We start from the raw sequence: 115,343 nt of genomic DNA on the forward strand, positions 1-115,343 counted from the left end.
GCCAGCGTTAAACAAATCGGAAGAAAGGAAGATTTGACCGTCAGTAATAGAAATTACGTTGGTAGGAATATAAGCAGAAACGTCACCAGCTTGAGTTTCAATAATTGGCAGTGCAGTCATACTACCACCACCCAATTCATCACTAAGTTTAGCAGCACGTTCTAAAAGACGAGAGTGGAGATAGAAAACGTCTCCAGGATAAGCTTCACGTCCTGGTGGACGACGCAGCAATAATGCCATCTGACGATAAGCTTGAGCTTGCTTAGACAAGTCATCGTAGATTACTAAAGTGTGCTTGCCTTTGTACATGAAGTATTCAGCGATCGTAGCACCAGTATAAGGAGCGAGGTACTGAAGAGTAGCAGGATCGTTAGCATTTGCAGCCACCACGATCGTGTAAGCCATCGCGCCTTTTTCTTCTAAAGTATTAATTACCTGAGCTACAGTAGATGCTTTTTGACCGATCGCAATATAAACACAAATTACATCTTCTGATTTCTGGTTGATGATTGTATCTACTGCTACAGCAGTTTTTCCAGTTTGGCGATCGCCGATAATTAGCTCTCGTTGACCACGACCAACTGGAATCATCGCGTCGATAGCGGTAATCCCTGTTTGTAGAGGTTCACAGACTGATTTACGAGCAATAATTCCTGGTGCCATTGATTCGATCAAACGAGTTTCACCAGTGTTGATATCTCCTTTGCCATCGATAGGACGAGCTAAAGCATCAACTACTCTGCCAATCATAGCTTCCCCTACTGGGATAGAAGCAATTTTAGCAGTTGCTTTAACTGTACTACCTTCTTGGATATCGCGACCGTCTCCCATCAATACGGCACCCACGTTATCTTCTTCTAGGTTAAGAGCGATACCTACTGTACCATCTTCAAATTCTAGAAGTTCCCCTGCCATTGCTTGCTCCAGACCGTAAATCCTGGCGATACCGTCCCCTACCTGGAGGACAGTACCAACGTTAGAAATTTGAACTTCTTGATCGTAGGATTCAATCTGTTGGCGAATAATGCTGCTAATTTCGTCTGGTCTGATGCTTACCATATTCTCTCGTTACTTGTTGATAGTTCTTTGCTGTTTGTTTTTTATTATCAGTTGTTGGCTATCGACTGCTAAGTGTTTAAACTCATGCTGATTCGACGTAGTTGTCCACGCAAACTAGCATCAATAACTTGAGAGCCTATTTTAATGACAACTCCACCAATTAAACTAGGATCGACACTAGTTTTTAACTCAACATTCTGAGCTTGAGAAATTGCCTTGACGCGATCGATAACTGCTTGTTGTTGTGAATCTGTAAGTTCTTTGGCAGCTATAACTTCTGCTAAAACAGTTTGGTTTAATTTCCGCAGTAAATTGAGGTATTGCTCTGCTACTTGCTTCAAAAAGATAATGCGACGTTTATCAATCAACAACATTAAAAAGTTGATTAAGTATGGATTCGCGCTATCTCCTAGCACTCTGCGTAGCACGTTTTTTTTATCTTCTGCTTTGATAATTGGATTGGCAACAAAAGCACTAAATTCATCAGATTCTTCCATCAAACTAAGCAATTGACGGAAACTCTCACCAAACTCCTCTGTAAGATTATGTTGTTGAGCTACAGACATCAAAGCTTGCGCATAAGGTTCAGCAATTTCGCTACTAATTAAAGCTTCACTCATAATTATCCTCCCAGTCGAGCAATACTACGGTCTATGAGTTGATGTTGAGTTTCATCATTGAGAAACTCTCCCAATTGATTTTCTACTCGTCCGAGAGCTAAAGCTGTAATTCTTTGCTTTAATTCAGCGATCGCTCTTTCTTGTTCAGAATTGAGGTCGGCTACTGCCATAGCTTTGATTCGCTCAACTTCTTTTTCTCCTTGAGCCAAAATCGCTTGTTTGGCTTTTTGAGCATTAGCTTCGGCATCAGAGATAATTTTGCTAGCTGTAGATTTAGCTTGAGCGAGTTTTTCTTGTTCTTGGGCTAGAGCTTGAGCAGCTTTCCGTTGCTTTTCTTCTACTTCCCCGATTTTTTGGGCTATTTTATTTTTTCGTTCATTTAAAATGTTGCCCACTATTTTACTACCGTAGTAAAACAGTACGCCAGCCAAAATCAAGAGGTTGATTAGGTTAGATTCCAAAATATCGAAGTTTAACCCAAAACCACCCTCAGCCTCTGAATGTGCTTCTGTTAAAAAAAATAAAGTTTCTATCATACCTAGTTCTTGCTTTACTTCAGATTTTTTCTAGTCCCCTAGGCTATGATTTAACTAGCTCTGGTCCGAGAAGTTTTTCTAGAATTTGGCGAGAGAGAACGTCTACTTCTTGTTCTAAGCTCGTTAAGGCTGCTGCTTTTTGTTGTTGAATCTCTTGAGCAGCTTTTTCCCGTTCTGCCTGAACTTGTTTCTGAGCTTCAGCAGTTTTTTGAGCAATAATTTCTTTTGCTTCTGCTTGAGCTTTTTCTAAAATAACTTGAGACTCTCGACGAGCTTGAGCTATTTGCTTCTCGTATTCTTTGACTATTTGCTCTGCTTTAGACAACTTTTCACGAGAGTCGATCTCGTTCTTGCGAACATAATTATCTCGCTCGTCTAGTACCTTAGTCAGGGGTTTATAGAAAACGGCGTTTAACACAAAGGTTAAAACCAAGAATTGCACTGCCATCAGAGGCAGAGTCGCATCAAAATCAAACATTTTTTATCAAGCCAATCAGAATTGGAACTGCATGCGATTAATACCGATACGGATGGAGGCAGGCGCGACGCAAGAGATGCTCGCACCTTAACCAGTTAAGCAATTTTATACGAAGGGGTTAGCAAATAGTAGTACTAAAGCAACTACTAAGCCGTAAATGGTAAGAGATTCCATGAACGCTAAAGTTAAAAGTAGAGTACCACGAATTTTTCCTTCAGCTTCGGGCTGACGAGCAATCCCAGCTACTGCTTGACCAGAAGCGTTTCCTTGACCGATACCAGGACCGATAGCAGCTAAACCAATTGCTAAAGCAGCAGCGATAACAGAAGCAGCGTTAATATCCATGATGATTCTATTGACCTTTATTTACAAACTACAAAAAATTAATTAGAGAAAGTTTTGTTGTTGAGCAAATTGAATTAGATTAACTCAACTAAAAATCGGTTAATCAATGAGGTAAAAACTATTCCTCATGTCCTTCTTCACCGTGTCCCTCTAGAGCTTCATGTATATAAGCTCCGGCTAAGGTAGCAAAGATTAGAGCCTGAATTGCACTGGTAAATAGTCCCAATGCCATTACTGGTAACGGCACAAATAAGGGTACTAACAGTACGAATACAGCTACTACTAATTCGTCAGCAACGATATTACCAAAAAGACGGAAACTGAGGGATAGAGGTTTAGTAAAATCTTCTAAAATCGCGATCGGTAACAAGACCGGAGTCGGCTCGATATACCTCTTAAAGTATCCTAAACCTTTTTTGCTCAAACCTGCGTAAAAATAGGCCAGAGAAGTGAGCAATGCTAGGGCAACTGTAGTATTAATGTCGTTGGTTGGAGCAGCAATTTCTCCTGAAGGTAATTTAAGTAACTTCCAAGGAATTAGTGCGCCTCCCCAATTAGAGACAAAAATAAACAGAAATAAAGTGCCAATAAAGGGCACCCAAGGACGATATTCTTTTTCGCCTAGCTGGTTTTTTGCTAAATCTCGAATAAATTCTAGGGCATATTCCATAAAATTTTGAATGCCACTAGGAATTCTTTGAATGTTTTGAGTTGCTGCTAGAGAAGCAATGATTAAAACACCCATTACAAGCCAGGAGGCTAGAAAAACCTGCCCGTGAACTGTATAGTTACCGATTTTCCAAAGGAAATGTTCGCCAACTTCCAATTCTGCTAGGGTAAATAAATTTGGGTAAGTCAAACTATTGAGAATTTCCATTGCCTAGATTGCTTGAAAAAATCAACACAACCAATCTGATCGCATTTCTCGAGCTTACTTTAATCCTCTTGTTTTACTTCTACTGTATTAGCCGTGATTAAGACTGTTTGTAGAGTGTAAATTAGGATAGCAGCTTTATAGGTGAGAAATCCTAAAAAGACTGGGAGAATGTGTAATTGTTGCCGTTGACTTGCAACAATAATTAGGCCAGCAAAGATTGCTAATCCTTTCCCTCCGAGACGCTGTTGTTGTTGACCTAGGCGTTCAACATCTTTGGCTAATAACGTTAAATAAACTACTCCTACTAATGCACCCAAAAGATAATTAAGGGCAGTATTGAGGGAATAGAAATACCAGACAGGCAGAAAGATGATTGTCGTTAGCGTTAAGGTTACCAACAACAAAGTTTTTTGTAGCTGGTAATACTCTTGCATCGAATTCTCTTGGGGAGAATCCGTTTGAGTCAGTTCGTTTGCTTGTCCTGGCATTGGTTCTAGTGGTTGATTAGACAAAGGTTACGTACTCGGTTACTGACCCATGGTTTACTGAGTGAAACTAAACTTAAATTTAATTGAGAGATGAGCTTCGTTTGAAATAAGAATTTCACCTCAAGATTAGACAGCAGTTTGAATTGCTGCAAGTTTAGCTCAGACCATTTGCAATCATATCATGGGATAGTGGTAATTATTAAAATTTTCTGAATGAAAAATAAGTAGAGATTAAGAAAGAATTTTGTTGGTAAGTTAGGATTTTTCTGGGATTTTTTCTGAAGGAGAGAGAATAATTAATTGCCTTGCCCAAAGCGATCGCACTAGGTTTAAATCTACTGAACAATCAGTGATTAATTGTCGTACATTAGTATGTTGTTGTTCGCAAGCGGTCATGAATTGGTATTCTGCTTCGGATAAATTTACCAATTGATAATCATAATCAAAGAAACTGCGACTTGGCCAACCTTGCATACAGGGATGAAGTTCGGCAATAGCTGATAGTAACATTTGATCGTCAGTCCAATCGATTTTCGGTAAAGGCTGACGGGCTAGGAAAAATTCGTAATGAGTTAAACTGGGGTCGAGTAGTTCAATGAGTCGATAAATTTGGCGATCGTTTAAGGTTTGACTTCTGGCTAAAAGTTCTGGAGAATTGCCGATTAATCTGGATAATTCCCAATAATTTCGATTAGAAAAACCAACAAATTCTAAACCAGAAGCATCAATTAACTCAAATAAAGTTTCAATATTGTAATCGATTTCTTGGGGATGAACGTACATATCAGCAAAAGCTTCATCGCGATGGTTTTCTAATGCCCAACGTTCTTTTTCTTGTTTAAGGATACGATTATTTTCTGGTAAAGCAGCAAAAATTTGTCTACCAACTTGAACTCCATCTCGATAATCACCACGTTGATCACCTTGTAAAAGAGCGATCGCTTTTTGCATCAAAGCAATTTCCCAACGTCCTAATTCAGCATAGACAAAAATATGAAGTAGTCCACCTGGTGCTAATTTAGAAGCTAGGGCTTGAATTCCTTTGATCGGATCGGGTAGATGGTGCAGTACTCCCACACAATTAATAAAATCAAATTCTCCTGGTAACTGAGTTGCTTGTTCCAACTTCAGATGATGAAATTCAACTGATTTAGCATGATTAGCGATCGCCCCAGAACGATGACACCTTTCTTGTGCTACTTCTAAAGCTTTCTCACTCAAATCAATTGCTACTATGTCTGCTTCAGGATTGAGATGAATTAGATAGTCTGTACCAGAACCTGTACCACAACCAGCATCAAGAATACGAATATCTTGACGAGATGGTTTTTTACCTGTGCAAAAATTATAAGCTGCCGTCCAACTCCATCGCCAATTATATCCAGGCGGTAATTGATCTGATAAAGGATCGGGGGGAAAAGGATAGGTATTGTATAAATTAGCTACTGCGGTATTAATTGCTTGTAGATCGGACATAAAATTTGGTTAACCAACTAAAAATTACTTGGAACTCTAAATTTTATCGGGCAGAAGGTCAATCAATTACATATTTTTAACAAAATTCAAGCTCATCAAAATTAACTGATTTTTAAATCAAGATTTTGGTTGATGAAATGATTGAGTAAATTAAAAAAAGTCAAATCAAAAAATAAAAGTCCCTTCTTTAATTAACTCAGAAGAGACATTTAAATCATGGACAATTATGAACCCTTTCAATATTTAAATCTTAGCTTGGTTAAGCTAAAAGCAAGTAATTGATCATTGAAAAACTTTCAAGCGATCGCTTAAATGTTACTAAATTTGATCTTAGTAGTTTTATCAAACTAAATAATTAGAAATTATATCCAAGTCCTAATAGTAATCCTATTTCTGTATCATCAATAAATTTAAAGTTCACACCTGCATTAGCAGTAAACACAGAAGATATAGGAATATCTAAACCACCGGTGGCTACTACCCCTACTGTATCACCTCCTGTAGAAAGCGAAATACCACCACCTACATAAGGAGCTACACTAAATTCAGCATCTTCGACTTCCCTAGTGAAGAAATCGACTGTTAAAGGCAAAATAAAAGTTGCATCTCCACTAATCAAAGCAGAAGGACGGAAAGAGACGTTTTCAGTTAGTCCTATTTTGCTAATTACGGCAAATGAACTGTCTCCGATCGCAGTATTACCATCAAGACCTATATTACCACCGATACCAAAATAACTAGAGCCTGAACGAGTCGTTCTTCCTGGTTGAACCTCAAAATCTGTTTGTGCTACTTCTGTAGCTGTAGATGTATTGTTTAAGTTAGAAGCAGAAGTCAATTGTTGAAAATTATTAGAATTAATGGCTGGTATTCCTTGAAGAGAATCTGATTTTTTCTCAAAGTTTTGGTTAGCTTTGGGTTGAATTTCCTCAACATTAGTTTCAGCTTGAGATGGTTGTCCTGCTAAGAAAACATAAAAAACTGCTAGACCAATAACTGCAAAATTGTTTAATCCAAAAAATAAATTCATAGTCACCTATATCTTTAAAATTTATTTGAACGAAGATTAAGATTAATTCTTTACGTTCCTAATCTAAAGGTTATTTGTGACAAAAAAATGACCAAAAAGTAAGATTTTTAACTAAAATAATTTTTTTTTATCTTAAATTTTCTAGCTTTGGGGGGATGCAATTTTGAGTAAATTGTAGCAAAAGTAAAACTTATAGTAGTTCTCACGCTCTATGAGGTACATCCTAAGCTATAGGTCTCTGTTGATTGTTCATGGTTAATAGTTGATTGCTACTTTTGACTTTTTACTTCCTGATCAAGGAGTGTATCTTACCAATTATGAGAAACGCTATAAGTTAGAGTATATTTATTTGAATAACTTCTGCTGAATCGATTATTCTCAGCAGTTATTTATTGATTTTTTCCTTTAATCTTTATATCGCTTAATCAAAACGTTTGATCTAAGATTTAAGATTATGATTAGATAATTGTCTCGTTTAAACTCGTTTAAATTAAAGTTACTATAAAAATAAAATATTTTGATTTACGTATTTTAATTAATTATCTGCTCAAGCCTACAAAAAAAAAGAAAATCTCCTCCACCCATAGAGTAGAAGAGAAAAAGAGACAATGAACAACTATAAAATCGACAATGTTAATTAAGCCGCATCATCGTGGGCAAAACGATTGTAGAGAAAGTCTAGGGCATAGTTACGCAAATCATAATATTCTGGTTGTTCCATGATTTGATCTCGGTTGCGTGGACGGGGAAAATCAATATTCATAATTTCCCCAATACCAGCAGCAGGCCCATTAGTCATCATAACTAACTTATCTGCTAAAAATAATGCTTCATCGATATCGTGAGTGATCATCAAAACAGTGCAACGATGATCGTTCCAAATTTTCAGCAATTCTTCTTGTAGTTCTTCTTTGGTAATAGCATCTAATGCCCCAAACGGTTCATCTAAGATTAAAACTTCTGGACGAATTGCTAACGCCCTGGCAATAGAAACTCTTTGTTTCATACCACCAGAGATTTGAGTCGGTTTTTTCTCTGCTGCTTCAGTTAAACCTACTAAAGCTAGATGTTCTCTGACAATAGCGCGTTTTTCCTGTTCGGGTTTATTAGGATGAACTGAATCAACTGCTAAATAAACATTATCAAATACTGTTAACCAAGGTAGAAGGGCATAGTTTTGAAATACTACCATGCGATCGGGTCCTGGTTCGGTGATGATTTTTCCGCCTACTGTTACTGAACCAGTTGTAGGATGAGCAAAACCAGAAACCATATTTAAAAGGGTAGATTTACCGCAACCAGAGTGACCAATAACGCAGATAAATTCTCCTTCGTTAACAGTTAAATTGACGTTTTCTAAAACAGTATAAGGTCCTGTCGGAGTAGGGTAAACTTTCGAGACTCCTTCAATATTAAGGAATGAAGCATTTTGAATCGGACGGGGTTGAAATTGTAATACTTGTTTATTGGAAGCTTGCATAAATCAAAAAAGATAAAGTGTGAAGGATGAGAGTTCAATAAACTTATGAGCGAAGGTTATTGTTTTTTATATTATCCTTGGATAAACACAGATAAAATTGATGAAAAATTCACTTTGACCCATAAATTTATTGATGATTTTTTTATTCTCCATTCATAATCCCTAATTCATCATCAATTAGAACTAGGCTGCAAAGGGAGTTTGAGAATCGAAATGCACTTCAGCGATAGTAAAGTTGCGTTCAATATCCAAGTGATTCAGATAACCAATGGGGTCTTCAGCATCAAAGACAATGCCATCAAATAACTGAATTGGACTGCGACGATATTTAATATCTACTAATCCCAATTCTCTGGCAGCCGTGCTAAAAGTACTAACTCGACAAACTCTTTCTAAAATTTCGACCCAGTTACGAGGAAAGGGAATATGTCCCCAACGTGCCATCTGAGTCATCATCCAGAGGTGTTCGGTACGACTGGGACGATTTAAACCATCACCAAAAAACATATGGTGGGCATATTCGACGTGTTGGTCGAGATTACAACTGTAATTATTGGGATTGCCTAGTTGAATATATTCTTCTTTAGTTGCTAAATATTGACGACTAGCTAAAATTTCTCTGATTTCTTGATGATTTTTTTCCTCGGCACAATAACGACCGGCTTCTAACAAAGCTTTAACTAAGGCAACATGGGTATTAGGATAGCGATTTGCCCAATCTTCCCTTACTCCCAACACTTTGCCTGGATGTCCCTGCCAAATTTCCATGTCTGTCGCCACGGTAAAACCATGTCCTTCCATGGCTGCACGAAGATTCCAAGGTTCACCAACACAATAGCCATCAATTGTTCCTGCTTTTAAATCAGCTACCATTTGGGCTGGAGGAATAGTTTTAAGTTCTACATCCTTGTCAGGATCAATGCCTGCTGCTGCTAACCAGTAGCGTAATAGAATATTGTGCATTGAGGAAGGATGTACCATACCCAAAGTATGTTTTTCGCCATCTAGGGCAAGTAATTTCTGTTTGTATTGGGCAGCAGTAATGACACCTTGGTCATAAAATTTCTTAGCTAAAGTTACACCGTTACCATTGCGAGTCATGGTTAAAGCTGTGACTACGGGTAAAGGTTGGTCTTGATTTCCTCCTGCTGTTAACCAGGTGGGCATTCCTGCGGGCATTTGGGCTGCATCTAAATAACCACCTGCAATACCATCGACAATACCACGCCAACTAGTCTCTCTAACTAAACTAACTTCGTCTAAACCGTGTTTGCTAAAAAAGCCTTTTTCTTGTGCCACTGCTAAAGGTGCGCAAGCAGTTAGGGGAACGAAACCAATTTCTAAATTGACTTTTTCTAAACCATGACGAGCAACTACGGCTGTTTTCTTCGCACGTATTTTTTTGATGCGTTTTTGTTGATTGAGGAAGTAAATAATTTCGCTGCGGAGGCTATAGTAACTAGGATGATTAACTACTTCCATGCGTTTGCGAGGACGGGGAATATCTACTTCTAAGATGCCACCAATTTTTGAACCAGGACCATTGGTAAGCATGACAATTTTGTCGGATAATAGAACTGCTTCATCGACATCGTGAGTTACCATGACAGAAGTAACGTGGTATTGTTCACAAATTCGCATCAACTGTTCTTGAAGATTACCTCTGGTTAGAGCATCTAAAGCTCCAAAAGGTTCGTCTAATAATAATAGTTTAGGACGAATTGCCAAAGCACGAGCGATCGCGACTCTTTGTTTCATTCCTCCTGATAGTTGTCCAGGTAGTTTATCAACGGCATGACGCAAACCTACTAAGTCAATATGTTCTTCTACAACAGATTTGCGTTCTGATTTGGGTGCATTCCCCATCACTTCATCTACTGCTAAAGCAATATTTTGACGCACAGTTAACCAAGGTAGCAGAGAGTAGTTTTGAAAGACTACCATGCGATCAGGACCTGGTTCTTTAATTTTTTGTCCTTCTAAGGTGACAATACCATCAGTGGGTAAATCTAAACCTGCAATCATATTTAACAGAGTTGATTTACCACAACCAGAGTGACCAATTAAGGAAATAAATTCACCTTTTTTAATTTCTAGATCGATACCTTTGAGGGCGACATATTCACCACCGCCACTGAGGGGAAAAACTTTTTCGATTTGATCTACTGCAACGAATACGCTCATTGTCTTTTAAGTAATAAATAATAGGTAATAGATAATAAGGATTGGGGAATAGGAAGTAACAAATTTTTCTCCCTATGTCCCTTATCTCCTCTGCTTCCATGCTTTCTTTACGATTGAGGTGCAATTAATTTTTGGATATAAGCGATCGCACGGTCTAAAATTAAACCTACTGCACCGATATAAATGACTGCCAAGATAATTTCACTGATATAGTTTTGTTGATAAGCATCCCAGATGAAGAAGCCGATACCAACAATACCTGACATAACAATTTCTGCTGCAATAATTGCTAACCAAGCTAAACCAATGCCAATTCTTAAACCAGTGAAAATGTAGGGTAAGGCGGAAGGTAAAAGAATTTTGAAGAAGAATTTATAATTAGATAATTTTAAGACTCGACGAACATTAAGATAGTCTTGAGGAATTTGTTTAACTCCTTCAGTTGTATTAATTAAAATCGGCCAAACTGAAGTAATAAAAATCACGAAAATAGCAGCAGGTTGGTTTTGTTGCAGGGCGACTAAAGCGATGGGAACCCATGCCAAAGGTGCAACCATTCTTAAGAATTGAAAAATCGGGTCTAAAGCTTTATCTAAGATAGGATTCATTCCGACTAAAATCCCACCGCCAATACCAACTAAGGCTGCTAAAGAATAGCCTTGGGCAACTCTGCCTAAACTCGCCATTGTTTGCCAAAATAAACCTTTATCTAAACCACCAGCGTCATAAAAAGGATATAAAAGTAATTCTCTGGTACGTTCATCTGTCCAAATACTTAAAGGTCCTGGTAATTTAGTCAAACCTAAAGTAGAAAATAATTGCCAAATAGTTAGAAATCCCAAAATTCCTAAAATGGGTGGAACTATATCTTTACTATTCTTTTTCCAAAATGAACTAATAAAATTTCCTTGATTGTTTTTGTTGATTCTTCTTGTACTAACAGTCATGTTTGCTCCTTCATTGATTGTTAATTTTTAAGCTTCAATTTGATGAATTAAACTTTTTTAATTGTTAAACTGTTGAGATAAGCAGCCGGATTTTCTGGATCGAATTCAATTCCATCAAAAAATTTCTCTACACCACGAGATGGACTAGTAGGAAGATTAGAAAACTTGGCTTCTTTTGCTGCTTCTAACCAAAGATCTTCTCGATTAACTTTGCCAATCATTTCCTTCGCATTAGCTAATGTATCTTCAGGTAAAAAGCCCCAACGAACACTTTCGGTTAAAAACCATAAATCATGACTTTGGTAAGGATAGGAAACATTACCGCGATCGTCTTGCCAATACAAAGGACCCATATTAAAGTCTTTAATATCTGGTTTGCCATCGCCCATTTTGTAGTAACCTTTGTAAGGAGATTCAATTAACTCGGTGCGAATATTAAAGTAACTTCTACGTCCTAATATTTTGATTAATTCTGGTCGATTTTCTGGTTGATCACACCATTGTTGTGCTTCCATCAATGCTTTTAATAAAGCTTTAGTAGCTTTGGGATTTTTTTCTACCCAATCTCCTCTAATCGCTAAATATTCTTCTGGATGGAATTTCCACATTTGGGAAGTTAATGCTGCCATGTAACCAATATCTTCGGCTACAATTCGATAGGGCCAAGGATCGCCTGTACTAAATGCATCCATACTACCAGTCCGCATTCCCTGTACAGTTTCGGCTGGAGGTACAGCAATTAAATCAACATCCCGATCTGGATCTACACCACCAGCAGCTAACCAATAACGCACCCAGAAATCCTGGTTAACTTTAGGAAAGGTAAAAGCAGCTTTAAATTTTCTACCCTGATCTTTAGGAAAGCTTTTAATATAGTCAGCAGCCTGAGAAATATCTAAACCAAGACCTTTGCCTTTATGTATATTCGATACAGCAATGCCATTTCCCTGAGTATTTAATGTTGCCAGGACATACATGGGTATCTTTCTACCATTAGTCAGAAGTCCTTCACTAATTAAATAGGGCATCGGCATTTGCCACTGTCCTCCATCAATCCCACCAGCTTGGGATCCGATCACAACGTTATCTCTCGCAGATGCCCAGTTTGCCTGTTTGGAAACTTCTACTTCTGTCATGCCATATCTGTCAAAAAAACCTTTTTGTTTGGCAATAACCAAAGGTGCAGCTTCTAAAATTGGTAAGTATCCCAATTTAATTTTGGGAGTCTCTGGAATTTGTTCTGGACTTAGATCTAAAGCTTGAACTTTAGGAGTTAATTCCCTCACAGAAGGCGGGTTGCCAAAACAACCATTCAGGAAAACCGCACTAACTCCAGAGGCAGCAGCCGTTGCTAAAAATTTCCTACGAGAAAGTCTTGAAAAATTAGACATAAAACCTCCTGACTGCCCCAATGATTTGATTGAGCAGATAAGTTAAGTAAGAATAAATGGTAATAAAAACCTGTAATATCTAACTTTTTGACTTAAATACCGCCAATTAAGCTAAATACTGGGGATAGTTAATTATTTGATTGTTTTGTGTAAATTGTGTTTGCTTGTTTTGATAACCAATAGTCTATCACAGATCAAAAATCATTTATTTGTTTCTATGAATAAAAAACTGATTTAAATTATAAATTTTAATTAATTGTCTCGAAATCCTTATTTAATCAACAACAGACAAATAGATTGGCGATTTACAGGTTAAATTAACTAGCGACTTTAACAGGATTATTTCTCGGAATGAACTAAGTCCCTAGATAAAATTTAAATAAAACACTTAAAAGTTGAGTTTATGACGTTGGGAGATGCTGAATTCTTCAGCAGAGCTAACCAATGTGTTGAATCTTATCGTCGGAGTTCTCATCAAGTCCGCTTAATGTAGAAATCACAAACAAAAGAACAGATACAGTAAAATAAAAAATAAATTTTATCTCAAATTATATAATTATTAAATGTAAAAAAAAAAGCAAAAAAAATAGTCAAGTACAAATTTTATGTCGAAATTAGTTGATATTTCCTTAAATACAATTATTCATCAATTAAAAATATCTTGCAAAATTCCTGAAATTATCAAAGAAATTATTATTAATAAAATTATTTTTTTAAAAGCAGCCGAAGAAAATATCAAAATTGAAACTAAAGAGCTTCAAGAAGCAGCCGATAATTTTCGGATTCAAAATCAGCTTTTAAATGCTCAAGATACTTGGTCATGGTTGAATACCCATGGTCTATCTCTTGATGATTTTGAAGGGATGATCCATCGTAATTTTTTATCTACTAAGTTAGCTCAACATCTTTTTGCGGAGGAAGTTGAACTATTTTTCTACGAACATCAACTTGATTATACTCAAGTAATTATCTATGAAGTTTTGGTAGATAATCTAGACTTAGCGATGGAACTATATTATGCGATCGCAGAAAAAGAAACCAGTTTTTGGGAAGTTGCTCATCAATATATTCAAGAACCAGAATTACGTCGCCAAGGTGGTTATCGAGGTAGTTTAAAACGTCAAGACCTTAAACCAGAAATTTCGGCAGCAGTATTTGCAACCAATCCTCCTCAACTGCTCAAGCCAATTTTAATCGAAAAAAAAGCCCATTTAATTTTAGTTGAAGAAATTATTCAACCCGAATTAACCAACCAGCTACGTTGTGAAATTATTAGCAATTTATTCACTGCCTGGTTAGAGCAGCAAATCAAGCAATATCAAACTAATTTAACTTTTATTCAATCATTAACAGATAATTGATCGCTTACCAGTTACCAAAGATTAAGTAAAAAGTAAAAAGTAGCAATTAACAATCAACAATCAACTATCAACCATTAACAAAAATCAGGATCATGACTTTCTCTGATCAAAAGCAAGCAAAGTTACATTTGTAAACCAGTTTGTCTTAAACGTTTAAACGGATCGAGAATTAGATCGATTACACGGCGTTGACGAATAATTATTTCTGCTGTTGCTGTTTGACCTGGTGTTAACTGAATAAGCCTGTCTCCAGTTGAAATTAAGGTGCGTTCAAGCTCGATTTCTAGTTCAAAAAATTCGGTTTGAGTTGATGCCTGTTCGGGTTGGTTTTGTCCCAATCTAGAATCTGGAGAAATCCAAATCAGACGACCTGGTATGACCCCATAATCTTGAAACGGATAGGCATCAAACTTGAGATTAACAGGTAATCCGACTTTAAGAAAACCACTTTCAGAACTATCTATTTTCGCTCTGATGATTAAAGGTACGCCTTTAGGAGCAAGCTGTGCAAGCATTTGACCAGGTTGTACTACTGCTCCAGCTTTTTGAATTGGCAATTGAAAAATAGTACCTTCTATAGGCGCGTAAATAACTCTCTGATTTAATTGATATTCTAACGAATCAATTAAGCTGTGGGTTTGAGCTATCTCTGTTTTTACATTACTAATTTGTGCGTCAAAATTGTCAATTTCTTTTTGAGTATTGAGTAAAGCTATGTTATTAGCATGAACCAAAGTTTGATAGCTTTTTTCTTGTTCTTCGGCACGCAGTTTGGTTTGTTTAATTTCGGCTAAGGTTTGTTGAATTAGTTTCTCATAGCCACTTTCTTGTTCGTTGAGACGAGATTGAGCTTGAGCTATTTCTGATAATGCTTGCCTCATGTTTTCTTGGCTTTCTTGGAGTTGTTGTTCGGCTTCCAAAAAACGATCTTGAGAGATTGCGCCATCTTCGTAAGCTTGACGATAACGAGGCATTTTTTCTCTAGCACTGTCGCGACGAATTTGAGCTAGTTTATAAGCAGCTTGACTAGCTGTGATCGCTTCTTGTGCCTGTTCCACTTGGGCTTTTTTTTCTGCTAGCTGAGAATTATAGCTCGCTTGCAAAGAGTTTAAATTTTGTTGTGCTTGTTCGATTTGGGACTGTTTTTCTGATTGTTGTGCCTGATTTTGTTGTTGTTGGGTTTGCAGTACCAATTTCTGTTGATTTTTTAACAAGATTAATTGATTAAGTTGATGTTGTTGTCCTTCTAATTTACGTTGTTGCTGAAATAAGTCTGCATTGACCAAATCAGATTCTAATTTAATTAAACTTTGTCCTTTACTTATCTGTTGACCTTCTTTGATATTGATATTAACGACTGTTCCACTAACAGGTGCATCTAATCTGACCGTTTTGCCTTTTGGTTCTAATTTTCCTCTGGCACTGGCAATGACATCAACTTGAGATAACATTGCCCAAGGTAAGATTACAGCAGCAAAAATTGTCATTAAATAGATTATTGCTCTACTCCAAACTGCTGGTAAACTATCAAGTTTTTGTTGCGTAGTTGCTGTCCAATAGGGATCAATTTTAGATGGTTGTTCTGATGCATCTTGAGCTAAAACCGAGTTGGAAGCTAGTTTAGACTCAGAAACAATCCGCTCAGATTCTAATTTTTCATAAAGTCCAGGACCAAGTTGTAGATATCCTTTGTGAATAAATCTTACTGCATAAACAAGTTCATCACGAGGAGTATTTTTGAGGAGATAGCCTTTTGCTCCTGCTTTGAGAGCTTGTTGAATGTATTCTGTTTGATCGTAACTACTCAACACCAATACTTTAGTTTGGGTAAAATGCTCATGAATCATCCCAGTCATTGCTAATCCATTTAAACCAGGCATTTCGATATCAATAATGGCAATGTCGGGAGATAATGCTTCTATTTGTTTTAAGGCTGACTGACTATTTTTACTACTGCCAATAACTTGTAAATCTGGTTCAGATGATAAAAAATGATCAAGCATTTGCAGGATAGAATTCTGGTCGTCTACCAAAAAGATGCGAATTTTATTCTGATTATTTTCTTGTTTAATTAACCATTGGGAGCTATCTGAGTCAGATAAAGAAGTTTTAGCATTATTCATATTTAAAAAATTTTGTTTAATTTAATTAAACTGCGATCGCGAGTTGTTGTTGATTGAGGTAGTAGTATTGACCTTTTTGCTTCATTAATTCTTCGTGAGTACCGCTTTCAATCAGAATGCCTCGGTCGAGTACCAAGATCAGATCAGCATTGCGGACTGTAGAAAGACGATGAGCAATAATTAAAGTGGTTTGGTGTTTTAAAATCGTATTAAAGTTAATTTGAATAATTCGTTCTGATTCAGCATCCAAGTTACTAGTGGCTTCATCTAAAATTAACAAGTGAGGTTTTCCCAGTAAAGCACGAGCGATCGCTAAACGCTGTCGTTGTCCTCCAGAAAGTAAACCACCTGATTCACCAATGGGTGTTTCGTATTGCAGTGGTAATTGGCGAATAAACTCTTCTGCACCTGCTAATTTTGCTGCTAGTTGAATTTCTGCGGTGGTAGCTTCAGGATGAGCAACGGTTAGATTGTCGCGAATTGTTCCGCCAAATAAAAAGGTATTTTGATCAACTACTCCTACCTGTTGACGTAAAGTTCTTAAAGAGATAGTTGCTAAGTCGCAACCATCAATCAAAATTTTGCCTTCGGTTGGCTGATACAAACTTAATAATAATTTGGCTAAGGTAGTTTTGCCCGAACCGCTACGACCAACAAGAGCAACTGTTTGACCAGGCTGAATCTCAAAACTAATATTTTCTAGAGTATTCTTGTCGCTTTCTGAATTGTAGCGAAAAGTCACGTTCTCAAACTTAATTTGACCGCGAATTGGTGGTAAAGGAGAACGAGCTAAGGCGGTTAAATCTTCTTCTGGTGGTGTGTTGATCACATCATTGAGACGTTCTACTGCGATAATGACTTCTTGAAAATCATTCCACAAATCAATCAATCTCTCAAAAGGACTAATCACGTTACCGACTAGCATATTAAAGGCAATTAGTTGCCCAATAGTTAATCGATTTTGAATTACCAACCACACACCAAAAATGAGTAAGGTACGATTGACTAGCATTTCTATTGTTGAGGTTGACAATCTCAATCTTTCTCGAATTAACTGTCCAGAAAAATTTAAATTAATTGATTGATTAAATAACTCTTCCCAACGCCAGCCGACAGTCCGCTCTAACCCCATTGATTTGATCGTATTGATTCCATTGAGGGCTTCAATTAAATAACTACTTTCTTTGGTTTTGGCAGTAAAAATTTCACGGGAAATTTTGCGGAGGAATGGTGTAGCAATGACTGCTACTAACACATACACAGGAATAATAATTAAGGTCAGTAAAGACATTTGCCAGCTATACCAAAACATCAACCCAAGATAAACAAACACAGTAATCAGATCGAGTACGGTGGTAATGGCATCACTGGTTAAAAAGCGTCTGACTTTACGATTTTCTTCAATTCGAGAAGTAATATCGCCCACGTAGCGGGTTTCAAAATAATTTAAAGGTAGGCGAAAAGTATAACTAATAAACCCAACAATCAATGCCAGATCGATTTTATTGGCTGTGTGGTAGAGTAGATACCTCCGCAAACTAGACATAACTACCCGAAAGCAACTAAACAAAAGCAGTCCTATACCTATGGCTATTAGAGTACTAGTACTGCGCTGTACAACCACACGGTCTAACAATAACTGAGTAAAAATCGGGGTAAATAGTCCAAATATTTGGATCATCATTGAAGCTATAAATACTTCTAATAAAATGACCCAATGGGGTTTAATCAGTTCAACAAATTTCCATAGATCTTGTTTGGCTTCGGGAGCAGTTTCTAATAAAGAGGTGGGTTCAAGTAACAGAGTATAACCAGTCCAACCAGCTAAAAATTCTTGATAAGTAAGACTGCGTTGACCAAGGGCAGGATCGGCAACGATCGCATATTTTTTGCTAATCTGATAGACAACAATGTAATGATTACCTTCCCAATGAGCGATCGCTGGTAATTGTAGTTGCGACAAACCTAGTAAATCTGCTTTAATCGGTCTAGTTTTAAAGCCTAAACTTTCTGCTGCTGAGATTAAACCTTTAATAGACGCTCCACTACGATCAACATTAGCCAAAACCCGCAAGTGATTAATACTAAAGTTTTTACCCCAATAGCGACCAATCATGGTTAGACAAGCTACACCACAATCACTAGCACTTTGTTGTTTTATAAAAGGATAACGCTGAGTAGTTTTTTGCCACCAATGCAGCAGTTTGATTTTCGGGCTAGGAAAATAAAGATGGGAAAATTGATCAACCTGCTTGGGACTTGAGGGATTGGCTGTAACTGCTGGAGAGTTAATCGATAATCTTTTAATTGTGGTTGATAAAGGTTCGTCTTTAGGGAGCTTCTCCAGAACATTCAAACCCTGTAAGGAGTTTAGTTGCAAGTTAAGCTCAGCAGCATTAAAACTTGATATATTGGTAGAGCCAGTGAACAAATCGGTTGTTTGACTTATTTGCCAAGTACCGTCACTAGGTAAATCCTGAACAAAATAGATTTTTCCTGGAACTAATTTTTGACCAGATGAATGTTTGATTGCTCCGCTACGCAATAACCAAAGTTGACTATTGTTTACAAGAGCAGGATTGAATTGACCAGCTTGGAGACGATGCCATTGTAATTGAGGTAAAATTTGATGCAAATACTGATCAATAGCAAAATCCTGATTTTCAGTTGATTGATAAACCAAAAGTAAATCTTGTCTTAAAGCTTTTTGATACCAACGCTCCTTCAAAGCTGGATATTTTGTCAGAATAGTTTTGATTAATTGTTCGTTTAGGTAAGCAAGTCGAACGTTAAGGGAAGCTCTTGCAGAACAAGGTTGCCAATTTTCCTGAGCAAATATACTACTTTCCCCAAGAGTCGAATTGGAGAATAAGGAAAAAACTTGATTGGCTGCTGAATCTAAAACTCGGATTTTTCCTGCCAGAATGACAAAAATTCCTACTGATGTATCAGTAGAGTGCCAAAAAAGCTGACCAGGCTGAGGTTCAACAATTTCAATTTGCTGGAGATATTCAATTAAATCTGTTTTAGCGATCTCTTTGCCTAAACTTTGTTGAAGTTGTTGGATTAAATCTTGTTCTGAAACCACCATAATGATTCGTCTGACTGGGGGGAAGTAGGGGGATGGAGGTCGTCAATGGTAATTTTTGGGTTATTTTGGTTTAGTTTGACCTCAGATTGACAACCACGGGTAGAAAGTCCCATTTGTTGTAGTAAACGATTAATATGGCGATCGCTAATATCAATCTCAAATTCTTGTGCTAACTGTTTTCTTAGCCATCGAGCAGTCCAACGATCAAAAGAATAACCATAATCTTTAGGACTATGACTAACAAGCTCTTTTAATCGATTTATATACTGGTCATTAACTCGTTTTGGTCTACCAAGAGGATGAGTAGACCAGCTTTTTGCTCCATCTGTTTGAGCTATACTCATCCAATAACGTGCTGTTTCCTGAGAACAACCCAAGGCAGCACAAATTTCTGCTTGGGACTGACCAAGATTAGTTCGTAAAATAATTTCCAAACGACGACGATATTCTGGACGCAATTGTGTAGGTAAATCATTTGGTAGAAATTTCGTTAATAAAGCTACCAAATATTTAGTTTGCTCTTCCATTGATATTTATCTTTGTTTAGTTTTGTTAGTTTTTTATGTTGTTTTTTATGAAGACATAAATCAAGAACTTATGTCTGGATCAGATAAAAATTGTGAGTTTAAGATAGTTTAATTATGTTTACTTACGTAGAGTTTACGCAAAAAAAGGTTATTAATTTCTTAAGATTTGATTAATAAAGGTTTATTTTAAGTGTTTTGGCTGATTAATTAAGTATTTAATCTGATTAAGGTTAAGAAAATTAAACTAATAGCTTTTGTTAAGTGAGACATAAACCGCACAAATCAGACAATTTTTGTCCAAAAAAGCTTTGATGAAGCGTTGACTTTAAAAAATATTACTTTTAATACTTAAGTATATCTAAAGAGCGAAAGCTATCAAAAACTACATAAGTAGCATGATTAGATAGCGATCGCTTTCTGACCAAATAACATTCTCACTAAGGAGAACTAAACTAATTATGGCAAATATCCAGATATCTGAATTAAGTCCTCTCGGTACTGCTTTGTTTGCAGATAATGAAAGTTTAATGGGTTCTATCCGCGATCTTACTGAAGATGAACTCAAAATTACTGGTGGTAGTGGAAAAGGCAGCGGTAGTAAGAAGAGCGGTAGCAAGAAGAGCAAGAGTAAAAAGAGCAAGAGTAAAAAGAGCAAAAAGAGTGGTAGCTGTGGTTGTGGTTACGGCTGCTAATTTACTTTATAGCTCATTAACTCAATACTCATCGAAGCAATTAGTTGCGTTTGTTTGAGTAATTTCAATAACAAGAAGGGTTCTAACTTAAATTGTTAACCCTTCTGCAATCAAAACCATTTCTCCTCAACGAAAAATAAATCTAGCATTGAGGTAAATTTATTAATAATTAATCAGTAGTATTAACTATTAACAATTAACAAAAAAAACAAATATTTACTGTATCTCATTAAAATGAAAGACGCTATATGGCTTTTTTATTAAGTACAGAAAATGTAGTTAATTATTTGCAGGATCAACAACTTTGTCATCCTAATGAACAATTGTTAAAACCAATTGCAGCCAAAGAATATAAAAACTTTAATTTAGTAGTTAGTTTTAATAACAATCGCCATTTTTTAATCAAACAAGAACGTTTTGATAGTCAAGAAAAAACGAACGGCGATCTTCATAATGAATGGCTAATTAATCAATTTTTCAATCAATTCGATCAATTAAGCTCTTTGCGATCGCTTGCTTCTGAAGTAATTTCTTTTGATTCTAGTAGTTCTATTTTAGTCCTTAGTTATCTTCCCGATCATCTAACCCTTTCAGAAATTTATACAGCAAGACAAGATTTTCCGTCCCAGTTAGCTGCTAGTGTAGGTTATGCCTTAGCACAAGTTCATCGTTTGACTTGGCAACAAGAAGAATATCAAAACTATCTCAAACACAATTCTCAAGACAACTCAGTGGACAAAAAGCCTAATTTTTTACGTGGATTAGAAAGAATTGGTCCAGGAGTTTTTGCTCAAATCTGTACTGATGCGATCGAGTTTTTTAAATTATATCAACGTTATCCTAGTCTGCATCAAGCGGTAGTCAAATTATACGAAAATTTTCAGCTTAGTTGTTTAACTCATAATGACCTAAGACTGAGTAATATACTGGTTGATTCTCAATGGGAAAAACAGCTAAAACAGAACAAATCAAATACCTCTTCTTTGATCAAACTAATTGATTGGGAATTTTTTCACTGGGGAGATCCTGCCTTTGATCTTGGTATTTTAATAGCCCAATATTTACAACGATGGTTGAATAGTTTATATATCAATAATGCCCTTGACCTGGAAACTTCTCTACGTTTGGCTACTACTCCCCTAGAAAAATTGCAACCGAGCATAGCTGCAATTATGATTACTTATATACAAAACTTTCCCAAAATTTTAAAATACTATCCTCAATTTATTCTCAAAACAATTCAATTTGCTGGACTAGCTTTAATCAAAGAAACTCAAAACAGTATTGAATATCACGAGCCTTTTGATAATCGAGCTATTGCGACTCTCCAGGTTGCCAAAAGCTTGTTGTGTTATCCTAATCAGGCTTTATCAGTAATTACGGGAAAAACTGAATCAGATTTATTAGCTACTCAATCTGTTGCTGCTTAAAAGACTGTTTGTTATTTGTCACTTGTTTGTATTGCCAGCTAAATAGGTTAAGGACTTACATCAAGTATGGATAAGAGCGTTGAAATTAAATAATTATTATTTATTAACTAGTATTCAACCAAACTTGAGCTTAAGTCTTATGAATTGAAAAAAAATTCTCTATCTATTGACCAATGACCAACTCTACTACGAATTTATTAAATCAACCATCCGAACAATTTCTGCAAACAGATTTAGTGAAGATTTTAGACAAAATTGCTGGTGAAATTGAAATTAAGTCCGATTTTAGTATTAGTCAACCTCAATTAGGTGATTTTTTCCTCAAAGACAAAATTGATGTGCAATTTCAACAATTATCTCCAGCAGTTCAGCAACAGTATCTTTGTGTTAGGCTACAAACTCTACTACATGAGCTTTATTATCGTCAATCTCAAGTAGAAACTCTACAACCAGAAAAACTTGAAAATCAACCAATTAAATGGACAAAAAGCAAGTTTTATCAACAGTTACACGCTCATAATTTTGGTCAAGGTTATTTCGATCCTGGTTGGTTAGTTATTGATGAAGAACAAAACGAACTTTTACCCGTACGAAAAAACGATTTAACCTTACATATTAGTCCTGTTCGTCATCTCCAACCTCAAGACAGACAGGCAAAAGTTGGTGACTTAGTTGCAGTGAAAATGCCTGCTAATTTGGTAGAACCAGAATTTTATATTGCAGTCGGAGATGGAGGAGCGATTAATGAGCAGAATAGCGATCGCTTTATAGTTAATATCTATTTTCATCTTACTGCTCAAGGGGCAGTACCAATGATGAGTAGTATTACTAAAAAATTGAATCAACTTAAAATTCCGTTTAATTTTAAAGTTTTGTATGATTCTGACGATTATCCACGAGAAGATGCAGCTATTCTCAGCATCGAACGTCAACAGTACGAAATTGTCCGCTCAATTCTAAAGGATATTTATTCAGCTAATTGCGCTTATTTTCAGCCAGAAATACCTTTATTTACTAAATTACTTGCTCCTGGTTTGAGTTTAGCTGAAGAACCAACCGCTAAAACTTCTGCGATGGAAAATTTTGGCTTACATCGTTTTAAACCTATTGCTAAAGGTTTAATTACTGCCTGGCAACAAGGAGATAATTTGCCTCAACAAAAAATTGAGTTAATTCTGGAATATTTTTCTGAGCAACAGATTGATTTAAAATATCCTTATCTCAATGCTAATTCAGAAGATGTTTATATGTTTTAATAATTAAAATAAGAATAAACTATTCGTTTTCTTGCAATTGGTAAAAATAGCATCTCTTAATTCAAATAATTTTAATTCTGCGTTAAAATATCTAGCTCAAAGCGATCTCGATTTAGCTCAAATTTTAGAAACTCTTGGCAATCCACCAAGGTGGCAACGAGAACCTGGTTTTCCTACCTTGTTGCAAATCATTTTAGAACAACAAGTATCTTTAGCTGCTGCTAAGGCTGTTTATCAAAGATTATGTAATCTTGTTCAACCTTTAACTCCAGAAAACTTTCTGAGCTTAGATGAAATTCAACTAAAAACTATTGGTTTTAGTCGTCAAAAAATTAGTTATGGTCGTGCTTTATCTGAAGCAATTATTAATCAACAAATAAATCTTGATTGGTTAGCAGACCAAGAAGAAACTATTATTAGAACTCAATTAAAACAAATTAAAGGAATTGGCGATTGGACAATCGATAATTATTTATTAATGGCTTTACAACACTGGGATGTTTTTCCTAAAGGAGATTTAGCTGTTGCGATCGCTGTACAAAAAATTAAAAATCTTCCTACTCGTCCGACACCGATACAATTAGAATTAATCGCTGAAGCTTGGCGACCTTGGCGTGCTATAGCTACTCAAATTTTGTGGCATTATTATCTAAATTCCAAATCAACTAAATTATTGCATCTTTCACCTCGCCCAAGTCTTCAATAACCAACCAATGACAATCCCTAAACCAACAAACCGAACTACTTGCCAAAAAGGACTGAAATTAATTAACAGACGACTTTCTAAATTGAACTGAACTTCAGCTAATTTTTGTTGAAGATGTTTTAATTCTGTTTTGATCGGTTCTTTGGCAAGATTATTTTTTTGTAGTTGCTTCAACTGCTGTTGTTGTTGCAACAATTGAGAATAGGTTTGCCAGTCTTGTTTAACCTGAGTGTAACGTTCTTGTAGTTCATCTAGCGATCGCTCTACTTCAACTAAAACTTGTGCGATCTGCTCATCATCTTTAATCTGACTAGAATTGTTGGGAGACATCTTAAAATATAGTGAGGGGCTGTCTCTGGCGTTGCACGGCAGAGTGTCTACACCCCGTCAAACCAAAAGACCTCTACGATATTAACTCATGTCTGAAATAACTCCACTATCCAAAACTGAACTTCTCAAAGAAATAGATACAGTAGAATTAGCCCAGGTTTTAGCTGAACGTCTTGCGATCGCACCCCAGGATTGGCATCGTCTCAAAGCTAATCGTCAAGCGCAAGCTGGACAACAATTAGGTGCTGCTTTAGTTTTTCTCCTAAAAAATCAGCCTCAAGAAGCATTACTCCGTCTTCATCAAGCTACAGGCTGGCTAGATCGTTCTATTTCTGCACCTCCTTGTCCTACTCACGGTGAGAAGAAGTAAGATCAAATTGCTAAATTTATGCTAAGAATAAATAAATTTATGTAGCAAACAAAAAACAAATTGATCTAAAAAGCATAAATTGAAATTTTTGAGTTAATGCTACATAACTCTACCTGTTTGGCTTTAAACAAACTTAATATAAATATTAGGTAGTTCAGTGTAATTACTCAATTGCTTCTCTTCAGTTAGATTCTACACTTACAAGCAATTTAATTTTATTAACGGCAAAAAAATCTTAACCGATGCCGTTTTTTATTAGTAATTAACGCAAAAAAAAACTGCCCATTTTCTCCTTAAATATCGTAAGAATACTGAAGTTGTATAAAAGTATTTTGATTAAACTGATAATTAATAACCCCAAAGATTTATTACTTTTTTATATTTAGCCAGCCACATTAGTTAGCATTACCCTCCTGAATTGATGGAGATTAAATACAAGCGTTAACTATTTTAAAGCGATTAGCAAACCGCTTGCTAGATATTTATTGTCTTAAAATCAGGAGAAATTACTTATGTATATTAAATCTTTTTTTAAACTTTGTTTAGTTATGTCTTTAACTTATGTAACTTTAGGAGATGAATTTCTGCCTCAACCTTATAGTAGTAGTAGTCAAAAAGTCCGTAGTGAAATTAATGAATTTTTAATTGGTCTTTTGCCTAACAAAGAGTTTAATACTCTCAAAAATACAACTCAAACTATCCAACAATTTGAACAAGGAGAATTTTCTTCTTTTGAAAGAAGACAAACACTTCAATAAACTCATGCTAAATCATCCAAATAAAACTGTAAGGGCGTAGCAATGCTATGCCCTTACTTTTTAGACTCATTGTTAATTACCAACTAAATAAAAACTCGATATATTTAGGTAATTAATTATTTATTTTTTAACCAACTAAACATTGCTCGTAAATCTTTACCAACTTCCTCAATCGAATGTTCTGCTTCTTGACGACGCATAGCAGTAAAACCAGGTTTACCAGATTGATTTTCCAAAACAAATTCCCGAGCAAATTGACCAGATTGAATTTCTGACAAAATTTTGCGCATCTCTGCTTTAGTCGCGTCAGTTACTACACGAGGGCCACGAGTATAATCTCCATATTCAGCAGTATTAGAAATACTATCGCGCATTTTAGCTAAACCGCCTTCTACCACAAGGTCGACGATTAATTTAACTTCATGAAGACATTCAAAATAAGCAAGTTCGGGTTGATAACCAGCTTCAACTAAGGTTTCAAATCCAGCTTTAATTAAAGCACTCAAACCGCCACAAAGAACCGCTTGTTCCCCAAACAAATCGGTTTCTGTTTCCTCTCTAAAAGTAGTTTCCAAAATACCTGCACGAGTACCACCAATACCTTTAGCATAGGCCATAGCGCGATCGCGTGCTTGTCCAGAAGCGTCTTGATAAACAGCAAATAAACAGGGAACGCCTTGTCCTTGTTCGTAGGTGCGTCTAACTAGATGTCCAGGACCCTTTGGTGCAACCATGACAACATCAACAAATTCTGGAGGAACAACTTGACCAAAATGAATATTGAAACCGTGAGCAAAAGCTAGAATCTTACCTTCGCTGAGATTTGGTTCAATTTCTTTCTTATAGATACTTTTTTGTGCTTCATCTGGGAGCAAAATCATAATTAGGTCTGCTGCTGCTGCTGCATCAGCAACATTTTTCACAGTTAAACCTGCTGCTTCTGCTTTGGCGATGGATTTACTACCAGGGTATAAACCGACAATAACGTTAATTCCGCTATCTTTTAAATTGAGAGCATGAGCGTGTCCTTGAGAACCATAACCAATAATCGCTACAGTTTTACTAGCCAACAAGTCTAAATTGGCATCCTCATCATAGTACATCCGCGCCATAATAATCGATCTCCTATATACAAACCGCGTTTAGGCAAAGCAAAAAGTGCTGCAAACTTATAATTATACTTTTTTGGTTGTAGCTAAAAGATCATTATTTTTGAAATTATTTGCTTGTCAAATAGGTTGCCCCAAACCGTAGAGTTGGCAAAGGGTATTTTCCTCAAACTAAAACTTCTATATTTTACCGCTAAAATTAAGAGAGGTAAGCCAGTTACAGACTGCAATCTCTGCTTGAGTCTTGAATTCTACAGATTAAATCAATGCGAGAAGTTCAAAAGCACTTGAATTAAGACAATCACCATAATAAAAGAAAACATAGTGAAAAACCTGTTTGAAACTCACAATTCCACTATGTTTTTAATAATCTAAATTATTTAACTATTCATTAACAGGCTTGTTTAGTTTTTTAACTTCAGTTCCTGTCAGACTAGGATATCTATCTACAAAATAATTATTTAAAAAGGTATTAACTCCTGACAAAAGAACTGGAGCCAAGATAAAAGCAATTAATCCGTGAACTTGAAAACCTGGTACAAGAATTGAAGCTAACCAAAAACATAAACCATTAACTACGAGAGAAAATCCTCCCAAACTAACGATATTTAGAGGTAAGGATAATAGAGAAAGAACAGGTCTGACTCCAGAATTAACTATTCCAATCGCTACAGCAGCAATTATAGCAGCAGGAAAATTCGCTAAATTTACTCCAGGAAAGATAATATCTACCACTAGCAGACTCAGGGCTGTGGCTAGTAAAGTTAAAAGTGATGATAACATATTGGTTTCTCCTTGATAGTTTACAAATAGCAATATATTTTTTTTATCTGATTATGTTTAGTTTGTATTAATCAATCAAAAATCTCCTCTCTTAAAAGATATATTTTTTCAAAATATTTTTGCTCGATAAATCTAAAATAACAATTAATTATCTAACGCAAGATAGATGAGAAATTTTGTCATTCGTTAAAATATGATTAGTACGTAGGTATAACTAAAAAATTAAGACATAATTACCATGAAAATTCTTCAAATTCTTACTGCTATTTTGCTTCCGCCTTTAGGAGTATATTTAACTATAGGTATTAGTCCAGCTTTAATCATCAACATCTTGCTAACTGTTCTTGGTTGGATTCCAGGAATTATTCATGCACTTTGGATCATTTCCAAACAGTCAGAACAATATAATGTCTAGTTAGATGATTAAATTTTCCTTCCTTTCTCGACAATAATTTTAGATGGTATTGCTCCCAGATTAAGCTAATTCTTACCTGGGAGACTTTATCTATTTAATTTTTAAACAAATTAGGAAATTTTGGTGAGAGATACTGTTAAAAACCAGAAAATTTAATCTAATTCTTTTCACCGTTAACTAATTTATTTTTGTCGAGTATGAAAGATATCAGAAATTGAATGCCACAACTCTTTTAGTAGTGTTTTAATTTGTTGTTCTTTTTGAGAAGCTGCACTACCTGCTTGCCCTAGTTTTTGTTCAAATTCAATTTTTTTCTGGTCTACTTTACCAGTAAAAAGTTCGGGGTCTTCTTTAGCTTTTTCGTACCAAGTTTTAGCTTCATCTAAATAGTGTTTAACTTCTTCATATTGCTCACCATAACGACTAGCCAAATTAGCTTGAACAATAGCTAACTGTGCTTTTAATTGAGCATATCTTTTTTGTAAGATAGCAACTTCTTCACTATTTCTGACATTTTCTACTGCCGATTCAATCGCAAGTTTTAATTTATCAGATTCAGTTTGTCCTTGGTTTTTTACTTCGACTAAAGCACCATCAATTTCTTGTTGAAGTTGTTCTTGCTCTACTTCAACTTGAGTTTGTAAATTTTGAATTTCAGTTTGAGTTTTAGCAATATTTTCTCGTTTAGAACTGCTAACTGCCTCGATCGCTCCTTCTAAAGATGCAGCAATTTCTTCTTTCAATTCGCCACCTTTTTCTTGAAAAATTTCTTTAACCGCAGCGATCGCATCTTGAAATAAAGTCAGAATTTCACTTCTTCCAGTTTTGAGTTCAGTAGTTGTTTCTGTAATAGCTGTTCTAATAATTTCTTTAATTTTTTCTGTTTTTAATTCTCCTGTTTGTTTAGCTTGTCGTAAGTTAGTAATAATTTTCTCTTTAGTAGATTCACTCATAGTTATTTTTTTCACCAAACTAATATTTTTAACGGCTGATTAAAAACTGATTTAATTTACCGCCATCTTATAGTTAAATTGTAATTTTTTTTTTATTTAAGGAATAAAGTTTGTCAGACGGAAAACCGAACATTAAAATCCTAATAAAAGACAAAATTATTGGTTTTTGCTTAAATTCAACTTTAATAATTGAAGCTATTGCGATTAATGACTGGTAGCAAATGAGGTGAGGTTTTCTGTACTCAATAAATGACCAACGAGTTCAAAGCATAACTTAAAGATTTTTTAATTTTTAAACCAAAAAAGCCTGTAAAACCAATAAAGTACTAAAGAAAATCACTCACACACTACAACCTGATCTTGATGTCAAAAAATAAAGTTTTATTAAAAAAAACTATTTTGATTACTGGTGCTTCAACGGGTATTGGTGCTGCTTTAGCCAAAATGCTAGCCCAAGAATTTGATGATCTTAGTTTAGTATTAGCTGCACGCAATCAAACTCAACTAGAATTAGTAGCTGATCAATGTCGTCAAGCTGGTGCGGAAGTATTAGTAGTCCCAACAGATCTAGCTCAACTAGAACAAGTACAAAATTTAGCTCAACTAGCACTTCAACATTTTGGTAGAGTCGATATTTTAGTCAACAATGCAGGTTATGGGCAAATGGGACCAATAGAATTGATACCCCCAAAAGCAGCCCAAGAACAATTTGCTGTCAATTTCCATGCTCCTTTAGTTCTGGCTCAAACCCTAATTCCAATTATGCGAAAGCAAGGTCAAGGAAGAATTGTTAATATTAGTTCTCTTGGCGGTAGAATACCTTTTCCCACTGCAGGAATGTATAGCTGTTCCAAATTTGCTTTAGAAGCTCTTAGCGATGTCTTAAGAATGGAATTGAAAGCTTTTAATATTAAAGTTACTGTGGTTGAACCTGGTCCTGTGGTGACCGATTTTTTCCGTGTAGCTGGAGAAAAAATCCAAACAAGTATCGTTAATTACAAACAAACTCCCTATGCTCCTGCTTTTGAAAATATCGAAGCTATAGACCAACAATTAGACTTGCTCGGTTGGAGTGCTGCTAAAACCGCCAGAATAATCATCAAAGCAATGACTGCTCGTAACCCTCGTCCTCGTTATGTGGCTGCCACAGGGGGAAATATTCTAGTTTTTATGATGACTAAAATATTCCCCACTTGGGCTAGAGATGATTTTTGGAAACGTTTTTATGGCATTGATAAAGTTGAACGGGAATGGAAAAAACAGTTATCAATTAACAGTAAACAGTAAGCCAGAAAGCAAAAAGGCAAAAGGCAAAAAATAGAGGATTTAATCTTGTTGCCTGTTCCCTATTTCCTCTTAGTGCGCTTTTCAGGTGAATAGACTACAAGGTTAACTAAACTGTTCTGGTGTTCTCTGTTTGCTCAAAGAATCAACGTGGTCTACCCAATTGAAAACTCCTAACTGTATGGGCGGTTCGCGCTTGCGTAGCACTGTCGAAGGCAGCACCGCCCCTACTGGTAACTGGTCACTGGTAACTGGTCACTGGTAACTGGTCACTGTAATTATTCCCATTCAATTGTACCAGGGGGTTTAGAAGTAATATCGTAAACTACTCGATTGACACCTTTGACCTCGTTAACAATCCGATTAGAAATTGTCTCCAGGAGGTCGTAGGGAACTTTTGCCCAATCTGCCGTCATACCATCTTCGCTCTTGATTAAACGGAGAACCACAGGATGAGCATAAGTACGCTTATCTCCCATTACTCCAACACTGCGAATTGGTAACAACACTGCAAAAGCTTGCCAAAAATCATGATACATTCCCTGATTAGCAATTTCATCGCGGACAATATAATCAGCGTCACGAAGAATATTAAGTCTTTCAGAAGTAACTTCCCCAATAATCCGAATTGCTAAACCTGGACCAGGAAAGGGATGACGACGTACAATTTCTTCTGGTAAACCGATTGAACGGGCAACATTGCGAACTTCGTCTTTAAAAAGCTTTCGTAGCGGTTCGATTAATTTAAAACGTAATTTTTCTGGTAGTCCACCGACATTGTGATGGCTTTTAATTTTGACTGCGACTCTTTCTCCTGTTTTAGGATCGACATTAGTATCGGCAGATTCAATCACATCAGGGTAAAGAGTTCCTTGGGCTAAATAGTCAAAAGGTCCTAATCGTCCAGATTCTTCTTCAAATACGTTGATGAATTCATGTCCGATCAAGCGACGTTTTTCTTCAGGATCTGTTACACCGACCATTTTAGCCAAAAAGCGATCGCGAGCATTAACGTATTCTACAGGAATATGAAATTGCCGGTCAAAAATTTCCATCAATCTTTCAGGTTCACCTTTACGCATGAATCCTTGATCGATAAACATACAAGTAAGTTGGTCACCAATCGCGCGATGAAGTAAAAAAGCGAGCGTGGAAGAATCTACTCCACCAGAAAGAGCCAGTAAAACTCTTTTATCGCCTACTTTAGCTCTAATTTCTCTGATCGCATCTTCAACAAAGGCTTCGGTTGTCCAACTAGGTTCACATTGACAAATATGATAGACAAAATTCCGAATTAAAGCGATGCCACCAACAGAATGAACTACTTCAGGATGAAACTGAACGCCAAATAATTTTTTCTCGGGATTTGCGATCGCAGCACAGAGAGTATTGCTAGTATGGGCTAAAGTCGAGAAACCCGTAGGTAACTGGGTACAAGAATCACCGTGACTCATCCACATAGTTGAACCATCTTCAACATTTGTTAGTAAGTCAGTGGGATCATCGATATGAAGAGCAGCTTTACCGTATTCTCCTCGTTTTGCTCTGGTTACTTTTCCTCCCAATTGTTTAACCATTAATTGCATTCCATAACAAACGCCTAAAATCGGAATCCCTAAATTCCAAATTTCTGGATCGCAAGCTGGTGCATAATCATCGTAAACAGAACTAGGTCCTCCAGAAAGAATAATTCCTTTTGGGTTTAGTTGGCGTAATTGTTCGGCACTCGTTCGATAAGAAATTACTTCTGAGTATACCTGTGTTTCACGAATTCTTCGGGCAATTAATTCAGAGTACTGAGAGCCAAAATCAACAATCGCAATCATTTGACGGAGCGTACAAGCCCCGCCCTCAAAGGACGGGGACAGCTCCTTACGATTTAGGCTATTCTCAAGAGACTGAGAAGGTATGATCTCAGTTTTAGGGGTTATTGCTTCTGTCTGGATACTCACTCTTCCCTAGCTGATTTGGTTTAGATGGATAGATGAGCCACTAACCTCACCACCGATTTGCCAAGTATCCAAGCTGGGTTTGGATAACGAGTTTTCTTCAAAAGGCAAGGCTGGCAAGCTCGGTAAAAAATAATTACAAAAAATTGGCTTTTTTTCCATTGTTGGTTTTTATAAGTTACAATTACTTGGGCTTATTGTACCTATAAATAAAGCCAATAAAGATTCCTGATATTGTAGCACAAATAAGATAACCAAAGAGTAACGCAATTACATTTTTGATGATTAATCATCCATATTAGAGAATTAATCAGGGGAATAGCAAGAGCTATCATCATCAATTGCTGCCTGCAAAATTAAAGAGGCGTAAATTTGTTGAGTAATTGCTTAAGTGCCATCGAAGGCGCAGCCGAGGCGCATTTGCGTACACATTTAGCTTTGTCAATTTGTTGGTAATTGTACACATTTTAACCAAAAGCTTTCAATAGTTTTGATAATTGCTTGAAATTGCTTCAAATTACGAGGCTTGGTTAAATAACAATTAGCATCCATTTTATAGCAATCAATAATGTCTTCTTGAGTATCTGAAGTAGTTAAAATGATTACAGGAATATCCCGAAGATTTACATCTGTTTTAATTGCCGTTAAAACACCGATGCCATCTTTTTTGGGTAGATGAAGGTCTAGTAAAATTAAATTGGGACGAGGCATTTGACTATATCGACCTTCTCGGTTCAGAAAGGCTAGTGCTTCTACTCCATCTTTAACAATTTCTAAATGAGTAGTCAAATTAGCTTTTTCAAAAACTTTGGCAACCAATTGAGCATCACTGTGAGAATCTTCTACCAACAGAATTTCTATTATTTTAGATAAACTACTATTCATAGTTACTTGTTTGCTTTGAAGAGCGTATTAACCTTTTGGTTTAATACAATTGTCTTCATTTCCTCCTTAAGATGATGAATATCTGCATAATGATTTTTTCTTTGTCGATAGTTTATAGCTTAATTTTTGGGTAATTAGGGAAAGTAAGAATAAAATTTAAGATAAATGAATAAAATAGATTATTTGCGCCTAAGTTTAATTGATAAATGTAACTTTAATTGTCAATATTGTATGCCTGAAGGTAAAGACATAAATTATCTTCTAACACAAGACTTGTTAACTGATGAAGAAATTTTAATTTTAATTCGAGAAATTTTTATTCCTTTAGGATTTAGTAAATTTCGTTTAACTGGAGGTGAACCTTTATTACGTCCTGGAGTAGTTAATTTAGTTAAAGAAATTGCTTCTTTATCTGAAACGCAAGACTTAGCCATGACTACTAATGGTTTTTTATTAGCAAAGATGGCTCAAGATTTGTATGATGCTGGGTTACGGCGAATTAATATTAGTTTGGATTCTCTCAATCCCAAAACTTTTAATCGCATTATTGGTAATCGAGGTTTTGATCGTTGGAATCAAACTTGGAAAGGGATTCAAACTGCTTATCAAGTAGGTTTTGATCCTTTAAAACTAAATGTAGTTATTATTCCTGGAATCAACGACAATGAAGTATTAGATTTAGCTGCTTTAACAATTGAGCGTAATTGGCATATTCGTTTTATTGAATTTATGCCGATTGGCAACACTCAGTTATTTAATCAAGAGGCTTGGATTGCTTCAGAAGAGTTAAGAAAACAAATACGTTCTTATTGGGGTTTGGTAGAATCACAAGTACGCGGAAATGGTCCTGCTGATGTGTTTCAGATTCCTGGAGCTAAAGGAACTATAGGATTTATTTCTCAGATGTCTGAATGTTTTTGTTCGCGTTGTAATCGAATGCGCTTGTCTGCGGATGGCTGGCTTCGTCCTTGCTTGCTGAATGAAACTGGTCAAATAAATCTTAAAACTTCTCTGCGACAAGGAATGGATTTGAGTAAAATAAGGCTTAAAGTTAAAGAAATACTGGCAATTAAACCAGAGATTAATTTTGAGCAAAGGGACTCTGGTACTGAAACAGGAGTTTATACTCGCACCATGTCCCAAATTGGCGGATAAAATCAGTCAACAGCTAACATAACAGGCACAAATTCAGCAATGAAATTTGTTAATAGTTAAAATTTGAAAACAAAAAAAGCTTCCCTAGTAACTGGTGTACGGACAATTCATCAATTGGAGGGGGTGTGCCTCGAATTCACGAGTCCTGGGGCGAGAACCTGGATCGCGCCATGGAAGGACTTTTCGAGGCGTAATAAAGCCTCGTTCCTTACTGGTAACTGTAATCCTATGCCATACGAGAATAATACTCAATTACTAACAGTTCATTGATTTGTAAAGCAATCCATTCCCGTTCAATGATTCCGTTGACTTTTCCTGTAAAAGTATTTTTATCAAATTCAAGATGACTAGGTAAATTAGCCAAGCCAGGATATTCCATATTAGTTTCTACTAGACGACGAGAGCGATCGCGATCACGCACAGCAATTACATCTCCAGGACGGCATTGATAACTAGCAATGTTAACTACTCTACCATTAACCGTAATGTGACCGTGGTTAACTAACTGACGCGCTCCTGGAATCGTTCCTGCCATCCCCAACCGAAAGATCGTATTGTCTAGGCGCATTTCTAACATTTCCAACAATGCTGTTCCAGTTGAACCTGTAGCTCGACGTGCTTTGCGCACATAACGGATTAATTGTTTTTCAGTAACTCCGTAGTTGTAGCGAAGTTTCTGTTTTTCTTCTAGACGAACAGCGTATTCTGAACGTTTTTTACGAGCTTGACCATGTTGACCAGGTGGATAAGTTTTCCGAGGACTTTTACGACTTAATCCTGGCAAGCCCCCTAGACGGCGTACTACCCGTAAACGGGGACCCCGATATCGAGACATAACTTGTTTTCTCCTATCTTAATCTCTACACAATATACCCAATTTTATCATTATACAATAATCCACTGAGAATGGTTTAATTAAATCCTGGTAGATTTTTTTTAAATAAATATTGAGCAAAAAATTAATTTTTCATTTTAAATAAGTTGGGCATAATTAAAAATTAACAAACTCAAAAAGTTTTAATTTTAGTCAGGAAGTACAACGCAGTTGATTCAGTAGAAATTCCTCTGAACTTACGTTCACTTTGTCATAACTAATGTGGAAAGAATTGATTAATTTACCTTCAAATTTAGTTTAATAAACATAAAAAAAATAAATACAATGGAGGTAATTGTGTCCACTTCTAAGCTTAAATATTTATCACTGTCGTGTTCTGTGAGTTTGTTTTTTAATTAATCCAATGATTGACTAGGAAAGTCTGCTCTATTTTGTAGCCAATGAATCTTTCAACAAAATTATTTAACTATTTTTGGAACGACGACGACTAGCAGCTATTCCTAACACAGTAAGAGAAAAGAAAGAAATTGATGTAGGTTCAGGAATTTCAACATCATCGGTAATAGCTTGTGCAATAGGATCACTAAAAGTACCTACTCTAATATCGTAAGCTAAATCGAAATTAACAGGACGTTGTCCTTGCCAAGAAAAAATTTGTGTACCTGTCAAGGTAAAAGTTTGATCAATCCCAGTAATTTTCAGTAAATTTGTGTCACCATTTTTACCAAACAAATCACTATATTCCACATCACCTTCAATTTGAATATTAGTTAAAGCTAAATCAACTGCACTAGTAGAAGTAGAGGTTGCACTCAAAACCATACCATTAATATCAAGGTCACTTTCGAGAACATTAAATTTTTGTAAGGTAACTCCGCCTACTGTATAGGTTAGGTTTTTTCCATCAAATGATAAAGAAAAATCGATTTTTTCGCCATTTTTCCAGTTAAATTGTTCTGTTTTACTCGAAATGGGTTGGTTTCTTGGTTGAATAATATTTTTAATCTCTAATTCGTAACTAACATCACCATCGTCACCGATAAAACTAGAGGCACGAAACTCTTCAATAAAAGTTTTATTAGCAATATCTTTGTTTAAATCTGCCTTTGTATAACTTGAATTCAAATAAGCAGCACTGGCAATAGTATGATTAACACATAAACTAGAAATCGCTATTGACAGCGATAACAAGTATTTTTTGGTATTCATGATGTGGATTTTGTTATTCAGTTAATTTATATTTGCTTTATCAAATAATTAAAAAAATTTTATGAACTTTAAGTATTATTAGCAATACTAAAACCATTGACTTCATTAAAAATTAATATAAATATTCCTTTTTAGTAAATACAATTACTAATTTCAAGTTCAATTTAAAGATTATATGAAGATTTGGCAAGCTGATTTTTATAAATTTAGTCTTAATCAAAACAATTCTTGGCTCTGGAAATTATTGATTTGTGATCTTGAACAAAACACCGTATTTGAACAAAACTGTCAGCAAGAAGATGCTAGTGCAAATTGGCTAATTCATCAAATTAATCAAGCTGCTGGTGACAAGTTACCTGATGTAATTCAAATTTTTCGTCCTCAAGCTTTAGGATTATTTACTGTAGCAGCGCAACAACTAGGAATAAAAGTAGAAGCAACCAGACGAACGAAAATTTTAAAACAACAATTAAATAAGTATATTACTGATGCAAATTATCCTTTAGCAATTGATAGACCACCACCTCAACCTTTACCAGAAAGTCTCTGGGGAGAACAATGGAATTTTGCTACTATTACTGCTGATTCTTTATCTAATTTAATCAGCGATCGCCCTATACCTATTCTGGATACACCTACATTTCTTTTACCAATTAACTTGGGAATTGCATCTACAATTAATCTCCCTGGAGTAGTAATTTATGCAGGTAAACAATCCCTTAAATTAGCTCGTTGGTTAGCAGCAGAAAAACCTTTTTCTCTCAATTATATAGATACAGAAGCAGGCAAATCAGGAGGATTGATTTTAGAATCTGGATTAGTAGACCGTTGGATTATGACAACTTTTGAAGATGAAAAAGTGGCTCAAGCAGGAAAAATTTATGAACAAAGAAAACAATTAAGTAAAGGTTTGCATTTCTTACTAATTCAACCAGATGATTCAGGAATGACTTATACAGGTTTGTGGTTATTAAAAGAGGAATAAATTATTTATTTAAAACAAGATTAATGACAATAGAAGAATGAGTAGAAATCCCTTAGAATTAAAAAATATTGCTGATAAAATTATTGAAGGTGCCTTAAAAGTTAGTGGGATTTTAGGAGCAGGATTTGTAGACAAAGTTTACGAAAGAGCTTTGTTATATGAATTAGAAAAAAAACGACTGCAAATAGAAGTTCAGTATCCAATGAATGTTTATTATGAAGGAATTATTGTGGGAGACTTTGTAGCAGATATTTTAGTACAAAATTGTATTTTAGTAGAAATTGAAGCAGTTGCTTCTTTAACAGAGCATCATAAACAAAAATGTCTGAATTATCTTAAAGCCAGCGAATTAGAACTTTGTTTACTTATAAATTTTGGTAGTTACGAATTACAAGTAGAAACAATTATGTTAAGTTTTTAACGAAGGGCAAAAGAAGAAAAACGAAGCTTAAAGATATGATAAATAATTGAATTTAATTAATCGGATTCAAAAAAATCATTTAACTGCTCTGTGAATAATTCTTGTTTTTCTCAATTTCAACCCCTAGCTGCGATCGCTACTACACCTCAAAGTGCTTCAATTCTTCAACATCTTCACTCAAATCTAGAACTAGAGCTTTGGTTACCTCAATCCTTAGAGGGGACTGAAAATACCCGATTTTATCAAACCAATTTAAGCGAACATCTCACTAACATTTGGCACGAATACCGTGCCTTTGTCTTTTGTTTAGCTACAGGTGCGGTAGTACGTTTAATTGCACCTTTAATCGAAAGTAAAGCAACTGATCCTGCGGTAGTAGTCATTGATGCCCAAGGGCGTTTTGTGATTAGTCTTTGTAGCGGACATCAAGGAGGAGCAGATCTTCTGGCTCAATTAATTGCCCAACAAATCGGCGCACAATCGATCATTACAGGGGCATCAGATAGTTTAAGACTACCTAAAATAGATCTATTAGGTTTACCCTACGGCTGGCGCAAAGGAGATGGAGATTGGACAGGGGTAATGGCTGCCATTGCCAAAAACCAAACTGTACAGATAATTCAAGAAGTAGGCTCAACTTTATGGCAACAAAATCTACCCGATGGACATCCTTTTTATTTCGGATTTCCTGAAGCGAATCAACAGTTTCAACCTCAAGGGCGGATTTGGATTAGTGCCACTCAAAGACGTTTTGCTTCCAACTCCGATTTTCCCAAAGTACAATGGCATCCGAGAGTATTATGGATAGGAATTGGTTGTGAACGAGGAACATCAGCCCAACTAATCGAAACCGCAATTACCGATACTCTACAAAAATACCATCTTTCATCCAAAGCGATCGCGGGTATCGCAACTATCGATCTCAAAGCTGATGAAGTAGGTATTTTAGAATTATGTCAAAGTTGGAACTTACCATTAAGAACTTTTTCTGCCCAACAATTATCCCCAATAGACATTCCTAACCCTTCCGAAATTGTTCAACAAGAAGTTGGTACTCCCAGTGTCGCTGAAGCAGCAGCTATCTTAGCCAGCAACACAGACAATTCCTTAATAGTTGCTAAACAAATCATTAAACTTCCCCATCAATCTGGTGCAGTTACAGTAGCAATTGCTCAACCAGAACAAGAATACATTGGTCGTCAAGGTAAACTGTATTTAGTTGGAATTGGACCTGGTAGTCTAGAACAAATTACACCAGCAGCAAAAACTGCGATTATCCAAGCCGATGTAGTAATTGGTTATTCTCTTTATCTTGACCTGATCAAACCATTATTGCGTCCAGAACAAATTATTGAATCTTTTCCTATTACTCAAGAAAAACAAAGAGCGCAAAGAAGCAGAGAATTAGCTCAATGGGGTTTGACTGTCGCCGTAATTTCTTCAGGAGACTGTGGTATTTATGGTATGGCTGGTTTAGTCTTAGAAGAACTTCAAGCCGAAGATTGGGATGGTAAAAACCCTGTAGTAGAAGTTTTTCCTGGAATTTCTGCTCTTCAAGCAGCAGCAGCTAGAGTAGGCGCACCCTTGATGCACGATTTTTGTGCGATTAGTCTTAGTGATTTACTTACACCTTGGCAAGTGATTCAAAAACGTTTAGAAGCAGCAGCACAAGGGGATTTTGTGACAGCGATTTACAATCCTCGTTCTCAAAAACGTACCCAACAGATTGTTACTGCCCAAGAAATATTTTTGAAATATCGTCGCAACGACACTCCTGTAGCTCTTGTTAGTTCTGCTTATCGTTTGAATGAAACAATCAACATTACTACCCTGAAAGAAATGTTAAAACATCCTATCGATATGCTAACAATTATTATTATTGGGAATAGTAGTACTCGCCGTCATACTGATTGGGTTATTACCCCTAGAGGCTACTTGGGATTTGATGGTTAAATTAAAATTGTTATTGACGACTAAAAACTAAATTCCGTCTTAATGGAGATAAACGCTATTATAAAGCCAAGTACAATAGAAAACTGTAGATAAATAAACTATTTGTCTTCAAGAACTACCTTACAATTATTGGTTATTCAAGGTGTCACTTAAGATATTCAAGGTCGACAGTGACAGAAGAAAATAGTAAATTTTAATAAATCAATAAATAGAGTGTAACAAGAGGAATAATGAGCAATATACAAGAGCAAATTGAACAAGAAAAAGCACAAGCCAAAGCAGTTTGTGATCTTGAAGGAGCAACCTCTGGGGAATGTGCAGCAGCTTGGGATGCGGTTGAAGAACTACAAGCAGAAGCATCTCATCAACGTCAAAAACATCCAGAAAAAACCTCTCTAGAACAATACTGCGATAACAACCCTGATGCCTTAGAATGTCGAGTTTACGACGATTAATTACGCAAAAAAAACTTAATCAAGGGTGTTTTTAAAAGTAACGCCCTGTTAATAACTTAAATCAACCTTAAGTTTTTTCAGAAATAATTGGATTAAAGTGGGAGTCTTACAATTAGATTCCCACTTTTGTTTTTTTTGGTTAGCTTGCTTTGATGCTCGTAGAATAATCTAAAGTTGCAATTAAATTAGAAAAATATATGAATCAAATCTGGTTTCGACCTTTGGTGTGGATGGATTATCGTTTAGCCGTAGTATTTACAGTAGTTTTACCATTAATGCTTTTATTTTGGGCTATTTTTCAAAAGAAAGAAGCGATCGTAAAATTACTGATCATCTACTGGCGAGTCGCAAGTCTCTTAATGATCACCATTTATTTATTGATTCCTGGTTGGAGAATTGGCTTTTTTACAGGAATTTTTGCTCGACTGCTAATTATTATTGCCCTTTGGTTTTGGGTAGATTTAAATGAAGAGATTAGAGATTTGCCTAAAAGAACCCTTAAGATCGCTTTTACCTCCTGGCGTTGGGCAACCACTATTTACTGTTTTTTAGGAATATTGGCAAGTCTTCTTTTTATTCCTTGTGGGTTGTCTGCAAGCAAATTAAATACGCCTTTTTGTCAAGTTTGGTTGGAAGCACCGCAATTTTATCGAACTATGTTTCATAACAAACCTGATAACGAAGGGTTTTTAGGATTTATGGGGATGGTAGGTTTAACTATCTACTTACTTTATTTGCTGTACTTTGTCTTGGTTAGGCTAGGAAAACAAGGACGTTCTGCTCTTGAACAATAAATTTACTCTTTGAGATTAATTAAATTGATTATTCTACGGAATATTTATTTCTATGTCAGCACCAATCGGTTTTCGTTTAGAAAAGTATGGACGTAAACATCCAGAAGAAGTTTTAATTGTCAATCTTCAAAAAGCTTCTGGTGAACCAGACACAGTGCTAATTTATAACGGTTATTCTAGTTCTTTAATGCACTCTACTATTTACGATCCAGATATACCACTTATAACAAAAGAAGACCAAATTATATCGATTGATCGTTTGGCTAGTCCTTACGATCCTGTTCAACCTAATTACCTACAAACTGGTTTAACCAGGCAAGAGATGGAACAATTACTTCTCCAAGAAAATATTTAAGTTGTTGCTAGGCGGATAAAATATTAATCATAGTTTGGGTAGGTAGATTTACTAAATCTTTAGTGATTATTACTTAGATTTTCAACAAACTTTACCCAAAATTAAAAATTATCGCTTAACTTGGGATTGATGATGTAGTTACAGAAGTTGAATTGTCAGAATTTAAACTCTGTAATTTTTTTGTCTTGATAAAATTATGAGCTATGATGTCATATTTAAATATTTAAAGAGGAGTTTAGTGGTGTGAGTTATCCTCAAGTTGATTTATTAAAACCAATTCAAAAAACTAATATATTACCTACAACCCCCTTGTTTGGGACAGATGGAATTAGAAGTAAAGCAGGAGAACTTTTAAATGCTTCTTTTGCTTTGCAATTAGGTTATTGGGCTGGTCAAGTTTTACAGGAAAATGCTTCTAATTTTGGACCAATTATTATTGGACAAGATTCGAGAAATTCTAGCGATATGCTAGCAATGGCGATCGCAGCAGGTTTGACTTCTGCAGGTTTGGAAGTTTGGCATTTGGGTTTATGTCCTACTCCTTGTGTGGCTTCTGTTACTCGTATGAGTGAAGCGATCGGGGGTATTATGATTTCTGCTAGTCATAACCCACCAGAAGACAATGGAATCAAATTTTTTGGTGGTGAAGGAACTAAGCTAGATGAGGTTCTTACTGCGAAAATTGAAGCGAAATTGAGGACTGCCTATAATCAACTTTCCTTCAATTCTGTAGGATTAGGTTGGGGCAAATTCTATTATCGTCCCGATTTGGTAAATAATTATCATCAATATCTAGCTAATTCGTTGCCAAAAAATTCCGATTTTCAAAAGCTGCGGATTGTTTTAGATTTGGCTTGGGGTGCATCGGTTCAAGTAGCACCAGCTATTTTTAAACAATTAGGCGCAGAAGTAATTAGTCTACATGAGCAACCTAACGGCGATCGCATTAATGTCAATTGTGGTTCAACTCATCTCAATGTTTTACAAGATGCTGTCCAAAATTATCAAGCAGATTTAGGTTTTGCTTTTGATGGTGACGCCGACCGTGTCATGGCGGTGGATGCTCAGGGTAGAGTAGTAGACGGAGATTATATTCTTTATTTTTGGGGCAATCAACTTAAAGATAAACAACAATTACCAGATAATTTAATTATTGCTACTGTGATGGCTAATCTCGGTTTTGAGCGAGCTTGGCAAAAAATCGGTGGTAAACTCACTAGAACCTCTGTTGGCGATCGCTACGTACAAGCTGAGATGTGGCGTACAGGGGCAATGCTGGGAGGCGAACAATCTGGTCATATTCTTTGTCATCATCACAGCATTTCTGGAGATGGAGTTCAGACTGCTTTACATTTAACTAGTTTAATCAGTCAGTCTGGTTTATCTTTATCTCAATTAGTAGATAGTAGTTTTCAAACCTATCCCCAATTATTACGCAATGTCCGAGTCGAAGACCGCGATCGCCGTTGTCACTGGCAAGAATGTCAGCCTTTACAACAAGCTATTACTCTAGCAGAAACAGCAATGGGCGATCAAGGAAGGATTTTAGTTCGTGCTTCTGGGACTGAACCTGTCATTCGCGTAATGGTTGAAGCAGTCAACCAAGAGCTTACTACCTATTGGACTAATCAATTAGTTAGTGTCGTTGAAAAACATTTAGCTGCCTAATTTCAGTGATCAGTCACTGGTAACTGGTGTAGAGACGTAACATGTTACGTCTCTACTGTTAACGTAACGGCCACCAAGCAACCTTATCTCTAGTGGCTGAATATACTTCTTTTAATCCTTCTGGAGAAATTACACGAATGATATCCCCAGACAAATCAGTACTTTTAGCTGATTGAATTAAATCTACTTTTTGCATTCCTTTGAGTACTTGTTCGACAGTGCGCTGATTAAGCTGACAAGCACGAGCAATAATATCTACTGGTAAATCAAACACATAAACTCCATCTTGATCGGGTTGATTACCTAATTCTCTTTCTTGATAAATTAAAGCTCTTAGTAAAGAGGCTACTGCTTGAGGAGGATAAGTACTGCAATTGAGTAGATGGTATTGAAATTTTTCTCTCAACTCAAATAATAAACGATAGCGATCGCGAAAAGTCTCGTTTTCTTGATACAGTTTTTCCACTGTTGCTAAAGGAATTTTTAGCACATGAGTAGTTTTATAAGCTTCGATCAGAGTAGGAAAAGCTCTCGTTGCTAATCCATAACTAAAAGATAAATTTCTTTCGCCAAAACAACTTCCTGGATAAGTAATTGCCACAATTCTATCTAACGGTGCGCTTCGAGCAATTACGATTCCTTCGTCAAGAATTACATAAAGTACGTCAATAGATTCTTCTGGCAAAAAAGCGGTATAAATCGGGCGATTAGAAAATAGTTTTTCAACCTTGAGGCTTTGAGAAGGAAGTAATTGTTTGAGCCAGTCTTGATCTAAGCCTTTAAACAAATAGTTTCTACTTACTAACTGCTCGATGGGATTAATTTTGGGCTGTTTTGTTGCTTTTGCCATAGCTCATATCTATACGGTCTTGCTTATTTCTATCATCCCATAAGCCTATATTTTTGCTCTACAAGTAAAATTGAATTTTAAATGTATTGCAATTCAAATTAATCTAGATTATGATGTCATCAGCAAACAAACAAAAATAAAACATAAATGAAAAAGACAAAACGCCGAAGTTTTTTAGGTTGGATGTTTGTAGGATTATTGACGAGTAGTGCGATCGCTGGTTGTTCTTCTGCGCAGAGTGAATCTGAAACGAACCAATCAGAAGTCAAACTAACTTTGGTTTCCTATGCTGTTACTCAAAGTGCTTACGAGCAGATTATTCCTCAATTTGCTCAAGAGTGGAAAGCCAAAACTGGACAAGACGTAGTGATTGAACAAAGTTATGGTGGTTCTGGTTCTCAGACTCGTGCAGTAATAGATGGTTTAGAAGCAGATGTAGTTGCTTTAGCTTTGGCTTTAGATACCAAAAAAATTGAGGAAGCAGGATTAATTGAACCTGGTTGGGAACAGGAATTACCTAATGATTCGATCGTTCATAAGTCTGTGGTGGCTTTAGTTAAACGTGATGACAATGTTAAAGTTTCTCAGTGGTCAGATTTAGCTAAGGATGGGATTCAACCTATTACTGCTAATCCTAAAACTTCTGGAGGTGCCAGATGGAATTTTCTCGCTCTTTGGGGTGCAGTATCTCAAGCCGGCGGTAGCGAACAAGAGGCAGAATTATTTACAGAAAAAGTTTTAAAAAACGTACCTATTTTACCTAAAGATGCTAGAGAATCAAGTGAAGTTTTTTATCAACAAGGACAAGGAAATATTTTAATTAACTACGAAAATGAAGTTGTTTTAGCGCAGCAAAAAGGCGAATCTTTACCTTATGTAATTCCTACTGATTACAATATTTCAATTGATAGTCCTGTAGCAGTTGTTGATGCCAATGTTGATAAACATGGTACTAGAGAAGTAGCGCAAGCTTTTGCAGAATTTTTGTTTACTCCAGAAGCACAAAGAGAATTTGCCAAAGTTGGTTTTCGTCCTGTTGATCAAACCGTAGCTAAAGAATTTACTAATCAATATCCTGAAATTAAAAATTTATTTACCGTTCAAAATTTAGGTGGTTGGGACAAAATTCAAACCAAGTTCTTCGATGATGGAGCAGTATTTGATAAGTTGATGAACAAGGTTAATTAAAAGTAAATGGATTGATTTTATTTGAATTATTAAGGATAGTAGTCATGAATAATCGATCGCAATCTTCATTGTTTAAGTTAAATAAAAACCAAATAGCTACTATTGGTTTAATCATTAAAATTCCCAAAGATTATCTTCCAGGAAAAGTCATTATTAATCTGGTTGCTTTAATGCAAATTAAATTAAATTTGGTAGGAATGATAGCTGGAACTGAAACAGATCAGTTTAACTGGCTTTCTTTAAAAGCTACAGGCACAATGGATAATTTAATTAACTCTTTAATTTATTTAAACAGTTTAAAAATAGAAACTAGTTTTTTGAATTTTAATCAAAATCATGATAATTAAAAATTATGACAAATTATAAAATAGATTTTATTAATAATTTTAGCACATCAAAATCAACCAGCAATTTTTGGAAACGAATTTCATATCCTTGGTTGTTAACTATAGTTTATCTAAGCTTAATTTTACTTTTACCTATCACAGCTTTAATTACCAAATCTTCAACTTTAGGTATCACAAAATTTTGGCAAACTGCTACAGAACCTGTTGCTCTCTCTGCTTATGAAGTTACTTTTGTAACTGCTTTAGCTGCTGGTTTAATTAATGGTATTATGGGAACTTTAATAGCCTGGATTTTAGTTCGTTATCAATTTCCTGGCAAAAAAATTGTTGACGCAGCGATCGATATTCCTTTTGCTTTACCAACCTCAGTAGCAGGTTTAGTGTTAGCAACTATTTATAGTCATAATGGTTGGATTGGACAATTATTTGCACCTTTTGGCATCAAAATTGCCTTTACTCGTTTAGGGGTTTTTGTTGCTATGTTATTTATTTCTTTACCTTTTGTAGTTCGTACTCTGCAACCAGTTTTACTCGAAATTGAACCGGAAGTTGAACAAGCTGCTTGGTCATTAGGTGCATCAGATTCTCAAACTTTTTGGCGAGTGATTTTACCACCATTAATTCCTCCAATTTTGACAGGAATTGCTCTTGGTTTTTCACGTGCTGTAGGTGAATATGGCTCGGTAGTAATGGTAGCTTCGAGTCTTCCTTTTAAAGATTTAATTGCACCAGTTTTAGTATTTCAAAAATTAGAACAATACGACTATACAGGAGCGACCGTGATTGGCACAGTTTTATTATTAGCTTCTTTAGGATTATTACTATTAATTAATCTCCTTCAACAGTGGAGTCGTCGTTATGCCCAATAAAAATAAAATAGCTTATGTCTTAATCGCTATTGCCCTATTTTATCTATTATTACTATTATTTATTCCTGCCATTGCCATTTTTTACGAAGCATTTCATCAAGGATTTAATGCTTTTTTAAGTTCAATTAGTAAAAGGGAATTTTGGCAAGCTTTACAACTAACTCTAATTGTAGTCGCGATCACAGTTCCTTTAAATACTATTTTTGGTCTTTGTGCTGCCTGGGTAATTGCTCGCAATAAATTTCGAGGTCGTACTTTACTTTTAAGTGTGATTGATTTACCTTTTTCCATTTCTCCTGTAGTAGCTGGTTTAATGATCGTTTTACTGTATGGGCGTAATGGTTGGTTTGGTGGTTTACTAGCAAATCTCGATCTTAAAATTGTTTTTGCTCTTCCAGGAATAGTAATCGCTACAGCCTTTGTTACTTTACCTTTTGTTACCCGTGAAGTTATCCCTATTTTAGAAGAAATTGGTGAAGAACAAGAAACCGCAGCCCGAACTTTAGGCGCAAATGATTGGCAAGTTTTTGCTCGTGTTACTTTACCTAGTATTCGTTGGGGTTTACTTTATGGTGTTCTTTTAACTAATGCTAGAGCAATGGGTGAATTTGGAGCAGTTGCAGTTGTCTCAGGCAGTATTTTAGGAAAAACAGCTACTCTACCCATTTTTGTTGAACAAGCTTATAAAAATTATCAAACTGAAGCAGCATTTAGTGCAGCAGCCATTCTTGCTTTATTAGGCGTATTCACCCTCATTTTCAAAGAAATTCTCGAAGCTAGAACTAAGTTCAGTTAGCAGTGACAGTGACCAGTTAGTAATTACTAATTATTAGGGACAAACAATCAACCTCACCGAAGGTGCGCGGAGCGACCAACAATCAACCATCAACAATTAACCAAAGACAAACTTTATGAGTATCACCGTCAGCCAAGTATCCAAAAAATTCGGTAATTTCCAAGCTTTAGACCAAATTGATTTAACAGTCGAACCAGGAACTTTAGTTGCATTACTCGGGCCTTCGGGTTCAGGAAAATCTACCCTTTTAAGAACCATTGCTGGTTTAGAAACTCCAGATACAGGTAAAATAACCATCAATCATCGTGATGCTACTCACCTCGATATTAGAAAGCGAAATATTGGTTTTGTTTTTCAACATTATGCTCTTTTTAAACATCTCACCGTCAGACAAAATATTGCGTTTGGTTTAGATATTCGCAAAAAACCTCGCAAACTAATCAAACAAAAAGTAGAAGAACTTCTCGAACTAATTCAACTCCAAGGCTTTGGCGATCGCTATCCGAGTCAATTATCTGGCGGACAAAGACAACGAGTTGCTTTAGCCCGCGCTTTGGCCGTACAACCAGAAGTATTACTCCTCGATGAACCTTTTGGGGCATTAGATGCCAAAGTTAGACAAGAATTACGCAATTGGTTACGTCGTCTTCATGATGAAGTTCATCTTACCAGTCTTTTTGTTACCCATGACCGTGAAGAAGCAATGGCAGTAGCAGATAAAATTGTCGTGATGAACCAAGGTAGAATCGAACAAATTGGCACTCCCGCAGAAGTATATGATCGTCCTGCTAATCCTTTTGTGATGAGTTTTGTTGGCGAAGTCAACATCATTCCTGACACCCTTGCCGTTTTCAACAAAGGCTATTTACCTTCTTCTTCTCTACCAGCATTTATTCGTCCCCACGATTTTGAAGTTAATAACCTACCTACAAAAAATAGTATTCCTGCCACTCTTAAACGAATCACTCATTTAGGTTGGGAAATTCAATTAGAATTAGTTTTACCAGGTGATTTAACAGTCACAGCCCATTTAAGTCGAGAAAAATTTACTCAACTCGATCTTGAACTAGGACAAGAAGTTTATCTCCAACCCCGCCAAGTTCAACGTTTTGAAGAAGAGCAGCATCATGCCTACTTAACTGCTAACAATCAAATACTGTAAGTTCATTCTCACTTTAAATATTAGGGTTTTTGTGTTGATGGTTGATTATTTATTGCTATTTATCAATCATCAACTTTTTTTCTCGGATCGAACTTGCGTTTAAGTTGATATCTATGGGGTGTCAACTGGTAACTGATAACTGATAACTGATAACTGATAACTGATAACTGCTAACGATACGCTGGCAAAGTAAAATGAAAACAACTGCCACCACCAGGGACACTATCTACCCAAATTTGACCGTAGTGAGAGTTAATAATTTTACGACAAAGAGACAAACCTAAACCATAACCCTCTTTAGAACGATCGCGTTTTAAGCGAAAATGACCTTCAAAAATTCGTTCTTGTTTTGCTGCTGGAATGCCCGGCCCATTATCACAAAGACTTAACTGAACTTTTTGACTGGTGCGATGCAAGATCGATAAATTAATTTTTCCTTCTTCTGGAGTGTATTTAATCGCATTCTCTAGTAAATTAATAATTACTTGACGCACTAACTCTTCATCAGCATAGACAGCAGGTACATCTTGAGGAATATCTGCCGTCAATTGTTGAGATTTTTCGGTCATGCGATCGCTAAATTGACTAATAATATCTTTGCATAAAGGTTGTAAGTATAATTTTGATGGTTCTATTTGTAGTTGAGAACCAACATTTTTAGAGGCTTGTAATAAATCAGCGATCATTTTATTCATGATCTGGAATTGCTTTCTTGCCTGTTTAAATAATTGACCTCTAAGTTTTTGCGCTTTTTCTTGGTCTGGTTGAGAAAAGGATATTTCTAAAGTTTCTACTGCGATCGAAGCTGCTGTTAAAGGACTACGAAGATCATGAGCTAGCATCGCTAAAATTTGTTCTTTGAAACGCAGTTGCTCTTGAAGTTCTTCTTTTTCTCTTTGTAGAGTAAAAATTTTATCAGATAATCGAATTAATTCTGCTGAATATTTTACAGAATTATCTTCACCAACATACGAATATTTTTCTTCTTCTGAAATTTGTTCTTGTAAATTTACTTGTACTGAAGTTTGCCATCGAGGCCACCATTGTTGTAATTGATCGATTAAATTACTCCCAGTTAGAGTTTGTCTTGGCAAGGGATTGATCTTGACTAAAGCGGGAGTCGCAATCAACTTAAAATGTTCTACCAAATGAGGTTGTTTGCCGATTTCAATGACTTGTAACTCAAAAGGATATTCAGCTTGTAAATTTTCTAAATAAGTTTTGACACGTCTAATATACTCTTGAGAAGTAGGATGTTCATTAACAAACAAAAGTAACTGGAGCGTTTCTGGTTTAGAAACATCTTGGTTAAATCCTATCTGCTGACTGTCAGATTGCAACACTATATGAGACAACTAAAAAACTTCAAGAGAGATTGAGTTTTGATACTTGACTAACAATACTTTAACGATAGATTGTATTTTAATATTTATTTAATAAATTTGGAAATATTTACTCCCATATTGATCAATGTATTCAAGACTTCCTGTTTTTAACCGAACTTTATGTTAGATAATCTTAAGATATTATAAACCTTATCTAATTTACCCTAGCCTCTTACTCATCAAAAAAAATATCGCGGAAATATTATCATGGCTCTTGGTTATCTTGCTCTTGTTCTTCACGCCCATTTACCCTTTGTCAGGCATCCAGAAAGCGATTATGTTTTAGAAGAAGAATGGCTATTTGAAGCTATTACTGAAACTTACATTCCTTTACTCCACGTTTTTGAAAATTTAAAGCGAGACGGAATCGATTTCAAAATGACCATGAGTATGACACCTCCTTTGGTGTCAATGCTGCGAGATCCTCTTCTGCAAGAACGCTATGATGATCATTTGGCTCTTTTACAAGAATTAGCAGAAAAAGAAATTGATCACAACGAACATAATGGTCACATTTGTTATCTTGCTGAACATTATGCTAACTCTTTTAGTCAAATTCGTCACACTTGGGAGCGTTATAACCGCGATTTAGTTACAGCTTTTAAACAATTTCTTGATAGTAATAACCTCGACATCATTACTTGTGGAGCTACTCATGGTTATCTTCCTCTAATGAAGATGTATCCAGAAGCAGTTTGGTCACAAATAAAAGTCGCTTACGAACATTACGAAGAAAATTTTGGTCGTCCACCAAAAGGAATTTGGTTGCCAGAATGTGCCTACTATGAAGGATTAGAGCGAATGCTAGCAGATGCAGGTTTGCGCTATTTCCTGATGGATGGACATGGTTTACTTTATGCTCGTCCTCGTCCTCGTTTTGGTACTTATGCACCTATCTTTACTGAATCTGGAGTAGCTGCTTTTGGTCGAGACCACGAGTCTTCTCAACAAGTATGGTCTTCTCAAGTGGGTTATCCAGGGGATCCTGAATATCGAGAGTTTTATAAGGATTTGGGTTGGGAAGCGGAATATGAATATATTAAGCCCTATATTATGCCTAATGGTCAAAGGAAAAATACAGGGATTAAATATCATAAAATCACGGCTCGGGACGGAGGGTTATCGGAAAAAGCTCTTTACGATCCTTATTGGGCAAGAGAAAAAGCAGCCGAACACGCAGGGAATTTTATGTACAATCGGGGGCAACAAATTCAGCATTTAGCTGGAGTTATGCAACGTCCTCCTATTGTAATTTCTCCTTACGATGCAGAATTATTCGGTCACTGGTGGTATGAAGGTCCTTGGTTTATTGATTTTCTCTTCCGCAAAGTTTGGTATGACCAAAATACTTTTGAGATGACTCATCTTTCTGATTATTTGTGTCAAAATCCGACTCAGCAGGTTGCTCGTCCTTCTCAATCTAGTTGGGGTTACAAGGGATTCCACGAATATTGGCTTAATGAAACCAATGCTTGGATTTATCCTCATTTGCACAAGGCAGCCGAACGAATGATTAAACTTGCTTGTCGTGAACCAATAGATGAGTTGGAATGGCGAGCTTTGAATCAAGCAGCCAGAGAGTTGCTCTTAGCACAATCTTCGGACTGGGCGTTTATTATGCGCACTGGAACTATGGTACCATATGCAGTACGACGGACGCGATCGCATTTGTTACGTTTTAACAAACTCTATGAAGATATCCTGATTGGAAAAATTGACTCTGGTTGGTTAGAGAAAGTAGCAGAAATCGATAATATCTTCCCAAGTATCAATTATCGGGTTTATCGTCCTCTTTAATAATTAATTGATTCTCTCCAAACTAAATAGTGTTGATTTAGCGAGTTTAATGATTGTTTCAATCTATTTCAATGGCTCGCTTTTTCTTGTCTGATATTTTTTCTATTTAAAAATAATTAACTTGCATAACTTCCACTTGTTCCCCAGCAGCAATCTCAGTTTGACCAATGGGAATTACTGCCAAACTATTGGTTTGTGCCAAGTTAATTAAATTACCTGAACTGTGACTACCACCAGCTAAAGCAAATTCGTAAATACCATCAACTAAATGTAATTTTCCCCAAAGATAGGTTTCTCTTTTTCCTCCAGCCACCAAGCGATCGCGATTACGTGCTTTAATAAATGTAGGTTGCCAATTATCTTTTAATCCTGATAATTTTTTTAAGGCTGGTTGAACAAAACGCCAACAACTGACTAAGGCTGAAACGGGATTACCAGGAATACCAAAATAAACGCAACCATTGGCAAATTTAGCTACAGTTAAAGGTTTTCCAGGTTTAACCGCCACCGAACTAATCTGAATTTCTCCCCCTAATTGAGCTAGAATCTGTTCGACATAATCATAGTCACCTACCGAAACACCACCAGTAGATAGAACTAAATCGGCTGATTCAATTGCCGAAGAGATCGCCTTAATTAACTGTTGACAATCATCGGGAATAATTCCCAACTTAATCGGAATACCACCATTAGTGGTTACAAAACTAGCTAAGGCATACTGATTAGAATCAACAATTTGCCCTGGTTGAATCGGTTGCTTCGGTGTAATTAGTTCATCTCCTGTAGATAAAATGGCTACTTTGGGACGACGATAAACTGGTAACTTTGTACATTGGGCTGTAGCTAAAACCGCTATCTCAGGAGCGTTGATTATAATTCCAGGTGGTAACATCTCTTCTCCTGCCCGATAAAAAGAGCCTCGATGACGCACAAACTCTTTGGGTTGTGGGGCAGCAAAAATTTTGACTTGATTTCCTTCTCTCGTTGTATTTTCTTGAATCACAATCGTATCAGCCCCTGCTGGCATCATTGCCCCTGTAAAGATTCGGGCTGCTTGTCCCGATTTAATGGTAGTTTTTGGTTGGTAACCAGCAGGAATTTCTTCGACAATTTCTAAAAGTTTGGGATGTTCGTTATTACAGTTTTTAACATCTTCATAGCACACTGCATAACCATCCATAGCAGAGTTATCCCAATCAGGAAAATCCAATTTACTACTGACTGATGCTGCCAAAATCCGTAAAGGAGCAACTTCTAAATCAACAATTTCTACATCTTGTGAGGAACTTAAAGGTTGAACTAAATTGAGAATAATAGCTTCTGCTTGTTTGGCTGATAGCATGGATGGATAACTTAAGAATTACTTGCTTTAATCAATTTAACAAATATCTCAAAAGCGATCGCTATGTCTCCAGATGAATTAAGCTATAGAAGGTTTCCTAGAGTCCCCATCAAACGAAGAGTAGGAGCTTTTTTAATTGATTTTGTCACAGTTTGGTTTGTTAGTTCTTTTTTTGGTAATTCCATCCAATGGCTCATTTTTATCCTTGGTTGGTTAGTAATGAGAGTTGTAGTAGTCGACAAAAATCAAGGACAAAGTTTAGGTAGTTGGGCGTTGGATCTGAAAGTTATTGATGCGCGTTTTAATAAAATTCCTGATTTAGTTGTTTTGGGTAAAAGAGAAGGCATTCTCGGTTTCGCTGCGGTACTCGCTATGTATGGGTTAGAAATTAACCTTAGAAATGGTTTATCAATGTTATTGTTACTAACCCCTCTGCTCGTAGACTGTGGTATAGCGTTTGCTGACGAAGAACTCAATCAAGCTTTTCATGACCGTTTAGCTTCAACTATTGTGATTCAAACTCCCAGAGGTTACTCTTTAGATTTGAGACTCAAAAAATTACTTGCTCAAATTAAGAATAATATGCGAAAATATTGATTTGCGTGTGAACAGTACTCCGCCCTATCAGGGTGTTTTGCGTTGCGTTCACTTTGTCAATACAGTGATTAGGTCTGCCGACTAGAGATCGGCGTATCTCACTGTAAATATAGATAACTCTATAAGTTGTAATTAATTTTTCTTGAAACAATGGCAAGTAAAAAAGGTGTCCGCATTATTATTAATTTAGAATGCACTGAGTGTCGCACTAACTCTAACAAACGTTCTGCTGGAGTATCTCGTTACACAACCAGCAAAAACCGTCGCAACACTACAGCGAGATTAGAACTGAAAAAGTTTTGTACCCATTGCAACAAACATACGGTTCACAAAGAAATTAAATAATTAAAATCAATTAATTTATTAATCAAATACAGCAAAAATCATGGCATATTATCGTAAACGTCTTTCTCCAATCAAACCTAGCGATCCAATTGATTATAAAGATATTGAATTATTACGTAAATTCATCACTGAAAGAGGAAAAATTTTACCTCGTCGTATAACTGGTTTAACCGCTCAACAGCAACGAGACTTGACCGATGCGGTTAAAAAAGCTCGTTTAATAGCTTTATTGCCCTTTATTAATGCAGAAGGCTAACCAAGAAAAAACTTATTTTCTTCTGGTTAAGACAGATTTAAGTTCAAAAAGGTAGACTGAATATTAAGTCGTAAAATCAATGTTAAAGCACAAAGCTGGTGGAAAAGGGAACACTGATTGAATTCAGAATACAAGGAGAGCGTCGTCTTGCAGTTGCCGAACGACCAGAAGGAAAAAAAGATTGGATTGTAATTGATGAGAGTGGGCAGTCGCATAAAATACGTCCTCAGCGCGTAGAATATACCGTTAATGGTGGTTTGTATAAGCCTTCTGACATTGCCAATTTTATCAACGAAGCTCAATCTTACCTCGATCCAAGTAGTTTAGAAGTAGCTTGGGAAATATTGGTAGAAGATGGTGATTTAGTGACACCCCAACAAATGGCTGAATTACTATTTTCTGACCAATCTCCAGCTTTGTGTTATGCTGCTCATCTTCTTTTAAGTCAAGATAAAATTTACTTTAAAAATAAAGGTGATGCTTACGAACCACGTTCAGCAGCACAAGTAGAAGAAATTAAGCATCAACTAGAAGTAGAAGAACAAAGAAATCGCGAAAAAGAAGAATTTATCAGCCATCTTCAACAAGCGTTGGCAGGAAAACCAGTAGAATGGACAGAAAGCGATCGCAATAAGCTGGAAACATTAGAAAAATTTGTTATTCAACCAGAATATAACTCTCGTGTAGCTCAAGAAATCCTAAGTTTAGCTAGGAAAGGAACTGACTCTCAAGCAGCATTTGAGTTATTAGTAGAATTAGGATGGTGGAGCAAACATGAAAACTTATTTTTACGACGTAGTTCTTATCCTACGTATTTTCCCAAAAAGGTACTTGATGTGGCGCAATTTTATCTGCAATCTCCACCGTTTGACCCTGACTCGAATCGTCTTGATTTGACTCATTTAAAAGTCTACACAATTGATGATGAAAGTACAGAAGAAATAGATGATGGTTTAAGCGTTGAATACAGTGAAGATGGAAAGTCAGCTAAACTGTGGATACATATTGCCGATCCTAGTCGAATAGTTACTCCTGGAGATGAACTAGATTTAGAAGCCCGTCGTCGTAGCACTAGCTTATATTTACCGACAGGAATGATCTCGATGTTTCCTTCGGAACTTGCCACTGGACCAATGAGTTTAATCCAAGGTCAAACTTGTGCAGCTTTAAGTTTTGGCGTGGTGCTTGACGAAACAGGATTAGTCAAAGAATACAGTATTCACCCAACTTTGATCAAACCTACTTATCGTCTAACTTACGATGATGTCGATGAAATGCTTGATTTGGGGGTTACTAAAGAACCTGAAATTGCCGAATTAGCTAAATGGGCGAGTTTAAGAAGAAAATGGAGACAACAACAAGGCTCAATTCAAATCTTGATGCCCGAATCTTTGATTAAAGTCAAAGAAAACGAAGAAATTATCATTGAATTGTTAGATGAGTCTAAATCTCGGCAATTAGTTGCAGAAATGATGATTTTAGCTGGAGAAGTAGCAGGCAAATACGGACAAGAACACAATTTACCTCTACCTTTTCGCGGACAACCACAACCAGAGTTACCTCCAGAAGAAGAACTGCTGCAATTACCACCAGGACCGGTACGTTTTTGTGCCTTGCGTCGCTGTATGCCTCGTAGTGAAATAAGTACTACTCCTGCTCGACACGCAAGTCTGGGTTTGGATAGTTATATCCAAGTTACTTCTCCGATTAGAAGATATACTGATTTGCTAGCTCACTTTCAGATTAAAGCTCATTTGCGCAATGAAAGCTTACCATTTTCTGGAGAAGAGTTACAGGAAATTATTTACAGCGTTGCTAATTCAGCGTATGAAGCTACTTTAGTAGAACGTCAAACTAATCGTTATTGGGGATTAGAATATTTACGACGTAATTCTAACCGCGTTTGGGGAGTGTTAGTATTGCGTTGGTTAAGAGAAGAAGACCGTTTAGGAATTATTTTATTAGAAGATTTGGGATTAGAATTACCTCACCGTTTTGAAAGAGCGGTAACTTTAGGCGATCGCTTAGAAGTTCAGGTTACTCGTGCAGATCCTCATCGAGATGAAATTCGTTTTCGAGAAATTACTCCTTCAGAAATTCAAGCAACTGTTTAATTGAATGATGACTAGGCTGTGAATCAACTTCAAGTTAATCAAATTGTTTGTTTAGAGCAAGATAATTTTTGTCTTTACTGTGAAGTTATTCAACTTATTCCTCAGCGAAAATATTGCTGGGTTAGACCTTTGTTACTAGTTTTCTTTAATTCTTCATTCTCAACTGCTGATAGAGCGATCGCACTTAATAATAGTTCCGATCTACTCTTGCCTGAAAGTTTATTTAGAGCAGCTTTTGATACAGAAATGCTCAATGTATTATCTTTACTGCCAGAGTTAGAAACAAATTCAGAAACAAACTATCAAGTTCAGCAAGAGCTAAGTGGTTGTATTCAAAAAGTTTGGCAAGCTAATCGCAATTTATTTGATACTGTGTAAGCTGATTAGCTTAGAAATCGATCTAAAGTAGTAAAGATTTATCTTTTTACTATTTAGAACTATTTAGGTCTTTTATCAATAAATTATAAATTTAAGAAAACTATTTGCTAATATAATCTACTTTTAGAAAAAAAGTTAATAGAAAACTCGGTTAATTACTTTATTTTTTACATTTATATTATAAATTTAGGTAAAAACTGTTTATCTAACAAAATAAATTGTAACTGAAATTACAATTTGTTAAAAAAAATGTAGATAAAATATTTTCTTATTCAAAGAAAAACATTATTTGATGAATTGAAATAATAATTTCAGTATTTTATCTGAGATAAAAATGAGTCAAATAAAATATAAATATATTAGGACTTTAAATTTATTGATTAACTACACAGTTTCTTATCTCAAGGATAACGAAACTGTGGTTTATTTGGACACATCTTATCCTACTTTAACCTTAGCTTTAAATAAAATTCAAATCTTTTTTACTTATGTATCAAGATTCGATAAAGTTAACGGTTTAAGGTAGCTATCTGTAAATTTACAGATTATCCTCTATGGAATAAAAGTAATTAATTTTTTAAGCAATATATAATTTTAACGAAGACAAAGAAAATGAGTAGTACTGCAATATATAACAACATAACTGCTTTTCAACCTCAAGGCTATGTAAGTGCTGCTAATGCAACAGAATTTTTAGAGCAGTTAAGCAAGGCAGTTAGAACTAAAACTGATTCGATTTTTTTAGTAGATATGACAGAAGTGGAATTTATGGATAGTGCCGGATTAATGGCTTTAATTAAAGGCTTCCGTTTAGCACAAAACTTAAATCGTCGTTTTAGCCTTTGTTCAGTTCCACCATCAGTACGAATGATTTTTGAACTCACTCAATTAGATAACGTGTTTGAAATATTTGATAATCGCGATAGTTTTGAAGCTTCAGTTTCACTGAATTAAGTTCAAAAAGCAACTAAGTAAAATCTGTTAAGTATTGGCAAGGTTCGGTATATTAAAAAGGCTAAGATAATTGCCTAGCTTCGTTAAGGAGAAATATGCCGTGACTCTTGCCTTTAATCAATTAATTAATTCCGAAATCAATAAACCAGCGCGTTATCTTGGTAATGAGCTAGGAGCAAAGCATAAACCCTGGAATACGGCTGAAGTACGCTGGATTTTAACTTATCCAGAGATTTATGAAGTTGGTGCATCTAATCTGGGTCATATTCTTCTCTACAATATTATCAATGCTCAACCTAAACAATTATGCGATCGCACTTATTTACCTGCACCAGATTTAGCAGCTAAGTTAAGAGCAACTAATACACCTTTATTTGCTTTAGAATCAAGAAGATCGGTTAAAGAGTTTGATATTATTGGTTTTAGTCTTAGTTACGAGTTAGGGGCAACTAATATCTTAGAAATGCTCGATTTGGCTCAGATTCCCTTAACTTGGCAAGACAGAATTGAGTTAGATTATCCTTTAATTTTTGCAGGGGGACAAACAGCTACATCCAACCCTGAACCTTATGCAGACTTTTTTGATTTCATTGTTTTAGGCGATGGAGAAGAACTTTTACCAGAAATTGGTTTAGTTATTGAAGAAGGAAAAGCAACAGGATTAAGCAAAGAAGAATTATTATTAGATTTAGCCCAAGTACCTGGAGTTTATGTACCTCGGTTTTATGATCTAGCAGAAGATGGTTCAGTTCATCCTAATCGTCCTGATGTTCCCCAAAGAATCTTGAGAAGAGTTGCTACTCCTATTCCTGCCTATTCAATTGGCTTAGTTCCTTATATTCAAACAGTTCACGACCGCTTAACTGTAGAAATTAGAAGAGGTTGCACTCGCGGTTGTCGTTTCTGTCAACCAGGAATGTTAACTCGTCCTGCGACTGATGTTGAACCAGAACAAGTGGTAACGGCAATTGAACAGGGAATGCGGAAGACTGGATACAATGAATTTTCGCTTTTATCTTTAAGTTGTTCCGATTATTTAGCTTTACCTGCGGTAGGGATGGAAATCAAAAACCGCCTCAAAAACGAAAATATTTCTCTTTCTTTACCAAGTCAAAGAGTAGACCGTTTTGATGAAAATATTGCCAAAATCATTGGTGGTACTCGTCAAGCTGGTTTAACTTTTGCACCTGAAGCAGGAACGCAACGGATGCGGGATGTAATTAATAAGGGATTAACTAATGAAGAATTACTTAGAGGTATTAAAACCGCCGTCGAACAAGGTTGGGATAAGGTAAAACTCTACTTCATGATTGGTTTACCAGGAGAAACCGATGTCGATGTAATTGGTATTGCTGAAACTGTTCGTTGGTTGAGACAAGAATGTCGTTTACCCAAAAGAAAACGATTAGATTTTAACATTACCATTTCCAACTTCACTCCTAAACCTCATACCCCTTTTCAATGGCATTCTGTTTCAACGGCTGAGTTTATCCGCAAGCAAGAATTACTGCGTCAAGAATTTCGTGGTATGAGAGGAGTTAAGGTTAACTATACCGATGTTCGGATTTCAGCAATGGAAGATTTCGTCGGTAGAGGCGATCGCAGTTTAGCTGTAGTCGTTCGTCGTGCTTGGGAATTAGGCGCAGGAATGGATTCTTGGTGGGAAAATTTAAATCAAGCCTATCAAGCCTGGGAGAATGCGATCGCAGAAGCTGGTTTAACTTGGAAATATCGTCAAGTAGAACAGGGTGAATGGAATGTCTTTCAGGATCAAAACTCTTTAGATGCGCCTTTACCTTGGGATCACCTCAATACTGGAATTGACAAAGAATGGCTCAAAGCTGATTTACAAAGAGCTTTAGAGGCTGCTACAGTGCCTGATTGTGCTTTTGATGGTTGTTCTCATTGTGGTGTTTGTAGTACCGATTTTGGTCATAATATTGTTGTTCCTCCACCCCCGATTCCTGAATTTGTGGGACATTACCAACCCAATCACACTAGAACTCAAAAAATTAGAGTTTGGTTTGGTAAACATGGTTCAATGGCATTAGTGAGTCACCTAGATTTAGTGAGGCTATTTGACCGCGCTGTCCGTCGTGCTGCTTTACCAATTTCTTATACAGGTGGTTTTCATCCGGGTCCTAGAATTTCTATTGCTAACGCTTTATCTTTAGGTACTACTAGTAGTGGTGAAATTGTTGATTTTGAATTAACAGAAGATTTATTACTGGAAGATTTTCGTCAACGGTTAGTTGCTCAATTACCGAGTGATTTACCTATTTATCAGGTAGAAGAAGTTGAAATAAAATCTCCTGCTGCAACTGGTTTGTTAGAAAAAGCCGAGTATTTAATTACTGTGGCAAGTGAACAAGATTGTAGTTGGGATGATTGGCAAAAATGGATTGAAACCATTAATGAAACCAAAGAATTTTGGTGGGAAAAAACGACAAAATCAGGTAAAAAACAGCAAATAAATTTACGTGATTATTTGTTTGAGCTTAAAATTGAATCAGAAAATCAATCACAAAGTGATTCAGTTGTGCTTCGTTATGTTGGCAGTTGTCGCAATGATGGAACAAAACTTTTACCAGAACAATTAGTTTATATGTTGGAGCAGGTAACTAAACAAGAATTTAGTCTATTAAAAGTTCATCGTCAACGATTAATTCTAGGTACTTAAACTCAAAAAATAAACAATCAATCAGAGGAATTAATTTTCCTCTTTTTTTATTTCATGTAATCAGAAATCACTTATCTATTAATTAGGTTTAAGATAGACAAACTCTTATTGTTGCCTAAAAGCTTTGGTTTATTTTGATTATTGCTCACCCTACAAATAAGTAGCTTCATTTAATTAGACATAAAATATAGCAGTCCTAAATCATTCATGAACAAACATTAACCTAATTTCTGCCTTCTGCTTTTTACTTTTTGACAATAACTTATGTTCACAAATCTTAGAGGATTGCTATAGTTTTGATTTGGGGACTGAAAGATATAGCAGATTGGGGAGATTAGTTTAACTTTTAATTAGATTTTTTCAAAAAATTAAATAAATGAGATTCCCAATCCTCTCTAAAATTAAATAACTAAGTAAAGTAAATCTTAATAAAATATTAAGCTAGTGACTAAACAAAAATATATAGTAACCGTTCTAGGAGCAGGAGTTTGGGGGAATGCTTTAGCTGTTTTAGCCCGTCGCAATCAACATCAAGTACGTTTGTGGTCGCGTCGTAGTTTTGAACCTTTAGCTTCAGCAATTAGTGAAGCCAAAATTATTATTTCAGCAGTTTCTATGAAAGGAGTTAGACCATTAGTCGAACAATTACAAACTGTTCACTTACCAAAACACAGTATTTTAGTTACTGCGACCAAGGGATTAGACCCTCTCACTACTCTGACTCCTTCTCAAATTTGGCAAACCGCTTTTCTGAACCATTCTGTAGTAGTTCTCTCTGGCCCTAATTTATCTAAAGAAATTGAGCGCGGATTACCTGCTGCTACCGTAGTTGCTAGCAATGAGCTTAAATCAGCCGAAACTGTACAGCAAGTTTTTGCTTCTGATACTTTTCGTGTTTATGCTAGTAGCGATCCGCTAGGGGCAGAATTAGGAGGAACTCTCAAAAATGTTATGGCGATCGCAGCAGGAGTTTGTGATGGCTTACAACTAGGCACAAATGCTAAAGCTGCTTTACTAACCAGGGCTTTACCAGAAATGATTCGTGTTGGTACTTATTTAGGAGCAAATCCAGAAACTTTTTTTGGCTTATCTGGTTTAGGAGATTTAATCGCAACTTGTGATAGTCCTTTGTCTCGTAATTATCAAGTAGGTTATCAGTTAGCTCAAGGTTTATCCTTAGAAGAAATTTTATCAAAGTTAGAAGGAACGGCTGAAGGAGTTAATACTACAGATGTTTTAGTCAAAACTGCCGTTCGGCAACAACTTGCCGTCCCCATTGCTTATCAAGTCTATCGTTTACTACACGGTAAAATTACGCCTCAGCAAGCAGTTCAGGCTTTAATGGCTAGAGAACTTAAAGAAGAATTTTCTGATTTAGATTTGTAATTATTTTATTTCAATCTATCTAATTGCTAGCTACTTTTTTAGATACCCTTTCATTTACTATGAGTACTTTTCTGAACATTCAATTGTTTTAAGTACCTAAGCAAAATCGTTATGAGTATGATATATTTGTAAAGGTTCGTAAATATTATTGATCTCAAATCAAGTTAAAGGAAAATACTTGCTTTCAAAGCAAGTAAACCTGTGACATCAAGTCGTAACTTACGAATTAAAACAAGTAGGTATTTGAGGAGACCAAAACAATATGGAAGGATGTTTAAGAGTAGGACAACAAGCTCCTGACTTTACTGCTACTGCCGTTTTCGATCAAGAATTCAAGACAATCAAATTGTCTGACTACCGTGGTAAATATGTAGTCTTGTTCTTTTATCCTTTGGACTTTACGTTTGTTTGTCCTACAGAAATTATTGCTTTTAGCGATCGCTATGAAGAATTCAAAGCATCAAACACCGAAGTTTTAGGTGTCTCCGTAGATAGCGAATTTTCTCACTTAGCTTGGATTCAAACCGACCGCAAAGAAGGCGGAATTGGCGATATTGCCTATCCTCTTGTGTCTGATATCAAGAAAGAAATCAGTACTGCTTATAACGTTCTCGATCCTGAAGCAGGAGTTGCTCTTAGAGGACTATTTATCATTGACAAAGAAGGAGTAATTCAACACTCGACAATCAATAATTTATCTTTTGGTCGTAGTGTGGATGAAACTCTAAGAACGCTTAAAGCAATTCAATACGTACAATCTCATCCTGACGAAGTTTGTCCTGCTGGCTGGCAAGAAGGAGACAAAACTATGGTTCCCGATCCAGTCAAGTCTAAAGTCTATTTTTCTGCCGTTGGTTAGTAATTGATACTAACAGAAAAATTTTAACGGGGAGACGCTCCGCGTAGAGGGGTAACGGCAGGAACGACCCCTCACTAATCTGACCGATTCAAATCATTAATAATTTATATTAACTGTCTCATTACTTTTTTTTGGAGAATGGGACAGTTTTTTTATTAATAAATATCTGCAATTTTTTGAGGTTAAATTTATCAATTTAAAAATAAATTGATAGTAAATTTTATAATTTTATTTTGCTTTTTAAATAAAAATAAACTATTAAAATATTTGCGTATTTGTGCGGAGATCAATTGCAACTTAGTTAGAGATTTCCGTAAAACAACTATGGTGCAGGATTGATAGTGAACAGAAAATTAAATTTAGATTCGCTTAATGATTTTATTGGTTAGTCACTATCTAATTCCTATGTCTACTCAATCTTTTAGTTTTCGTTGTATAGAATTACTGCAAGCCTATGCTTCTAACCCTTCTTTAAAACTACGTAATCAACTAGTAGAACTTAATGCAGGTTTAGTCAGAAAAGTAGCTCATCAAGTTAGTAGAAAATGTGCTGAACCTTATGAAGATCTAGAGCAAATTGGTTACCTCGGTTTAATTAGAGCAATTGAGCGTTTTGATACTCATCAAGGTTCTGCTTTTAGCTCTTTTGCTATTCCTTATATTCGTGGTGAAATGTTACATTACCTAAGAGATAAAGGTAGTATGATGAGGATTCCTCGTAGGTGGCAAGAGCTTTATAATCAAGGCAAAAAACTACGTAAACAATTGATTGAAGCCCTAGAAAGATTACCTTATGATACAGAAATTGCTAAAGCTTTAGGAGTATCTGTACAAGAATGGAGTGAATGTCAATTAGCTCTACAAAATCGTTTACCGATAAGTTTGGATGCATTAGTTAATCAATCTCAAGATTCTTCAATTACTTTTGGTGAAACAATTGCAGATCCTAATTATCAAGAAATTCGACAATTAGAAGAAGACAAAATGCAATTACAAAGGGCAATGAGCCAGCTAGAAGAAAAAACTAAAGCAGCTATTGAATGTGTATATTTATGGGATTTACCTCGTAAAGAAGCTGCTCAATATATTGGCATTAGTCCTATGACAGTTACTAGACATTTACACAAAGGAATAGAACAGTTAGGAGCAATCATGCAACCTCAAGCTGCCTAATCAAGATAGGAGTTTGTATATATGTTTTCAATTGAAAATAATAATTACGCCAATAAAACAAACTTTGGAGTAACAATCATAATTATGACTGAGTTAACCTTAACTAATACTGGATAATAAATAAATGCTATTAACTAGCAATTTAATTAGCCAAACTGATAGTTAGGATCAAATTTGCGCCCTTAACCAGGCTAAAGGTAAAGAAGAAAATTTCGCTACTTTAGGAACAAACGCTCTTTTGCTGAAAACGTCGTATTGATTCTGTTCAATTGCATTCAGAATACCTTGATAAAGTATTAAAGAAGTCCACACGGGTAAACGAGAATCTCTAATTAAATAACGAATGCCTGCTTCTGCTTGATGATAATAGTTTCTAGCTCTTTTAATCTGAAAACGCATTAAAGCTAACCAACGTTCATCAATTACTCCTTGCATTAAATCTTGCTCTGTATAATTAAAAGCTTTTAAATCTTCTAACGGTAAATAAATACGACCTCTTTGAGCATCCTCTCCTACATCGCGCAAAATATTGGTTAGTTGCATAGCTATTCCTAAAGAAATAGCTTCTTCTTTGGGGATATAAGTTTGACCATCTTTTTCCCAAGGTACATTGTTTTGGTTGTTGCTAATTCCTAGGATGGCATTAGACATTAAACCTACTGTACCGGCAACGCGGTAACAATAAAGTTTTAATTCTTCAAAAGTTTCATAACGATTGCGATGTAAATCCATTCTTTGTCCCGCAATCATATCTCGAAAGGGTTGGATGTCCATCGGGAAACTTTTAATTGTATCAATTAAAGCAACATCGGTATCATCTGTTGGCTCTCCTGCAAAGATAGATTCTAATTGTTGTTCCCATTGCGCCAGAGTTTCTATAGTTGTGTCTTTTGCTTCAACGCCATCTACTAATTCATCAGTACGACGACACCAAGCATAAATTGCCCAGATTGCTTTACGCTTTTCTTTGGGCATTAATAAAGTTCCAAGATAGAAAGTTTTAGCGTATTCTGCCGTAATTTGACGACAATATTCGTATGCCTCAGTGACTGAGGCTAAGTTTGTTTTAGGTTTTGATTTAGGCAATTGCAGCATGCGGGAGCAAGAAGAAATACTGTCCGTGGTTAGAACAAGGCAATCGGTTGTTTTTTTAGCCATTGAGCATTTTCTCATTTATTAGCTTAATTAACTACCAATTGTGGCTACTTCTGGTTTGATTTCTTGAGTAGTCGAATTATCAGACGCGATTGCATCTGCTGCTAGCTTACCAGAAAGAACAGCGCCTTCCATACTACCCAAATATTTTTGCATAGTATAACTTCCAGCTAAATAAAAGTTAGCAATAGGAGTTTTTTGAGAAGGACGATAAGCTTGACAACCAGGAACCGCTTTATAAACAGAACGAGGAGTTTTTACTACGCGATATTTTAACAATTTTGCAGGATTTTCACCTGTAAAATGTTGTGGAAACAGTTTTTCTAACTCTTTCATCGTCGCAGCAATAATTTCTTCCTCAGATTTATTAATCCAGTCTTCAGCCGGTGCTAAAACTAGTTCTAGCATAGAGCGGTCAGGATTTGAATATTCACGACAAGTATTACTCATGTCGGCATAAACACTGAGTAAGGGAGAACGAGAAAATAATAATTGATCGATATCGGTCATTTTACGATCAAACCAAAGATGAAGATTTATTACGGGAACTCCCTCTAAACCATTTAATTTTTGAAAGAAATCTAATTCGCGCCAAGATTGAGGCAACATCACTTTGAGCGGATCGACAGACATGGCTGAAACATAAATATCAGCAGTAATTAATTGATCATCTGCACCGTCTAAGCCTCTAATTAAAAAGCCTTTAACTGTTTTGTCTTCATTTAAGAAAATTTCTTTGAGAGGGGCGTTTAATTTGACATCACCACCTCTAGCCTTAATGTAATCAACCATTGGCTGACACAATCTTTCTGTAGGCGAGCCATCTAAAAACGCTACTTTAGAACCATATCTTTCTTGAAGAAAACGATTCAGTGCTGTCAAAGGTACTGTAGCTGAAACTTCCTCTGGGTTGATAAAAGTCAAAGCTTTTGAAGCAGCAATAAAAATATCACTATTGACCCTTTCGTCAACACCTCGCATTCTCAGCCAATCTAAAAGACTAAATTTATCCATGTCTTCAACGTATTGTTGACCCCTCACTACTGCTGGGAGTAAGCCAATCGCAAAACGAATTTTTTGCTCCCAAGTCAACATATCTTTATTGCGAAGAATCGATAAGATGACATTAATAGGTGCAGGCAAATCAGGGACATCGAAGCGAGAATAAGTTCCTGGCTTTTCTGGTTGATTAAATATTAATGTATGTTCTTTCCACTGAAGACGGTCTTCAATCCCCAACTCCTTAAATAATTGAAGCATATTAGGATATGCTCCAAAAAAGACATGAAGTCCAGTTTCGTACCAATCTCCATCTTCATCTTGCCAAGCAGCAACTAAGCCACCTAAGACATCTCTTCTCTCAAGGACTATGGGTGTATGCCCAGCATCTACTAGATATTTGGCACAAGACAGTCCAGCTAAACCTGCTCCGGCGATCGCAACTCGCATTTAAAATACTATTCTTCTTAATTACTGTTTATCTTTACTTAACTCAAATATTATACTTTGCATTTTGTTACATTTGGCTAATCTTATCTTAAGAATGCGACAAATTGGTTTTTTTGTTGACTTTACGCTCGGTAGAACTTGAGCTTTTTAAAGATTGCTAGATACTACTGTGCTGATGGTTGAGGAGGATTAGCAGGCGGTTTTGCTTCAGGAGTTTGATTGAGCGGTTGAGGTTGAGGAGGATTAGCAGGCGGTTTTGCTTCAGGAGTTTGATTGAGCGGTTGAGGTTGAGAAGGATTAGCAGGCGGTTTTGCTTCAGGAGTTTGATTGATGGGTTGAGGTTGAGGAGGATTAGCAGGCGGTTTTGCTTCAGGAGTTTGATTGATGGGTTGAGGTTGAGGAGGATTAGCAGGCGGTTTTGCTTCAGGAGTTTGATTACCTTGATTATTATTTTCGACTGGCTTAGAATTTGGTTCTCTTTGATTTGAAGCTGGTTGAGGCGGTTTTTCGATATTTTGTGGTTTTTGAGGAGATAAAGGCGTTTCTGGTTTAGTTTCCTGTTCTTTTCTTAAAGAAGGAAGAGTTAAAGAAGGACAAATTTCTGCGTCATACTGATAGTTAACAGTTACTTGATAAGGTTTGGGTTGATTGGTTTGATTGTTGAATTTGCGATCGCTTAAAGCTTGACTCGCTTGTTCGTTAAAAATAGGATATTCTGAGCCTTTAATCAATTCCAAAGCCAATACTTGACCACTAGCATCAACTACCACTCCATAAACACTTGTTCCTTCTAAACGACGAATACAAGCATCACGGGGATAAGTTCCTTCAATCACCATGATTTCTGGATTGACTGTTTTAATTTGATTGAGCCAAGCGACATAATTTTTTCTGGCATCTTCATCAGTACTGCCACCTTCTTTCTTCTGCAAACTACTACTTAAATCACGCACATTTTTATTTAGTCTTTGCTGACGTTGTGCTGCAATTTGCTGAGAATTTGGTTGTGTTGCTGGTTTTTCTGGCGGTTTAGGTTGAGGTTGAGGAGGATTAACTTCAGGCTTTTGAGCTTCTGGAAGTTTTTCTGGCGGTGCTTGGATAGTTGCTGGTGGTTTGATTGCTGGATTTGTTTGAGAATCAGATTCTAAAGGAGGTAAAGGCGGTGGTAAAGGTAAAGAAGAGAAATCACCTATAGGTGGTAATTTGATATCAGTACTTGGTAAAGGAGGAAGAGGCGGTAAAGGAGGTAAATTAAAGTTTGGTGGCGGTGGTAAAGGAATAGGTACTAAATCTGGATACAAATTGCCATTAGGTCCAATACTAGGTGGTAAAGCAAATGATTGAACGCCATTGTCTAAAGGCGTGGTATTAAATTCTGGTACGTCTAGTTCAAGATTTAAATTAGGTAAACGAGCTTCTTCTTCAGGAGTTAGTTCGATTACAGGCACATTAATTCTTCCAAGTGGATTTTTATCTTGGAGCGAAAAATTAGGTAATCCATACTTATAAACTAAAAAATGAAGTATTAAAGAGACAAATAAAGCTATATAAGTTGGATTAATTATTTTACTTGAAAAATTATTTAGTCTAGATTCGTAAGACATACCACCAGCAAGGAATTTTAATTTAATTTCTAAGTTGTACAGGCATTACTAAATAAGTCATTTTAAAACCACCTACAGGAGTAAAAATCACAGGTTGATTCCATTCATTCAATTGCATTTTAATTTCTGAAGCAGGCATTGCTTTTAGTCCATCCATTAAATATTTAATATTAAAAGCAATATCAATACTTTCACCAATTATTTCCGCAGGTAAAGCTTCTTTAGCATTGCCTACATCTCTAGCATCAACAGAGAGAAATAACTGTTGAGCTTCACTATCAAGACTAAATTTAACAACATTATTTTTTTGAGCTAAAACTGCTACCAATTCTAAACTATTTATTAGTCGTTTACGATCTACTATCATTTGTCGACTAAAATTACTTGGAATTAATTGATTATAAGCAGGATAAGAACCTGTTAATTTCAAACTGCTTAAACGTTTATCTCCTAATTCAAAAATAACCTGAGTTTCATCAAAACTAAATTTAATAGTTTGATCTGCTGGGCTATTAACTAAAATTCTTTCTAATTCTCTTAAAGCTTTAGCAGGAATTGTAACAGCAAAATCTTTAACAAGATTTGTTGTTTTTGCTAAGGATTCTTCGGCTGATGTAGGTTCTACTTCAGAAGTTTCTGGAACTTCTAAAGGAGTTTGTACTACTGCTAAACGATGACTATCGGTGGCAGCAAATTCTAAACTATCTATCACAAAATCATCTTTCTGGGTTTTAAAATGAATACCTGTCAAAATTTGTTTTGATAATTCGGTACTAGCAGCAAACAAACAGCATTTTAAACCTTCTGTTAATGCAGATACTGGTAGTAAAACGGTGCAAACATTTTGTTCTTCTATATTTAATTCAGATGATGCGTTTTCTTCTTCAGTATTAATAGTAGGAAGTTCAGGAAATTCTGAAGCATCAATTCCAGAAAGTTGATATTTTCCTGAAGGAGAACTTAAGATAGCAACAATATTTTGTTCGCTTCCTAAAGTAGCATTTGATAAGCTATCTTCAACAGAAGTATTTACATCTAAGTTAATTTCCATTTCTGGTAACTTAGACACAATATCGTTAAATAGTTTAGCCGGTAAAGTAATTGAACCTCCTTCACTAACTTCAGCATTAAAACTTGTCCGAATTGCTAAATTTCCATCAAAAACAGTTAAACTGACTTTTTGAGTTGTGTCATCGGCAATAACAAGTACATTGCCTAATACCAAAGGTTCGGGACGAGAAGGAACTATTCGACTTACCAAGGACAAATTGCTATTAAGATCGCTTTGACTACAAATAAGTTTCATAAAAAATAATTATATAAATGACTAAATTTTAGTTCAATTGTATTATAAAAAGAGTTATTCAAAGCATCATTTTATTAGAATCATGACAATTGCTTCAAGTTCCACAAAAAAGCTGCAATAGAGAACAAATTTCTAAAAATAAAACAAAATTACCCCAATCTGAGCTTTGTTAACTAGGTAAAATAAATTTATAGTGAAACAATTTAATCCAATTCACACAAACTAACTCAAGATCGCAGTTTATATATAAACGCCTACTCTAACCAAGACTATTTTCAATAGTTTAATTAAAATTTAATTTTTCTGTATAGCTCCAAACCAGGTAAAAAAAATGATGCTCCAAAATAGTCAAACTATACGTTATTACCAAAAACTCACCGATGCCATGGTTGATCTATGGCAAAGAGGTTATCGTTTTGAAGAAATTAGAATGTATATGGAAGGTTATCTTGCTTGTCTGCGACATAGCAATAACATTGAGGCATATCAAATTAATCGCTTAGAAGAAGAAGCATTTCGATTTCTTCGCGATCCTTCCAATTTTGAGTTATCGATGCCCCAACCAGAATCAGATTATTATTAGCTAAATAAAAGGGGTGGTATTGATTAGTAACCATTTATATAGCAATTTACTAGCTCAATTATAATCGCTAAGTATTTGGTACTGTTCAATTTGCTTCCCCTTTAAGTAAACGGTTTTTAAGAAGCGAGAGCTACTTCTACCATTTGTTGCAGTTCACCACTTTGATAGAGTTCAATCATAATATCTGAACCACCGACAAATTCTCCGTTGATATAAACTTGGGGAATAGTAGGCCAGTTAGAATATTCTTTAATACCTTGACGAATTTCCAGATCTGCTAGTACATCTACTGTTTCATAGGGAACACCTAAAGTATTAAGAATTTGCACTACATTATTAGAGAAACCACATTGAGGCATTAGTTTTGAGCCTTTCATAAAGACCAAAATTTTGTTGTTATTAATTAATTGATCGATTCTATCTTTTACGGCAGTACTCATAATTCCTTTCCACAAATTGAAAAAACTACAAAAAAATTTTCAGCTTGATGGTCACTAATACTATAAACTTACTTAAAATTTAAACAAGTTGACCTGTTGCTTGCCAAGCTTGAGGAGTGTAAGTTTTTAAAGCTAGAGCATGAATAGCTTCCGATGCCATTGCTTCTTGTAATGCTCCATACACAAGTTGATGTTGTTTAACTCTACTTTTTCCTTCAAATTCAGCAGATACAACGATCGCTTCAAGATGATCACCACCACCTGTTAAATCTCTTACTGTTACTTGAGCATCAGGTAGCTTTTCTTTGATCATTGTTTCAACTAATTCCAAGTTAATCATAAACTTTCCTTGATTGAGATAGCAATTACTTCAATTATTTTGACGTATTTAACTAACTCGAAGTTAATTAAAAATTACTTAGTGGAGTTGGAAGTAGGGAAAGCATCTTCAACAAAGCCAATTTCAAACAATTGTTGATAAGCTTTTTTACCTAGCTCAGTGGTAGGATTTTGAGATTTAACTACCTGAATTAATAATGGTACAGATAACTCTGGTTGATTTTGTGCGCGATGAACTAAAGCTAGTTGATAGGTAGCTTCATCTCGCATCTGTCCAGTTTCCAAAGCTTTTTGTCTTTGTCCTTCGGCGATACGGTTGTCAATTCCAGAGAAACTATCAAAAAGTTGAAGGTAAAAATTAGACAATTGATTAAAAACTTGACGAGCTTTTTGCAATTTTTCGGCAGCAACATCATATTGTTCTGCTTCAATCGCTGTTTTGGCTTCAGACATCAATTTTTGACCTCCTTGAAGACTCAAAATACTATCTGCTTGAGTTAGAGGACGAAGATTGTTAGGGTCAGATAAATCTTCGGTAGGGGGTGCTGAGGGGTTTTCTGGGGTGGGTTGTGCTTTGAGTGAAGGAGAGATTATTAAAATCGAGGCTAGGCTTAAGCAAGTTAAAAAACTAACTTTGAGGCGATTAATCTTGAAAGTTAACATAGTCTATCTTTACCTAATTTAGGCTTATCAACAAAAGCGATTAGAGCTTCAGGTATCTTATCACCTCGACTATGTTTACTGTCTACTTTGGCAATTGTTTGAGCAATAATTATTGATTTAAGAGTTATGATGGTTGGTCGTTTGTTAATAGTTTAATTAAGACTTAATTTGATTTTATTTAAACTAATTTGTCTATGTCTAAATATTTAATAATTTATTGCTTGATTTTATCTAGTTTTGTTTCAGCTTGCCATTCAAGTAGTTCTAAAACTATTAATTTGAAACAAGATCAATTTATTCAAGTTTATTTTAATTATCAAGCGGATTTAGGCAATAGTTATACTGATCCTTATCGTAAGATTACTCGACCAGGAGATGATTTAGAAGCTGTTATTTTGAAAGAAATTAATGCTGCCCAATCTAGTATAGATTTAGCTGTACAAGAATTTAAACTACCTAAAATAGCTAAAGCTTTAGTTCAAAAATATCGCTCAGGAGTTAAAGTCAGAGTTATTTTGGAAAATAACTATAGTCTTCCTCTTAGTCAATTAAGTTTAACAGAAGTAAATCGACTAGCAAGTCGCGATCGCTCTAAATATCAAGATTTTTTAGCTTTAATAGATAGTAATCAAGATGGAAGACTTAGTAATTCTGAAATTGCTCAAGGCGATGCTTTAATAATTTTTAAAAATGCTGGTATTCCATTAATTGATGATACTGCTGATGGTTCAAAGGGCAGTGGTTTGATGCATCATAAGTTTATGATTATTGACCGCAAAATTGTTTTAACTGGCTCGGTTAACTATACTTTAAGTGATATCCATGGAGATTTTACTAATCTTGAAACTAGAGGTAACGCTAATAATTTATTAGTAATTAATAATCAACAATTAGCTCGATTATTTACAGAAGAATTTAATTATATGTGGGGTGATGGAGTTGGCGGAAATTTTGATAGTTTGTTTGGTTTAGCAAAACCTTATCGTTCTCCGCAGCAACTTGTTTGGAATGATACTACTGTAGAAATACAATTTTCTCCTACTTCTCCTAGTAAAGATTGGGAACTGAGTAGCAATGGTTTAATTGGTAAAACTATTAGCAATGCGGACAATTCTATTGATTTAGCTTTATTTGTTTTTAGTGAACAAAAATTAGTCGATTTACTTGCACAAGCGCAACAAAAACAAGTTAAAATTCAAGGCATATTTGAACCAGAATTTGCTTTACGTTCTTACAGTGAAGTATTAGATATGTGGGGAGTTGCTTTACGCGACCGCTGTAAATATGAAGCCAATAATAATCCTTGGAAAAAATCAATTAATACAGTAGGAATAGCTCAATTAGTTAAAGGAGATAAACTGCATCACAAATTTGCTGTCATTGATCGCAATACAGTAATTACTGGCTCACACAATTGGTCAGAGGCTGCCAATTATAATAATGATGAAAATCTTTTAATTATTAAAAATGCTACCGTTGCCCAACATTTCCAACAGCAATTTAATCTACTTTACGAACAAACTAAATTAGAAATACCTCCTTATTTTCAAACCAAATTGGCAAAACAACAGCAACAATGTTTTTGAATAAGTAGCTCTAAACATTAAATGATAAGGAAAGAAAAAAGGAAACAGAGAATACAGTTTATTAGTAGATTTTAAGTTTAATTAGATTGACTTACTTAATGGCTATCAGTTATCAATGAACAATCAACTATCTTTAAGAATTTGAGAAATCATTCGATTCGCTTGCGAACTGTAGCCACCACCAAATAAATTAAAGTGATTGAGAACGTGATAAAGATTGTAAATCGTTTTTCGTTGTTGATAACCTGAATCTAACTGCCAAAATTGATTATAACCACGATAAAAAGCAGCAGGAAAACCACCAAATAATTCTGTCATTGCCAAATCCACCTCGCGATCGCCATAATAAGTAGCAGGATCTAAAATTACTGGCTGACCATTTCTAGTAACCGATGCATTTCCTGACCATAAATCCCCGTGTACGATTGACGCTTCTGGTTGTCTGTCAGCTAATTGTTCTCTGACTGTTTCTACAACTTGATTAGAATCGGGAAAACTTCCCCCACGACGTTTAGCCAACTTCAACTGATAACCAATTCGTTGTTCGGCAAAAAAATCTGCCCAATTATCCATCCAATGATTAATTTGAGGAGTAGAACCAATTGTATTGTTTCTTTCCCAACCAAACTTGTCAGTAGTTCCCTTTTGATGCATGGCTGCTAATTGTTTTCCCATTTCTGACCAGGCTTGAGAATTACCACTTCCTAAATCTAACCATTCCAAAACTAGATAACAAGAATTACTAGCTACCCCCCAACAAATCGGTTGCGGTACGATAATCGTGTGCGTTGCATACATCTGTTCTAAACCCAAAGCTTCAGCCACAAACATTTCTATTTGAGAAGCTTGATTAAGTTTGACAAAATAATTCTTACCATTGCCACTTACTTTGTAACCTTGGTTAATACATCCACCGCCAACCGAGCGAGTATTTTCTATCTCAAAACTATTTTCTGTCGCTTGGGAGATTGCTTTTGCTATTTCTTGCCACATTTTTAGAGTAAAGGATTATTTGAATTTTAAATTATAAAACTTAGCTTTGAATATATTAAACTAGTTTGTTTGATTAAATATTTATTTAATTTCTTTGCTTGATTAATTGAAATTAAGCAAATTATTACTATGATTTTATCAATAAATATTTAGTTATAGATGAATTTTTTCTCATAAAACTTTCATGAATGATTTAAGTTTAATAACTACATTAGTTAGTGTTTCCTGAAATAAATAAGTGAGTTTAAATATGGCTTTAATTCCTGGAACTGCTGATGATGATTCTTTAGTAGGAACAAATGGTAACGATAGTATTTTAGGTGGTGAAGGTAACGACACTCTCAATGGTAGAGATGGTAATGATAGTATTCAAGGACAAGAAGGAGATGATTCTCTTCTTGGCGGTAATGGAGTAGATAATCTCAACGGTGGGGAAGGTAACGATACCCTTTTTGGACAAGCTGGTAACGACCGCTTAGATGCTGGTGAAGAAGGCAACGATTTTCTCGATGGTGGTGCTGGTAATGATACTCTTTTTGGTGGTGAAGGAAACGATACATTATTAGGTCAAGCAGGTAACGATATTCTTCAGGGTCGTGAAGGTAATGATACCTTAACTGGTGCTGCTGGTTCTGACTCTTTAGTGGGTGGAGAAGATAATGACTATCTCACTGGAGGAATTTCCAATGACACTCTTAACGGCGGAAAAGGAGATGATACTCTCATTGGTGGTGCAGGTTCGGATATTTTAACTGGCGGTGAAGATGATGATATTTTTGTTTTAGCAAGAGGAGAAGGTCAAGATCAAATTAGAGATTTTGTGTTTGACCAAGATCAAATTGCTTTAGCAGGAAGTTTAACTTTTGGACAAATTACTATTACTCAAAGTGGCAAGAATGTTTTAATTGGTACTACAGATAGTAATGAAGTTTTAGCAACTGTTCTTAATGTTAATGCCAATCAGTTTGATTCAGATAATTTTATTAATGAATATGATATTTAGAAGACAACTGGAGTAGAGACGTAATATATTACGTCTCTACACTAACGAACTGCTGAATAATTATTCAACTGAAGTAGATGCTAACTCTGGTTGTAACTCGCTTTGGGCTAATTTTTCTTTATCTTTGCGACGTTTTTTTGCATAGAGTTGAATGCTAGCTACCATCGCAATTACTAAAGCTACAATCAACCAAGTTGTTAAATCAAGAGGAAGATTATTTTTAAATACTGCTAGCAAGACAATTAAAACTAGCATAATTGTAGGAGCTTCATTTAAGGCTCTAAATTGTTGTCCTGTCCATTTACATTCATCTTTGGCTAACTGTTTCATAATTCTCTTACAGTAGTGATGATAGCCAATCAGAAGTAAAACTAAACCTAATTTAATATGTAGCCAGCTTGACTTGAGAATTTCTGGTTCAGTAGATATTAAACCGATCGCCATTGCTACTGTTACCAACATTCCAGGTGTGGTAATGATATTGTAGAGGCGTTTTTCCATTAATTCATACTGTTTTTTTAAAATAGTTCGGGCTGGTTCTGGTTCTTGGTATGCTTCTGCATGATAGACAAATAAACGCACTAGATAAAATAACCCTGCAAACCAGACTACTACGCCGATGAGGTGAAATGCTTTAAACCAGTAATATGCCATTTTGTTTACTAAAGTAACTTACTCACTATTGAGTGAGTTTAAAGTTTTATTTGGTTGCAAAACTTAATACGCAATAAAATTTTAGATCTAGATATCTTTAAATATGGCAAATATTTTTCAGCTTCCTAGTTCCCTTCCCTCAGAAGAGTTGTTTGAATCTTTGCTGAAGAATGATCGGGTTTTAATTGAAAGAATTATTTCAACAGGACAAACTACATCACCAGGAGAATATTATGATCAAAATCAAGATGAATGGGTAATTCTTTTACAGGGAGAAGCCGAACTTAGTTATGAAGATAATTCCCGAATCAAACTAGTAGCAGGAGATTACGTCTTTATCCCTGCTCATCAAAAACATCGGGTTGATTATACTAGCATTACTCCTCCTTGTATTTGGTTAGCCGTTCATTGTGAAACATCTTAAACTATGAATTTTTTTACTAAATTAGAGGAAGCGATCGCCCGAAATCGAAGTTTGTTGGTAGTAGGACTTGATCCTAATCCTGAAATGCTTCCAAAAGCTTATCTTCAGGGCAATCCGAGTAATTTAATGGCTGGTTTACAAGCTTGGTTACAATGGATCATTGAACAGACTGGCGATCGCGTTTGTGCTTATAAACCTACTTTGGGTTTTTATCAGGCGTTGGGTGTAGCGGGATTAGAATTACTCGATTTAGTTCTGGCGACAATTCCTTCCCATATACCTGTAATTTTAGATGCCAAACATGGCGATCTCAATACTAGTACAGTTTTTGCTCGAACTATCTTTCAAAAATGGCGAGTTGATGCAGTTACCTTAACTCCCTATGCAGGACAAGATCATGCTGCACCTTTTTTGGTTTATGCGGATAAAGCAGTTTTTATTCTCTGTCATACTTCTAATCCTGGCGCGATCGCTTTACAAGAATATCCTACGTCAGATAATCCTTTTTATTTACAAGTAGTTAGAGAAATCCAATCTTGGGGTACTTTAGAGCAACTTGGTTTAGAAGTAGGGACAACTAACCCCAATGTACTAAGAAAAATTCGTGCGATCGCTCCTGAAAGAATCATTTTGCTACGGAGTATTTGGGCAGAAGGAGGAGATTTAAAACAAATTCTTCAGGCTGGTTTAAATCAAACTGGAGATGGTTTATTAATTCCTGTTCCTCAAGATTATCTGGCTCAAACTAATCTTGCTGAAGCAGTTGAGCATTTAAATCAGGAAATCAATTTAACCAGAGAGCAAGTAATTAAAGAAGGTTCTAGTTGCCAACTTTGGACCACTAATGTTTGTTTTCTTCAGCAACATCCTCATCAAGACTTAATTTTACAATTATTTGATATTGGCTGCCTTTTATTTGGGGATTATATTCAAGCTTCTGGAGCAACTTTTTCTTATTATATTGATTTAAGGAAAATTATTTCTAATCCTCAGATTTTTAATCAGGTTCTCAATGCTTACGCTGAAATTCTGCAAAATTTGACTTTTGATCGCATTGCAGGACTTCCCTATGGCGCATTACCTACCGCAACAGGACTCGCTTTAAACCTAAATTATCCGATGATTTTTCCTCGTAAAGAAGTAAAAGCGCACGGTACTCGTCGTGTCATCGAAGGTAACTTTGATCCAGGAGAAACGGTTGTCGTAATTGATGATATTCTCATTAGTGGCAAAAGTGCCATCGAAGGCGCAGCAAAATTAGAATCAGCAGGATTAACAGTCGAAGATATTGTTGTTTTTATCGATCACGAAGGCGGAGTCAAAGATCGATTAGCACAGCAAGGTTATCGCGCTCATTCAGTCTTAACTATTTCCGAAATTACAGAAACTTTATCTCAAGCAGGTCGAATTACACAAGAACAATACGATGCTCTGCAAATATAAAGCTTTAATCTGAAGTCCGCTCTTATTACTTCTAGAGCGTTACGCATATTGCCGTTAAACGTGACTATACTATAGCACTACGGAGAAAATATCAAATATTAGGACATTTTGTATAGGCGTGTCGCTGACACGTCTAAGCGCTTTTTACTTTGCTCTTTTGCGATCGCAAAAAATTGAAAATTAGTAGGCTGTTTTAAAAACTTGGATCAAATAAAAATTAAATGAATTTGAAATAAGAAGAGATTGTGTTGATTCTGCTTTCAAAACTTGTCCTAATGTATTTACGTAAAGTTATAATAATTTTAATCGTAGCTATTAAAAATTATCCTTTTAATTTTAATTTACTTTGTAGTGCCGTATCGTAAATAGCTTCTTGCCAATTAATTGCTGTCTTAATTTGTGTAGTATTTAGATTCTCAACACCAAAAAATTTAGTTTGTTTCAGATTAGCATCTCGCAAAATCGAATCTGTAAAATTCACATCGCCAAAGTATGCTTGCGAAAGATTAGCCCTGACAAAATTAGTTCCTAACAGATTAGCTCCGACAAAATCCACATCTTGTAATTCTGCTTCAATAAAACTAGCGTAACCCAAATTTGCACCTGTTAAATAAGCACTTTTAAGGTTGGCATTATTGAGTTTGGCTTCAACCAAATTAGCATGACTCAATTTAGCATGACTAAGATTAGCATAACTAAGATCTGCACCACTTAAATCAGCATAACTAAGGTCAGCATAAGCCAAATTAATTCCTCGAAAATCTGCTTCTGGTGCATTTAAACCACTCAGACTAACATTATCTTCATTTAAATCTTGTAATGCTTGTAATCTAGCGTAACTTGTTCTTAAACCATGAGCCGAATCAATCACTTTCCAAGCTTCATAATGAGCTTGTTTGTTACGTTCAGGAGTCTCTAGGACAAATAATAATACAGCTACTAAAATACTAAAACTTTCTACTACATTTAATAATACAGACTCTCGAATTTGACAGATTAGCCAAGATTCTAAAGGAGAACAATTTTTATCAGCCCCAAAAATCGCTTCAAAAACTAAAATAAGGGCAATTAACAAAATTGTGCCAAAAAAAGCAACGATAACGCGAGCAAAAATACGTCTTATGTGTTTTTTCATCTCATATTATTTTATTTTTCATTGTCTTATCTAGTTGTAAGATTAAGCTTTTTACTTTGGTAAGACAAGTAGTTTTTGAGCTAGCAAACAAATAAGGATTAGACAAAATAAAAGTTATAAACAATTCATAAATTGTTCATACTTTAATTCGCTATATTATAACTCTATTGTAGATAAGTAAATTGATTATAAAAAATTAAACTAAATTGCGTTTAAATTCTAATTGCTGCTTGACATCAGGAATATTAATCATTAAAGCTTCTATTAATTCCTGATAAGAATCGATAGAATTGTTGGTTAAAATTTCTTCAATAATTAAACTTGCTATTGGTCCTATATAGTAGGCAAGTTGTTTTTCATAATATTTAACGATCTTAGCATTAGGAGAAAAGTAGTTCTGATTTATAGTCAGTTTTGCTGAATTTTCTTCTAAAGATTTTTTTGATTTTGTAACAATATTTTTGTTGACTTGAGGCTTGTCAATTGTAAATTGTTGATTTGGCTTAATTACACTTCTGTTTAAATTTGAAATTTCTTGAAGAGCAAAAATAACTTCTGTAGCCGATTGATAACGAGATTTTGGATTTCGATTTAAAAGTTTATCTAAGACTTGACTTAAAGTATCACTAATATTAGTATAAGAACGCCATTCCCACTCAAGGGTATATAAATTTAATAAAGTATTAGGTTGTTTTCCCGTTAACAGAACAATTGCAGTAACTGCTAAAGAATAAAGATCGCTACAAGGATAACAAATACCAAAATTCATTTGTTCTTCGGGAGCATAACCAATTTTGCCAACAAATGTTCTTTGAGCTACTGCACTTGATACTTGCTGAAATTTTTCTGAAACAACTGCTTGTTTACCAACTCCAAAATCAATTAAGATTGGTAATTTTTCATCATACAATTGCATAATATTATCAGGAGAAATATCTCGATGAATAATACCGCGGTCGTGGATATATTCTAAAACTGGTAATAAATCTAGCAACCAAGTTAAGATTTCTTGTTCTGAAAAAGTTTGCCCTTGCCGTAAACGCTGTTGTAATAATTGATAGTAAGATTTGCCCTGAACGTATTGCTGTACTAAAAAGAGTCGATTTTCTGCCGTAAAAGCAGCATAAAATTGGGGAATTTGTGGATGTTTTAGGTTATAAAGAATTTGTGCTTCTCGCTCAAATAAAATCCGTGATTTTTCTATTTGCTCAGTAGATGTCATTACAGGAGCAAACTCTTTGAGAACACAAGGTTCATTAAAACGATAACTATCAAATGCTAGATATGTCCTTCCTAATCCTCCCTTTCCTAAAATGGCTTGAATAAGATAACGATTGACAATTTTAGTCCCAGAAGGAATGGTAGGGTAAGGTGCTGAAATAAAATTATCATTCGCTGCCATAGTGATACTTTCGCTTAAACTGTATTCAAATTAGACAGCGATCGAGAAAAACTAGAGAAACTCTTACCAGTTACTAATCAACGATTAAGATAAAGTCCTGAGCATCACTTAAAATAAATCCTCTCCCCATCCCTGCGTCTCGGTGTCAATCATCATATTCAACTGTTTAAGCGAACCTGATATTAGAACTGCTATAAATTAAATTTGTGAACCGATTTGATTATCAATAGTGTGAGATTGTGTTTGAAGCAACTCTTGAGATTGCAAATCTGGAACAGTGACTACTTGTTCTAAATCATTAATTACTACACCAATTAAAGGAATATCAGTTTCCGTAAACTGATCGATTGTTTCTCCTAGCATACTGCTTTGAATAATTCCTGGCCTAGTTACTAGGACAATTCCATCGGTTAAAGATTCAATTAGAAGTGCATCATTATATTTAGATAAAGAAGGACTATCAATAATTACTACATCAAATCTACCTCTAGCATCTTCAATTAATCGACGGAATTCATTAGATTCAATTATCGCGGGTACTTGGCGTAAAGGACCAAGACTAGGAACTATATATAAATTAGCAATTGCTGGTACTAAACGAATTGCATCATTACGATTACCATAATAATTAAGAGGTTCGCCTGTAGCTTCTCGGTCTAACTCTACTTGAATTAGGTCGGCATTAGAAGAAAAACGCAAATCAGCTTCTAAAAGTAAAGTTCGTTTACCAGCATGAGCAGATGCTATCGCTAAATTGTAAGCAGTCACACTTTTTCCTTCATCGGAACTAACACTAGTAATTAAAATCACTTTGGCAGATTGAGGAGCAAAACGACGCAGATTACTCCGAATTTTTTCATAAAAACCAAGATAACCAGAATCAATATCGACCAGGATTGGAGTTTCTCTGCCACTAAGATCGAAACAGGCAACATAAGGCAATTGTCCTAAAATCGATACTTCTCGCTCTCCTAGCAAATCTCTAATTTCTTTAGCAGTGTACAAACGATCATCGAGAGTAGCGAGTAAAAAGATTGTTCCTGCTGCTGCTACCAAACCTATTCCCGCTCCAGCAGCTAAAATTAACAAGCGGTTAGTAGCGATCAAAGTAGTAGGTGTAACTTCTTGAACTACAGGTGCTTGAGCGATCGCAAAACTGCTAGTAGTTTCCGCTTCTGCTGATTGAGCGTCAACTAAAGCGGTTAAAATTGTTTGATATAAGGCTCTTTTTGTTTCAACTTCTTGAACTAAGCGAGTTTGTTCTAACTGTTGTTCGGGAAACTGTTCGTATTGTTGTCGCAACTCCTGTTCATTATTAACAACTGAGTTTAACTGTCGTTGAATTCCTTCTCGTTGAGTTTGCAGAGTTACCAAAGTATTGGCTAACTGTTGTCTGGCAGGATCGAGACTGCTATCTTGTCTGAGTTGACTCGGTAGAGGTTTATATGTACCATCTCCTCCCAAAACCTCAGTCGCTCTTTCTTGAAATAATTGCTCGACAGTTTGTTTTTGCTTCTGTAAACCGACGATGGTAGGATGTTCGGGACGAAGGTCTTTTTGATTAAGTTTGAGTTGACTTTCTATGTCCAGAATTTGCGATCGCAAACTACTCAAAATCGGATCGGCACTCAATGCTGCTGCGGTGTAAGCTTCCTGGGGATTTAAACCCAATTGTTCGACAATACTATTGATTTGACCATCAATTTCGTCAAGAATTAATTTTAATTGTCGTTGTTGTTGTTTACTACCAGTAATCCCACTAAATAAACTACCGTCTTGAACTGCTAATAAATCTGCTCCTGCTTTAGATAAAAAGCTATAAAAAGCTTCTTCCGCATTAGCTAATTCTCCTTGAACTTCTTGCAAACGTTTTTTCAAAGCATCTACTCTACCGCTTAATTGAGCAGTGTTGAGCAAACGACTTTGTTCTACCATTTCCTGCATAAATATTCCTAAAACCTTAACGGCTTCTTCTGGAGTATTAGCATTTCTGTAATCTAAAGTAATTAAATTACCTTTATTTTTGCCTTCTTCAGGAACATTAATTTCTAATTTTTGTTCGATAATTTGTTTTAGTTGCGAATTATCAATCGCTAATTTTCGTCTAATTCTTTCTTGAGTAGTTGGGCCGAGCAGAATATCTACATTAATTTCTCTACCTGCTTGTTGTAATTGTTCACCTGTACTAGTAAACAAAGGAGGAGGATTACTATACGAAAGTTGTCCACTAGCTTTATAGGTTGTTTCAGGAGTTGGAGGAGCGGGTTGGAGAGCAAAAATACCTGATATTCCTAAACTTAAAAGAAAAATGAACAAACCTAATAATTTGTGTTGTTCAAAAGCAATGAGAAAACGTTTTAAAATTGGTGGAGTCATAGTGATCGAGCCAAATCCACAACAGACGTTAATGTAAATTAATTAATCTTTAATAGATACAAAAATAGTTATTACCTATAACCAAGCAACTTAATCCAAGAAACTATCGAAAAAGGCACGAAATCCGAAGAAACTCCGAATTGGCTGAGTAATTACATTAAAAGCATTGTAAATTTTTCCTAACAAGGTACGACTAACTACGATAACATCTTCATTCCGAAGAGGAATATTTTGAGCAATATTGCCATGAATTACTTCTTTAGTATTCAGCGTTTGAGTAACTATTCCACCTTTTTCTGGATCGAATCGAAGTAGTGCAACTTGATTATCAACCAAGAGATTATCGTCTGGCGGAAGCGAAGCAATAGCATCAATAAACGTACTTCCATTCGGCAGTACTAAATTACGAAAAGCTGTTCCTGTATTTGAAGGAACTAAAACCCGAACATTAATGGTTTGTTGAGATAAAGTAGTTTGTGCGATTAAACTGCGGTCATAATTGCGGTCTTTTCCTACTTCCAGTTGAGAAACAATAATTGTATCTCCTCCTTGCAAATAAAAATTGGGGAAGCTTTGACTATTAATTAAAGGAGTATAAAAATCTATTTTTTCCTCCAAAACAGAACCATCAATTAAGGGACGACGAACAATAATTGAGCGCAAGTCTGCATCATTAGTAGTTCCTCCTGCTGCTAATAAAGCTGATGTAAGAGGAGAACCAGAAACAAAAGAGTAAAATCCTGGTTTCAATACCTCGCCTAAGACTGTAACATTAGCTGGACGAGGAGTAGTCAGAGAAACTAAGACTTCTGGTTGTAGTTGTATAAAACGAGTTCCTAACTCATAACTAATTTTTTGTTCAGCTTCGGTTAAACTTAATCCTGCTAAAGCAATTCTGCCCAAAATTGGAATAACGACATTCCCCTCTTCATCAAGATTAGTTATGGTATTAAATTCAGAAAATTTAGGAACACTGATATTAACACCATCTCCGGTATTGAGACGATAAACTTTAAATTGCTTAGAATCATCGTAATTAAACTCGGCAGGAGAATAACTTTCTGGAGGTGGATTTTCAGAATTAAACGTTGAGGGAAGAGGAGATAAATTAGGTGCTAAGGTAGGTTTAGAAGTTGGTTTTTCTTTTTTAGAAACAGCAATTGAAGTTTGGCTTAACGCTGGATTGGTTAAGATGGCTAAATTAAAACTCCACCACAAAACTGCCATAGTTGATAGAAAAATCAGTTTTTGATACTGAATAGAATTGTTCCTGACAGGTAAAATGTTAGTCACGCGCAGGCAAGGGGTCGTGGGGCGAACCAAGTTCGCCCCCTTGTGAACCCCGCACCGCCTTTGAAAGGCAGTGTACCGCGTGAGAGAAGCTGAGGATTGTTGTTGTGGTTGAAAAATAGTTACCATGACAAGTTATTAGCTCGCAAATTTTGTCAGTGAGTTAGAATTGTGTTCAGGAGCAGGAATCATTAATGATTGATTATTGTTAAAAACAGTTTGCTCAAGATGAGTTTGGACGGTTTTAGCAAGAGATTCAGCAGTAAATTGAGCATCGTTTAACTCTCCTAAAGGTTCAATCGGAATTTTTAAACAAACTGCTACCCAAGGTATTCTGCGATCGCTTAATTGAGCCAATTTATCTTGCCAAAACCAGTGAGCAGGAGAATAACTACCTCCATTGGGGAAGGCATACCATTGAATGACTGCAAAAGTTTGTTGACGATTCCAGGCACGAAAGAAACGAGCTTTTACCGATGAACCAGAATTATTTTCTACCGTAAAGTTTAATGAACGATAGGAATCGCTTTTCCATCTTTCGATCCCGTTAAGATCCATCCATTCTACTTCTGGTTTGTTTAGATAATAACTCTGAGGTAGCAACAGAAGCGTGACAGGTTTGGAGTTTGGTTTTTGCATCAGTTGAGCAGACCATTTATGACCGCCAATCTTGACTTCTTGTTGTTTGATTATTTGCCAATCGGGAAGTACCAAACCGGTTTTTAAAACATTTCTAATTTGATTAATATTTTCAACTTGGGGTAAATCCAACCAATTCCAATTACCTCCTTGTAAATATCCAGGAACTGCTCCAATAATAAATAAAAATAATAATAATAAGACTAAGATAATTTGTGCTTTTGAGTCTTTGTGTTGTAGTTTAAATAAATTCATTGTTTTAAGGAGTTGTAGCTCCGAATAGTGAATCAATTACAATTATTTTTATTGACTCTTAAGCGATTCTATCTGGTCTAAAAAGTTGAGTAGTAAAACAACACTAGCTAACATCAAAGCTGAATAAAGATCGCCTCCCCAACTATCGTGAAACCAGGTAAAAAGTTGATCTCTACCTGTACCGTGAAAAAATGTCAAAATCGTATTGCGAATAATATTGGCACTAACACTAATGAGTGCTGCTCCAACTAATAATAAAGTTGTTTTTTTACGATTTTCTATATTCCCCGTCCAATAAAGTAACATTAATCCTACGTATAAGCTAGTAAATAACATTTTTAATCCTGCACAATAGGGTGCAACTTCTACTAATCTTCCTCCTACAGCTAAGTAGATTTGCTCGACAGTTACATCCATTCCTAATTGAATTAAGATAAACCCAGCAAAACCAGCAATAAATTTTTGCAGTGGTAAAGTAAATGGAGTAATTAAGTAAGGAAAAGAGGTAGGAGTAGCTAATGCAATCAGTAGCAAAGCAAAACTATTGAGTTTAAATCCTGCTATTCCTTTTAACCATAAGCATAATCCAGTTAAAATAATTGGTAGAGATAAATTAACAAATTCTGCTACACCTGTTAAATAAAAAATTGAACCAATAATTAATAATATAAATCCTAAAGGATGGCTTTGATTAGGTAATCTTTGCCATTTTTTTCTTTGATTCCAAACAATGTAAAAAGCAAAAGGAATTCCGATAATTCCATGACTAAAATATTCATGTTCTATCCCAATACTTTTGTTTAACCAGCCATCATACCAATGAAATAGCACAGGAGCATAAATAAGAGATAATAACGCTAGAATTATTAAATAAATAAAATTTTTTTCTAAGGTAAAAGATAATTTATAATTAATTTGCATAATAAAAATATGAATAAGTTTAAGATTTATTGCAAGAATAAATAACTTTGGCTAACTGTTCGTTTACTAAAGCAATTTGCTCTTGCGCCAAACCTGGATACATCGGTAAAGATAAAATTTGCTCACACAAAGCTTCAGCTTGAGGTAAATCTCCTAATTGATAGCCTAAATAACGATAAGCAGGTTGGAGATGACAAGGAATTGGATAATGAATACCAGTTTGAATACCTAATTCTTGTAGTTGTTGCTGAATTTTTTCTCGATGTTGAGCTAATTTTTGATTGAGACGAATTACATAAAGATGATAAACATGACCAAATTGACTGTAATTTTTAATTGGAAAAACTTCTTGAGTTTCTAATGGTTGAAGAGCTAGATCGTAAACTTGAGCAGCTTTATTTCTGGCTAAATTCCATTCCGATAAAGAAGGTAATTTGATGTTGAGAATAGCTGCTTGTAAAGTATCAAGACGACTGTTTGTGCCTAACTCGGTATGAAAATATTTGCGGGGTGCGCCATAATTACGAAGACTACGAACTTTATCTGCGATCGCTTGATTATTCGTTACAACCATGCCACCACTACCAAATGCACCAAGATTTTTACTAGGATAAAAACTAAAGCCTGCTGCCGATCCAATTGCTCCCGCACGAATTCCTTCTCTTTCGGCTAAATGAGCTTGAGCAGCATCTTCAAAAATGATTAGATTATAAGTATCGGCAAAATCTTTGAGTTGACTTGGAGATACCATTTGTCCGTAAAGATGGACTGGTAAAATGGCTTTGGTTTGAGGAGTAATTGCTTTAGCTGCCGATTCAAAATCAATTAAGGCTGTTTCATAGTCACAGTCAACTAAAACAGGTGTAGCACCAGCATAAATAACACCAATAATTGTCGCGATAAAAGTATTGGCAGGAACTAAAACTTCATCTCCTTTACCGATCCCACAAGCTTGCAACCCTAGAGCGATCGCATCTGTGCCAGAGGCAACCCCAACTCCATAACTAACACCACAAGCAGCAGCAAAAGCAACTTCAAATTCTGCTAACGCTTCACCTAAGATAAAATCTCCCTGTTTAATTACTTGATCGATTGCTTGTTCAATTTTGGTTTGAATTGGTTGATGCTGTATACTGAGGTCAACAAAAGGAACTTTTACCAAAGTTGAAGTCATAAGGCGAACCAAATTTTAGGTATATAGCGATCTGTTTTAACAGCAAAACTAAAAATCCGCCTTACGCTCTTGATTTACTTGAGAAATTTTTGCAAAAACTTTACCAAACTGAAATTTGGCATCAGATACAGTCAAAATCCTACTTTTTGTTGATAGTTAATGGTTGATTATTGATTCTTCATCATTGATAATTCATAACTGATCACTGATAATGGCGTATCTCATCACTTTAAAAATTGCTATAGTTCTAGAAATCAATTACACAATTGAGTTTTTAAGCTCATAAATTAGCAAAAATTTTGAGTAATTAATGCAACAACTATTATGTATATGAACCTTTGTGACAAGCAGGTAATAATTCTTTTTTCGCTAGATAACTATGAATTTGATTGGAATTAAGATGACAAAGATCTTTAGCTAAATCTTGTTGTTTAAGTTGTTTAGGTAGTTTAGTTGCAACTGTATTTCTAATTAAACCCAAAATTTGAGGTTCAGCCACCAAAATAAGTTGTTGCGCTTGATGAGTTTGAGTTAATTGTGTAATTTTATTAATAATATTTTGAGCAAAACGTTTTTCAAATTCAACAGCATGGTTGTCTCGATGATCGTCATAACTATGAGCTTGACCACTAGAACCACGATTACGTCCAGTTTTAACATTTGCCCATAACTCTTGACCGTGAAGTTGATTAGCCTCGCTTAATAAACCTTCATTTTCAATCAAGTTAGGACCCGATTCATAATCAGGCCATTCGGCTGGTTCTAAAGTAAAAAAACGGGCTTGAGTGCCATTGATAACAGCAATGATAAAATTACTCATGGTTTAGACCGTAAAGTAATAAACTCTTTAATACATTGATCCTATCAATCTTCTTGAAGCAAATTAGATTGTTACCAATAAAGCTTAAAATTCGGTAATAACTCAAAAAGGAAGCTGATCTATTACCAATCATGAAGTTTCCCCAAGTTAAAATAATTTTAACTATGAGTAGATCAAATGACCAATCCAGTTATTCAAACTGACATATCAGATCTTTTAAAACAAATTGATCGCAAGCTAGATAAATTAAGTGAAGACGTTACGGAGTTAAAAGTAGGTCAAGCCGAGATTAAAAGAGAAATTAAAGCATTAGATCTCAAAGTAGACCAATTAGACAAGCGAGTAGGAAATCAAGAGTTTACCAATCGCGGTGTATTAGTAGGACTGATCTTGGTGATTTTAGGTGGTGCGATTAAGTTTTTCGGGATAGTTGGCAATCCTTAATAGTTGTTTGAGATAGGTTATTTTTTGCAATACACTTTCTAACGCTTTTCTGAAATCTACAGCAGATTTAAAATAAATCTTAGAGCGATTACCAGTAAAAACATAACATCTTACGTCTCTACATCAGTCAACCATTAACATTCATACCAGGATATTGGCTGTATCTCATTTAATTGAGAAACACTATATAAATATTTTGTAAGTAATAGCCTGTTGTTGACCAATCTTTTTTTAAGATCTAATCAGTAAATAATTCTGAGATGAGGTCGTTGTTAAAAGTTGAGCGCGATCGCTAAAAAATTATTTTACTCATTTCGCAACAATCAGGAGATTTGAATCGTGATTGCTCGCCACAACGTTCGCAACATTGGTATTTCGGCGCACATCGATGCAGGTAAAACTACTATTTCAGAACGAATTCTGTTTTACACTGGCAAAATTCATCAAATCCATGAGGTGAAAGATGATGAAGATGGCGCAACGATGGATTACATGGAATTAGAACGAGAGAAAGGAATTACCATCACTTCCGCAGCTACAACTTGTTTTTGGCAAGATCATCAAATTAATCTGATTGATACTCCTGGTCATGTTGATTTTACTATCGAAGTAGAGCGATCGCTGAGGGTTTTAGATGGGGCGATTATGGTACTGTGTGGTGTAGCGGGTGTTCAGTCTCAGTCGATCACGGTAGATAGACAAATGAGGCGTTATCGTGTTCCCAGAATTGCTTTTATTAATAAGTTGGATCGTTTAGGGGCTAATCCTTTTCGTGTTGTAACGGCACTTAAGGAAAAGTTAGAATTACATCCCTTACTTTTGCAGTATCCCATTGGTTTAGAAGACCAATTTGCAGGGGTAATCGATCTGATTGAGATGAAAGCTTATTATTATGAAGGACAACACGGAGAAGAAGTTGTTATTAAACCAATTCCTGAACAATTAGAAGCAGAAACGCAAACAGCGAGGGAAAAATTACTCGATAGCATTTCGATCCTTTCAGAAGAAATGATGGCAAAATTACTTGCAGGTGAGGAAATACCATCATCATTGATTTGGGAGACAATTCGTCAGGGAACTTTAAATCAAGAATTTACGCCAGTTTTATTGGGTTCTGCCCTCAAAAATAAAGGAATCCAAAACTTACTCGATGCGGTTAATCTCTATTTACCTTCCCCGATTGAAAGAGAAGTAGTCCAAGCAATTGATGTTGAAACTAAACAGAAAGTATCCATTACTCCTCAAGCAGATGCCCCTGTGGTAGCATTAGCGTTTAAACTGATCGATCATGAATTTGGACAACTTACTTATATTCGGATCTATGCAGGAACTTTAACCAAAGGCGATCGCTTGTTTAATTCTCGTACTCAAAAAGGTGTCCGCGCCCGTCGTTTAGTCCGCATTGAAGTAGACCGCTATCAAGAATTAGACTCAGCTACAGTAGGAGAAATTGTTGGTTTAATTGGGATTGATTGTGCTTCTGGAGATACTCTTTGTTCTTTTGGTACGAATTTATCTTTAGAAGAAATTTTTGTTCCTGAACCCGTGATGACGTTGGCAATTACTCCCAAAAGTCAAGCAGACATTGAAAGAGTCAATAAAGCTTTACATCGTTTTACCAGAGAAGATCCGACTTTAAAGATTAGTAGCGATCCCGAATCTTCTCAAACTCTGATTTCAGGCATGGGAGAACTTCATCTGGATATTTATCTAGAAAGAATGAAGCGGGAATATCATGCGGAAGTTTATGTGAGTGCGCCTGCGGTTGCTTATCGAGAAACCATTACTAAACCAGCCAACTTTGATTATACTCTGGCTAAACAAACAGGAGGTTCGGGACAATACGCTCAAGTAATTGGACATATAGAACCTTGTCCAGAACAATTTATCTTTGAAAATCGAGTGGTTAGTGGTGCAATTCCCTCTCAATTTATTGCTGCTTGCGAACAAGGTTTTCGTGATGCGTTAAAAACTGGTTGGTTAAAGGGTTATCCGATTATCGGAGTTAAGGTTATCCTCAATGGTGGTTCTTTTCATCCAGTCGATTCTTCCGAATTGGCGTTTCGTTTTGCTGCGAGAATGGGTTTTGAGGAAGGATTTGCTCAAGCTGAACCAACTTTGCTCGAACCAATGATGTTATTGGAAGTAGAAACTCCTAACGAATTTGTCGGCAGAATCCAAAGTAAATTACTATCTCGTCGTGCCTTACTATTAGGTTCAGAACATCGGGACAATTATGTAGTCATTCAAGCCGAAGTTCCCTTAGCAGAGATGTTTGGATACGCTACTGAATTGCGATCGCTTTCTCAAGGCATGGCTACTTTTTCAATGGAATTTGCTAAATATCGAGTTTTATCAATATCAATGATTCATTAAAATAAATTATTTAACTGGAGCAGCAGTAACTGCAAACCAAAGAGCGATCGCAATGAGGAGAACGGCAATTTTGACGTATAAATACGTTAATTCATGAGGTAAAGGAAAAATAGACATGATCAAAAACCTCTACAGTTCTCTATCTTTATTGTCTTCACAAACTCACCAATCACTTATGAAGAATAATTAATTTTTATTTAAAAGATCATATTTGGGTACTTTTTGGGTATTTTTATTCCTAATCCTCATCAAAATCAGGATATTGGGGCGGAGCTTCCCCATAACCATCAATAATTGCTTCATAGTCAGGTTGGGAATCATGAGCTTCAATTTTCTCTAACTGCACTTCAAATTCCCACCAATCTCCAAAGTCAAAAATGTAGGTCATTGAACCTCCTTCTTCTAAAGGAATATCTCCAATCCGAATTTGATTGGTGGTAGGAGAGTCGTTTGCATAGGGATGATAAGCTTCAAGGGTACGACCAATTTGATTTTTATACCGAAACATATCTAAATGATCCGAGTCAAAATCAACTGATTCTAGAATCAAGCTACTCAATTCTGCTAGAGTCATTTGACTAGAAATAGCAATTCGTCGCCAGATTTTGTCTAAGTAAACTTTAAAAATATATACTCCTGAGCGAAATTCAAGCTTTGGAATAGTTAAATTATTTTGCCATTGAGGAAAATAAGATTTTAATGCGGGTTGAAATTCTCCAAAAGAAATGAAAGGATTATCCTCAGATTCCCAGTGCATCCCCTGTTCGACAAAGGCACGGACAATTACCTGCATCAATGCTTCACCAAAAGGTAACTTCTTAATCTTTTTGACTCGCCAACCTTTGCCTACTTCAGGTTTACCAGATTCGATCTCAATCAATCCAAACAACTGCATCAGTGCCAAATTGTGGAATTCTGGCCAATAATTTAAAGATTGTTGTTCTGAATAACTGCTGAATTTTTCCCCTTTTGGTGGAATTCTCGCCCAATATTGAATACATTTAGTTCCTTCGTTTAAGGGACTTCTTCTTTCTCCTAACATTTCTTCATGCGCTCGAATCAACCAAGCTTCTAAAAGATTAAAATAACGTTCTGTTTCGTTTAAACTATTCCAATTAGCAAGCAACTCTTGATTAAGAAGCAAAAAAGATTTTTTACCTTGTTTAACAACTTTTCCTAATCCCGAAGCTCTGAGGAGTAAATAAAGTCCGTTGATAGGTGGATAGGATTTTTGTTGAGGACGCTTGAGATCTGTTTGAATTGGTTGACTCAGGCGTTGATTTAATTCTGCTAGAGACTTCATCGGCAAAACGTGTTGCTTGCCACTAACACTAATTCCCTTCTCTCCGACAAAATCTAACAAAGTTTGAAAGTCTTGCAGAATCGTACCTGGTTCAGTAACTGTAATTTCCTGTTGTTTCAGTAAAGCGATCGCATTTTCAGATAAAGGAGGCAATTCTTCTGCTATAGATTGCCAAATACTAGCCTGAAATTGGTTCATGTAATCATCAACAGATTCTTCTGCTAAAGTTGCCGAATCCTCCTCATCTTCATCGGCGAGAGTTCCTAACAGATTGATTAATTCTTCTTTAACAGAGATAATCTGGGGTGTATTGGACTGTGGTAAATTCCTCAATAACAGTTCCAAACCAGAAGGAACAGAAGAGTTTGAGTTCGATTGCTGAATTTTTTGATTATATTGTTCTTGAAATTCTTTTAATCCTGCTTCGGTTGTCAAATCAAAACCTGCTGCCGTTCCTGCCATAAAAAACGACTTTGCCATCCCAAAATTGTTGGGATCGTTCATAATCGCTTTAAATCGAGGCTGAATTTGTTTGAGAAATTTGAGAATTGAAGCTGCGTGGGGATGTTGATAAGCTCGCTGAAGAAATTGCCAAAAAGCAGTTAATTCAGGGATAGTACTATCTGCTTGATCTGGTTCGAGTAAAGAAACTTTGTTTGGAAATAGCTTAGTAATAATTGTCTCAACGCTGTTTTTAGTCATCCTGGGAAGAGTAACAGCTTCGTACGCATAACCAAAATAAAGCAGATGATCGATCCAACTACCGACGTATTCTTCCATTTCTGGATGTGCTTTGAGATAAGCCTCACCCTCTGGAGATTGAACTAATTCTTCAACTAATTCACTGACATAATCTTCAAGTGCTGCGATCGCTTCGTCGTAGTCTTTGATCAAATCAATCCGATTTAGATTAATAGTCATGGAAAAAATAGCATTTGCTGCTTGTCACTATACTTAATTTATATAGCAAACATTGCTTCTTATTTTTTCTCAAAAAACTAATAAATTATTGTATGTATACAAAATACAATTTTTGATTAAATGCAAAATTTCCTAATCTTAAAAAACCTTACTATCAAGATAAAATTACTCATTAATTAGATTTATTACTTGTTTTTAAATCAATTGCTCTTTGTTGTAAAACTATTCCATTAATTGCTGCAAATACAATCCAACCCATTATATTCATTCTTAAATCAAAAATTGTTACATCTACTAAATTGAAGCTAATACAACTAGCAAAAGCAAGAATATAAGTAAATAAAATTAAACGCTCTGATTGTGTTATTTCTTCAGATTTTTTAAGCAATAAAGTTGCCTGAAACATGACCCATCCTACTAAACCCAAAAATAACAAGGTCAAAATAATTCCTGTTTCTGCTAACATCATCACCAAAAAACTATGGGGATGTCCAAACCAAACATTCATTTTGGCTTGATATAAAGAAGTAAAATTTCTAATTCCCCAACCAGTGAGAGGACGTTGCTGAATTAGTTCCCAACAAAATCGCCATTGAGTAATGCGTAAAGTTTCTATCGGTCGGTCTGGGTACATTTGATCTGATAATCTTGCCCAAATAAACGTAGGAACAATTGTTCGTAACCATTGACCACCAAAATTAGCCCCCAAGGAAGCCCAACCAATCACAGCAGCAAAACCAGCTATACCCCAAACTAACCAACGCCAACCCAGATAAAAAGCAAAAGCCAAACCAGCCAAGCAAGCAATACCCCAGGCATTACGAGAACTAGTAAAAATTAAACCTGTAATATTGCTTAATAAAATTAAAGTAACGCTTAATAATATCCAAACGTTTTTTGGATTAAGTTTAATTCGCCAAACTTGATAAGTTTCTAGCCATAGTCCCAGGCTGAAAATCAATGTCATCAGAAGATAAACGGCTAAAAAATTAGCATAACTAAAAACAGAAGACATTCTGCCTGAAGGAACTCCTTGAGGTATTAATTCCCAGCCGATTAAATTAGGAAGTGACCAATTGCCGAATAATTGACCGCTACCAAGAAGCACAATCGGCAAAGAAGGAAGAATTAATAGCCAAGCTAGACGCTGTAACTGATGATAATCTTTAATTAAACAAGTAATAGCCGTAAATAAACCCAAAAAAGGCAGAAAATTAGCTAATCCTAACCAAGCTTCTTGGGAATGTTCTGCCATTAAAGGATTAATTAATAAGCCGATACTAACAATTACCCAACCCCAGTTGAGACGATTTTGAATAATCTGAGTAAAATTTTTGCGCCAAACCCGAATTAAAACAATTAATAATCCCAATGCTGCTAAAGCAGGAATAATCGGCAATATCAACACACTAAACTGAAATATTTGCCAAGTTTCAGGAAATAAAAACTTAGACCTAGAAATTAAAACAGATATCTGTTATTCTCCTTGAACAATGATAACTTTACAAGCAGATTATCCTGAGAAAGTCACTGGTCACTGATAACTGGTGTACAGACGTTCCATGGAACGTCTGTACTGGTAACTGTTAATAAGCTGCTGCCCAATATTCTCCCCTGGTCAAACGAATTTGTGCCAAAGTAAAAATAATAGGAATGATCCGACTGTAATTAGTTGCGATCGCTTTCCAACCGAGATCGGCAATTAACCAACCCCACATCATTGGACCGATTAAGCTAAAAACAGTTCTTACTGCGCCATATCTGGCTGCGGTAGCTGTCATTCCTTTTTTGGCAGTTTGTAAGACTAATTGACCTTCTAAGCTTGCTGCTGCTGCTGCACCTCCCCTAATTAAAGCGGTTTTGGCAGCTTGGTAACTAGCAAAATGAAGGGCAAATTGACGGGCAATTTGTTTGAGTAACCAGGTTTTCAAGATCGAACTGACGGCTACAATACTACTACCTTTAAGAAAGATTGTTAAAGGATCGTGTTGAATTTGAACTGGTATCGGTTCAGGTGGATTAGATTGAAGCAGAAATTGTTGAACTTTACCTTGTAAAGAACGTTTTTCTTGAGAAGGCAATCTTTTCCAAGTTTTTTCTACCAAATGTAAAAAAATTTCAGCTTCTATATCTGTCGTAGCCATTTGCTGAGAGTAGGGAATTTTGAGGTAATGACAGACTTGAATTAAAATTTTGCGGTAGGATATTTCCTGAGTTTTACCGCGCAAAACAGTCATGCCATCGGCTGCTAAGTAGCGAAATCTTTGTTCTAGAGAATCTAACCAGGTATTAAGTTCTTGACTCTGAATTTCCAGAGGTTCAGGAGTTTGCCAGTAATCGAGGGGATTAAAGCGACGACAAAACAAGATTTGCGTAATTTGTTGCAATTCTTCTTCGGTAGCTAATTCTAATACAGCCCTTAGTTCATCCAATGTTTTTTCCTCCACCAACGCTTTTTGAGGAAGTTTGTTACTAAAGATTATTGTATGTATATCAGGGAGATTATCACATTTTTTTTTGAGTAGCTGTAATTATAGCTAAGTCAGCAAAAAATTATCAAGACTTTGTTTTATCAAATCAAGTTTAATCCGATTCCGAATAAAATACCTAAAAAAATAGTTGCAATTAAACTAAATTTATTTATTTCAAGTTGTTGATTAAGAAAATAAACTAAAATTATTATTTCAGCTATTGTAGTTGCTGCGGTTATTGCCAAAATTTCTTTTGTTCCCATGATTAAACTAGCAATAATCACTAAAACAGTAGGGATCATTATGGCAAAAAAAGTTGTTTTATTTTTAATTTCAGGTTCATTCTTGCTAATAATTACCGCAGCAATTTGAGTAATAATAATTACAATTCCGCTCAATAATGCGATCGCGATATTAGAAATACTTAGTTCGATTTGATTTACTGTTAACCTGATTCCAATTACGGCTAGTGCTGAGGTTGCTGTTAGAGTTACTAATCCTAGTTGCAGAGGTTTTTTTAATTGAATAACACGATTGATAGTTGTTTTTACTAAATTTTCTTGAAGGATATAGTTTAAATCTAAAGGTTGTAAAGCTGCTAAAGCTGAAGCTGCATTAGGAAATCTTTTACTGCTTTGAGGTTGAACCATTTTTTCTAGCCAATTAATAAATTTTTGATTCAACGGTGGTAATAAAGATTTAAATTCTAATTGATAAGGATTATCGGCGGTTGCTAATGATTGAATTTCAAAACTCGATTTTTGAGTTAATAAACAAATCAAAGTTACTCCTAAACTATACAAATCTGTAGCTGTAGTTGGTTTGATAATTTGTTCAGGAGGAATAAAGCCAGGTGTGCCTTTAAAAACACTACTGGTAGAAGCTGCTTCACTACCAACTTTAGCAAAACCAAAATCAATTAAATATACGTTTAATTCTTCATCTACTAAAATATTTTCTGGTTTAAGATCGCGGTGAAAAATAGGAGGAGTTTGCTGCTGAAGATAAACTAATATTTCTAAAATTTTAATAGTAATAATTTTAATTTTTTCTAAACTGAGATTCTTTTGAACACTTAAAGGTTGAGCATTTTTATACTCTTGAACTAAACAAAAACCATTTTCTGTTTCAAAATCTCCTAAATAACGAGGAATACCAACATGATTTAAGTTTTCTAATAAATTTATTTCTTGTTCGTAAGCTTTATACCCAGACCAACTTGAACCAAATGTAGCAAAACAAAACTGTTTTATTACTACTGTTTCTTGGCTAACTAAATCGATTCCTTTCCACGTAATTCTGCCTCCTTCACGATTTCTTCCTAACTCTTCAACAACTTGATAACCAGATTGATTAAAATTAGGTAAATTATCCATACTTGTGATTTATTACTAGATAATATATCTAGGATAGCGAATCAAAATTAATTCAGTTGTCATCGTAGTTGCTCCTTTAAATGATTAATAAACAAAATAACTACCGCGATCGCGCCTGAAGCATTTTTTCTCTATAATAAATTTATTGAATTATCTTAATTCCCTAGTTGATAATTATTATATTACTAAGACTCAAACTTGTTTTAAGTACAAAACTTTTTTGATACTATAGCTCGTCAATATAGTTTTAAATTTTTTAACAATAACTATAAGTTTAACTGAATTTAATTTTAATTAAAATTAAATATTCTTGATAAAAAGAAACAATAACTTTCAGCAAACAAAAACAAAAAAGCTAAAATTTAATAAAGATTTTTTAATAAAAATTATGATTGTTGCTAGAAATAAAAAAAGAACTCAAAAAGTTGTTGTTCATTCCCAGTTTCAACACTGAAAAAGCAATGCAAGTTACCAATCTCGAACAACTCGAAACCCTAATTCAAAAAGTCAAACAAGCTCAACAACAATATCTTACCTATACTCAAGAACAAGTCGATCATATTTTCAAAAAAGCTGCTCTAGCTGCTAACTCTGCCCGCATTCCGTTGGCAAAAATGGCGGTTGCAGAAACAGAAATGGGAATTGTCGAAGACAAGGTGATTAAAAACCATTTTGCTTCAGAAATTATCTATAACAAATACAAAAACGCCAAAACTTGTGGTGTTATCGAAGAAGACAAGTCTTTTGGTTTTCAAAAAATTGCTGAACCAGTAGGGATTATAGCAGGAATTGTCCCCACTACCAATCCTACCTCTACTACGATTTTTAAAGCTTTGATTGCCCTTAAAACTCGTAATGCTATTATTTTTTCTCCTCATCCTCGTGCCAAACAATGCACCATTGAAGCAGCTAAAGTTGTCCTCGAAGCAGCAGTCGCAGCAGGCGCACCAGAGAATATTATTGGTTGGATTGATGAACCAACCGTACCTCTCTCCCAAGCTTTGATGCAGCATTCAGAAATTAAGTTAATTTTAGCAACAGGTGGACCAGGAATGGTCAAAGCTGCATACTCTTCTGGTCATCCTTCTTTGGGAGTAGGTGCAGGTAATACTCCAGCTTTAATTGATTCTTCTGCCCATATTAAAATGGCAGTTTCTTCAATTATTCTCAGTAAAACCTTCGATAACGGCATGATTTGCGCCAGCGAACAATCGGTAGTCGTTGTAGATGATGTTTACGAACAAGTCAAAACGGAATTTATTACCCGTGGTGGTTATTTTGTCACTCCACAAGAAAAAGACAAATTAGCGCAGATAATTATCGTTAACGGGCGGTTAAATAGTCATATTGTTGGTCAACCAGTCTCGAAAATAGCTCAACTCGCAGGCTTCACAATTCCTGAGGGAACTAGAGTAATTTTGGCTGAAGTAGAAGAAATTGGCTTCAATGAACCTTTCTCGCAGGAAAAACTTGCTCCGATTTTAGCAATGTATCGTGCTAAAGACTTTAACCAAGCAGTAGACAAAGCCCAACAATTAGTAGAATTAGGTGGTCGTGGGCATACAGCAGCCCTTTATACTTCGATTTTTGAATCAGAACATATTAAACAATTTGAAGATCAAGTACAAGCTTCTCGTGTTTTAATTAATACTCCTTCTTCTCAAGGCGCAATTGGCGACCTATATAACTTTCGCCTCGATCCTTCCTTGACGTTGGGTTGTGGCACTTGGGGAGGTAATTCCACTAGTGAAAATGTTGAACCAAAACATTTGTTAAATATCAAGACAGTGGCAGAAAGAAGAGAAAATATGCTCTGGTTTCGCGTACCACCCAAAATTTACTTCAAATATGGTGCATTACCTGTAGCTATTCGAGAATTGGCAGGAAAACAACGAGCCTTTATTGTCACGGATCAACCCATCTACAATCTAGGAATGACTAATTCCTTAGAAAATGTCCTCGATGAAATTGGGTTGAAATACGAAATCTTTTATGATGTTGAACCAGATCCTTCCCTCGATACAGTGATGGCGGGTTTGGCACTGATGAATAGCTTCAATCCTGATGTCATTATTGCTATTGGTGGTGGTTCGCCCATGGATGCTGCCAAAATCATGTGGTTAATGTATGAACATCCCGAAATTGAATTTGAAGGGTTAGCAATGCGGTTTATGGATATCCGCAAGCGAGTCTACGATTTACCGCCTTTAGGGAAAAAAGCTATCTTAGTGGCTATTCCCACCACCTCTGGTACGGGTTCAGAAGTAACTCCTTTTGCCGTAGTAAGCGATCGCCGTAATAAGATTAAATATCCTTTGGCTGATTATGCCCTTACTCCCAATATGGCAATTGTTGACCCTGAATTGGTGTTGCATATGCCTAAGAGTCTCACTGCTTATGGTGGTATTGATGCTTTAACTCATGCTTTAGAAGCTTATGTTTCGGTTTTAGCTTCCGAATATACCAACGGACTAGCACTAGAAGCAATTCGTTTACTGTTTAAATATTTACCCAGTGCTTATCAAAATGGGGCAAAAGACCCTAAAGCTAGGGAAAAAGTTCATTATGCAGCCACCATAGCAGGAATGGCATTCGCCAACGGATTTTTAGGAATTTGTCATTCGATGGCACATCAGTTGGGAGGAACTTTCCATATCCCTCACGGTTTAGCTAATGCGCTAATGATTTCCCATGTCATTCGTTATAACGCTACCGACGCACCTTTTAAACAGGCAACTTTTTCTCAGTATAAGTATCCTAATGCTAAATGGCGTTATTCTCGGATTGCTGATTATTTAGGTCTTGGCGGTAATACAGAAGAAGAAAAAACCGAATTACTAATTCAAGCAGTAGAAAACTTGAAACGTCAGTTGAATATTCCTCTAGCCATGAAAGATGCAATTAACCTTAATGAGGCAGAATTTTTGGTTAAGCTGGATGAAGTAGCTGACCACGCTTTTGACGATCAATGTACAGGAACAAATCCTCGCTATCCTTTGATTAATGACCTGAAGCGACTTTTAACCGATGCTTACTATGGAGAAATTTCCACCACAAGCAATGGAAAAACAAGCAGTAATGGTCATCAAACCGAAATGGCTGTGATGAATTAGCAGTTTCAACTTGCTTCTAGATCTTGACACTCCCCTGCTATCACGGCAAGGGGATTCTTGGTTCATTGACTCAACTTACCCTGACAGGTATTACTAAGTAGCTCCACCTAAAAAAACGTAAAATAAAAACGGAAGAAATCTAGCTTGATGATTCAGAAATGCCAGCAGCATTAAAAATTACTTTAACCACTGAAGAAAACACAACATTACAACAACTGGAGTTATCAAACTCTGTGACTCGAAGAACGCTCGCAAAGAGCAACGGTACTTCGTCTGAATGCAGCAGGATGGAAAGTTAAAGAGATCGCTAATTATTTAGAATGGGCAGAATCAACGGTCAGACAAACGATTCATCGCTCTTTATAGGTCTGGATTAGTATGGTTATGGGAAGCTGGAGGTAGAGGGAGAAAGCCATCATGGACGACTGAAGATTGGGAAGCAATGGAACAATGGTTGAATGAACCCCGTAGCATAAGCTCTCGACAATTGAGCCAAAGATTAGCCAGAGAAAGACAAGTGTTTCTGGGCGCAGAACAAGTTCGTCGGATACTAATAAAAAGTGGCGTTGGAAAAGACTGAGACGAAAACCGCCAGCAGCTAAAAATCAAGAATGGAAAGAAGCGAAGAAGAAGGATTTACAACTACTAAAATTATGGGCAGAACTGGGTTTAATTACCTTACTGTATCTAGATGAATCGGGGTGTTGTCCTGAAAGTCCTCTTAGCTACGGCTTTTTGCCGATTAATTTAGGAAAATCTTAACAGAGAAAAGAAAATGTTGATTTCAGACTTGAGAATCTAAAATTGAAAAGTATTGTTTTGGTGAAGGGCTAGTTGATGTTGCATTTACTGAATTATTTTAAAACTTGGTTAATAGTTATTATTGCAATTACCAATCTGAGTTTAACTGCTTGTAGTCAGGTAATTGAAAATTCCCAAGCAACTCAAGTTCCCCAACTAGTCCAAGCAATTCTCAGTGATCCCAAAACCTTCAATCCCGTCTTATCTTCTGATGCTACTAGTAGTAGTGTGGGTAGTATGATTTTAGAAGGTTTAATCAAAGAAAACCCAATTACAGGGGAAAATGAACCAGCTTTAGCTGAATCTTGGGAAATTTCTGAAGATAAATTAAGTATTATTTTTACTCTCAAACCAGGTTTAAAATGGTCTGACGGGCATCCGCTAACAGCAGAAGATGTAGTGTTTAGCTACAATCAACTTTATCTCAATGAAGCAATACCAACAGGTGCGAGAGATGTAATTCGTATCGGTCAAAGTGGTGCTTTACCCAAGGTACGCAAACTCAACGATCTACAAGTAGAATTTACTATTCCCGAACCTTTTGCACCTTTTTTAGGTAGTACTAGTTTATCAATTTTACCAGCCCACATTCTTAAAGAAACTGTTGAAAAAAAAGACCAAAATGGTAACCCTGTTTTTCTTTCTACTTGGTCAGTTGATACTCCTCCAGAAAAAATTGTTGCCAGTGGTGCTTATAAATTAAAAAGTTATGCCACTTCTCAACGAATTGTGTTTGAAAAAAATCCTAATTATTGGCAAAAAGACGAACAAGGTAATCAACTTCCTTATATTCAAAAAGTTATTTGGGAAATTGTCGAATCAACCGATACTTCTTTATTACAATTTCGTTCAGGTGGTTTAGACTCAATGAGCATTTCTCCTGACTATTTTTCTTTACTCAAAAAAGAAGAAAATCGCGGTAATTTTACCATTTATAATGGTGGACCTGATTACGGAACTAACTTTATTGCTTTTAATTTAAATAAAGGAACTAAGGAAGGTAAGCCTTTAGTTGGAGTTAATAAATCGCGCTGGTTTAATGATGTTAAATTCCGTCAAGCAATTTCCTATGCCATTGACCGTCAACGGATGGTTAATAATATTTATCGAGGTTTAGGAGAACCACAAACATCTCCAATTTCCGTACAATCTCCTTATTATTATCAAGGTTTACAAGGTTATACTTATAATCCCGACAAAGCCAAGCAACTGCTTCAAGAAGCAGGATTTCAATATAACAATCAACAAGAATTATTAGATGCCGATGGTAATCGAGTTCGTTTTAATTTAAATACTAATGCTGGTAATAAAATTCGCGAAGCAATGGGTTCACAAATTAAAGAAGATTTAGGAAAAATTGGCATCAAAGTGGATTTTAGTCCAATTGCTTTTAATGTTTTAGTAGACCGTTTAGATAACTCTTTAGAATGGGAATGTATTTTGCTTGGTTTAACAGGAGGAAATGAACCTAATAACGGAGCAAATATTTGGTTTACTGATGGAAATCTTCATATGTTTAATCAAGATAAACCAGGAATTGAAGGAAGAAAAGTAGCAGATTGGGAAACAGAAATTAGTCAGCTTTTTATTAAGGGTGCTAGAGAATTAGATGAAGCTAAACGCAAAGAAATTTATGCAGAAATCCAAAAAAAAGCCGAATACTATCTTCCTTTTATTTATCTAGTTAATCCTTTAGCATTAGGTGCAGTACGTAATAATATTCAACCGATTCAATATTCAGCTTTGGGTGGTGCATTTTGGAATTTAGAAGAGTTAAAAATAACAGAGTAAGATAAATAATTTTTGCTTTATTGAACTGTTTTAATTACTGGTAAATGACTCAAAGGCACAGTAAAAGTAACAGTAGAACCTAAACCTTCACCCATACTATAAAAAGAAATTGTTCCACCCATTGCTTCGATCAATTTTTGGGAAATTGCTAAACCTAAACCTGTACCACCGTAGGATTTAGTTCGAGAACCATCTACTTGAAAGAAATTTTCAAACAATTTATCTTGTTTTTCTAAAGATACGCCAATTCCTGTATCGGCAACACTGATTTTTACTAAACCAGGGAATTCTCGCTCTTGAATATAAGTTTTCTTTTTGCTTATTTCGGCACTAATAACGATTCCGCCTTCATGGGTAAATTTGATCGCATTACCTACCAAATTCAACATTACCTGAAGTAAACGTTGATAATTACCACAGAGCGTTACAGGAGTAAGAGTTGCAGGAAGTTTGAGTTGCAGACTGAGATGTTTTTGTTCTGCTTGAGTACGAATGAGGTTGTCAACGTCTTGAAATAATTCGTCCAACTCTACCTCGGTTAATTCTAATTCCATTTTCCCTGCTTCAATTTTGGCAATGTCGAGGATGTCGTTAATTAAATTGAGCAGGTGAATTGAAGATTTATAGGCTTCTTGAATAAATTCTTGTTGTTCTTCCGGATCGTCTGCCATTCCTTCCAACAACAGTTTGAGAAAACCAATGATGCCATTAAGAGGGGTACGAAGTTCGTGAGAAGTGTTGGCTAAAAAATCGCTTTTGAGGCGGTTTGCTTCTTCAGCCTTAAAACTAGCTTGTTCTAATTCTTGATACAATTGAGCATGAGCGATCGCAGTTCCCACTTGTTCGGCTAGATCTTGTAACAATTCCATTTCTGCCACAGTCCAATAACGATAGCGATCGCATTGTTGCAGACAAATTAAAGCATTTTCTTGATTATTATAGGCAGTGGAAACTACCAAAACTGATTTTTGCTGATAGGGATCATTGTCTAACAAATCTACAGCGACAGGATGACGAGATTTTAGAGCTTGTCGTAGGTAAAGTTCTGCTTTCCAATTGAGACTTAATCCCAACATAGAACGATACCCTGTCTGAAGATATTCAGCTTCTACTTTGAGGTCTTTTTTATTAGAACCATAAGAAAGAATTAAACAACGACTAACTGAAAGCGCGCTCCCAAGACTATTAACTGTTTCTTGCCAAATGGTATCAAGATCGAGACTGCAACGAATCTTGCGAGAGATCTGTTTGAGAAGTTTATGATAACTATAAAGCGGTAAATTGCCTCCGTTGTTAAGCAAAGATATTTCCAAATCTTTGAGAAGATGTCCCATTACCAATACTGACATCGATTCTCCTTGAGCAGGCAAAATTGGGCTAATAACCAATTCAAAAGGAAAAAATTGCTCTTGATATTGAAACAAACAATAACATTGTTCTGGAATGCGTCTTTGAATAACTCGCAGAATTTTTTGATAGTATGCTTGGATATCGATTGGGGTAAAAATTTCTTCTAAAGCTGAACCAACAACCTGCTCTTGGTTTAATCCAAGCTCTTTGCCTCCTTCCCACCAAAAAGAAAGATACTTACCACAACGGTCTTGAGTATAAACCAATTCTGCTCCCAAATGTTGCCAATAAATTGAGCTTGCTTGCGTAGGAGCAATTTGACTATTAACAAGTTCTGAATTAAATCCAGTGAACATTAGCAAGTAAATTTCAGGGTTGGAGTTGACGACAAGAAGCCGAACTTGGTTCGAGATCTGATCGTCGTGTTGACACAGTTCAAGCAAAATCTGCCGTAAGACAGCAAGATACTTCAAGACAGGAGTAGCGATCGCTTTTAGAATTAACTGCCAGTTTTACTTGTCACAAGCAAAAAACAGTTAACTTTTATTAATGTTTTTCTCCTTTTGTTCAAGGCAGTATTTTCGACTCAAATCAAAATGTCAGCCTCTTCCCTGAAACTATAACCTATAGATATCTCAGGTAGCGATATCTAAATTAAATTTCAGTAGCGAATAATGGTGATAATCCTTACTCTAGCTACTGCTGGTGCAATTAGTTCAGTTTTTTAGTCGTTCCATTCACCTCTTGGTGGTAAAGGTGGATTACGGCGAAAAGTACGAGTAAGGTCTTGATCGGTTTCTCGTTCACCTCTAAGCCATTGTTTAATGGCAGTTTCTATAACTCGGTTAGGATCATTGGTTAGATGCTTAATCTGTTCTAAAGTTTCTGCATCTAGTTGGATGGAAATTTCGACTCTTTCGGCAGAACGTTCGTGCTGCACGGCATTATCGTTCATAGGCTTTGTTTGCTTGCTCTAGTAAGTATTGTAACTGTTATGACTAAATCTATAACTAATTAAATTCGGATAAAATCAGGAGATAGTAGAAGATTAAATAAATTCAACATTAAAATAGTTTAAGTATTACTAATTTTTACTTATCCCTAATTAAGCGTTCTTATATGACCGACGTTCCCGTCTCTCAAATTCGTAACTTCTCTATTATTGCTCACATCGATCACGGTAAATCCACTCTAGCAGATCGGATGCTACAGCAGACTGGTACCGTCAACGCTAGAGAAATGAAAGAGCAATTCCTCGACAATATGGATTTAGAAAGGGAACGGGGAATTACCATTAAGCTACAAGCTGCTAGAATGAATTATCTGGCGAAAGATGGTCAGCAATACGTAATTAACCTAATTGATACTCCTGGTCACGTAGATTTTTCATATGAAGTATCTCGTTCTTTAGCTGCCTGTGAAGGAGCTTTGTTGGTAGTAGATTCTTCTCAAGGAGTAGAGGCTCAAACTTTGGCTAATGTTTATTTGGCTTTAGAAAACGATTTAGAAATTATTCCTGTTTTAAATAAAATTGATTTACCTGGTGCTGAACCAGAACGAGTCGCTCAGGAAATTGAAGAGGTCATTGGTTTAGACTGTAGCAATATTATTAAGGCTTCTGCTAAAGCAGGAATTGGTATTGATGAAATTTTAGAATCGATTGTTCATCTAGTGCCACCGCCCAGGGATACTGTAGACCAGCCTCTACGAGCGTTGATTTTTGACAGTTATTATGATTCTTATCGCGGTGTCATCGTTTATTTCCGAGTCATGGATGGTAAAGTCAGAAAAGGCGATCGCGTTCGCTTAATGGCTTCTGGGAAAGAATACGAAATTGATGAACTTGGTGTACTTTCTCCTAATCAAATTCAAGTAGATGAACTTCATGCAGGGGAAGTAGGATACATTGCTGCTGCAATTAAAACCGTAGAAGATGCACGGGTTGGGGATACGATCACTTTAGCTCAAAAACCAGCCAAAGAACCTTTACCTGGCTACACCGAAGCTAAACCAATGGTTTTCTGTGGTTTATTTCCTACCGATTCGGATCAATACGAAGATTTGAGGGATGCCTTAGAAAAATTAAAACTCAATGACGCAGCCCTTTCCTATGAACCCGAAACTTCCAGTGCCATGGGGTTTGGTTTCCGCTGCGGTTTCTTAGGTTTACTACACATGGAAATCGTTCAAGAAAGATTAGAACGAGAATACAATCTAGAGTTAATTACCACCGCACCATCAGTAATTTATCGTGTGACAACTATCGATGGTGGAGTGATTGAAATTGATAATCCCAGTTTGTTACCACCACCACAAAAACGATTAAAAATTGAAGAACCTTATATCAAGATCGAAATTGTTACACCTGAAAACTTTGTCGGAACTTTGATGGATTTGTGTCAGACTCGGCGCGGTGTCTTTACCGATATGAAATATTTTACTCAAAGCCGTACCTGCTTAATTTATGAGTTGCCTCTAGCAGAAGTAGTAACCGACTTTTTCGATCAGCTTAAATCCCGTACTCGTGGTTATGCCAGCATGGAATATAGTTTGCTTGGTTATCGGGAAAATGATTTAGTTAAATTAGATATCTTGGTTAATGGTGATGGAGTAGATGCTCTTTCTACCATTGTTCATCGTGACAAAGCTTATTATGTAGGTAGGGCTTTAACAGAAAAATTAAAAGAATTAATTCCTCGTCATCAATTCAAAGTCCCAATTCAAGCTGCGATCGGTGCTAAAATCATCGCTAGCGAACATATTCCTGCTTTGCGAAAGGATGTTTTGGCTAAGTGTTACGGTGGCGACATTTCACGGAAAAAGAAACTACTACAAAAGCAAGCTAAAGGTAAAAAACGCATGAAAGCTATTGGTACAGTAGATGTTCCTCAAGAAGCTTTTATGGCTGTTTTAAAATTAGAACAACAATAAACGTTGACAAACATTCAATTGTGGCTGGCACAGCGTATTAGTGTTTCACCATAATATTAAATATTTTTACAAGCCTGGGAGGAAAAAATTAAGCTTATTTCTCTCAGGTAAAATTTTTATAGCGGTTTTCAAGTTTAAGAGTACAATCAACCCCTTAGTTTGTTGTTAATTGTAATTAAGAATGGGCAATCAACTTTGACAAAACCTATCTCACTGATTTAATCAACTTTATATATCAGGGTTTTTACTTTAGACGAGGTACAAAAAATACTTAATTTTTGGTTGCTGTTTAATTTAAATGTAGTTCATAAGTCTGAAACTTGTTATAAATTAAGTTAATGCGATCGCGTAAAATTTTAAGTCAAAAAAGCCAAATCAATAATTTATTTATTGTTTATTTATAAATTTTGATTAGCTGATTTAAATCACCTTGAATCTCGTAATTATTGGTTATTTGTTTATGTCTTGAATCAAGTCAAATATTTTCAATTTAATCACTACTATAATTTGTAGAAAAAATGGGTTTAAAAATTGTTGAAAGCTTTGATAGCAGTTTTACTTTAGATTTAGAGCAGAAAACGGCATTGTTTGAATTATTAAAGAATAAAAATTTTTTAGAGCAAATTAGCCAACAAACTCAAAGGATTAAAGTAGAATTTACTGAATTATTATTTCAGCCAGTTCCTTACAGTATTAACACCCCTAAAGGGATGCCTGCTGAATTTGAATCTTATTACAATTCTGCTGATTATCTGGTAATTAATGTGCCACCAAATTTTATGTTTAAAGCAAAGATATTTAAACCTAGTCGTCTTTGTGCAATTTATCGCAAAATTCAATAACTTTTTTTTGCCTAATTGATAAATTGAAAACAGTCGAACAATTCTCATTTCAAAAAGTAATTCAAATTATCCAGTTCAAACACTAAATCAATTATGACTGCCCAAACCGAAATCTCAACTCTTGCTACTCTTGACTACATTTATTATCTAAATGAGCAAGGTTGTCTTAATGAAGACTTTCAAGGAAAAATAGGAGTTTACGCAATTTTTGACCAAGAAAAAACTTTACAATTTATTGGTTATTCTCGCGATATTTATCTTAGTCTGAAACAACATTTAGTTCGTCAACCTCAAAGTTGTTATTGGTTGAAAATACAAACTATTGATCGTCCTAACCGCACTATTTTAGAAGAAATACGTCAAACTTGGATTGCAGAAAATGGAAAAATTCCTCCAGGTAACGGCGAACAAGAAGTTCTGTGGAATCAACCGATTGATACTAAATTTGCTATGACAGAAGAAGAAAAGGCACAATATCAAGTAAGCGATGAATTAGGACAAATTAAAATACTAAAAAAAGTTGCTAGAAGAATAGAGGAACAAGTCAAGGAACAATTGAAACAAAGAGGGGTCACAATGGATATCCGTTTTAATCCTAAACTTAAAGAACAAGGTCTATTAGATTTAAAATAATCATTTTTATCAATAACGGACGAGGTATCGCTTAATCCCTATCGCTCATAGAGAATATCTCTAACTGATAACTGGTAATTGTATGAAAGCTGCACTACTAAATAACCGCTATCGTATTTTAGAAACTATTGGCAGAGGAGGCTTTGGAGAAACATACTTAGCTGAAGATACTCATATGCCTTCCCAAAGAAAATGTGTTCTTAAGCAGCTTAAACCAATTGTTGAACAACCACATCTTCCTGAATGGGTTAAAGAGAGATTTCAGCGAGAAGCAGCGATTTTAGAAGAGTTAGGCGATGGTAATCGCCAAATTCCTTGTCTTTATGCTTATTTTTCCGAAGCAGATAAATTTTATCTAGTTCAAGAATGGATTGAAGGAGTTACTTTAGCCGAGAAGTGGCAGAATGAAGGAAATTTGGATGCTAGAGAAGTCCGACAAATTTTAGTGCAGCTTTTACCTGTATTAGATTTTGTTCATAGTAAACGCATCATTCATCGAGATATTAAACCAGAAAATATTATTATTAGATATCAAGATAATTTACCAGTATTAATTGATTTTGGCGCAGTTAAAGAAGCGATCGCAACTGTAGTTAATACTAATAATAGTAGTGCTTTTTCTGCTGCAATTGGAACTCCTGGTTATATGCCTTCAGAACAAGCTGCTGGTCGTCCTGTTTATTCTAGCGATTTATACAGTTTGGGATTAACAGCTATCTTTCTCCTCACAGGAAAATCTCCTCAAGACTTACAAAGCGATCCTGGTACAGGTGAAATTATCTGGCAAGAATATGCGAGCAATATTGATCCCAAGTTAGTAGCAATTTTAACTCAAGCGATCAAATTTCATCCACGCGATCGCTTTACTACTGCTAGAGAAATGTTAGAGGCGTTAGACTCTTCTGTACCTTGGCAAAATTTGACCAAAAAAACTTTGGTAGTAGCACCAAAACAAGGAACTAATCAAAATAACTATCATATTCCTCGTCAAAAGGGTAATACAGCAGCAGTAAAAGTTGATTCTTTTGAGGAAAAAAAGTCAGATAATTGGTTAGTTAATTTATTTCTCTTTTTATTATTAGCAGGAGGTTTAAGTGTTGGTGCATTTGTCGTTGGCTTTAGTTTCTTATCAAATATATGGAATAATCGTTCTCAACCATTACCACAAGCAACTCTAGAAGAACCAACCGAGCAAACTGAGTCTTTTCCTGCAATCAAAACTTTTCCAGAACTTGTTAAACCAAACAAACCAAAAGTCAAACCTAAAGCAGAAAATCAAACTAAATCAGAATTAGAAGCAAACAATAGTTTAGAAGAATCTGAACCAGAATCCGAGTTAGAATCAGAACCTCCTGAAGTAGTAATCGATACAAAAACCGAACCTGAACCCCAACCCGAACCTCAACCAGAAATAAATGTTCCCATTATTAGAACAGGAAGTTCAGAAAATCAGCTTGTCAGTACTTTGGGTAAACCGACTTCCGAAAGACAAGACTGGCAAAAAGATAGTCGCACCCTAGTTTATCAAGACATTGTGCCTAACCAAGTTAATCTTAGTTATAAATCTGATGGTACAGGTAAAATTCGTCAAACTGATATTGCTTTAGCTTCATCAATTAGTTTGGATGCCATGCAAGAAACCTTAAATGAACTTTTGGGCGGTAATGCACCATCAGATGTAACAGAAAAACTGAGACAAGTATATTCACGAGAAACTAAGTTTAGTTTTTTCAAAGTAGATAACTTGGAAGGAAAAGTAGAGCGAGATTCTAAAGACCGAATTACTATTTCGGTTTGGGAGTCTGGATATGAATAGATTTAAAATTATAGTTAAACTGATTATAGTAGAGAAATCAGTATGTAATGAATCAGAAAAATAATCTTGATCCCCAACGCCATACAGAACCATCTGATCTGGCACTAAGATTAAGAAAGCATAGAAATCTTTTTCGACTTTTAGCGATCGCAGCAGGTCTAATTTTCCTTCAAGGATACATGATTGCACCACTAATTCCCAGTTTGGCAGAGATTTTTAACGTTTCTGTCCAGGAAATAGGCATGATTGTTCCTATCTATATGTTGGCTTATGCTCTGACGGCGTTATTCTATGGAATTTTATCTGATCGTTTTGGTCGCTGGTCAATCATTCGTCTTTCTCTGATTATTTTTGTTATTTGCACAGGTTTAACCGCAACATCTCAAACTGCTGATCAAATGGCAATGTGGCGACTGCTAACCGGGATTGGTGCTAGTGGAGTGATTCCTCTAACGTTTGCTCTGGTCGGCGATTTGTTTCCCTTTGACCAACGAGGTAGCAAACTAGGGCTGATCTTTGCTGCAATGGAAGGAGGTATGGCTGCTGGTTCTGCTGGAGGATCGATTCTTGAACCTTTTGTCGGTTGGCGGATGTTATTCATCGGTACTGCTGTGATGGCAGGATTAGTACTTTGGCGTTTGAATCGCTATGGTGCGATGTTCGATACGGCTCAAGTAAAAAAATTACCTACATTCCGTCAAGTATTTCAAGGCTATAGTAAAATTTTGCAAACTTTTCGAGGGCAACGAACATACGGCTATGTTTTGTGGAATGGTATTTACCATGCTGGTGTTTTTACCTGGCTAGGACTTTATCTATCACAACGATTTGATATGAATGCCCTTAACATTGGTTTGACCATTCTTGGATATGGTATTCCTGGACTGTTGTTCAATACGTTAATTGGCAAAGCCGTTGATCGTTGGGGAAGACGTTGGCTGATTCCCATTGGGCTATTAATGGCTGCATTAGCTGGCATTGCCATGATTTTTGAGATTTCCCCACTAGAAACCACTATTCTTATTTTGATACTATCGTTAGGTTACGACTTAACTCAGCCTCTATTCGTCGGTATTGTAACGGATTTGAGCGATGATGATAACCTAGGACAAACTATGGGGCTTAAGGTATTTACTCTGTTTACTGGATTTGGTATTGGTAGTTTAATTTTTGGCGAACTTCTTGATTTTGGTTTTGGCTGGTCTTTAGCTATTTTTGGAGGTATCCAGTTAATAGCAGGACTACTAGCTATTCCTTTTTTCTGGCAAGAGATTCCCCAACGATGAACTATTGAAAAGTTTGTTGATAAACTTGATTAAGTTTTTGATATTCATGGGAAACATTACTCTGGCGTAATTTCCGTAACCGATTTTCCACCAATAAACGAGCATCAGAACGGCTAATTGGCTCAAAGGTTAAGTTACCCGAAGTAATAACTACGATAAAGAAAAGACGTTGAGCGTAGAGAGTAGTAAACAGTTCCCGATCATTTTCAATCAGGCAAATGCGATAGAGAAGACCAAAAGTAGGATGGTTGAGATAGGTTTCGTTACTTTGATGGTTCACTAAACAATTAGTTAATTAAAGTGAGTCGCTATTATCTGAATATTTTCAAATTATAATCGCCACTTGCCAATTTATTCGCTAGTAACGAAAAGGATTTGTCAATTTCTGATCAAACTTAAGCTTAGTTTTCAATTAACCATTAACAATCAACGCTCAATCAGTATCGAACGAGTGTACCTCATAGAGCGTGAGAACTGCTATAACTGCTGACTAGCGATCGCTGATAAATTGTATTTGATTTGACATTGAGTTGCTAAAAATTAATCTTAATACTCAGCCAGAATAACTAGATGTAGAGTAATAAAAGCTTAATCTTCCACGAAAGACACTAGATGTATAAAAAGTTGGGTTATATTATAAATCCAGGTAATTAACTTGTTTCAAGAAGCATATGCAACAAACCCTATCGCCACAACCCAACCTTCTTACACACAATACCAGTAATATTCAGGTGATTAGGAGAGATGGTTCTACTACTCTCCTCAATATTGCTAAAATTCGCTCTGTGGTAGAGTGGGCTTGTGAGGGCAAAGAAGTTAATCCTATTACTTTGGAAGCTGGACTCACCACTAGACTAAAAAATGGGGTTACTACCAGAGAAATTCAAGATAATTTAATCGATTGCGCCTTGGGAATGTGTAGTCCTTCTGAACCAGAATGGCGTTATGTAGCAGGTAGATTACATATCTGGAATCTCTGGAAAGATGTGATTGTGAGTCGTGGTTATGGCTATGGAGATTACGCTAAGACAGTAAGATTACAAGTCGAAGCAAATCAATATGATCGCCAAATCCTCACTTATTCTACTGAAGAATTATCTTTGGCAGGAACTTGGATCAATCAAGAATGGGACAAAGATTATGATTATGCTGGGGCAGTTTTGTTAACTAAACGCTATCTGTTGCCTGATGAATTGCCACAAGAAGCGTTTTTGACTTGTGCTTTATTACTCGCCTCAGTAGAAGCACCTCAGCAAAGATTAATAGTTGCTCAACAGTTTTATGAAGCGATCGCTCGTAGAAAAATTTCTCTAGCTACACCAATTTTAGCTAATTTAAGAATTCCGAACGGTTCTTTAAGTAGTTGTTTTATTACGGCGATTGACGACAATTTAGAAAGTATTTTTGGTGAAATTACTAATACTGCCAGAATTTCCAAGAATGGTGGTGGGGTTGGGGTCAATGTCAGTAGAATTCGGTCAACTGGAAGCTGGGTAATGGGCAAGAAAAATGCCTCTGGTGGAGTTGTACCTTGGATTAAATTACTCAATGATACTGCGATCGCGGTTAATCAAGGCGGGCGTAGGGCTGGTGCGGTTACCGTTGGTGTTGATATTTGGCATTTGGATGTTCCAGAATTCCTGGAAATGCAAACAGAAAATGGAGATCAACGCCGTAAAGCTTATGATGTCTTTCCCCAGCTAGTTATTACTGATGAATTCATGCGTAGGGTAGTAGCTAAACAAGAATGGACATTAGTAGATCCCTATGAAGTTAGAACGAAATTAGGAATTGAACTTGCCACCTTATGGGGCGAACAATTTGAAACTGCTTATCGTCAGATTGAATCAGAACTAGATCAAACAATTACTCTCTACAAAAAAATTAACGCCCGCGAATTGTTTAAAGAGATCATGCGATCGCAGGTAGAAACGGGAATGCCCTATTTGGCGTTTAAAGATACTATTAATCGGGCAAATCCCAATCAACACGAAGGTTACATTCCTGGGGTTAATTTATGTTGTGAAAGCTTTAGTAATGTTAAACCAGGAGTAGAAAGCCACTGTTGTAATTTGGTTTCGATTAATCTAGCTAACACAGAAGAAACCGAACTACCTAATATCTGTCAGTTAGCAGTCCGAATTTTAGATAATACCATCGATCTAACTAACCCTCCTTTTGCAGCTTCAAAAAACCATAACGATAAATACCGCACCATTGGCGTAGGTTGTATGGGTTTAGCTGATTGGTTGGCAAAAAGACGTTTAACTTATGATCATCTGAGCGAAATTAGCTATCTGTTTGAAGAATTTGGCTATTGGTGTACCCATGCTTCAATGGAATTAGCCAAAGAAAGAGGTGCATATTCCGCCTTTGCAGGTAGTGAATGGAGTAAAGGGAAATTAATTGGTGCTAAACCTCTAGAATGGTTTTTAGAAAACGCTAGAGATCAAGAACGTTGGGTAAATCTATCTCAAGATATTCAAACACACGGCATTCGTAATTCCCATATTAGCGCGATCGCTCCTAATACTTCTTCTTCTTTGGTTCAAGGTTGTACAGCTAGCGTTTTACCTGCTTATAGCAAGTTTTTCTATGATAAATGGGCTAAGGGTGCTGTTCCCATCGCCCCACCTTTCCTTCAGGATTTCTTTTGGTTTTACCCCGAAAATAAGTCTTTAGACCAGAGAAAAGTAGTTAAAGCAGTTGCTACGATGCAAAAGTGGATTGATACGGGTATTTCGATGGAATTACTCTTTAATCTTAATCAAGGCGTATATTTTCCTAACGAACCTGAAAGATGTCTCAAAGCTAAAGATATCTATGAAACTCTAATTTTGGCCTGGGAATCAGGTTGTAAGGCAGTATATTATATCCGTACTGTACAAAAAGACGATTTCAAAGAGTCAAACGATACTTGTGTAGCTTGCGCTAATTAAAGTTTTTCATTGTTGTAGTAGAGGCAATTGATTGATTGTCTCTCTCTAAGCCTTGTCCTGAACACAACCTTTACTATAAAAAAAGTATGATTGAAATGATATGATGCAAATGCCTGAAGCAAACTCAAAGACGGCAAAGACTTCAATGCCTTCATCAAATCTCTACGAAACTGATTTTTATGCTTGGACACAGACACAAGCAGTCTTGCTTCGTGAACAACAATGGAATCAGGTTGACTTGCCAAACTTGATTGAGGAGATTGAATCTTTGGGTAAGCAGCAACGACAGGAACTTCGCAACCGTCTAAGTGTGCTGATTGGACATCTATTAAAATGGCAATATCAACCTCAACATCGCAGTCGTAGTTGGCTAGCGACAATTCGTATTCAACGTCGTGACACTATACAATTACTGAAAGATAATCCAAGTCTCAAACCTTATCTTGATGAGGCGTTAGAGGAAGCGTATGAAAATGCTAGAGATTTAGCGATGGGAGAAACTAATTTACCAGAACAAACCTTTCCTTTCAGTTGTCTTTATACTGTCACAGAAATTCTCGACAATCGCTTTTACCCAGGTGAGCAGAGTGAATTAGTAGAAGGTTCGGAATCTTAAAAATTGATAGCGTGATGTTTTCTTTGGCGAGGCACTGCCTGATTGCTGTTAATAATTAACAGTTTAGCTTTACTTTTTGATGAGTAACTAATTGATTCACAAGAGCGATATTTGGGGCGTATCTATCTCAAAGGATAGAGTGAGAATTCTCGTTCGGAATTTTTAAAATTGATATTTTTCCTCACCTAAAATAGTAATTATATATAGATATAGCGTTATAAAACTGATTTTGTTAAGCTAAAACACTACATATAGGATAATCTTAGAGATTAACTTGCTCAAACCGTACTTATGACTTCTTTTTTATCCGATCAAAACAAAATGTTAGCCAATCCAATTTTTAATCCTCAAGGAGACGACAGAATTGAAAATCGCTCGATTTGGTTTGGTAAGACAACTAATTTAATGCAACTAAACGATGTCCGCTATTCTTGGGCAATTGGATTGTATCAACAAATGCGGGAAAACTTTTGGATTCCGCAAAAACTTGATCTGACTCAAGATGTCACTGATTATTGGAATTTAACTGCTGAAGAGAGATATGCCTATGATGGCATTTTGAGTTATCTTACCTTTTTAGATTCTGTTCAAACTTGCAATATCCCGCACCTCAAAAGTTGTGTTACTGCACCAGAAGTAAGTTTGTGTATGGCAGAACAAATTTCTCAAGAGGGAATGCACAACCAAAGTTATCAATATATTATCGAAACAGTCATTCCTAGCGATCGCAGAAGTACGGTTTATGATTTCTGGCGTACAGATAAAGTTTTAGCAGATCGTTGTCAATTTATTGCTGGACTTTATCAAAAATACATCGATCATCCTACTGCGGAAAATTATTTTACCGCTTTACTGGCAGATTATTTATTGGAAGGCATTTATTTCTACAATGGCTTTATTTATTTTTATAATTTAGCTTCACGGATGTTAATGCCAGGAAGTGCGGATATTTTTAAAATGATTAATCGTGATGAATTAAGTCACGTCAGACTTTATCAAAAACTTATTCCTGAAGCGCGACAATTATTTATTCATTCAGTGGATCAAATTTATGAAATGTTTGACACGGCAGTACAACATGAAGTTAAGTGGACTAATCATATTGTCGGAGATCATATTTTAGGGGTTACTGAAGGAAGTACCGAACAATACACCAAGTATTTAGCCAATCTTAGATTGAAAGCAATTGGTTTAGAACCACTTTATCCACAGGAAAAATATCAAAAGAGTCCTTACAGGCATTTAGAACGTTTCTCTGATACCAAAAAAGAAGGTCATACAAAGGCTAATTTCTTTGAAGCTGGAGTTACTAGTTATGTCATGTCTTCTGGAATTGGCGGTTGGGATGAAATTTAATTTTAATTAGATTGTGCTAGGGACGTAATATACTACGTCCTTATTTTTCTATCTGTAGCAAACATTTTTTTTAAGAGATCGCT

The 115,343-nt window shown here is 35.8% G+C and carries 102 protein-coding genes and 1 pseudogene (1 of these 103 running past the window's edge); 52 read left to right on the plus strand and 51 right to left on the minus strand.

What is annotated here, in order from left to right; genetic code table 11:
• The 13 genes from atpA to STA7437_RS15915 form a co-directional block, all read right to left on the minus strand.
• Nucleotides 1-1,059, minus strand: partial view of a F0F1 ATP synthase subunit alpha gene (gene atpA / locus STA7437_RS15855; RefSeq protein ID WP_015194398.1) — the 5' portion only. Its footprint begins 459 nt before the window's first position; 1,059 of the gene's 1,518 nt are visible here — the first part of the coding sequence; its start codon is at nucleotides 1,057-1,059; the stop codon falls past the left edge of the window.
• A gap of 68 nt (nucleotides 1,060-1,127) precedes the next feature.
• Nucleotides 1,128-1,679 carry an ATP synthase F1 subunit delta gene (atpH, locus tag STA7437_RS15860; RefSeq protein ID WP_015194399.1) on the minus strand — a complete coding sequence of 184 codons (552 nt, stop codon included), beginning with the start codon at nucleotides 1,677-1,679 and terminating at the stop codon, nucleotides 1,128-1,130.
• 2 nt (nucleotides 1,680-1,681) lie between these two features.
• Entirely contained in the window at nucleotides 1,682-2,215 is a 534-nt protein-coding gene (locus STA7437_RS15865; RefSeq protein WP_015194400.1) for a F0F1 ATP synthase subunit B, read from the minus strand.
• 43 nt (nucleotides 2,216-2,258) lie between these two features.
• Nucleotides 2,259-2,693, minus strand: a complete 435-nt coding sequence (locus STA7437_RS15870) for a F0F1 ATP synthase subunit B' (RefSeq protein WP_015194401.1) — start codon at nucleotides 2,691-2,693, stop codon at nucleotides 2,259-2,261.
• 105 nt (nucleotides 2,694-2,798) lie between these two features.
• Entirely contained in the window at nucleotides 2,799-3,038 is a 240-nt protein-coding gene (atpE, locus tag STA7437_RS15875) for an ATP synthase F0 subunit C (protein ID WP_015194402.1), read from the minus strand.
• Between the two features lie 118 nt (nucleotides 3,039-3,156).
• A complete protein-coding gene (atpB, locus tag STA7437_RS15880; protein ID WP_015194403.1) occupies nucleotides 3,157-3,915 on the minus strand; it encodes a F0F1 ATP synthase subunit A in 759 nt (252 codons plus the stop codon).
• A 59-nt stretch (nucleotides 3,916-3,974) separates the two neighbouring features.
• On the minus strand, nucleotides 3,975-4,349 hold the full coding sequence (locus STA7437_RS15885) for an ATP synthase subunit I (protein WP_051036118.1): 375 nt from the start codon (nucleotides 4,347-4,349) through the stop codon (nucleotides 3,975-3,977).
• Between the two features lie 309 nt (nucleotides 4,350-4,658).
• Entirely contained in the window at nucleotides 4,659-5,879 is a 1,221-nt protein-coding gene (locus STA7437_RS15890) for a class I SAM-dependent methyltransferase (protein WP_015194405.1), read from the minus strand.
• A gap of 355 nt (nucleotides 5,880-6,234) precedes the next feature.
• Nucleotides 6,235-6,909, minus strand: coding sequence for a hypothetical protein (locus STA7437_RS15895; RefSeq protein WP_015194406.1), 675 nt, complete (start codon nucleotides 6,907-6,909; stop codon nucleotides 6,235-6,237).
• A 637-nt stretch (nucleotides 6,910-7,546) separates the two neighbouring features.
• Nucleotides 7,547-8,389, minus strand: a complete 843-nt coding sequence (locus STA7437_RS15900) for a nitrate ABC transporter ATP-binding protein (protein ID WP_015194407.1) — start codon at nucleotides 8,387-8,389, stop codon at nucleotides 7,547-7,549.
• A gap of 183 nt (nucleotides 8,390-8,572) precedes the next feature.
• On the minus strand, nucleotides 8,573-10,573 hold the full coding sequence (locus STA7437_RS15905) for an ABC transporter ATP-binding/substrate-binding protein (RefSeq protein ID WP_015194408.1): 2,001 nt from the start codon (nucleotides 10,571-10,573) through the stop codon (nucleotides 8,573-8,575).
• A gap of 107 nt (nucleotides 10,574-10,680) precedes the next feature.
• Nucleotides 10,681-11,520, minus strand: a complete 840-nt coding sequence (ntrB, locus tag STA7437_RS15910) for a nitrate ABC transporter permease (protein WP_015194409.1) — start codon at nucleotides 11,518-11,520, stop codon at nucleotides 10,681-10,683.
• Nucleotides 11,521-11,567: 47 nt separating this feature from the next.
• Entirely contained in the window at nucleotides 11,568-12,911 is a 1,344-nt protein-coding gene (locus STA7437_RS15915; RefSeq protein WP_015194410.1) for a CmpA/NrtA family ABC transporter substrate-binding protein, read from the minus strand.
• Between the two features lie 605 nt (nucleotides 12,912-13,516).
• On the opposite strand from STA7437_RS15915, the gene STA7437_RS15920 reads away from it, so the two are divergent.
• Nucleotides 13,517-14,272 carry a peptidylprolyl isomerase gene (locus STA7437_RS15920; RefSeq protein ID WP_015194411.1) on the plus strand — a complete coding sequence of 252 codons (756 nt, stop codon included), beginning with the start codon at nucleotides 13,517-13,519 and terminating at the stop codon, nucleotides 14,270-14,272.
• A gap of 122 nt (nucleotides 14,273-14,394) precedes the next feature.
• On the opposite strand, the gene STA7437_RS15925 is transcribed toward STA7437_RS15920, so the two are convergent.
• Genes STA7437_RS15925 through STA7437_RS15935 form a run of 3 tightly spaced genes read right to left on the minus strand, consistent with a single transcriptional unit; the run spans nucleotide 14,395 to nucleotide 20,013 of the window.
• The gene (locus STA7437_RS15925) at nucleotides 14,395-16,395 is read right to left on the minus strand and encodes a response regulator (RefSeq protein ID WP_015194412.1); all 2,001 of its coding nucleotides are present in this window, start codon (nucleotides 16,393-16,395) and stop codon (nucleotides 14,395-14,397) included.
• 25 nt (nucleotides 16,396-16,420) lie between these two features.
• A complete protein-coding gene (locus STA7437_RS15930) occupies nucleotides 16,421-19,486 on the minus strand; it encodes an ABC transporter transmembrane domain-containing protein (protein ID WP_015194413.1) in 3,066 nt (1,021 codons plus the stop codon).
• A complete protein-coding gene (locus tag STA7437_RS15935; protein WP_015194414.1) occupies nucleotides 19,462-20,013 on the minus strand; it encodes a helix-turn-helix domain-containing protein in 552 nt (183 codons plus the stop codon). The genes STA7437_RS15930 and STA7437_RS15935 overlap by 25 nt, the downstream gene beginning before the upstream one ends.
• 458 nt (nucleotides 20,014-20,471) lie before the next feature.
• Between STA7437_RS15935 and STA7437_RS15940 the strand changes: the two genes are divergently transcribed.
• The 4 genes from STA7437_RS15940 (at nucleotide 20,472) to STA7437_RS15955 (ending at nucleotide 24,097) form a co-directional block, all read left to right on the plus strand.
• Complete coding sequence (locus tag STA7437_RS15940) at nucleotides 20,472-20,705, plus strand: hypothetical protein (RefSeq protein ID WP_015194415.1); 234 nt, start codon at nucleotides 20,472-20,474, stop codon at nucleotides 20,703-20,705.
• Between the two features lie 248 nt (nucleotides 20,706-20,953).
• On the plus strand, nucleotides 20,954-22,135 hold the full coding sequence (locus STA7437_RS15945) for a phosphotransferase (RefSeq protein WP_015194416.1): 1,182 nt from the start codon (nucleotides 20,954-20,956) through the stop codon (nucleotides 22,133-22,135).
• 173 nt (nucleotides 22,136-22,308) lie between these two features.
• Nucleotides 22,309-23,391, plus strand: a complete 1,083-nt coding sequence (locus STA7437_RS15950; protein WP_015194417.1) for a T3SS effector HopA1 family protein — start codon at nucleotides 22,309-22,311, stop codon at nucleotides 23,389-23,391.
• Between the two features lie 31 nt (nucleotides 23,392-23,422).
• Complete coding sequence (locus tag STA7437_RS15955; RefSeq protein ID WP_015194418.1) at nucleotides 23,423-24,097, plus strand: DNA-3-methyladenine glycosylase family protein; 675 nt, start codon at nucleotides 23,423-23,425, stop codon at nucleotides 24,095-24,097.
• On the opposite strand, the gene STA7437_RS15960 is transcribed toward STA7437_RS15955, so the two are convergent.
• Complete coding sequence (locus tag STA7437_RS15960; protein ID WP_015194419.1) at nucleotides 24,074-24,427, minus strand: hypothetical protein; 354 nt, start codon at nucleotides 24,425-24,427, stop codon at nucleotides 24,074-24,076. The genes STA7437_RS15955 and STA7437_RS15960 overlap by 24 nt on opposite strands.
• A gap of 88 nt (nucleotides 24,428-24,515) precedes the next feature.
• Here STA7437_RS15960 and STA7437_RS15965 point away from each other — a divergent pair, with 88 nt between their 5' ends.
• Together STA7437_RS15965 and STA7437_RS15970 are read left to right on the plus strand one after the other, a co-directional pair.
• Nucleotides 24,516-24,797 carry a DUF6439 family protein gene (locus STA7437_RS15965; RefSeq protein WP_015194420.1) on the plus strand — a complete coding sequence of 94 codons (282 nt, stop codon included), beginning with the start codon at nucleotides 24,516-24,518 and terminating at the stop codon, nucleotides 24,795-24,797.
• A gap of 512 nt (nucleotides 24,798-25,309) precedes the next feature.
• On the plus strand, nucleotides 25,310-25,555 hold the full coding sequence (locus tag STA7437_RS15970) for a hypothetical protein (RefSeq protein ID WP_015194421.1): 246 nt from the start codon (nucleotides 25,310-25,312) through the stop codon (nucleotides 25,553-25,555).
• A 116-nt stretch (nucleotides 25,556-25,671) separates the two neighbouring features.
• Here STA7437_RS15970 and ilvC read toward each other — a convergent pair whose 3' ends face one another.
• Both ilvC and STA7437_RS15980 read right to left on the minus strand, forming a co-directional pair.
• Complete coding sequence (gene ilvC / locus STA7437_RS15975; RefSeq protein ID WP_015194422.1) at nucleotides 25,672-26,667, minus strand: ketol-acid reductoisomerase; 996 nt, start codon at nucleotides 26,665-26,667, stop codon at nucleotides 25,672-25,674.
• Nucleotides 26,668-27,048: 381 nt separating this feature from the next.
• Entirely contained in the window at nucleotides 27,049-27,447 is a 399-nt protein-coding gene (locus STA7437_RS15980) for a phage holin family protein (protein WP_015194423.1), read from the minus strand.
• Between the two features lie 238 nt (nucleotides 27,448-27,685).
• Between STA7437_RS15980 and STA7437_RS25555 the strand changes: the two genes are divergently transcribed.
• Complete coding sequence (locus STA7437_RS25555) at nucleotides 27,686-27,862, plus strand: YqaE/Pmp3 family membrane protein (protein ID WP_015194424.1); 177 nt, start codon at nucleotides 27,686-27,688, stop codon at nucleotides 27,860-27,862.
• Nucleotides 27,863-28,044: 182 nt separating this feature from the next.
• Here STA7437_RS25555 and STA7437_RS15990 read toward each other — a convergent pair whose 3' ends face one another.
• Nucleotides 28,045-28,815, minus strand: coding sequence for a hypothetical protein (locus STA7437_RS15990; protein ID WP_015194425.1), 771 nt, complete (start codon nucleotides 28,813-28,815; stop codon nucleotides 28,045-28,047).
• Nucleotides 28,816-29,178: 363 nt separating this feature from the next.
• On the opposite strand from STA7437_RS15990, the gene STA7437_RS15995 reads away from it, so the two are divergent.
• Nucleotides 29,179-30,102, plus strand: a complete 924-nt coding sequence (locus STA7437_RS15995; RefSeq protein ID WP_015194426.1) for an SDR family NAD(P)-dependent oxidoreductase — start codon at nucleotides 29,179-29,181, stop codon at nucleotides 30,100-30,102.
• A gap of 275 nt (nucleotides 30,103-30,377) precedes the next feature.
• Here the strand turns inward: STA7437_RS15995 and guaA are convergent, their stop codons facing one another.
• Both guaA and STA7437_RS16005 read right to left on the minus strand, forming a co-directional pair.
• Nucleotides 30,378-31,925, minus strand: a complete 1,548-nt coding sequence (gene guaA, locus STA7437_RS16000) for a glutamine-hydrolyzing GMP synthase (RefSeq protein ID WP_150109079.1) — start codon at nucleotides 31,923-31,925, stop codon at nucleotides 30,378-30,380.
• A gap of 564 nt (nucleotides 31,926-32,489) precedes the next feature.
• Nucleotides 32,490-32,933, minus strand: a complete 444-nt coding sequence (locus STA7437_RS16005; RefSeq protein WP_015194428.1) for a response regulator — start codon at nucleotides 32,931-32,933, stop codon at nucleotides 32,490-32,492.
• 165 nt (nucleotides 32,934-33,098) lie between these two features.
• Between STA7437_RS16005 and moaA the strand changes: the two genes are divergently transcribed.
• Nucleotides 33,099-34,088, plus strand: coding sequence for a GTP 3',8-cyclase MoaA (moaA, locus tag STA7437_RS16010; RefSeq protein ID WP_015194429.1), 990 nt, complete (start codon nucleotides 33,099-33,101; stop codon nucleotides 34,086-34,088).
• Nucleotides 34,089-34,314: 226 nt separating this feature from the next.
• Here moaA and rpsD read toward each other — a convergent pair whose 3' ends face one another.
• Both rpsD and STA7437_RS16020 read right to left on the minus strand, forming a co-directional pair.
• Nucleotides 34,315-34,923: a 30S ribosomal protein S4 gene (gene rpsD / locus STA7437_RS16015; protein ID WP_015194430.1), complete on the minus strand. Its 609-nt coding sequence runs from the start codon at nucleotides 34,921-34,923 to the stop codon at nucleotides 34,315-34,317.
• Nucleotides 34,924-35,385: 462 nt separating this feature from the next.
• Nucleotides 35,386-36,132 (minus strand): choice-of-anchor W domain-containing protein, encoded by a 747-nt coding sequence (locus STA7437_RS16020; RefSeq protein ID WP_015194431.1) that lies wholly within the window; start codon nucleotides 36,130-36,132, stop codon nucleotides 35,386-35,388.
• 175 nt (nucleotides 36,133-36,307) lie between these two features.
• Between STA7437_RS16020 and STA7437_RS16025 the strand changes: the two genes are divergently transcribed.
• The 7 genes from STA7437_RS16025 to glmM all read left to right on the plus strand — a co-directional run bounded on the left by STA7437_RS16025 (nucleotide 36,308) and on the right by glmM (nucleotide 42,763).
• The gene (locus tag STA7437_RS16025; protein WP_015194432.1) at nucleotides 36,308-37,117 is read left to right on the plus strand and encodes a Tab2/Atab2 family RNA-binding protein; all 810 of its coding nucleotides are present in this window, start codon (nucleotides 36,308-36,310) and stop codon (nucleotides 37,115-37,117) included.
• A gap of 37 nt (nucleotides 37,118-37,154) precedes the next feature.
• On the plus strand, nucleotides 37,155-37,538 hold the full coding sequence (locus STA7437_RS16030) for a GxxExxY protein (RefSeq protein WP_015194433.1): 384 nt from the start codon (nucleotides 37,155-37,157) through the stop codon (nucleotides 37,536-37,538).
• A 90-nt stretch (nucleotides 37,539-37,628) separates the two neighbouring features.
• Entirely contained in the window at nucleotides 37,629-39,491 is a 1,863-nt protein-coding gene (gene cobJ / locus STA7437_RS16035) for a precorrin-3B C(17)-methyltransferase (protein WP_015194434.1), read from the plus strand.
• Nucleotides 39,492-39,721: 230 nt separating this feature from the next.
• Complete coding sequence (locus STA7437_RS16040; protein WP_015194435.1) at nucleotides 39,722-39,946, plus strand: Calvin cycle protein CP12; 225 nt, start codon at nucleotides 39,722-39,724, stop codon at nucleotides 39,944-39,946.
• 197 nt (nucleotides 39,947-40,143) lie between these two features.
• Nucleotides 40,144-40,740 carry a DUF3177 family protein gene (locus STA7437_RS16045; protein ID WP_015194436.1) on the plus strand — a complete coding sequence of 199 codons (597 nt, stop codon included), beginning with the start codon at nucleotides 40,144-40,146 and terminating at the stop codon, nucleotides 40,738-40,740.
• A 52-nt stretch (nucleotides 40,741-40,792) separates the two neighbouring features.
• Nucleotides 40,793-41,095: a DUF7734 family protein gene (locus tag STA7437_RS16050; RefSeq protein WP_015194437.1), complete on the plus strand. Its 303-nt coding sequence runs from the start codon at nucleotides 40,793-40,795 to the stop codon at nucleotides 41,093-41,095.
• A gap of 243 nt (nucleotides 41,096-41,338) precedes the next feature.
• The gene (glmM, locus tag STA7437_RS16055; RefSeq protein ID WP_015194438.1) at nucleotides 41,339-42,763 is read left to right on the plus strand and encodes a phosphoglucosamine mutase; all 1,425 of its coding nucleotides are present in this window, start codon (nucleotides 41,339-41,341) and stop codon (nucleotides 42,761-42,763) included.
• Nucleotides 42,764-42,821: 58 nt separating this feature from the next.
• Here the strand turns inward: glmM and STA7437_RS16060 are convergent, their stop codons facing one another.
• Nucleotides 42,822-43,613, minus strand: coding sequence for a Crp/Fnr family transcriptional regulator (locus STA7437_RS16060; protein ID WP_015194439.1), 792 nt, complete (start codon nucleotides 43,611-43,613; stop codon nucleotides 42,822-42,824).
• A gap of 147 nt (nucleotides 43,614-43,760) precedes the next feature.
• Here STA7437_RS16060 and STA7437_RS16065 point away from each other — a divergent pair, with 147 nt between their 5' ends.
• From STA7437_RS16065 to STA7437_RS16085, 5 genes are all read left to right on the plus strand, one after another.
• Nucleotides 43,761-44,801, plus strand: a complete 1,041-nt coding sequence (locus STA7437_RS16065) for a sulfate ABC transporter substrate-binding protein (protein WP_015194440.1) — start codon at nucleotides 43,761-43,763, stop codon at nucleotides 44,799-44,801.
• A 44-nt stretch (nucleotides 44,802-44,845) separates the two neighbouring features.
• Entirely contained in the window at nucleotides 44,846-45,148 is a 303-nt protein-coding gene (locus tag STA7437_RS16070; protein ID WP_015194441.1) for a hypothetical protein, read from the plus strand.
• A gap of 5 nt (nucleotides 45,149-45,153) precedes the next feature.
• Nucleotides 45,154-46,017 carry a sulfate ABC transporter permease subunit CysT gene (gene cysT / locus STA7437_RS16075; protein ID WP_015194442.1) on the plus strand — a complete coding sequence of 288 codons (864 nt, stop codon included), beginning with the start codon at nucleotides 45,154-45,156 and terminating at the stop codon, nucleotides 46,015-46,017.
• A complete protein-coding gene (gene cysW / locus STA7437_RS16080) occupies nucleotides 46,007-46,813 on the plus strand; it encodes a sulfate ABC transporter permease subunit CysW (RefSeq protein ID WP_015194443.1) in 807 nt (268 codons plus the stop codon). Before cysT ends, cysW begins: the two co-directional genes overlap by 11 nt.
• Nucleotides 46,814-46,928: 115 nt before the next feature.
• A complete protein-coding gene (locus tag STA7437_RS16085) occupies nucleotides 46,929-47,975 on the plus strand; it encodes a sulfate/molybdate ABC transporter ATP-binding protein (RefSeq protein WP_015194444.1) in 1,047 nt (348 codons plus the stop codon).
• 170 nt (nucleotides 47,976-48,145) lie between these two features.
• Here STA7437_RS16085 and STA7437_RS16090 read toward each other — a convergent pair whose 3' ends face one another.
• Nucleotides 48,146-49,318: a histidine kinase gene (locus STA7437_RS16090; protein ID WP_015194445.1), complete on the minus strand. Its 1,173-nt coding sequence runs from the start codon at nucleotides 49,316-49,318 to the stop codon at nucleotides 48,146-48,148.
• Nucleotides 49,319-49,567: 249 nt separating this feature from the next.
• Here STA7437_RS16090 and STA7437_RS16095 point away from each other — a divergent pair, with 249 nt between their 5' ends.
• Nucleotides 49,568-51,157 carry a glycoside hydrolase family 57 protein gene (locus STA7437_RS16095; protein ID WP_015194446.1) on the plus strand — a complete coding sequence of 530 codons (1,590 nt, stop codon included), beginning with the start codon at nucleotides 49,568-49,570 and terminating at the stop codon, nucleotides 51,155-51,157.
• Nucleotides 51,158-51,263: 106 nt separating this feature from the next.
• Here the strand turns inward: STA7437_RS16095 and STA7437_RS16100 are convergent, their stop codons facing one another.
• Nucleotides 51,264-52,499: a molybdopterin molybdotransferase MoeA gene (locus STA7437_RS16100; RefSeq protein ID WP_015194447.1), complete on the minus strand. Its 1,236-nt coding sequence runs from the start codon at nucleotides 52,497-52,499 to the stop codon at nucleotides 51,264-51,266.
• Between the two features lie 63 nt (nucleotides 52,500-52,562).
• On the opposite strand from STA7437_RS16100, the gene STA7437_RS16105 reads away from it, so the two are divergent.
• The 10 genes from STA7437_RS16105 (at nucleotide 52,563) to STA7437_RS16150 (ending at nucleotide 63,241) form a co-directional block, all read left to right on the plus strand.
• Nucleotides 52,563-53,096, plus strand: coding sequence for an RDD family protein (locus STA7437_RS16105; protein WP_015194448.1), 534 nt, complete (start codon nucleotides 52,563-52,565; stop codon nucleotides 53,094-53,096).
• Nucleotides 53,097-53,246: 150 nt separating this feature from the next.
• Entirely contained in the window at nucleotides 53,247-53,441 is a 195-nt protein-coding gene (gene rpmG / locus STA7437_RS16110) for a 50S ribosomal protein L33 (protein ID WP_015194449.1), read from the plus strand.
• A 40-nt stretch (nucleotides 53,442-53,481) separates the two neighbouring features.
• Complete coding sequence (gene rpsR / locus STA7437_RS16115; protein WP_015194450.1) at nucleotides 53,482-53,697, plus strand: 30S ribosomal protein S18; 216 nt, start codon at nucleotides 53,482-53,484, stop codon at nucleotides 53,695-53,697.
• 98 nt (nucleotides 53,698-53,795) lie between these two features.
• A complete protein-coding gene (locus tag STA7437_RS16120) occupies nucleotides 53,796-55,811 on the plus strand; it encodes a ribonuclease R family protein (protein ID WP_015194451.1) in 2,016 nt (671 codons plus the stop codon).
• Between the two features lie 18 nt (nucleotides 55,812-55,829).
• Nucleotides 55,830-56,189, plus strand: coding sequence for a hypothetical protein (locus STA7437_RS16125; protein ID WP_015194452.1), 360 nt, complete (start codon nucleotides 55,830-55,832; stop codon nucleotides 56,187-56,189).
• 612 nt (nucleotides 56,190-56,801) lie between these two features.
• Complete coding sequence (locus tag STA7437_RS16130) at nucleotides 56,802-57,143, plus strand: STAS domain-containing protein (protein WP_015194454.1); 342 nt, start codon at nucleotides 56,802-56,804, stop codon at nucleotides 57,141-57,143.
• Between the two features lie 100 nt (nucleotides 57,144-57,243).
• Nucleotides 57,244-59,823: a TIGR03960 family B12-binding radical SAM protein gene (locus STA7437_RS16135; RefSeq protein WP_015194455.1), complete on the plus strand. Its 2,580-nt coding sequence runs from the start codon at nucleotides 57,244-57,246 to the stop codon at nucleotides 59,821-59,823.
• A 444-nt stretch (nucleotides 59,824-60,267) separates the two neighbouring features.
• Complete coding sequence (locus tag STA7437_RS16140; protein WP_015194456.1) at nucleotides 60,268-61,209, plus strand: NAD(P)H-dependent glycerol-3-phosphate dehydrogenase; 942 nt, start codon at nucleotides 60,268-60,270, stop codon at nucleotides 61,207-61,209.
• Between the two features lie 262 nt (nucleotides 61,210-61,471).
• Nucleotides 61,472-62,068: a peroxiredoxin gene (locus tag STA7437_RS16145; protein WP_015194457.1), complete on the plus strand. Its 597-nt coding sequence runs from the start codon at nucleotides 61,472-61,474 to the stop codon at nucleotides 62,066-62,068.
• 405 nt (nucleotides 62,069-62,473) lie between these two features.
• Nucleotides 62,474-63,241, plus strand: coding sequence for an RNA polymerase sigma factor SigF (locus tag STA7437_RS16150; RefSeq protein WP_041620089.1), 768 nt, complete (start codon nucleotides 62,474-62,476; stop codon nucleotides 63,239-63,241).
• 168 nt (nucleotides 63,242-63,409) lie between these two features.
• Here the strand turns inward: STA7437_RS16150 and crtB (STA7437_RS16155) are convergent, their stop codons facing one another.
• The 4 genes from crtB (STA7437_RS16155) to dnaN all read right to left on the minus strand — a co-directional run bounded on the left by crtB (STA7437_RS16155) (nucleotide 63,410) and on the right by dnaN (nucleotide 68,755).
• On the minus strand, nucleotides 63,410-64,336 hold the full coding sequence (crtB, locus tag STA7437_RS16155; protein ID WP_041619494.1) for a 15-cis-phytoene synthase CrtB: 927 nt from the start codon (nucleotides 64,334-64,336) through the stop codon (nucleotides 63,410-63,412).
• A gap of 90 nt (nucleotides 64,337-64,426) precedes the next feature.
• Complete coding sequence (gene pds, locus STA7437_RS16160; RefSeq protein WP_015194460.1) at nucleotides 64,427-65,845, minus strand: 15-cis-phytoene desaturase; 1,419 nt, start codon at nucleotides 65,843-65,845, stop codon at nucleotides 64,427-64,429.
• Between the two features lie 164 nt (nucleotides 65,846-66,009).
• On the minus strand, nucleotides 66,010-67,293 hold the full coding sequence (locus STA7437_RS16165; RefSeq protein WP_171815458.1) for an energy transducer TonB: 1,284 nt from the start codon (nucleotides 67,291-67,293) through the stop codon (nucleotides 66,010-66,012).
• A gap of 178 nt (nucleotides 67,294-67,471) precedes the next feature.
• Nucleotides 67,472-68,755, minus strand: coding sequence for a DNA polymerase III subunit beta (dnaN, locus tag STA7437_RS16170; protein ID WP_015194462.1), 1,284 nt, complete (start codon nucleotides 68,753-68,755; stop codon nucleotides 67,472-67,474).
• Nucleotides 68,756-69,089: 334 nt separating this feature from the next.
• Here dnaN and STA7437_RS16175 point away from each other — a divergent pair, with 334 nt between their 5' ends.
• On the plus strand, nucleotides 69,090-69,338 hold the full coding sequence (locus tag STA7437_RS16175) for a DUF6761 family protein (protein ID WP_041620090.1): 249 nt from the start codon (nucleotides 69,090-69,092) through the stop codon (nucleotides 69,336-69,338).
• 116 nt (nucleotides 69,339-69,454) lie between these two features.
• On the opposite strand, the gene grxD is transcribed toward STA7437_RS16175, so the two are convergent.
• The 3 genes from grxD to STA7437_RS16190 all read right to left on the minus strand — a co-directional run bounded on the left by grxD (nucleotide 69,455) and on the right by STA7437_RS16190 (nucleotide 70,780).
• Entirely contained in the window at nucleotides 69,455-69,778 is a 324-nt protein-coding gene (gene grxD / locus STA7437_RS16180) for a Grx4 family monothiol glutaredoxin (RefSeq protein ID WP_015194464.1), read from the minus strand.
• Nucleotides 69,779-69,857: 79 nt separating this feature from the next.
• Complete coding sequence (locus tag STA7437_RS16185; RefSeq protein WP_015194465.1) at nucleotides 69,858-70,118, minus strand: BolA family protein; 261 nt, start codon at nucleotides 70,116-70,118, stop codon at nucleotides 69,858-69,860.
• A 74-nt stretch (nucleotides 70,119-70,192) separates the two neighbouring features.
• Complete coding sequence (locus STA7437_RS16190) at nucleotides 70,193-70,780, minus strand: hypothetical protein (protein ID WP_015194466.1); 588 nt, start codon at nucleotides 70,778-70,780, stop codon at nucleotides 70,193-70,195.
• A gap of 278 nt (nucleotides 70,781-71,058) precedes the next feature.
• Here STA7437_RS16190 and STA7437_RS16195 point away from each other — a divergent pair, with 278 nt between their 5' ends.
• Nucleotides 71,059-72,366, plus strand: a complete 1,308-nt coding sequence (locus STA7437_RS16195; protein WP_245562041.1) for a phospholipase D-like domain-containing protein — start codon at nucleotides 71,059-71,061, stop codon at nucleotides 72,364-72,366.
• A gap of 123 nt (nucleotides 72,367-72,489) precedes the next feature.
• Here STA7437_RS16195 and STA7437_RS16200 read toward each other — a convergent pair whose 3' ends face one another.
• On the minus strand, nucleotides 72,490-73,359 hold the full coding sequence (locus STA7437_RS16200) for a fructosamine kinase family protein (protein ID WP_015194468.1): 870 nt from the start codon (nucleotides 73,357-73,359) through the stop codon (nucleotides 72,490-72,492).
• A gap of 250 nt (nucleotides 73,360-73,609) precedes the next feature.
• Here STA7437_RS16200 and STA7437_RS16205 point away from each other — a divergent pair, with 250 nt between their 5' ends.
• Nucleotides 73,610-74,362, plus strand: coding sequence for a calcium-binding protein (locus STA7437_RS16205; RefSeq protein WP_015194469.1), 753 nt, complete (start codon nucleotides 73,610-73,612; stop codon nucleotides 74,360-74,362).
• Nucleotides 74,363-74,422: 60 nt separating this feature from the next.
• Here STA7437_RS16205 and hemJ read toward each other — a convergent pair whose 3' ends face one another.
• The gene (gene hemJ, locus STA7437_RS16210) at nucleotides 74,423-75,016 is read right to left on the minus strand and encodes a protoporphyrinogen oxidase HemJ (protein WP_015194470.1); all 594 of its coding nucleotides are present in this window, start codon (nucleotides 75,014-75,016) and stop codon (nucleotides 74,423-74,425) included.
• A 103-nt stretch (nucleotides 75,017-75,119) separates the two neighbouring features.
• On the opposite strand from hemJ, the gene STA7437_RS16215 reads away from it, so the two are divergent.
• A complete protein-coding gene (locus STA7437_RS16215; protein WP_015194471.1) occupies nucleotides 75,120-75,440 on the plus strand; it encodes a cupin domain-containing protein in 321 nt (106 codons plus the stop codon).
• 3 nt (nucleotides 75,441-75,443) lie between these two features.
• Nucleotides 75,444-76,883 carry a bifunctional orotidine-5'-phosphate decarboxylase/orotate phosphoribosyltransferase gene (locus STA7437_RS16220; RefSeq protein WP_015194472.1) on the plus strand — a complete coding sequence of 480 codons (1,440 nt, stop codon included), beginning with the start codon at nucleotides 75,444-75,446 and terminating at the stop codon, nucleotides 76,881-76,883.
• A gap of 322 nt (nucleotides 76,884-77,205) precedes the next feature.
• Here STA7437_RS16220 and STA7437_RS16225 read toward each other — a convergent pair whose 3' ends face one another.
• The 8 genes from STA7437_RS16225 to STA7437_RS16260 all read right to left on the minus strand — a co-directional run bounded on the left by STA7437_RS16225 (nucleotide 77,206) and on the right by STA7437_RS16260 (nucleotide 86,895).
• On the minus strand, nucleotides 77,206-78,018 hold the full coding sequence (locus STA7437_RS16225; RefSeq protein ID WP_015194473.1) for a pentapeptide repeat-containing protein: 813 nt from the start codon (nucleotides 78,016-78,018) through the stop codon (nucleotides 77,206-77,208).
• Nucleotides 78,019-78,214: 196 nt separating this feature from the next.
• Nucleotides 78,215-79,420, minus strand: a complete 1,206-nt coding sequence (locus STA7437_RS16230) for a serine/threonine-protein kinase (protein ID WP_015194474.1) — start codon at nucleotides 79,418-79,420, stop codon at nucleotides 78,215-78,217.
• Nucleotides 79,421-79,618: 198 nt separating this feature from the next.
• Nucleotides 79,619-81,796, minus strand: a complete 2,178-nt coding sequence (locus STA7437_RS16235; protein WP_015194475.1) for a GumC family protein — start codon at nucleotides 81,794-81,796, stop codon at nucleotides 79,619-79,621.
• 90 nt (nucleotides 81,797-81,886) lie between these two features.
• Nucleotides 81,887-83,023, minus strand: coding sequence for a polysaccharide biosynthesis/export family protein (locus STA7437_RS16240; protein WP_150109082.1), 1,137 nt, complete (start codon nucleotides 83,021-83,023; stop codon nucleotides 81,887-81,889).
• A 201-nt stretch (nucleotides 83,024-83,224) separates the two neighbouring features.
• A complete protein-coding gene (locus STA7437_RS16245; RefSeq protein WP_015194477.1) occupies nucleotides 83,225-83,980 on the minus strand; it encodes a cyanoexosortase B system-associated protein in 756 nt (251 codons plus the stop codon).
• Nucleotides 83,981-84,028: 48 nt separating this feature from the next.
• Nucleotides 84,029-84,901 carry a cyanoexosortase B gene (gene crtB / locus STA7437_RS16250; protein WP_015194478.1) on the minus strand — a complete coding sequence of 291 codons (873 nt, stop codon included), beginning with the start codon at nucleotides 84,899-84,901 and terminating at the stop codon, nucleotides 84,029-84,031.
• A 19-nt stretch (nucleotides 84,902-84,920) separates the two neighbouring features.
• Entirely contained in the window at nucleotides 84,921-86,075 is a 1,155-nt protein-coding gene (locus tag STA7437_RS16255) for a DegT/DnrJ/EryC1/StrS family aminotransferase (RefSeq protein ID WP_015194479.1), read from the minus strand.
• Nucleotides 86,076-86,397: 322 nt separating this feature from the next.
• Entirely contained in the window at nucleotides 86,398-86,895 is a 498-nt protein-coding gene (locus STA7437_RS16260) for a host attachment protein (protein ID WP_015194480.1), read from the minus strand.
• Between the two features lie 177 nt (nucleotides 86,896-87,072).
• Between STA7437_RS16260 and STA7437_RS16265 the strand changes: the two genes are divergently transcribed.
• A complete protein-coding gene (locus STA7437_RS16265) occupies nucleotides 87,073-87,339 on the plus strand; it encodes a hypothetical protein (protein ID WP_015194481.1) in 267 nt (88 codons plus the stop codon).
• Nucleotides 87,340-87,678: 339 nt separating this feature from the next.
• Entirely contained in the window at nucleotides 87,679-89,715 is a 2,037-nt protein-coding gene (gene fusA, locus STA7437_RS16270) for an elongation factor G (RefSeq protein ID WP_015194482.1), read from the plus strand.
• 238 nt (nucleotides 89,716-89,953) lie between these two features.
• Here the strand turns inward: fusA and STA7437_RS16275 are convergent, their stop codons facing one another.
• The 4 genes from STA7437_RS16275 to STA7437_RS16290 all read right to left on the minus strand — a co-directional run bounded on the left by STA7437_RS16275 (nucleotide 89,954) and on the right by STA7437_RS16290 (nucleotide 95,786).
• Complete coding sequence (locus tag STA7437_RS16275; protein WP_015194484.1) at nucleotides 89,954-91,939, minus strand: plasmid pRiA4b ORF-3 family protein; 1,986 nt, start codon at nucleotides 91,937-91,939, stop codon at nucleotides 89,954-89,956.
• Between the two features lie 172 nt (nucleotides 91,940-92,111).
• Complete coding sequence (locus tag STA7437_RS16280) at nucleotides 92,112-93,347, minus strand: O-antigen ligase family protein (protein ID WP_015194485.1); 1,236 nt, start codon at nucleotides 93,345-93,347, stop codon at nucleotides 92,112-92,114.
• Between the two features lie 178 nt (nucleotides 93,348-93,525).
• A complete protein-coding gene (locus tag STA7437_RS16285; protein ID WP_015194486.1) occupies nucleotides 93,526-94,371 on the minus strand; it encodes a YaaW family protein in 846 nt (281 codons plus the stop codon).
• A gap of 140 nt (nucleotides 94,372-94,511) precedes the next feature.
• Nucleotides 94,512-95,786: a serine/threonine protein kinase gene (locus STA7437_RS16290; RefSeq protein ID WP_015194487.1), complete on the minus strand. Its 1,275-nt coding sequence runs from the start codon at nucleotides 95,784-95,786 to the stop codon at nucleotides 94,512-94,514.
• A gap of 461 nt (nucleotides 95,787-96,247) precedes the next feature.
• On the opposite strand from STA7437_RS16290, the gene adhE reads away from it, so the two are divergent.
• The 4 genes and pseudogenes from adhE (at nucleotide 96,248) to STA7437_RS16300 (ending at nucleotide 101,491) form a co-directional block, all read left to right on the plus strand.
• On the plus strand, nucleotides 96,248-98,899 hold the full coding sequence (gene adhE / locus STA7437_RS16295) for a bifunctional acetaldehyde-CoA/alcohol dehydrogenase (RefSeq protein WP_015194488.1): 2,652 nt from the start codon (nucleotides 96,248-96,250) through the stop codon (nucleotides 98,897-98,899).
• A 258-nt stretch (nucleotides 98,900-99,157) separates the two neighbouring features.
• A pseudogene (locus tag STA7437_RS27710) lies at nucleotides 99,158-99,265 on the plus strand (helix-turn-helix domain-containing protein); the annotation flags it as partial.
• 76 nt (nucleotides 99,266-99,341) lie between these two features.
• Complete coding sequence (locus tag STA7437_RS26625) at nucleotides 99,342-99,479, plus strand: hypothetical protein (protein WP_171815459.1); 138 nt, start codon at nucleotides 99,342-99,344, stop codon at nucleotides 99,477-99,479.
• Nucleotides 99,480-99,736: 257 nt separating this feature from the next.
• Nucleotides 99,737-101,491: an ABC transporter substrate-binding protein gene (locus STA7437_RS16300; protein WP_015194489.1), complete on the plus strand. Its 1,755-nt coding sequence runs from the start codon at nucleotides 99,737-99,739 to the stop codon at nucleotides 101,489-101,491.
• Nucleotides 101,492-101,508: 17 nt separating this feature from the next.
• On the opposite strand, the gene STA7437_RS16305 is transcribed toward STA7437_RS16300, so the two are convergent.
• Both STA7437_RS16305 and STA7437_RS16310 read right to left on the minus strand, forming a co-directional pair.
• Nucleotides 101,509-103,197, minus strand: a complete 1,689-nt coding sequence (locus tag STA7437_RS16305) for an ATP-binding protein (protein WP_015194490.1) — start codon at nucleotides 103,195-103,197, stop codon at nucleotides 101,509-101,511.
• A gap of 368 nt (nucleotides 103,198-103,565) precedes the next feature.
• Nucleotides 103,566-103,796: a hypothetical protein gene (locus tag STA7437_RS16310; protein WP_015194491.1), complete on the minus strand. Its 231-nt coding sequence runs from the start codon at nucleotides 103,794-103,796 to the stop codon at nucleotides 103,566-103,568.
• Between the two features lie 164 nt (nucleotides 103,797-103,960).
• On the opposite strand from STA7437_RS16310, the gene lepA reads away from it, so the two are divergent.
• The 5 genes from lepA to STA7437_RS16335 all read left to right on the plus strand — a co-directional run bounded on the left by lepA (nucleotide 103,961) and on the right by STA7437_RS16335 (nucleotide 110,349).
• Complete coding sequence (lepA, locus tag STA7437_RS16315; RefSeq protein WP_015194492.1) at nucleotides 103,961-105,772, plus strand: translation elongation factor 4; 1,812 nt, start codon at nucleotides 103,961-103,963, stop codon at nucleotides 105,770-105,772.
• Nucleotides 105,773-106,290: 518 nt separating this feature from the next.
• Nucleotides 106,291-106,614, plus strand: coding sequence for a hypothetical protein (locus tag STA7437_RS16320; protein WP_015194493.1), 324 nt, complete (start codon nucleotides 106,291-106,293; stop codon nucleotides 106,612-106,614).
• A 93-nt stretch (nucleotides 106,615-106,707) separates the two neighbouring features.
• Nucleotides 106,708-107,247, plus strand: a complete 540-nt coding sequence (locus STA7437_RS16325; protein ID WP_015194494.1) for a GIY-YIG nuclease family protein — start codon at nucleotides 106,708-106,710, stop codon at nucleotides 107,245-107,247.
• Between the two features lie 82 nt (nucleotides 107,248-107,329).
• Complete coding sequence (locus STA7437_RS16330; protein ID WP_015194495.1) at nucleotides 107,330-109,063, plus strand: serine/threonine-protein kinase; 1,734 nt, start codon at nucleotides 107,330-107,332, stop codon at nucleotides 109,061-109,063.
• A gap of 47 nt (nucleotides 109,064-109,110) precedes the next feature.
• Complete coding sequence (locus tag STA7437_RS16335) at nucleotides 109,111-110,349, plus strand: MFS transporter (RefSeq protein WP_015194496.1); 1,239 nt, start codon at nucleotides 109,111-109,113, stop codon at nucleotides 110,347-110,349.
• Nucleotide 110,350: 1 nt separating this feature from the next.
• Here the strand turns inward: STA7437_RS16335 and pipX are convergent, their stop codons facing one another.
• A complete protein-coding gene (gene pipX, locus STA7437_RS16340; protein WP_015194497.1) occupies nucleotides 110,351-110,629 on the minus strand; it encodes a transcriptional coactivator PipX in 279 nt (92 codons plus the stop codon).
• Nucleotides 110,630-111,020: 391 nt separating this feature from the next.
• On the opposite strand from pipX, the gene STA7437_RS16345 reads away from it, so the two are divergent.
• The 3 genes from STA7437_RS16345 to STA7437_RS16355 all read left to right on the plus strand — a co-directional run bounded on the left by STA7437_RS16345 (nucleotide 111,021) and on the right by STA7437_RS16355 (nucleotide 115,260).
• Nucleotides 111,021-113,288: a ribonucleoside-diphosphate reductase subunit alpha gene (locus STA7437_RS16345; protein ID WP_015194498.1), complete on the plus strand. Its 2,268-nt coding sequence runs from the start codon at nucleotides 111,021-111,023 to the stop codon at nucleotides 113,286-113,288.
• Between the two features lie 100 nt (nucleotides 113,289-113,388).
• The gene (locus STA7437_RS16350) at nucleotides 113,389-113,904 is read left to right on the plus strand and encodes a DUF29 domain-containing protein (RefSeq protein ID WP_015194499.1); all 516 of its coding nucleotides are present in this window, start codon (nucleotides 113,389-113,391) and stop codon (nucleotides 113,902-113,904) included.
• 321 nt (nucleotides 113,905-114,225) lie between these two features.
• Nucleotides 114,226-115,260, plus strand: a complete 1,035-nt coding sequence (locus STA7437_RS16355; RefSeq protein ID WP_041620098.1) for a ribonucleotide-diphosphate reductase subunit beta — start codon at nucleotides 114,226-114,228, stop codon at nucleotides 115,258-115,260.
• Nucleotides 115,261-115,343 lie beyond the last annotated feature (83 nt).

It is taken from the genome of Stanieria cyanosphaera PCC 7437, from assembly GCF_000317575.1.
Taxonomy (GTDB): domain Bacteria; phylum Cyanobacteriota; class Cyanobacteriia; order Cyanobacteriales; family Xenococcaceae; genus Stanieria; species Stanieria cyanosphaera.

Coding starts and splice junctions, on each gene's coding strand:
- atpH (WP_015194399.1), bottom strand. CDS start 1,679: ATGAGTGAAGCTTTAATTAGTAGCGAAATTGCTGAACCTTATGCGCAA.
- STA7437_RS15865 (WP_015194400.1), bottom strand. CDS start 2,215: ATGATAGAAACTTTATTTTTTTTAACAGAAGCACATTCAGAGGCTGAG.
- STA7437_RS15870 (WP_015194401.1), bottom strand. CDS start 2,693: ATGTTTGATTTTGATGCGACTCTGCCTCTGATGGCAGTGCAATTCTTG.
- atpE (WP_015194402.1), bottom strand. CDS start 3,038: ATGGATATTAACGCTGCTTCTGTTATCGCTGCTGCTTTAGCAATTGGT.
- atpB (WP_015194403.1), bottom strand. CDS start 3,915: ATGGAAATTCTCAATAGTTTGACTTACCCAAATTTATTTACCCTAGCA.
- STA7437_RS15885 (WP_051036118.1), bottom strand. CDS start 4,349: ATGCAAGAGTATTACCAGCTACAAAAAACTTTGTTGTTGGTAACCTTA.
- STA7437_RS15890 (WP_015194405.1), bottom strand. CDS start 5,879: ATGTCCGATCTACAAGCAATTAATACCGCAGTAGCTAATTTATACAAT.
- STA7437_RS15895 (WP_015194406.1), bottom strand. CDS start 6,909: ATGAATTTATTTTTTGGATTAAACAATTTTGCAGTTATTGGTCTAGCA.
- STA7437_RS15900 (WP_015194407.1), bottom strand. CDS start 8,389: ATGCAAGCTTCCAATAAACAAGTATTACAATTTCAACCCCGTCCGATT.
- STA7437_RS15905 (WP_015194408.1), bottom strand. CDS start 10,573: ATGAGCGTATTCGTTGCAGTAGATCAAATCGAAAAAGTTTTTCCCCTC.
- ntrB (WP_015194409.1), bottom strand. CDS start 11,520: ATGACTGTTAGTACAAGAAGAATCAACAAAAACAATCAAGGAAATTTT.
- STA7437_RS15915 (WP_015194410.1), bottom strand. CDS start 12,911: ATGTCTAATTTTTCAAGACTTTCTCGTAGGAAATTTTTAGCAACGGCT.
- STA7437_RS15920 (WP_015194411.1), top strand. CDS start 13,517: ATGTCGAAATTAGTTGATATTTCCTTAAATACAATTATTCATCAATTA.
- STA7437_RS15925 (WP_015194412.1), bottom strand. CDS start 16,395: ATGAATAATGCTAAAACTTCTTTATCTGACTCAGATAGCTCCCAATGG.
- STA7437_RS15930 (WP_015194413.1), bottom strand. CDS start 19,486: ATGGTGGTTTCAGAACAAGATTTAATCCAACAACTTCAACAAAGTTTA.
- STA7437_RS15935 (WP_015194414.1), bottom strand. CDS start 20,013: ATGGAAGAGCAAACTAAATATTTGGTAGCTTTATTAACGAAATTTCTA.
- STA7437_RS15940 (WP_015194415.1), top strand. CDS start 20,472: ATGGCAAATATCCAGATATCTGAATTAAGTCCTCTCGGTACTGCTTTG.
- STA7437_RS15945 (WP_015194416.1), top strand. CDS start 20,954: ATGGCTTTTTTATTAAGTACAGAAAATGTAGTTAATTATTTGCAGGAT.
- STA7437_RS15950 (WP_015194417.1), top strand. CDS start 22,309: ATGACCAACTCTACTACGAATTTATTAAATCAACCATCCGAACAATTT.
- STA7437_RS15960 (WP_015194419.1), bottom strand. CDS start 24,427: ATGTCTCCCAACAATTCTAGTCAGATTAAAGATGATGAGCAGATCGCA.
- STA7437_RS15965 (WP_015194420.1), top strand. CDS start 24,516: ATGTCTGAAATAACTCCACTATCCAAAACTGAACTTCTCAAAGAAATA.
- STA7437_RS15970 (WP_015194421.1), top strand. CDS start 25,310: ATGTATATTAAATCTTTTTTTAAACTTTGTTTAGTTATGTCTTTAACT.
- ilvC (WP_015194422.1), bottom strand. CDS start 26,667: ATGGCGCGGATGTACTATGATGAGGATGCCAATTTAGACTTGTTGGCT.
- STA7437_RS15980 (WP_015194423.1), bottom strand. CDS start 27,447: ATGTTATCATCACTTTTAACTTTACTAGCCACAGCCCTGAGTCTGCTA.
- STA7437_RS25555 (WP_015194424.1), top strand. CDS start 27,686: ATGAAAATTCTTCAAATTCTTACTGCTATTTTGCTTCCGCCTTTAGGA.
- STA7437_RS15990 (WP_015194425.1), bottom strand. CDS start 28,815: ATGAGTGAATCTACTAAAGAGAAAATTATTACTAACTTACGACAAGCT.
- STA7437_RS15995 (WP_015194426.1), top strand. CDS start 29,179: ATGTCAAAAAATAAAGTTTTATTAAAAAAAACTATTTTGATTACTGGT.
- guaA (WP_150109079.1), bottom strand. CDS start 31,925: ATGATTGCGATTGTTGATTTTGGCTCTCAGTACTCTGAATTAATTGCC.
- STA7437_RS16005 (WP_015194428.1), bottom strand. CDS start 32,933: ATGAATAGTAGTTTATCTAAAATAATAGAAATTCTGTTGGTAGAAGAT.
- moaA (WP_015194429.1), top strand. CDS start 33,099: ATGAATAAAATAGATTATTTGCGCCTAAGTTTAATTGATAAATGTAAC.
- rpsD (WP_015194430.1), bottom strand. CDS start 34,923: ATGTCTCGATATCGGGGTCCCCGTTTACGGGTAGTACGCCGTCTAGGG.
- STA7437_RS16020 (WP_015194431.1), bottom strand. CDS start 36,132: ATGAATACCAAAAAATACTTGTTATCGCTGTCAATAGCGATTTCTAGT.
- STA7437_RS16025 (WP_015194432.1), top strand. CDS start 36,308: ATGAAGATTTGGCAAGCTGATTTTTATAAATTTAGTCTTAATCAAAAC.
- STA7437_RS16030 (WP_015194433.1), top strand. CDS start 37,155: ATGAGTAGAAATCCCTTAGAATTAAAAAATATTGCTGATAAAATTATT.
- STA7437_RS16040 (WP_015194435.1), top strand. CDS start 39,722: ATGAGCAATATACAAGAGCAAATTGAACAAGAAAAAGCACAAGCCAAA.
- STA7437_RS16045 (WP_015194436.1), top strand. CDS start 40,144: ATGAATCAAATCTGGTTTCGACCTTTGGTGTGGATGGATTATCGTTTA.
- STA7437_RS16050 (WP_015194437.1), top strand. CDS start 40,793: ATGTCAGCACCAATCGGTTTTCGTTTAGAAAAGTATGGACGTAAACAT.
- STA7437_RS16060 (WP_015194439.1), bottom strand. CDS start 43,613: ATGGCAAAAGCAACAAAACAGCCCAAAATTAATCCCATCGAGCAGTTA.
- STA7437_RS16065 (WP_015194440.1), top strand. CDS start 43,761: ATGAAAAAGACAAAACGCCGAAGTTTTTTAGGTTGGATGTTTGTAGGA.
- STA7437_RS16070 (WP_015194441.1), top strand. CDS start 44,846: ATGAATAATCGATCGCAATCTTCATTGTTTAAGTTAAATAAAAACCAA.
- cysT (WP_015194442.1), top strand. CDS start 45,154: ATGACAAATTATAAAATAGATTTTATTAATAATTTTAGCACATCAAAA.
- cysW (WP_015194443.1), top strand. CDS start 46,007: ATGCCCAATAAAAATAAAATAGCTTATGTCTTAATCGCTATTGCCCTA.
- STA7437_RS16085 (WP_015194444.1), top strand. CDS start 46,929: ATGAGTATCACCGTCAGCCAAGTATCCAAAAAATTCGGTAATTTCCAA.
- STA7437_RS16095 (WP_015194446.1), top strand. CDS start 49,568: ATGGCTCTTGGTTATCTTGCTCTTGTTCTTCACGCCCATTTACCCTTT.
- STA7437_RS16100 (WP_015194447.1), bottom strand. CDS start 52,499: ATGCTATCAGCCAAACAAGCAGAAGCTATTATTCTCAATTTAGTTCAA.
- STA7437_RS16105 (WP_015194448.1), top strand. CDS start 52,563: ATGTCTCCAGATGAATTAAGCTATAGAAGGTTTCCTAGAGTCCCCATC.
- rpmG (WP_015194449.1), top strand. CDS start 53,247: ATGGCAAGTAAAAAAGGTGTCCGCATTATTATTAATTTAGAATGCACT.
- rpsR (WP_015194450.1), top strand. CDS start 53,482: ATGGCATATTATCGTAAACGTCTTTCTCCAATCAAACCTAGCGATCCA.
- STA7437_RS16130 (WP_015194454.1), top strand. CDS start 56,802: ATGAGTAGTACTGCAATATATAACAACATAACTGCTTTTCAACCTCAA.
- STA7437_RS16145 (WP_015194457.1), top strand. CDS start 61,472: ATGGAAGGATGTTTAAGAGTAGGACAACAAGCTCCTGACTTTACTGCT.
- STA7437_RS16150 (WP_041620089.1), top strand. CDS start 62,474: ATGTCTACTCAATCTTTTAGTTTTCGTTGTATAGAATTACTGCAAGCC.
- crtB (WP_041619494.1), bottom strand. CDS start 64,336: ATGCTGCAATTGCCTAAATCAAAACCTAAAACAAACTTAGCCTCAGTC.
- pds (WP_015194460.1), bottom strand. CDS start 65,845: ATGCGAGTTGCGATCGCCGGAGCAGGTTTAGCTGGACTGTCTTGTGCC.
- dnaN (WP_015194462.1), bottom strand. CDS start 68,755: ATGAAACTTATTTGTAGTCAAAGCGATCTTAATAGCAATTTGTCCTTG.
- STA7437_RS16175 (WP_041620090.1), top strand. CDS start 69,090: ATGCTCCAAAATAGTCAAACTATACGTTATTACCAAAAACTCACCGAT.
- grxD (WP_015194464.1), bottom strand. CDS start 69,778: ATGAGTACTGCCGTAAAAGATAGAATCGATCAATTAATTAATAACAAC.
- STA7437_RS16185 (WP_015194465.1), bottom strand. CDS start 70,118: ATGATTAACTTGGAATTAGTTGAAACAATGATCAAAGAAAAGCTACCT.
- STA7437_RS16190 (WP_015194466.1), bottom strand. CDS start 70,780: ATGTTAACTTTCAAGATTAATCGCCTCAAAGTTAGTTTTTTAACTTGC.
- STA7437_RS16200 (WP_015194468.1), bottom strand. CDS start 73,359: ATGTGGCAAGAAATAGCAAAAGCAATCTCCCAAGCGACAGAAAATAGT.
- STA7437_RS16205 (WP_015194469.1), top strand. CDS start 73,610: ATGGCTTTAATTCCTGGAACTGCTGATGATGATTCTTTAGTAGGAACA.
- hemJ (WP_015194470.1), bottom strand. CDS start 75,016: ATGGCATATTACTGGTTTAAAGCATTTCACCTCATCGGCGTAGTAGTC.
- STA7437_RS16215 (WP_015194471.1), top strand. CDS start 75,120: ATGGCAAATATTTTTCAGCTTCCTAGTTCCCTTCCCTCAGAAGAGTTG.
- STA7437_RS16220 (WP_015194472.1), top strand. CDS start 75,444: ATGAATTTTTTTACTAAATTAGAGGAAGCGATCGCCCGAAATCGAAGT.
- STA7437_RS16225 (WP_015194473.1), bottom strand. CDS start 78,018: ATGAAAAAACACATAAGACGTATTTTTGCTCGCGTTATCGTTGCTTTT.
- STA7437_RS16230 (WP_015194474.1), bottom strand. CDS start 79,420: ATGGCAGCGAATGATAATTTTATTTCAGCACCTTACCCTACCATTCCT.
- STA7437_RS16235 (WP_015194475.1), bottom strand. CDS start 81,796: ATGACTCCACCAATTTTAAAACGTTTTCTCATTGCTTTTGAACAACAC.
- STA7437_RS16240 (WP_150109082.1), bottom strand. CDS start 83,023: ATGGCAGTTTTGTGGTGGAGTTTTAATTTAGCCATCTTAACCAATCCA.
- STA7437_RS16245 (WP_015194477.1), bottom strand. CDS start 83,980: ATGAATTTATTTAAACTACAACACAAAGACTCAAAAGCACAAATTATC.
- crtB (WP_015194478.1), bottom strand. CDS start 84,901: ATGCAAATTAATTATAAATTATCTTTTACCTTAGAAAAAAATTTTATT.
- STA7437_RS16255 (WP_015194479.1), bottom strand. CDS start 86,075: ATGACTTCAACTTTGGTAAAAGTTCCTTTTGTTGACCTCAGTATACAG.
- STA7437_RS16260 (WP_015194480.1), bottom strand. CDS start 86,895: ATGAGTAATTTTATCATTGCTGTTATCAATGGCACTCAAGCCCGTTTT.
- STA7437_RS16265 (WP_015194481.1), top strand. CDS start 87,073: ATGACCAATCCAGTTATTCAAACTGACATATCAGATCTTTTAAAACAA.
- STA7437_RS16275 (WP_015194484.1), bottom strand. CDS start 91,939: ATGACTATTAATCTAAATCGGATTGATTTGATCAAAGACTACGACGAA.
- STA7437_RS16290 (WP_015194487.1), bottom strand. CDS start 95,786: ATGGATAATTTACCTAATTTTAATCAATCTGGTTATCAAGTTGTTGAA.
- adhE (WP_015194488.1), top strand. CDS start 96,248: ATGCAAGTTACCAATCTCGAACAACTCGAAACCCTAATTCAAAAAGTC.
- STA7437_RS26625 (WP_171815459.1), top strand. CDS start 99,342: ATGGAACAATGGTTGAATGAACCCCGTAGCATAAGCTCTCGACAATTG.
- STA7437_RS16300 (WP_015194489.1), top strand. CDS start 99,737: ATGTTGCATTTACTGAATTATTTTAAAACTTGGTTAATAGTTATTATT.
- STA7437_RS16305 (WP_015194490.1), bottom strand. CDS start 103,197: ATGTTCACTGGATTTAATTCAGAACTTGTTAATAGTCAAATTGCTCCT.
- STA7437_RS16310 (WP_015194491.1), bottom strand. CDS start 103,796: ATGAACGATAATGCCGTGCAGCACGAACGTTCTGCCGAAAGAGTCGAA.
- lepA (WP_015194492.1), top strand. CDS start 103,961: ATGACCGACGTTCCCGTCTCTCAAATTCGTAACTTCTCTATTATTGCT.
- STA7437_RS16320 (WP_015194493.1), top strand. CDS start 106,291: ATGGGTTTAAAAATTGTTGAAAGCTTTGATAGCAGTTTTACTTTAGAT.
- STA7437_RS16325 (WP_015194494.1), top strand. CDS start 106,708: ATGACTGCCCAAACCGAAATCTCAACTCTTGCTACTCTTGACTACATT.
- STA7437_RS16330 (WP_015194495.1), top strand. CDS start 107,330: ATGAAAGCTGCACTACTAAATAACCGCTATCGTATTTTAGAAACTATT.
- STA7437_RS16335 (WP_015194496.1), top strand. CDS start 109,111: ATGAATCAGAAAAATAATCTTGATCCCCAACGCCATACAGAACCATCT.
- STA7437_RS16345 (WP_015194498.1), top strand. CDS start 111,021: ATGCAACAAACCCTATCGCCACAACCCAACCTTCTTACACACAATACC.
- STA7437_RS16350 (WP_015194499.1), top strand. CDS start 113,389: ATGATGCAAATGCCTGAAGCAAACTCAAAGACGGCAAAGACTTCAATG.
- STA7437_RS16355 (WP_041620098.1), top strand. CDS start 114,226: ATGTTAGCCAATCCAATTTTTAATCCTCAAGGAGACGACAGAATTGAA.